The sequence below is a fragment of the Rhodococcus sp. BH4 genome (genome assembly GCF_002079265.1).
Taxonomy (GTDB): domain Bacteria; phylum Actinomycetota; class Actinomycetes; order Mycobacteriales; family Mycobacteriaceae; genus Rhodococcus_F; species Rhodococcus_F qingshengii.
Window position 1 is genome coordinate 5,491,566 of record NZ_CP014941.1, and the last position, 111,286, is coordinate 5,602,851.

Consider the following 111,286-nt stretch of genomic DNA (forward strand, 5'->3'; position numbering starts at 1 on the left):
ACCGCGCGGCCCAGGCCAGCGCCGCATCCAGATCAGGGACGTCGATGACGTCGTAGCCGCCGAGGATCTCACGGGTTTCAGCGAAGGGTCCGTCAGTGACGGTCTTTTCTCCGGACTGCGAGACCCGAACCGTCGTCGTAGTCGTCAGATCGGCGAGGGCATCGCCGGACACCCAGATGCCGGCATCCTTCATTTCCTTGTCGTATTGCTGCCAGTCCTCGAACGTGCACTGGGGTTCGGTGTCTCCGCCGGGTGCGGTGTAGATGAGCAACATGTACTTCATGACTGACTCCTTGGTCTGTTGTTTTTCTTGCGGCTTTCCTGCCTTACAACATGACGACGAACGGTTCTCCCCGGAATCGACAGGCGACTCGAAAAAACTTTTGGCGAGTTCGGCCGAGGCGCTGCCGTTAGGCTGAGTGTATGACCGAACGCGACCGGGACGCCGCTGGGAAACCCCTCAATTCGCGGCCCCGTGACGGACTCGGACGTCCACTGCCACGCGACGCAGCGGGCGGTGTCCCGCGCATTCCGGACGATGTACGCCTGCCACCAGACGAGTCGATCACCGAGGCGCAGCGCCTCCTCGACCACGGTATGCCTTTCCACGCACACGAGATTCTCGAAGGAACGTGGAAAAGCGCGCCGCCCGAGGAACGTGACCTGTGGCAGGGACTGGCTCAGTTGGCCGTCGGGCTCACCCATCTGCTTCGGGGCAACAACACCGGCGCCGTCTCACTCCTCGGCCAGGGTCACGACCGCATCAGGCACTACGAGGTCGAGAGTCCGCACGGCCTCGATATCCCCGGTCTACTGACGTGGTCCGAGCACCTGCTCGCCGAAATCGATCGCCCCGGCGATTTCCCCGCCCCTCCGATTCCGAGGTTGAGAATCCCCTGATGCCCATCTTCCCCATGTTTCCGCTCGGCTCCGCTTTGCTACCGGGTGAGGTGTTGCCCCTGAACATCTTCGAACCTCGGTATCGCGCACTGGTCGAGAACGTTCTCGAAGCTGCCGACGGCCCACTGTTCGGAGTAGTGCTCATCGCTCGTGGCCACGAGGTCGGTGGCGGCGAATCACGTCACGACGTCGGCACTCTGGCTCGGATCGAGTCTCATGTCGCCATGGGTGCCGGGCGGTATCAGTTGTATTGCCGGACCGAAGACCGCATCCGGGTCAATCGATGGCTGCCGGACGATCCCTACCCACTTGCCGAGGTCGAATTGTGGCCTGACGAGAACAACGGAACACCAGTCACTGCTTACGAATACGACTCGCTCCTCGAGCGCATCGAGTTCATGTACGGAATGTTGGGAAAGCTCGCACTTCGGGCCGGCGAACAGACTCCGCGAATGCCCGTCCCACCGGATCCCTTGGATCCGCTGGGTTCTCGGCTGTATGCCCTCGCCAGGAGCATTCCGATGGGTGACGCCGATCGCCTGGCGATTTTGACCGCGCCAGGCGCCGACGAACGTATTCGCGCACTCTCGGAGGCAGTCGAGAACACCATCGAGGTCGCGCAGTTCAATCTCCTCTGAGCGCAACTACGCCATCGTCTGACCCATGTCGATGACGATCTTCGTCCCGGTGACCGCGCGGGAGAGGTCCGTCGCGAGGTAGACAACAGCGTTGGAGATGTCCTCGACGGTGGTGCGCGGGACGGACGTGAGCGGCCACTTGTACGAGTTCATGTACTCCGGATGAGTAGTGAGTACCTTACCGACGTTGGGATCGTTGCCCATCTCGGTCTCCACCGCGCCAGGGTGGATGGTGTTGACTCGAATGTCGAAGCTTCCCAATTCCGTTGCAGCAGTGCGAGCCAAACCCACGAGGCCGTGCTTGGCCGCCGAGTAGTGCGCGCAGCCGGGCGCTTCGGCGACGCCGGCAGCACTGCTCACAATCACGATGGAACCACCGTTGCCGGCTTCGATCATTGCAGGAACCGCAGCTGTCATCGTGCGCCAGACACCATTGAGATTGATGTCCACCAGCGTCGACCACTGTTCTTCAGGCATCTCCCAGAAACGGTTCCACGTAGCGATGCCCGCATTGGCAATCACGACGTCGAGGCGACCGAACTTGTCGACGCCCGACGCCACCGCCGCCCGCAGCGCCTCGAGGTCACGGACGTCCGCTACAGCGGTGACGATCTCGCGCCCCTCCGCTCGCACGAGACGAGCCGTTTCGTCGAGGTCGGCTTCAGTCGCGGCCGCGTAACCCACGTCTTCGGACACCGACGCGCACACGTCGACAGCGATGACGTCTGCACCTTCCTGCGCGAGTCGAATCGCGTGATTGCGTCCCTGACCCCGCGCTGCACCGGTGATGAAAACGACCTTGCCTGCCAACAGTTGTGTCATGGCCGGGACGTTAGACGCTGATGTGGCCCGCTGCCTCCGAGTTCCCGCTCGACGGGAATCAACCGTCGACGATGACGACGTGAAGATTCCTCGGACCATGGACACCTTCGACGCGCTCGAGTTCGATGTCGGAGGTCGCCGACGGGCCGCTGATCATGGTGGTGGGGCGCTCCGGTGTCAGCTTCGCAATCGCCTCCGGCACTCCCACTTCCACACTGCTGCGATACACGACGCAGATGTGTGTGTCCGGTACCAGTGTCAACGCACGGCGTCCCTGTGATGGACCGGCGTCGAGGAAGATGGTGCCGGTTTCGGCACACGATACCTTCGAGCCGGTGACAACGGCGTCGAGGTTCTCGAGTTCAGGAGCCGGTACGTCCGGGCTGTCCACCACCAGCGTTCCGTCGAATCCGGCTACCCATGATCGGTCGAGGCCGGCGGGGATCCCCAGAGTGTGTAGTCCGTGCTCTCTCACTATTCCGGTGACGGCCTCGGCGATTTCTGTTGCAGCGCAATGGTGAACGTGCGCCTTGTAGTCCACCAGACGGTCGACGAACAAATCGATGAGTTCCTCGTCGGACATGGTTCTGCCAGTCCGGTAGTTTCGCGGTATCTCGCCTTCGCGGGCGGGCGCCAAGGTGATGGCATCACGAATGCGTCCGAGCACCACTTCACGTGAATTCATCTGTCCGCCTTCCCGTCACGACGAGCCTCGTCCAATGCCGCGCGGCCTTCGTCGGAGTCCCACCAGGATCGGAAGGTCTGCTTGGGCGGTGCGGGAATGTCTCTGGCAGCTGTCCAACCGTTCAATGGAGGTGGCAACGTAGAGATCTTCCCTTTCCTGCCGGCCCCGACGCGTCCGAGCCCGGCAGCTTTCTGAGCCAACGTCCACCGTCCCTCGGTCGACATCGCCAGAGAGGCGGCTTTCATCGCCAAAGACTCTGCTGTGACACCGGATTGCTCGACCTTCTGGTGCCGCAATTCGACGAGCAGCGAGGGTATGTCGATCTTGACCGGGCAGGCGTCGAAGCACGCACCGCACAGACTCGAGGCAAAGGGAAGCGTCGAGTTGGGATCGTCTTTGCCATGCATGCCCGCGAGCTGCGGAGTCAGCACCGCGCCGATCGGTCCCGGATAGGTCGATCCGTAGGCGTGACCGCCGGTGCGCTCGTAGACCGGGCACACGTTCAGACACGCCGAGCACCGTATGCAGCTCAGGGCTTCCCTCCCGATCTTGTCGGCAAGCGCGGCAGTCCGACCGTTGTCGAGGAGGACCAGGTGGAACTCCTGTGGACCGTCGTCGGGCGTGACGCCGGTCCACATGGAGGTGTACGGGTTCATCCGCTCCCCCGTCGAGGACCGCGGCAGCAGTTGCAGGAAGACCTCCAGATCCTGATACGTCGGCAGAATCTTCTCGATGCCCATCACGGTGATCAGTGTTTTCGGCAGCGTCAGGCACATTCGCCCGTTGCCCTCCGACTCCACGACGGTCAGAGTGCCCGTGTCCGCGATGCCGAAATTGGCGCCGGAGACGGCGACCGGCGTCGTCATGAACTTGTGGCGTAAGAACTTTCGTGCAGCTGCGGCAAGTTCGGCCGGGTTCTCCCCGAGGTTCGGATCGACATCTGGCATCTCACGAAGGAATATCTCCCGAATCTCGGACCTGTTGCGATGGATCGCGGGAACCAGGATGTGCGACGGTTTGTCATGGCCGAGTTGGACGATCAATTCCGCGAGATCGGTCTCGTAGGCGGTGATTCCGTGGGCTTCGAGATGCTCGTTGAGACCGATCTCCTGCGTGGCCATCGACTTGACCTTGATGACCTCGTCGGAGCCGGTGGCTTTGACAAGTTCGGTCACAATGGCGTTGGCCTCGTTGGCATCTGCCGCCCAATGCACCTGCCCACCGCGCGCGATGACTGCAGCTTCGAACTGTTCGAGCAGTTCCGGCAACCGCGCCATGACGTCGGCCTTGATCGCCGAACCCGCATCACGCAGGTCTTCCCAATCGGGAAGCTCTCCAGTCACGTTGATGCGCTTGGCACGGATGGTGTGCGTCGCCTTGCCGATATTGCGTCGCAGTTGCGCGTTGGCCAGCTCGTGATGTGCTGCGACGGGGAATTTCTCAGTACCTCGCAGGAACCCTGCACCCTCGGGCGACCTCGGCGGGAAGCTGGGCAGACCCAGCGTCACAGCGCTCATGCGTGCACCCGGCTTTCCACCGACGCCAGAATCTCCGCGAGGTGAATGGTCTTGGCGCCCATCTGCAGTCGTGACATACCGCCGCCGATGTGCATGAGGCAGGACGAGTCTCCGGCGCTGCAGAATTCGGCGCCGGTGTCCGCAACGTGGCGAATTTTGTCCGCCAGCATGGCCGTCGAAGTCTCCGCATTCTTGATGGCGAAGGTGCCGCCGAATCCACAGCAGGAATCTGCTTCGGGGAGTTCGACCAGATCGATGTCGCGGACGTTGCGCAGCAACTGAAGTGGCTTGTCCCCTACCCTCAGCATGCGCAGTGAGTGACAGGTCGGGTGATAGGTGACCCGGTGCGGGAAGTACGCGCCCACATCGGTGACCCCGAGAACGTCCACGAGGAATTCGGAAAGCTCGTACATCTTTGCCTTCACGGTCTGCACCTGTCCACACAGCGACGCGGTGCCGTAGCGCTCGGCGACGATCTCGTGTTGATGACGGACCGAGCCGACGCACGACCCCGATGGTGCGACAACGGCGTCGATCGACGCATCACCGAAGGTATCGGCGTAGTTCGCGACCAGCGGTAGTGCGCCCGGCTGATAGCCGGTATTGACGTGCATCTGCCCGCAGCAGGTCTGCCCGGACGGAAACACGACGTCGTGCCCGAGACGGGTGAGCAGGAGGGCGGTGGCCTTGACGGCGTCGGGAAACATCGTGTCCCCGATGCAGGTGGCGAACAGCGCTACTCGCATGTGGTTCCCCGCAATCTGTCAGTGTGGTCTGACCACAGTAATACATCCCCGTACAGGCCACCCCATAAACGGCGTCCACCCGGTTATGCTCTTGCCTCATGCCGACCGAGCCGAGCCCGCGAGCGTGGGAACAAGTACTGAGCCACCTCGAACGTCGGCTCGTTTCAGGCGAGGTGTCTCCTGGCCAGCGCCTGCCGGGAGAGAGAATTCTGGCAGCAGAGTTGGGCGTCGGACGGTCATCGGTCCGAGAAGCGTTGCGGGTCATGGAAGCACTCGGCCTCCTCAAGGCGCAGACTGGCTCCGGCCCGACGTCCGGCGCGATGATCGTGGCCAAACCGACCGGCGGTATGACCATGCTGATGCGGATGCAGGTTGCAGCACAAGGCTTTCCGGTCTCGGATGTGGTGAAGACACGACTCGTTCTCGAATCCGAGGTGATGCAGTCCCTGGCATCGCGGACCCCGACACCCGACCTCCGCGCGGCCGTCGAACTGCTCGACTCGATGGAGGACGCAGCTCTCTCGGCCGAGGAATTCTTGCTACTCGACGCGCAGTTCCACGTGGCGCTCGCCGACGCGGCGGGCAATCAGGTGATCGCAGCCATGATGACCGGCCTGCGCGAGTCCATCGAGGCCTACGTTCTCGCGGGCGTCCAGATCGACAGCTGGCCGAGCACCTGCATGCGACTGCGTGACGAACACCGAGGATTGGTGGATGCGGTCAACGCGGGTGACGGCGAACTCGCACGTCAGCGCATAGTCGGCCACATCCGCGGTTACTACTCGGAAAGCGCCCACTCCGGCCGGTGACAGGGGGTGGTAATTGCGCCTCCAGAAGTCGTGTACTGTTGGTTTCACACCGACGCGGGGTGGAGCAGCTCGGTAGCTCGCTGGGCTCATAACCCAGAGGTCGCAGGTTCAAATCCTGTCCCCGCTACAAAGAAGAGGCCCGTAGGTTGCGAAAGCGACCTACGGGCCTTTTGCTGTGCGCCTTTATTAACCGCCGGGGGTTAATAAAGGCGCACAGCAGTGGTTCACACCACCACGTTGTGAAAATCGATCTCTGCGACCAGCATGCCGGAGAACCACCGATCCAGGTCCTCGTCGGTGACGGACTCGGGCATGGCGTCCACCTCGCACGCCAGCACCGCCACCTGAGACACGAACGGCGGAGCGACATGCATGTCCACCCAGTCCTGCAACGCTGGTTCGCGATCTACCTTCACTGCCGCCGCCTCCCGGCACCACGACAGATACAGGGTTTCCGCGGCGTACATGCCCACCAGCGCCGCCGCCCTGCCCTCTTCGCGAGCGAGAGTCAAGGCGTGCGTGGACAGCACGGCCGACTCCTCGACCAGCGCCGCTGCGTCACCCTCGTACGGGAAGCGGGAACGCAACTGCGCGAAATACTCGCGCTGCTCGCCCACCAGGTTCGACATCGACGTCACGTGGTCGAGCGCGTCGTCGAGCGTCGGGGATTCGGCGACCACCAACCCCAACACCTTGACGGCCGTCAGTACGAATGCCTCTTCGATCACGAGGTACCGGCGGAATCCCTCATCACTCAACGTCCCGCCGATGGTGTCCTCGATGAATGGAACCGCCCGCGCGGCAGCGAGATTACTCTGCTGCCGCGCGAGCAGGTCTGAGGAGCGACTCATTCGCCGGCGACCCAACTGATCAAGCCGTCGAACAGGTCGGTGTATCCGGGCCACTGCTCACAGAACTCCGGCGGAGCCCAGTGCGGCGAGCAGTCCGAGGTGAAGACGATCGACCGTCCGGCGCCGTATTCACCGGCAGCGACAAGCGGATCGCCGTTGATGGTGGCGGGAACCACGGCACCGTCCTTCGCGACGACGCGGTTGTATCCCAGGAGCGCCGGCCAGGAATCGCCGGCACCACCGAGAGCCGGGTGAGCAGCATCGACGACGGTGGGAACGATCCCAGCCGGTGTCTCGACGCGATCGTCTTCGGCCAGCATCGTCACGGGCAGTACCTCGGCGATCGCGGTCTGCCGGAAAGCTGCTCGCGCCTGGAATCCGGAGAACGAGAGGTAGCCACCGATCATCATCAGCGAGCCACCCGCACCGACCCAGTCACGAAGCGCGACAAGGCGATCCTCGCCGGCGCGGAACTGGTCGAACACACCGGGAGCCAACTGCAGCGAGTTCGCTCCGATGTCGGAGAGAACGACGACGTCGAACTGGGACAATGCTTCTGCGGTGCCGGGGAACTGCGTCGGCACCAGGTGTGCGGGCATGTGTGTCACGTCGTGGCCACGTGAGGTGAGCGCATCCCGAAGCGGACCGACTCCCTCGACGTAGGAATGGACACTGAACTCGTCGACGCCCTTGACGTGCGTCGACGTCGTCATCCAGCTCTCGCCGGCAATCAGTACTCGTTTACCCATGACTGCTTCTGTTTCCTTTCGCGGCCTGCTCGAAGAGCGACCTCGGGTTGTCTCGCATCAACGCGGACACTTGCTGGGGATCTACGCCTGCGCGCACCAACCGGGCGGCGAAGGCGAGTGGTACGTAGGAGAATCCGTTTCCGCCGTGCTTTCTGAGCATTGATTTGAGGAAGAGGTCGTGACTGAGCAGGAGCTGTGATGCGTGACCGGAGGTGACCAATCCGGCTACCGCAGTGGCTGTTTCCGCCGGATGCGGCGAAAGACCCTCGCCGGGGAAATCGAAAGGCATCCCGATCATGTCGAATTCGAGAAAGACACCGCGGTCGGCGAGCGATCGTTGGTAGTCGGCGTCGTGTCCGGACGGGTCCATGTGGCACAGCACCACTGCTTGCGGATCGACGCCCATCTCGTCGACCACGATGTCGACGACGTGATGTCCCACGCGCTGCCAGCCCGGAAGGTGGACGAACAGGGGCACGTCCACCTCGCGCTGAGCAATGCACGCCGCCCGCAACGCTTTCGCCTCGTTCTGAGTGAAGAGCGGGGAGACGCCGATCTCCCCGATCACTCCCGGAGCCAATTCCTTTGCCGGATCGAACTCCTCGACGAGCGAACCTGCCAGATCGTCGACACCGAGTTCGTGGACCTCGACCGGATGGGTCGTCTCGAGGTACCACCCTGAACCCATGATCACTCGCACGTCTGACTTTCGCGAGAACTCCGCCAACTTCTCCGGTGCCCGGCCCAGTCCCGGCGGTGTCAGATCGACGATCGTCCGACCACCGAGGCGGGCGAAGTCCACAAGGTCTTCCACCACGGCCGCTGCGTCGTCGACTCGACAATTGTCGAGACTGTAGTACGGATTGTCGTGAAGAAGCCAGGCATCCTCGGCGCGTACCGGACCGGCCAACCGCTGTGCCACAACCGGATCCGGGGCCTCGGTGTACGCACCGGTGACGTCGTTGTGCAGATGTTCGTGTGGGAGAACCAGTCCGAGTTCCGAGCTGTCCACAGTTCCCGTGACAGTACGAACCTTGCTCATGAGCGTGCAGGCCCCGACGGTGCGGACTGCAGGTATCGCCACAGCGCGCTCAGTGTATGTCCGCGCATGTTGATCCAGATGGCCAGTAGCAGAACGACACCGGTGATGATCGGCGTCAGGAACGGGCTCACGCCGAGCAGGGTCAGTCCGTTCGCGATGATTCCGGTCAGGACGGCGCCGATGACGGTACCGATCACGGTGCCGCGACCGCCGAAGAGATTGGTGCCACCGAGAACCACCGCGGTGATCACCGTGAGCTCGAATCCCGTTGCGGAGTTGGCCGAACCCGAGCCCAGTCGAGCCGCGATCAGCAGTCCCGCGATACCGGCAGCCAAGCCGGTGAAGACGAGCGTCATCATGAGCACACGACGCGTGTTGACGCCGGACCGTCGCACGGATTCGACGTTGGACCCGATACCGGTGACGTAGCGCCCGAAGCGCATGCGGTTGAGCGCAATTGCTCCGATGACCACGACGACGAGAGCAATCCAGGCGCTGGCGGAGAACCCGAGGAACTCAGCAGTTCCGAGCTTCGCGAAGTAAGTGTCGGCCGGAACCGGAACGGAGAATCCTTCGGTCCGATACAGCGCGATACCGCGAATGACGGACATCGTCGCCAGAGTCACGATGAACGGCGGAATGCCCTGATAGGCAGCGAGCCATCCGTTGACCAGGCCCCAGGCCGCACCCATCACCGGGGCGGCGACGAAGACCAGGGACGAATCGACGCCGGCCTGGATAAGCTCGGCACTCATCGCCGCGACGAACGCGACGATCGCACCGACGGACAGGTCGATCTGACCTGCCGTGATCACGAAAGTCATCGCCACCGCGATGATCAGAACCGGAGCGATCTGGGTTGCCAGGTTCGACAGGTTCGTGAATGTCAGGAACGACGACGTGGTCGCCGAGAAGACGGCTGCGACAGCAACTGTCACCGCCAGCATCGCGAGGGTGGGCTTGTTGACGCTGTCCCACAAGGAGGGTTTCGCGGCGAGCTTGCGCTCGATCGGCGCCTGGGTCTTCTCGAGAGTGGTCATGCCGTGGCTCCCTGTGTTGCTGCCGATGTCCGTTGCGGCACCGGAGTTCGAGTGATGAGTCCGACGAGGGACTCGATGTTGAGGTCGCCGATCGGAACGTCGTCGACACTCTGCCCCTCGTACATGACCGTGATTCGGTCACACACGCGGAACAGGTCCTGCAGGCGGTGTGTCACGAGAATGACGCCCACGCCGGCCGCTGCGACGTCCGTGATCAGCTTGAGCACCGACTCGACCTCGGCGACGGCAAGCGCTGCGGTGGGCTCGTCGAGGATCAGTACGTCTGGGCGGAAGGAGACTGCGCGGGCGATCGCGACGGTTTGCCGCTGTCCGCCGGACAGTTGCCCGATCTCCTGGTAGGTCGACTTCACCTTGACATGCAGGTCGGCAAGAATGTGAGCCGCCTTCTCGTGCATGGCATGCCGGTCGAGGAAGGGGCCTTTTCGCGGTTCTCTGCCGAGGAACAGGTTGCTGGCGACGTCCAGCGTGTCGCACAGAGCCAGATCCTGGTAGACGATTCCGATCTTTTTCTGCTGGGCGTCGAGAGGCGTCGAAAAGCGCACTGGTTCACCGTTGACGCGCATTTCGCCGCCGTCGTGCTGAACCGCACCGGCGAGAATCTTCATCAGAGTGGACTTACCGGCGCCGTTGTCGCCGACCACTCCGAGTACTTCACCCTTCGCCAGCCGAAGGTCCACTCCTTGAAGGGACTTCACCGGTCCGTACGACTTGGTGATGCCCGAGAGTTCGATCAGTGGAGGTGCCATGATTACTTCTCCAAGTAGTACATGTAGTCGGCCACGTTCTCCGGGGTCACGATCTGGGTGGGAACCGGGATGTTTGCCGGAGCGCCGCGTCCGCAAGCCAGGTCGATTGCCGAATTCATTGCCTCATGGCCGAATTCGAAGGTGTTCTGCTGGACCACGCCTTTAAGCCAACCGGCTTTGAGTCCGCCTACCGCCTGATCCGAAAGATCCCAACCGACTGCTTCGATGCGATCCTGCGCCTTCTGACTGTTGACCGCCGCGACGAGACCGATCAGTGCCGGCTCACCGGTTGCGTAGACGTACTTCATGTCGCCACCGCCGGTCAGCAGGTTCTCCGCTGCGGTCTGTGCGTTCTCCTGAATGTTACGTCCGTCCACGACGGTGCCGACGGTCATTCCGCGGCCGGTCACGGTCTCCGTGAAGCCCTTCTGCCGCTCCAACTGGACAGTACTGTTGAGCGCGCCGACGATACCGACCGTTCCGGTGTTGTTCGCGACGTCGGCCAAGGTGTTTCCGATCTTGGCGCCACCCTCGGCGTTGGCCGTACCGACCTGAGTCGACAGTGCCGGATCGTCGATGGTCGCGTCGACCGCGACGACGGGGATGCCCGCGTTCTTGGCCTTGACCACCGACGGCTTGATTCCGTCCGTGTCGATTGCATCGACGATGATCGCGTCGACTCCGGCGGCGATCAGATTGTCGAAGGCGTTGGCCTGCGCGACGGAATCGTCGTTGCCGCTGATGATCTGCAGGTCGACGCCTGCCTTGTCCGCGACGTTCTTCGCGGCATTGTTGATCTGGTTGAAGTACAGCGCCTGGAGGTTGATGGTCACCAGACCGACCTTGAGCTTGCCGTTCGTCCCGTCACAGCTTTCGGCGACCCGGGTCGGCTGCGGGATGGACGAGCCCCCCGATGCGTCCTTCGAGTCACTCGACGAAGCCGAGTCACAAGCGGTGAGCGTGAGCGCGACTGCAGCTCCCAGCGCCAGAGGCAATGCACGTTTCATCATCGAGTCTCCAAAAGGGTGTGAGGGGTCAATGTTGCTGTGAAGCTGTCCAATTCATCTCGGGTGGGGCATCCGCGGGGGCCTGCGGTGGCGCAAGCCAATGCAGCCGATGCCCCGGCGAGTCGTGCGGCGTCCACCGGTGAGCGCCCGGCGTCGACAAAAGCGATGTACGTACCGCCGAAGCAATCACCGGCCCCGACTGCATCGACGACGTCGACCACTACTGCCGGTTCGCTCGTCACCTCGCCGTCCGGTGTGGCCAGTGTCCAACCTCGCGAGCCGTCGGTCACCAGCAGGTGGGTGTGGTGCTCGGCGGCCAGAGTCTGCCACTGGTCGAAACCGATCCCGAACTCGCCTTCCCACAGGGCACGCCCTACGACGACGTGGTCGGCCAGAGCGAACGCGCGCAGTGCCGCGGCCTTGTTTTCACAACCGTCCAGATCGATTACCAGACTTACGCTTCCCGGTAATTCATCCGGGAGGAAGACCGCACGGTATCCGTCGAGGAACAGTCGTCCACCGCCGGCAGCGGCCAATCGGGTGACGACAACTCCGATGCGTTCGGCATCGTTCGGGTCGTCCTGGCTGATGATGGAGCGATCGCCGTCCTGCGCGATGAGAACAACTGCCGTCGACAGGAACGCATCTCGCGGCGACCAACTGGTGTCGACGCCATCTGCCTCGAGGGATTCGAGAAACTCGGTGGACCGCGCGTCCGGGCCCACGGCACCGGCAAAGATCACTTGCGCGCCCATTCTGGCCGCGGATACCGCAGCATTTGCATTCATTCCACCGTCGATCTGACTGATGGCCGTTGCCTGAACGCGCTCACCGAGTACCGGTACGTGTGGGACATGTACCGTCACATCGTTGTTGGCGTATCCACAAAAGACAATCATGGTTACTTTCCTGCGGCCCGGGACAGTTCGCGGACCTTCTCGCCTGCGACCCGTCCCCACCAGCGTCCATTGTCCTTCACCGAGGATGCAACTATGGCGCCGTCGCATTCCTTCATCAGCGCTGCGACATTGGCAGCCGTGATGCCGGATCCGATGATCACGGGAAGAACGGTGTTGTCTCGGATCACGGAAACCTCGTCGACCGAAGCGGCGTCACCGGTGCGCGAACCCGTCGCGATCAGAACATCTGCGTCGAAGAACTCGGCGTCTTCGGTCTGTTCCGCGACAGTGCGGTCCGCGACAATGGCATGCGCACCGTGCTTGACGTGCACGTCAGCGAAGATCCGGACCGGGTCGGCACCGATGCGATGGCGGAAGCGCGTCGTCTTGGCCGCCTGACCCTCGATGAATCCCTCATTGGCAATGTAGGCATTTGCCCACTGATTGACGCGCACAAAACTCGCGCCTGCCGCCCACGCTGCGGCCACTCCGCACTCGCCGGCGTTGGACAGGATGCTGACGCCGACCGCCTTGCCGAACTCGCCGACCACCGCTGCCGTGATGACTCCCATGCTGGCGGCGGTTTCGTATCCGTGTTCGCCGGGCTTGAGGAACGGTATGTCCCAGTGATTTTCGACGATCACACCGTCGAAACCGTTGTCGACATACGCGTGTGCTTCCTCGACGGCGAAGCGAGCAATTTCCGAAACCGGCTGCCCGGTGTAGTGCGGGCTGCCCGGCAGGGCCGGGAGGTGAATGGCCCCGATGAGAGATGGCGTGCCGGTGAACATCTCTGCCAGCGCCGAGGGCTTGGGCGGAAAGACTCCGAGCGGTGATGCGGTCACTTCAGCTACCCCATTCCATGCGCAAGATTTGCGCTGTATGTCCATGCACAAGATCTGCACACGATGTAATCGATTGCCTTGATGAATTAGCAGGTTATGCGATCAACACCGGGTTGTGTCAAGGATTTCACAATTCGAATTTGTAAACGATTGCCTCAATCGCGTTACATGCGGGACACTGGACCGTGCGGTTCGATAACCTCGGACCCGAATCGAGCAGAAAACGGGGGACGCATGCGCAAGGCGACCATTCGCGATGTCGCGGAACTGGCCGGGGTGTCGACGGCCACCGTGTCGCGGGCACTGTCCGGATCCCGCCCTGTCTCGGACGAGCTTGCAGCGACGATCAAACGAGCCGCGGATTCTCTCGGATACTCGGGAAACATCATCGCCAGCTCGCTGCGTCGTAATCGGACGGACACTGTCGGAATGGTGGTTCCGAGTATCGCGAACCCCTTCTTCACTTCGCTGGTGGTCAACGTCGAACACGTCCTCGCTCGGCGCGGACTACAACTGTTCCTGTGCGATTCTCGTTCCGATCCCGACGTGGAAGCGCAGCGACTCAAGTCGCTCGTCTCCCGGCAAGTGGACGGAATCATCATCAGCCCGTGCCACGGCGAACTGAGTGCAGAAGCCGTCCGAGCCAGCGCGGCAACGCTTCCGGTCGTTCAACTGGACCGGTTTGCAATGGATACCCAGACGGACTGGGTCGGCGTCGACGACGACGCCGCTCAATCCCTGGTGATGGAGCATCTGTCGGAGCGTGGCGCGCAATCAGCCGCCTTCATCAGTTCCGAGCTGACCAATTCGTCAACAGAACTTCGCCGGGCCGGCTTCTTCCGCCACGCGGATCGAATGGGCATCGAAACTCGTGACGAGTGGACACAACTCGGCGAGTACTCGATCGAGTGGGGGCGCACGGCATCCAACATCATCCTGACCGGCAAAACTCGCCCCGACGCCCTGGTCTGCGCCGACGACTTGATCGCACTTGGCGTGTTGCAGACGTGTCACACATTGGGCATCGACGTTCCCGGCGACGTTCTGGTCACCGGTTTCGACAACATCCCATTCTCCGAATTGTGCAACCCACCGTTGACCACCGTCGGGCAGCCGCAGGAAAGAATCGCGGAAGAAGCTGTGCGACTTCTGGATCAGGCGATGAACAACTCTTCCGAGTCGACAGCCCACATCGCGCTTGCTCCTGAACTGATTGTCCGTCAGTCCACCGTCGGCCAAGCGGCGGCAACCGCACCGTAAGCAGCGATCGCATCGTCCAGTTCGGAAACCTTGACGCTTTCGTTGGCCGCATGCATCAGCGAGGGAGTGCCAGGGCCCCAGATCACGACGGGAGCACCAGGGGCGGCGGCGGCCAGTACCGAAGCGTCGGTGAAGTACGAAACCGGTTCGGTTGCAACAGGGATAGGCAGGGTGGCCAACCACGGGTCCGACGCGTCGGTACGCACACCTCCCAGATGAATCGACGTCTCCACCGAGTCGACTTCTGGTTGGGCTCGCCACCACGCGAGCAGGTCGGCGCCGTCTCCCACCGTGCGGTGATCGATCACCGCACGTGCACTGTCCGGCACGATGTTCGGAGCCGAACCCCCGCCGACCAAGCCGAGGTTCCAGGTTTCGGCACCCAGAAACGCGTCGGACGACAGCGGAAGCTCACGCCGGGCTCGGTCGACGACGTCAAGCAGTTTGAGGACGGCGTTGGTTCCTCGCTGCGGTGTACTCCCGTGCGCGGCTTTTCCTTTGACGGACACTTCGAGCCACAGTGCGCCGCGGTGCCCCAGGTTGATTCGGTTGCCCGTCGCCTCGGGAACGATGACGGCCCCGACCTCGAGATTCGCCACGGCGTCGGCCGAACGAACAGCCCCGAGCGATCCGATTTCCTCGTCGCTCGTCAGCAACAGCGCGACCGGGACTCCACGTTCGAAGGCTTCGACAACCGCGGCAGTAGCGGCAACAAGGCCGGCCTTCATATCCGATGTCCCTCTGCCGAGGAACAATTCGCCGTCGACCTGTGCGGCGTACGGGTCGAACTCCCAGTCGGAGACAGTGCCCACTGGCACCGTGTCCACGTGGCAGGCGAACAGTAGTCTCGCGGCCGAGGGTGCAGCTTCGTTGGTGATCAAGGCCCAGGGATGATTGCCGGTCAGGTCTGACTCCACCTTCGCCTGTGGCGCACGTGAGAGAACCAACGAGACAATCGAATCCATCGCCCGCCGTTGAGGAGCGGCCTCCCCCGAGACCGTGTCGAGAGCTACCAGTTCCGAGAGAAGTCCGAGGGAATCCATGTACCTATTCTTGCACTGCCACGGATTCAGTGCGCTGCCAGCTGGGCGATGACGACGTAATTGTCGTCGGTCGACTCTCCTTCGACGACATCACAATTGGCGAGGATCAGCCGTCCCGGAACCGATTCGCGCAACTCGTGAGCGCCCAGCAGCGAACCTTTGTGCAGCGGTCCGACTGTTTCGACGTCGTACTCAAGCGTGCCGTTCGGTGTACCCAGGAGAATTCGATCGCCCGGCTGCACTACCCGGAGCGCCCGGAACGGTGCTTCGCGAGTGGTGTAGTTGTGGCCGACCACGACAACTGTTTGTGTGGTCGACGTTCCCGGCATTCCGCTTTCACCCCACCACACCGGCAGTTCGTCGACGGGATTCAGTTGCTGCCCACTCTCGCCGCCGCGCATCAGTTTCTCCGAGTGCAACGGACTGCTCAGGTACGTGACCCCGGACGCAGACCTCAACTCGATCCTCTCGGGTTCTGCCGGATCGACGGTCACCGAAGCCGGTGCAGCCGCGATATGCGACTGCACCGGCGAGCGGTCAGGTAGCGATCCCGCGTTCTCGCCCGAACATCCGGATACGAGGAGGGCGAGGATCGCTACCGCCGAGAGACCGGCGCTACGCAGACGTGTTGCCCGGGCCGTCATGACGCTTGCGACGAACAACCACCGTCGTAGCTGCTGCGGCGGCAGCGCCCACGACTCCGACGCCGATCAATACAGCCGGCAGGTTGGAGTTGCTGCTACCGCTGGTGCTGCTGCTTGCGGTGTCACCGAGAGCAAGGTCGACCGGGGGCAGGCTTCCGGCGAGCGCCGGATCGCCGTCGGCATCGGTGACGTAGTAGTCGACGACGTCGAAGGCTCCCTTGTTGTTGTAGTAGCCGACCAGCTTGACGCCGGTCTTGTTCACTACAGCGGTGGTCTCGTCGACCTTCGTGACCCCGGAGCCGTCGTCGGTGTGCTCACCGATGATCACTTCACCGCCGACGCCTGTTCCGTTGTCGATCTCCTTCTCGCCCTTTGCCTTGAGCTCGTCGACGATCTTCTGCGCTGCATCCGCTTCGGCCTTTGCGGCGGCTGCAGCGGCCTGAGCTTCCTTGGCCTTTGCTGCCGCGGCGTCGGCCGCCGCCTTCGCGTCTTCGGCGGCCAGGTAGAGATCCTGCGCCTTCTTGCTCGCCGCTTCGGCAGCTTCGGCCTTCTTGGCGGCTTCGGCAGCCTTTTCGTCGGCGATGGCTCGCTTGTCGGTGGCAGCCTCGCCCGCAGCATCGGCTTCGGCCTGGGCCGTCTCCGCGGCCTTCTGCGCAGCGTCGGCATCCTTCTGCGCGGAAGCCGCAGTAGCCGCCGCTTCATCTGCGGCCTTACGGGCGGCGGTAGCAGCTTCTACCTCGGTGGCAGCTGCGGACTCGGCTGCCTTGGCCGTGGTTTCAGCGGCGGTGGCCACCTTCTGAGTTTCCTTGACGGTGATCGCGAGCTGCTTGGCATTCCAAGCTGCGGCCAACGCCTGAGCCTTAGCGACGGCTGCCTTCGCGAAATCCCAGTTCTTGAAGGCTTCCTCGGCTTCCTTGTTCTTGTCCGCTACCAGTTTGGCGTTTGCATCCGCGGCAGCCTTCGCCTCATCGGCCTTGGCCTGCAGAGCATTAGCCTCGGCGCGCGCCTTTGCTGCCTCTTCGGTCTTGGGCCCCGAACCGGCGGCCTTCGCAGCCTCCTCGAGTTCAGCAGCCTTGGCTGCGGCCGCGTCGGCTTCTGCCTGAGCTGTTTTTGCTACCTCTTTCGCATCGGCCGCCGCGGACTCCGCAACCTTGGCTGCCTCTTCGGCTTCCTTGGCAGACTGTTCCGCGGCCCCGGCCTCCGCCTTGGCCTTGGTCGATTCGACCGCCGCCTTGGTTGCCTCGACGCTCGCCTGGGTCATTGCCTCGGTCGCCTTCACCGAAGTGTCTGTCGCTGCGGACGAGTCGACCCCTGCCGTCGCGGCTGCTTCGGCGGCCTTCGCTGCCGCGTCGGCAGCTGCCTTGGCTTTTGCTTCGGCTTCCGCCAGTGCTGCAGCGTCCGTACCAGCGGTTTCGGCACTGCCCGTGCCCGCGACCCCGGCTTCAACCTTCTCCGGCGTGGTCTCGGTGCTCGTCGCCGCGTCGGCGTCGGTGGTGGCAGCTGCCTCTTCCTCGGCGCAGGTCACCAGCGGATCAGCGCTCGGGGTACACACGGTTTCCGGCTCTGCCGATGCAATTCCCGTGCCGCCCACCGCCAATCCGAGAGCTAGTACGGCACCGGCGGCCGCAGAGCGGACCCTCCGAGAATGGGCGATGGACTTCTCCGACATAGCGCTCAACCTTTCGGCCTTCTTTACGAAGACGGCAATTCCGGCGTGGACAGCCTTTACTTCGTCGGCTGACTTCCAGACGTTACGACCGGTCGGTCCGAAAAATTGAGAGCTGCTGCGCTAACCGCAGGAATCAGGACCGCGGAACGCGCCCCATCAGGTAGAACTCCGGATTGGGCAGCATGCCGGAGAAGCTCGCCATGCGATTGCTCAGCCCGAAGAATGCAGTGATCGCGGCGATGTCCCACGCGTCCTCGTCGCCGAAGCCGTGCACACGAAGGGCGTCGAAGTCGGCGTCGGCGATTTCGTGCGAGGCGGAGTTCACCTTGGTGGCGAAGTCGAGCATCGCGCGCTGACGATCGGAGATCTCTGCGGTGCGATAGTTGACCGCAACCTGGTCGGCAACCAACGGCTTCTTCTCGTAGATACGCAGAATTGCGCCGTGCGCGACAACGCAGTACGTACATTTGTTGGCCGCAGAGATCGTGGTGACGATCATTTCTCGATCACCCTTGGTGAGTGCGGGATCTTCCTTGAGCATGATCGCGTCGTGGTATGCGAAGAATGCCCGGAACTCGGCTGGGCGCCGAGCGAACATCAGGAAGACGTTGGGCACGAACCCCGACTTCTCCTGGATCTCGAGAATCTTGGCGGCGATGTCCTCGGGCACCTCGGTCAATTCAGCCTGCGGAAAACGGGTGCTCACTGTGCCTCCTGGTCAACCATCGATGTTCGATTCAAGATAATGATGATTAACTGAGTTGTCCAGATGCATTTCCTGCCCTACTTTTTCGGGCACGGATAGTCGGGTACGGCCCAAGTGATCTGCGTAGCGTGAAACCCGTGAACAGGAAGACACGATGATCGACGGACTGAACCGCGCGCTCGACTACATCGAAAGCAATCTGAGCGACGAGATCGAGACAGCCGAGATGGCAAGGCTGGCAACCACCTCGGAGTATCACTTTCGGAGGATGTTCTCGGCCCTGGCCGGCATTCCCGTATCCGAATACATCCGTCGACGTCGACTCACCCTAGCCGGTGCCGAGTTGTCCGTCAGTAGATCAGGAGTGTTGGAGACCGCCGTGAAGTACGGCTACTCGTCCGCGGAGGCCTTCACACGAGCGTTCACCGCATTTCACGGCGTGAGCCCCGGCGCGGTCAAACGCGCTCCCGCCGTTCTCAAATCCCAACAGAAACTTGTCATTCACGTGACACTGGAAGGAGCCACACCGATGGACTACATGCTTGTGGACAAACCTGCCCTGACGGTAGTCGGGTTCAAGACCCGGGTTCCATTGGTTCACGAAGGTCCCAATTCTGCGATCGAAGATTTCACCCGCTCCGTGGACAAGGTTGCGTTGCGAGGGTTGCGCGAGCTCTCCGATCAGGACCCGGCGGGAATCGTCAGTGTCGTCGACAATTTGGCGCATCCCAGAACCGAAGGCACAGAACTGGATTACTACCTGGGAGTGGTCACCGGCAAACCTTCACCCACGGGTTTCGATGCGCTGACGGTCGACGCGCACACGTGGGCCGTCTTCACCGCCGACGGGTCGGAAATCGAATCTGTGCAGTATTTGTGGCGAGATATCTACACGGAATGGTTCCCTGCCAACCCTTTTCGCTCCGTACCTGGTCCCGAGATCATGCGTACCGAATACAACGACGATTTCACCGTCGCACGGTTCGAGCTCTGGATTCCGGTCGAGAGCGAGCCGAGCGACGTCGGGGCGTAAAACAGCCGCCAGGTCGGATGGAAGTCACGACCCGGCGGCTGAGCCATCAGATGAAACAGACTGTCAAAGAATCAGTTTCGCTCCGGTAGCAGCAACCACGTCCTCGACGCTGATGCCCGGCGCCGTCTCCACCAGGCGGAGACCGTCGTCAGTCACGTCGATCACGGCCATGTCGGTGATGATTCGCTGGACGCAGCCCTTACCGGTCAGCGGAAGCGAGCACTCCTCGACGATCTTGTGCTCACCCTTCTTCGAGACGTGCTCCATCATCACGATGACGCGCTTTGCGCCGTGGACCAGATCCATCGCGCCGCCCATGCCTTTGACCATGTGGCCAGGGATCATCCAGTTCGCGAGGTCTCCGGTGGCACTGACCTGCATGGCACCGAGCACGGCAACGTCAACCTGGCCGCCGCGGATCATGCCGAACGACGCTGAGGAGTCGAAGAACGACGCACCGGGGAGAACGGTGATGGTCTCCTTGCCCGCATTGATCAGCTCGGGATCGAGTTCGTCCTCGGTCGGGTACGGCCCCACGCCCAGAACGCCGTTCTCCGAGTGCAATACAACGGTGATATCGGTCGGGAGGTAGTTCGGAACCAGCGTCGGCATACCGATGCCGAGGTTCACGTACTGCCCGTCCTCGAGTTCGCGCGCGACGCGGGCCGCCATCTCTTCGCGGGTAAGTTTGGTGGGTAGTACAGAAGTCATGCTCGTACCGTCCGATTCTCGATGCCGACCGTCACGGGGCCGACGTGGACAACACGCTGAACGTGAATGCCCGGCGTGTGGATCTCGGCGGGGTCGAGCTCACCCGGCTCTACGAGGTGCTCGACCTGCGCAATGGTGATGCGCCCCGACGTTGCTGCAGCCGGATTGAAGTTCTGGGTACTCGCGCGGTAGACGAGGTTGCCATGCCGGTCACCTTTCCAGGCATGGACCAGTGCATAGTCGGCGACGATGCCGCGCTCCATCACGTAGGTGACGCCGTCGAAGTCACGAGTTTCCTTGGGCGGACTGGCAACTGCGATGCCGCCGCTGCCGTCGTAACGCAGTGGCAGGCCGCCGTCGGCGACCTGGGTGCCGACGCCGGCCGGGGTGAAGAACGCGGGGATGCCCGCTCCCCCGGCGCGCATGCGCTCGGCGAGCGTGCCCTGCGGCGTGAGTTCTACTTCCAGCTCACCAGAAAGGTACTGACGCGCGAACTCCTTGTTGGAGCCGACGTACGAGCTGACAGTACGACGGATACGCCCCTTCTCCAGAAGCACTCCGAGCCCGAACCCGTCGGTGCCGCAGTTGTTGCTCACCGTTTCGAGTGATGTCGCGCCCTGCTCGAGGAGCGCATCGATGAGGATTTCCGGCACTCCGACGAGCCCGAAACCTCCGACAGCGATCGTGACGCCGTCCGGCACGTCGGCGACGGCCTCGGCAGCAGTGGGAATGACTTTGTCCATCATGTCGATCACAGTAGCGCGACCCGTACGTATTGTGAACCCCCGTCCGCATAACGAACATTTTTCGCCCCCGGCATTGCCTGGGTCACATCTACGAACTATTCTGTTCGCAGAGCGCAACACATGTACACATTGCGAACAACTTCACGTAACCGAACGACGAGGTTCCCTATGCTGCATCTACCGCCGAGGTACCAGCGGCCGACTGGCGTCAACGCCCCGGCCGATTTCGCGGACTACAAGACGACTTCCCTTCGCCACCCGAAGCAGCCGCTGAAGCTGCTCCCCCAGCGGCTCACGGAGCTCACCGGGCCGGTATTCGGCGAAGATCGCGTCGGCGCCGGCGAAAACGACCTGACCATTGCCAACGGCGGCGAAGCACAGGGACAGCGCATCGTCGTTCACGGCCGCGTACTCGACGGCGACGGAAAACCCGTCCCCCACACACTGCTCGAGGTGTGGCAGGCCAACGCCGGTGGACGCTACCGCCACACCGGCGACAACTGGCCCGCGCCGCTGGATCCGTTCTTCAACGGCCTGGGTCGCTGCGTCACCGACGCGAACGGCCACTACAGCTTCACCACGATCAAGCCGGGCGCCTACCCGTGGATGAACCACGACAACGCCTGGCGACCGGCACACATCCATTTCTCGCTGTTCGGCACGGCATTCACGCAGCGCCTCGTGACGCAGATGTACTTCCCCGACGATCCGATGTTCTTCCAGGACCCGATCTACAACGCGGTACCCGAAGCAGCACGTCACCGCATGGTCAGCGTCTTCGACTACGACGCCACAGTCCCCAACTGGGCTCTCGGGTTCCGCTTCGACATCGTCCTGCGCGGCCGTAACGCCTCCGTATTCGAGAACGAGGAAGACCACGATGACTGATCACACCGCGAAGCCCGCACCCACTTATCCGGTCGTCCCCGGCGACTTCACCACCGCCCCCTTCGGTGTCACGCCCTCTCAGACCGTCGGGCCGTACTGGCACATCGGCCTCCCCTGGACGGACGGCCCCGACGCCGCTCCCGCCGATGCCCCCGGACGAATCACGCTGGCCATCACGGTGATCGACGGCGCCCGTACACCCGTCGCCGACGCGATGATCGAAACATGGCAGGCCGATACGCTCGGACGCTTCAACCATCCGGACGATCCCCGTGGCGCAGTGGAGCTCACTCCGGCTGGTTTTCGCGGATGCGCCCGCAGCGCAGCGGATCCCACGGGCACTGCACTGGTCCACACTGTCAAGCCCGGTGCGCAGCCCACTGAAACGGATGCGAACGAGGCCCCACACGTGAACGTGTCGGTCTTCGCTCGCGGCATGCTCGACCGCCTGGTCACCCGCTTGTACTTCCCCGAGGACACCGACGCACACGCAACAGATCCGGTGCTGTCCTCACTGAGCGAAACCGAACGCGCGAAGCTGGTTGCAACCAAGGTCGACGGTGGGTACTCCTGGACGGTCTATGTTCAGGACGAGGACGCGAACGGCGTCGAGACGCCCTTCTTCGAACTGTAGAGGAGTACACATGCCCACTCGCGGCGCACTGTTCGATCCGGTGTTCGGGGCCACCCGAGTAGCGGAACACCTGTCCGACCAGGCGTGGGTCACCGCGTTGCTCGACGTGGAAGCCGCGCTGAGTTGTGCGATGGCCACAGTCGGATTGGCGGACGGGGAACACTGCGCCGCGGTGGCTGCTGCCGCGGCCGAACTCTCACAACCGGGCGGTCTGGACATCGTGGCGCTCGGCCGCGCGTCGGCCGCCGGCGGAAATCCCGTCATTCCGCTGGTGAAGATGCTGCGCGAAAGGGTCGGACAGGAAGGTGTGCCTGCCTCCGTGGTGCATCCGGGAGCCACCAGCCAGGACATCATGGATGATGCTCTCATGCTGTTGACGCGACGCGCGGGCGCGGTCGTTCTTGCCGACCTGACGCGCGCCGCCGATTCCGCCGCCCACCTCGCCCGCCTCCATCGCTCTACTCCTATGGTCGCGAGAACCCTGGGACAACAAGCACTTCCGACCACCTTCGGGCTACTGGCATCGAGTTGGTTCACCGCACTCGACGCCGCAGCGATTCGCCTCGAGATCGTGCTGTCCACGTTGCCGGTTCAATTCGGCGGAGCCGCAGGAACACTCGCTGCGTTGTATCCCGACGGGCTCAGGATCGCCGATGCACTGGCAGACGAACTCGGCCTGGCCAGGCAGGTTGCTCCCTGGCACACCGACCGCGTGACCATCGCAGAACTCGCGACCACACTCGGTATCGTCGCCGGCGCCGTTTCCAAGCCCGCCACCGACATCACCGTCATGGCGTCCACCGAACTGTCCGAGGTTGCCGAGAGCGCTCCGGGCGGCTCATCGGCCATGCCGCACAAGCAGAATCCGGTTGCCGCGATCACCGCCCGCGCGGCAGCGCGACGTGCTCCCGCGCTGGTGGCCACAGCCCTGTCGAACATGGATCACGAATTCGCTCGCGCCGCAGGCCCCTGGCACGCCGAGTGGGAAACCGTCACCGATCTCCTGCGTCTGGCAGGCGGAGCGGCGCACCAGCTTTCCGTGAGCCTCACCGGCCTGCAAGTACACACCGAGTCGATGGCTCGCAATCTCGACATCACCGGTGGCCTGATTCTCGCCGAGCGTGTCACCAAGGCCCTGTCCGCACACACTGATCGAGCGCGCGACATCGTCACCGCGGCAGCCACTTCCGGAACCAGATTGGATCGTGATCCCGCCATCGCAGAGCACCTGAGCGAAACCGAGATCGCCGAACTACTCGACCCCGCACACTATCTGGGCCACGCCACCGATCTGGTCGACCGCGCCCTCGCCGAACGCCCCACAGGAGGATCTCGATGAGCGTCGCGCTCAACTTTCAACAGACCGGCAATCTCGATGCCCCGGCAGTGGTTCTCCTGGGTTCACTCGGATCCGATCTGTCCATGTGGCAGCCGCAGATTCACGCGCTGTCGAATCGCTACCGCGTCATCGCCGTCGACCATCGCGGCCACGGCAAGTCACCGGTGCCTACGGGCCCCTACTCAATTGCCGATCTCGCCGGCGATGTCATCGCTCTCCTCGATTCGCTCGAACTCGAGTCCGTACATCTCGTCGGGCTCTCCCTCGGCGGCGCTGTCAGCCAATGGATCGCCGCGCACCACCCCACTCGCGTCGAGACGTTGACATTGATGTGCACGTCCTCGCAGTTCGCCCCGGCTCAACCGTGGATCGATCGTGCTCGGGCTGTCCGTGCGGACGGTATTGCATCCATCGCGGCCGCCGTCGTCGGACGCTGGTTCACGCCGGGACTGGCCGAGAACGATCCGGAGCTTGTCGCCCGTCACGTCGCGATGGTCGAAGCCACACCCGACGAGGGCTATGCCGCCTGCTGCGAGGCGCTTTCGACGTGGGACGGCCGCAACGACCTGGCCCGCATCGTCGCTCCGACGCTCCTCATCGCTGGCGAGCAGGATCCGGCGACGCCTCCGTCGACGTTGAGCGCGATCGCCGACGGCATCGCCGATGCGGTACTGCACGTGGTCGATCCGGGCGCACACCTGGCCAACGTCGAACAAGCCGGGCGCGTCACCAAACTACTTGCAACGCATATTGCCTCGCACACATCTGCGCTCGCCCAACGTAGCGCCGCGGTGTCGGCCGGCATGACCGTACGACGCCAGGTGCTCGGCGACGCCCACGTCGACCGTTCCATTGCCGGTGCCACCGAGTTCACCGCCCCTTTCCAGGACTTCATCACTCGCACGGCGTGGGGTGACATCTGGTCGCGCCCCGGCCTCGATCACCACACCCGCAGGCTCCTCACTCTCGCGATCCTCACCGCCGTCGGCAACGAACACGAACTCGACATGCACATTCGCGCTGCGCTGCGTGCCGGGATCGATCCCGACGAACTCGTGGAAGTATTTCTCCATACCGCGGTCTACGCGGGTGTGCCGAACAGCAACTTGGCTTTTGCGCTGGGAAAGCAAGCACTCGCGGACCTCTCGGCCGAACCTGAGGAGAACGAGACAACATGAGTGAGAACAGCAGCGAGCAGGCGCCGGGACCGTCCCCGGACTACGTGCAGTCGCTGGCCCGTGGGCTTTCCGTCATCAAGGCTTTCGACGGTGAGCACCCGCGTCGCACCCTCAGCGAGGTTGCCAGGCACACCGATCTCACGCGTGCGACCGCTCGCCGCTTCCTGCTCACACTCGTCGAACTCGAATACGTACGTACTGACGGTTCGGTGTTCTGGTTGACGCCCCGTGTCCTCGAACTCGGCTACAGCTACCTCTCCAGTCTGTCCCTTCCCGAGATCGCCGGGCCGCATCTGGAAGCCTTGTCCGCCAAGGTCCGTGAATCCACGTCCGTGTCGATCCTCGACGGTGACGACGTCGTGTACGTGGCTCGTGTTCCGGTCAGCCGCATCATGACGGTGTCCATCACCATCGGCACGCGCTTTCCCGCGTACGCCACATCCATGGGTCGAGTTCTGCTCGCAGGCTTGCCGGACGACGCACTGGACGCCTACCTCGCCCGAGTGTCCTTCGCCCGCCTGACCGGCAAGACCATCTCCACCGCCGACGGACTGCGTGCCGAACTCGAGAAGATTCGCGCCGACGGGTTCGCGATTGTCGATCAGGAACTCGAAGAGGGTCTGCGCTCGCTCGCCGCACCCATCCGGGACGCGACCGGTGACGTGGTCGCGGCCGTCAACATCTCCACCCAAGCCGCCCGCTACAGCGCCGAAGCTGTTCGCGGTGAACTGGTTCCGGCCGCAGTCGCCACCGCGGACGCCATCTCCGTCGATCTCGGACGTACTCAGTCGTCCAACAATCACTCGGCTGCCACCCGCTGACCGAGCAGACCCAAGGAAGAACCAATGCCTGACGTTGTCATCTGTGAACCGCTCCGTACCCCTGTCGGCCGCTTCGGCGGTGTCTTCCGTGACGTAGCCCCGGAAGATCTCGCCTCGACGCTGATCACCGAACTCGTCACGCGTACCGGCATTTCCGGCGCGGAGATCGACGACGTCATTCTCGGCCAGGCTTCGCCGAACGGTGAGGCTCCGGCGATCGGACGCATCGCGGCGCTCAACGCGGGTCTGGGCATCGATGTTCCCGGCATGCAGGTGGATCGCCGGTGCGGGTCGGGATTACAGGCAGTCATCCAGGCCGTCATGCAGGTTCAGTCCGGTGGCAGTGACCTGGTCCTCGCGGGCGGTGCCGAGTCGATGAGCCAGGCCGAGTTCTACGCAACCGGAATGCGTTGGGGCGTCAAGGGTGAAGGAGTTGCGCTCAGCGATCGTCTCGCGCGGGCCCGCGTCACAGCCGGCGGACGTGACTTCCCGGTTCCCGGCGGAATGATCGAAACGGCAGAGAACCTGCGCGCCGAGTTCTCCATCAGCCGCGAGGATCAAGATGCACTCGCGGTTCAATCCCATCAGCGTGCAGTCGCCGCACAGAAGAACGGCGTCTTCGCCGAAGAAATCGTTCCGGTATCCGTTCCGCAGCGCAAGGGCGAGGCCCTGCTCGTCGACACCGACGAGCATCCACGCGCCGACACCTCGATGGAATCGCTTGCGCGCCTTCGTCCCATGCGCGCAAAGATCGACCCCGACTCCACCGTGACTGCAGGTAATGCCAGCGGTCAGAACGACGGCGCAGCACTGGCGATCGTCACCACCGCCGACAAAGCTCGTACCCTCGGACTGCGACCGCTCGCACGCCTCGCGAGTTGGAGCGTTGCGGGCGTTCCGCCGCGCACCATGGGCATCGGCCCCGTACCGGCGTCGGAGAAGGCACTCGGCCGCCTCGGATTGACCCTGGCGGACATGGACGTCATCGAACTCAACGAAGCCTTTGCGGCACAAGCACTTGCAGTCCTGCAGAGCTGGAATCTCGAGGCCGACGACCCACGCATCAACCCCAACGGCTCCGGCATCTCCCTCGGACATCCGGTCGGAGCTACGGGTGGACGAATCCTGGCCACCCTGTTGCGCGAGATGGACCGTCGCGAAGCGCGTTACGGCCTCGAGACGATGTGCATCGGCGGCGGGCAGGGCCTGGCTGCGGTCTTCGAGCGCCTGTCCTGATCAAGCCCCGACGTGCGGGACGCCGGAGTCACCGAGTTCGCCGCGTAGGCCGTCGAGAAAGACACGCAGCAGGTCGGTGAGTTCGGCCTGCTGCTGCTCGGTGAGAATCGACGTCAGTCCGGCTTCACGGCCGAGGACTCGGTCCACCAATTGCTCCACCAGTTCGTGACCGGCGGCAGTGAGGGTCACGAGCACTATTCGTGACCCTTCCGCGGCGGAAGACCTCTCCACCAGACCCGCATTCTCCGCGCGCGCGAGTCGCTGCGAGATCGCACCGGCCGTGACTCCGGTCTGCTCGGTGATCTGGCGAGTCGTCAACTGATACGGCTCGCCGGATCGCCGCAGGACACTGAGCAGGTCCAGCGTCGCGGTGTCCGCACCGGCCGAGGCGAGTACCCGTCGGCGATCCTCACCGAGCAGCTTGGCGCACATCCACAGCCTGGTCACGATGCCGATGCCCTCTACCGGCGTGCCCGGCCTTTCGCGAAGCCAGGCCAACGCGACCGCGTCCACCGCGTCGTCCGGGTTGTAGTCGCCCACCACTGCACACCTCGTTTAGCTCTAAATGATACGTTCTTCGTATAGGTCTAAACGTAGCTCACGGAGGTAGGCATGACACGCACAGTTCTGGTAACCGGCGGCGGAACAGGGATCGGACGCGCAGTTGCAGCGGCGTTCGCCCGAGACGGAGACACAGTTTTTGTCACCGGCCGACGCACGGAAACACTCGAAAAGACCGCGGAGGAGTTGGGCGATAATGTTCACGCCTTGACGTGTGACAACTCCGACCCGAAAGACCTGAAGCGGCTGCAGGATTCACTTCCGGGAACCATCGACGTCGTGGTGCACTGCGCCGGCGGCAACACGGACTTCGATCGCGAAGCGCCGTCAGATCTGGAATCCCTGGCCGCCGGGTGGCGGGCCAATCTGGACTCCAATCTGATCTCGGCAGTGTTGACCACAGCAGCAGTTCGAGATCGAATCCCCAGTGGCGGTGCCGTCATCACCATCGGATCGATTGCCGCCGACAAGGGAGCTGGAGCGTACGGCGCTGCCAAAGCAGCAGTTGCCACGTGGAATATCGATCTGGCCGCCGAACTGGGCCCAGAAGGCATCACCGCGAACATCGTCTCCCCCGGTTACATCGCCGACACCGAGTTCTTCCGGGACTTTCTGACGGACGAGCGTCGCGCGATGCTGATCGAATCCACCAGCACCAAGCGCGCCGGAACCCCGGACGACATCGCATCAGCCGTCCATTTCTTGGCCTCACCGGGTGCCCGGCAGATCACCGGTCAGGTATTGGCAGTCAACGGCGGCGAGAGAACCAGTCGCTGATCACGCCAGGTGGCGCTCGAAGAACGAGTCGATTCGCTTCCAGGCATCCTGTGCTGCAACAGGATCGGGACCGATTCCGAGAATGCGCTCCAAAGGACGAAGCACCTTGGGTCCGGCCTCCGCGTCGTTGAGGAACGCGTGGCCGGCGGTGGGGTACTCCTTGACGTCGTTCTCGATACCGGCATTGCTGAGCGCCGTCTCCAGCTTCGCTGCAGCACCCCGGAGCGAAAAGTCCTTGCCTCCGAAACTCCCGACGATCGGGCACGCATCCACCACGGCCTCATCGAGTTTGCGTGGAAGCTGACCGTAATTGACCGAGGCAGCGTCGAAATCTCCGGCGCTGACCAGCGCGAAGCCGCCGCCCATGCAGAATCCGATGACACCGATCTTTCCGGTGCAGTCCCGGGATTCCACCAGCCAACTGCGAGCGACTTCGATGTCGGTGAACGCCTTGCCGTGTCCTCGAAGCATCGACGTCATGGTGGGCACTAGGCACCGCTTCGCCCCGCCCGCGCTGTAGAGGTCGACAGCGAGCGTCAGGAATCCCGCAGCGGCCAGCCGCTTGGCTTGCCGCTGCATCACCTCCTCGAGCCCGAAGGCCTCGTGAATCATCACTACCCCCGGCCACGGGCCGGGGGTAGTGGGGGTTTCGAGTATCGCTCGCAGCGGTTGTGATCCGCCGACTACTGCGGCGCGGCCCGTCAGATCTATGTCCACCATGTTTCGATGCTAGGCCGACGCAGGGTCCGTACGCTCAGAAGCGAGGTCAGGGGAGTTGTTTTCCCTGGCCCGCCGCAAGCCCGGTCAAGACCTCGGCGAGCTGCGGCAAGGCGTACGGCGCGCTCAGTGGACCGAAATTGTCGACAAAGGCATTCGAGAGCAGAAGTTCGACCGGCGCATAGGCTCGCGCCTTCACCGCGGGGAGGTTCTGGAAAACTGCGAAGTTCTCCAACCTCGTCGTCGCTTCCTGATCAGAAGCGAGGCTGAGCAAAATGTCTGCGGGTGCGAGTACCTCCGCCTGCTCCATCGACAGCGCAGTCATCTGCTCGGCGTTGTATCCGCGATAGTCGAGTCCGAGTTCGCGCAGCAGAACCCCGGGCGCACTGGCATCCCCCTGCACATACAACTGATCGCCGTACATCGAGCCGATCATGATCGTCTTGCCACCCAAGCCGTTCAGGGAAGCTGCGGTGTCGGAGATCAGAGCGTCGGTCCGGGCGATCGCTGCAGCAGCAGCCTCGTCGACAAATGCGGCCTGCCCGACCGTGGCGACGCCGTCACGCCACGAGGTGGTCCAGTCCAGCGCGATGACCGGAGCGATCTGACTGAGCCTCTCGGCTGCAGGTTCGAGATAAGTCTTCATTCCGATGATGAGGTCCGGCGAGTAGCGCGCGATGATTTCCGGGTTGATTTCGCCTGTGGTGCCGAAGCTTTCGAGGTCGGCTATTCCCGCGGTGCTCTGCCAAGGCAGTGAACCGCGGTCCCACGATCCTGTGTTGCCGTAGGCGACTGGGTGAACGCCGAGCGAGAGCAGGAATTCCAGATCCGTGAAGTCGCTGGCAACAACGATCCTTTCCGGCTTTCCCGAGATCGTGGTGGTTCCGAGCGCATTGATCACCTCACGTTGTTCGCCGGCATCAGAAGCATCTGATGTAGTCGAACACCCCGCAAGGATGGCGGCCGCCGCCAGTGCGCCGACCCCGAAGAACCCGCGGCGACTGAGCTGGTCCACAAGTTCAGACGTCGTGGATTCACAAATCGTTCCGTACATGTATGCACTCTCCTTCTCGGCGACTGCTGCGCGCGCCGAGGGCACAGCGAAAGAGAGGTTAGCCCACCCTCATCTTCCATAGGGTTCCTACGTTTGCGATTCCGAGAGATCGGAGCGATAAAAATGGACCGTTCTCGAGCGGACAAGTACATTCCCGCTGATCTATCACCGCAGGCAGTTGGGCGAGCCACCAGTCCCTGCCTTCTGCGATCGGGTCGCTCCAGCGTCGAAAATCAGTCGAAGATCAGTTGCCATTCCCTCCTCGAAAGCTTCCGAATTACCGTCTTTTGCACGTCGCCCACCGTTCGACTTGCGCGGCGTGGGAGGATAGACATATCGAGATCGGGACTTCGATGTGAGGGCCCGGATCGAGTTTGTAGGGAGTATCGGTATGGCACAGGGCATCGTGAAGTGGTTCAACGGCGAAAAGGGCTTTGGTTTCATCGCTCCCGACGACGGAACACCGGACGTGTTCGTTCATTACTCTGAAATCTCGGGCAACGGCTACAAGTCGCTCGACGAGAACCAGCGTGTGGAGTTCGAGGTTGGCCAGGGCCAGAAGGGTCCTCAGGCCACCAATGTGCGCGCTGTCTGATCAGTGACACAAGAAGAGGGCCGCACCCGCAAGGGTGCGGCCCTCTTCTGCATCGGATTCACCTCTGAATCACTGATCCTGAATGACGGCCAACGCTCCAACGATGTTCGACTCCGCCACCGACTTCGAGATTCCGAGATCAGCCAGAACACCTGATCCGTCTTCGAGTTCGAGCAGTGCGAGCAGGATGTGCTCGGTTCCGATGTAGTTGTGGCCCAGGCGAAGAGCCTCACGGAACGTCAGTTCCAGGACCTTGCGCGCACGAGCGTCGTACGGAATGAGTTCTGGTAGTTCGGAAGTCGGAGCCGGTAGTACACCGGCCACTGCAGCTCGGACGGATCCGAGCTCCACCCCCTGCGCCACTATCGCCTTCGCAGCCAACCCGGCAGGCTCCTCGACGAGCCCCAGGAGCAGGTGCTCCGGCCGGATCTCTGCGTTACCGGCGGCGCGGGCTTCGTTCTGCGAGGCCATGACGACGTTCTTCGCCCGGGGAGTGAACCGGTTGAACCCTTCGTTCGGATCCATCGGCTTCTGATCACTCGGCGCCTTGGGAACAAAACGCTTCTGCGCAGCCTGCTTCGAGACACCCATGCTCGCGCCGATCTCCGTCCACGACGCTCCCGACCTGCGCGCCTGGTCGACGAAGTGACCGATCAGGTGATCTGCAACTTCACCGAGATGATCAGCGGCAATCACGGCGTCGGAGAGTTGGTCGAGAGCATCGGTGTGCACCTTCTTGATCGCGTCGATGAGGTCGTCGAGTCGAACCTTGTTGGTCATTTCCACTGGCTTGCTCATGCGTCAACCATAGGTTGACGCAATCGAAAACGTCAACCCTAGGTTGACGATCGTTTTCGCCGCACAGCGATTAGCCGGAAAAGAACTCACGCAGAGCCGGGACAATAGCGTCGTCGGCAACGCCGTGACCCTGACCGGGGATCTCCAAAGTCTTTGTCCCCGAGACTTTTGCAGCGATTCTCGTCGCCGAGGCAGGTGCCCATTGACCACTGTTACCGCCGTACATGACCAATGTAGGGACGGTAATGGAGGCAAGCCAGTCGAGCGACTGACAGCCGTGATCACACACCGCGACGTCGTAAGGCAAGGTGTGCGCGATGGCGCACATGTCGGGCCAATCGGCACTCCGCTTGATCTCGTCGACCATCTCCGCGGATGCACCGGTCAGATCCAGAAAACGCGTCACAGCACCTTCCCTGTCGCCGCCCGCAATCAATCGCTCCAGGTCACTTTGGGCAGTCTCGTCACGCTGGTCGTCGTCCATGTACGGCGCCTCGTAGACGGCGAGCTTACGCATCGGAACGGCCTGCGCAGCGGCCTCCAAAGCCAGCGCGGCACCCGACGACAATCCGTAAACGAGCGGTGTTTCACCGGTGGCAGCGACGACCGCCCGCAAGTCCTCCACCTCGGCGTCGATCGAGAACGCGCGACTGTCACCGCTGTCCCCGCGTCCGCGCCTGTCGTACGAATACACCGTGAAGTCCGCCGCCAACTCTGCAGCCAGGGAATCGAACCATCCGCGGTCGCAGAACGCTCCGGCGACCAGGACCACTGCTGGTCCGGCACCGGAGCGTTCGTATGCGATGGTCGTACCGTCGCGGGATTGCACTACCGCTGGGGATTGCTCTGTTTGCACGTCGATCTCCTCAGGTCTGGTCAATGCCTACCTGATTAGACCGCCCGCGTTACCTAAACTCATCGGTCCGGTCGGCAGAGGCTTCAGCTGATCTTGTTGTACAGGGCATCCCAACCCTGTGCCACGTACGAAATCGTGTAGATCGAACCGTAGAACGTGGAGCCACCCAGACTGGTGACGTTGCCCGCCTGCACTGCCGGGAGTCGCTGCCACAGCTTGCTCGCCACCAATGCCTGGTACGCGGCACTGTCCTCGTTCTCGGTGATCATGAAGCCGTCGACGCCGGCCAGCACGTCGAGGCCTTCGAGGCTGACGCCGCCCTCGGGATCGAGCCCCTCCGAGGTGGCGGTTTTGCCACCGATGTCGCCGAGCGTCATGTCGCTGGGCTTGTCGCCCTTCTCGGAGGTACGGATGCTCGTGACGTACAGCGTGTTCGTGTCCGGCATGAACGAGACACTGGCGACGGTCTTGGACGCAATCTTCTCGGCATGACGACTGCGGATGTCGGAAATCAGATTGTCGTAGTCGAGCGTCAATCGATCGAGTGTGGCCGTTCGACCGAGCCAGCCCGACAACCGCGAGAGGTTTGTGCGCCAGTCGTCGGTGAACTCTGTCGTCAAAACCGGTGCGATGGTGGACATCTCGGCCACCGGCCACCACTCGCTCTCGTAGTTCAGGCACACGATCAGGTCGGGCTCGAGCGCCAAGATCTGCTCGCGGTTGGGGATCTCCGACAGGAACGGTACCGACGAATCGATAGGCACCCACGGTGTCGCCTGGGCGTACGTGTAGCCGACGAGCGGAAGTTCCAGAGCTACAGCAGGTTCCAGATCGAGCCGCGAGTCGATCGCGACAACCCTCTTCGGATTGACAGGAATGTCGTACGTTCCGAGAGGTGTCGTCACAGAAAGCATTTCGGTTTCACCCGAACTGCTCCCGCTGTCACCGCAGGCCGCCAGGAACGCGCCCAGCCCGGCGATCCCGGCACCGAAGCCGAACTGCCGACGTGTGAGGTCCGAAACGAGGCGGTTGTCGGAGTAGCCCTCGGGAAGCAAGAGCGTGGATTGAGCGGGCATGCGTGTCGAACCTCCAAAAGAAATGAATCATCCACTGTTGCGAGCGGATAAGGATGCCCTAACAGCGTACGCAGGGAGGGTCGTCGCGATCGGCCCAGAAATAGTCGAATCAGGCCAATTCGCACCCCTTACTTGTCGAGTTTGCGCATCTCGACGAAGTAGACCGCACTGAACGCGAGGTAGGTGCCGACGATTCCGAGGACCGAGATGATCAGAACGAGAGCGAGAAACATAGCCATGATGGTCTCCACTGACACGGGTTGTTCACGATGTCGATCGAGAGAAAATGGCTTCGAACTGCGGCGCTGCGACTCGAAGCGGGGCCGAAACTTTCGGTTACACACACCACGCTAGCCCCAGGCGTCTCGAGTTTCGATGAACTCGAGGTGAACTCTCCTACGGCTACGTCACACTTTTCTGTCGGACGGTCAGTTCGGTCCGAGCACCTGTCCGGACCATTCGACCAAAGGCGTCAGTGCGCGCCACGCTGTGCGAACTTCCTTCAATGTCCTGGCGCTGTCCAGCCACGACGGGCTTGGGTAACTACGACCAGCAGTCAGCGACTTGTGACGCAGCAATTCGATCCGCGGGTGATCGACCGTGTATCCGCGAGGCGCCGTCTTGAGCTTGTCGCCGCCGATCGTGAATCCGGCCTTCTCGACGGAGGCCAGGATCTTCTCGAGCTCCGGCCCTCGAACGTCGTCGTCGACAGCCGCACGATAACGCGCGATGGTCTCCGAACTGCTGGCGTAGAAACCACCGGCCACCATCAACCCTGCCGCGTCGATCTGCACGTAGTAGCCGCAGCTCTCGGCGAGACCGACGAACGCTCCCTGGTGCGTCTTGTACGGGATCTTGTCCTTCGAGAATCGAACGTCACGATACGGCCGAAAGAGCTTGGCCGTGCCGAATTCGTCCTCCAACGCCGCGGTCAACGACGCCATCGGACGACGAACCACTTCGTCGTACGTCTCCTTGTGCGCTGCCCACCAGGTCTTGCTGTTGTCGGCTTCCAGGTCTTCGTAGAAATCGAGTGCAGCAACGGGTATGCCAGTGAACGCAGCCATGGCGTAAGCCTAGCTGCCTGTTCGGCTTTGGACCGTCTGCCCTGCACCGATGCCCGGATCGGCCCGAATCCGTAGACTGTATGGAGATGATTTCCGAAATACAAGCATGGGAACTGACCGATACCAACCGAGACTGGTTGATTCACCGACCCGTCGAGATCGCGATCTACGTGGCACTCGCAGTCGTTCTGCGCTTCGCACTGCACCGCGGGATCGATCGAATGTCGAAGCCTCGCAAGTCTCCGAACGCCAAGGTGAACGAGCGCAGATCGCAGCGAGCCCGGACCATCGGTTCGGTACTCAAATCGACGGTGTCCATCGTCATCCTGGTCTGGTGTGTGCTGCAGATTCTCGGCATCCTCGGGATCAACGTCGCGCCGTTCATCGCATCCGCCGGCGTCATCGGCCTTGCCATCGGTTTCGGTGCACAAAACCTGGTGCGTGACTTCCTCTCCGGCATCTTCATGTTGCTCGAGGATCAGTACGGTGTCGGCGACGTCGTCGATCTCGGCGACGCGGTCGGCACCGTCGAAACAGTGGGCCTGCGCGTCACCACGATTCGAGATGTCAACGGCACCTTGTGGTATTGCCGCAACGGCGAAATCCTGCGAGTGGGTAACATGAGTCAGGGTTACGCCACTGCAGTTCTCGATCTCCCGATCGCCCACAATGCGAACGTGCACAAAGCGTGTGAGGTGGCGACGCGAGCTGTCCTCGAGGCGGCAGAGTCCGAACCGATCAGGGCGGACATGATCGACAAGCCGGAGATGCTGGGAGTCAATTCGGTTACTGCCGAGGCAATTACCATTCGAGTGACGGCGCAGGTCAAGCCTGGGCGCCAATGGGCAGTCCAGCGCGCATTTGCACGCTCGGCGCTGACTGCGTTCGAAGAGCAGGGAATCGAGGCACCTTACCTGCCTGTTCTGCGCTGACGGTTGAGACGGAATCGTCTACCCTTTCCATCAATTACGCGAGCCCCCGGCGCGGTCGATACCGCCGGGGGCTCGCTGGTGCCTGAAGCATGATTCAGACGGTGGAGGTCGAGACCTCCCGATCTGCCGATCTGTTGCCAAACGCCTTGTGCAGGAACATCGTCAGTGCAATGGCTACCACGATTCCGATCAGCGGCGGGATTCCCACCTCGAACTCACCGGAAAGCCAAGCGAGGAACGCTGCGACGGCATAGACGGCCAGGTTTCGCCAGTGGACCGGCTGCGGGGTGTACCCCTCGGGGATGCCTCGCCGCCACCGGCACAGGAAGTCAGCGATGATCACGCCGCCCAATGGCGGGATGAAAGTTCCGAGCAGGCTCAGGTAGTCGACCAGATGGTTGTGCACACCGGTCAGAGCGAGCGCCGTGCCGATCACACATCCACCGATGACGAACGGGGTCTTGCGGGGCTTTCTGAACAGTTCGGCACCGGCCACTCCGAATGCGTATGCGGTGTCTGCGTTGCTCTTCCAGAGGTTTCCGAACAGCAAGACCAGGCCCCAGCCGACAAGCCCGAGGTTGTAGAGGATCAACACGAAGTCACCCTCGTGGAACGTGATAGCTCCGATGGCACCGAACAGGATCATCAATCCGTTTCCGAGGAGGAACCCGATAACGCAGGCCCACACCGCTTGTGATCCGGAACGGGCAAACCTGGTCCAGTTGGGCGCTTGCGTTCCCGCCGATACAAACGTGCCGACCACAGTGGTGATTGCGAGCGCGATCGTCATGGTCGTCTGCGGTTGAACCGAGACCAGGCCGGAGAACCCACCGACTTCCTCGAGGGACCGGAATACGACCCAGCAGGCCAACGCCAGGATCAAGGGCGTCGAGACGAGCGAGACCCAATACATTCCGCGGTAGCCGTAGCAGGCGGTGACGCACATCAAGATGCTCGCCGCGATCATCACCGACGCCCGCGCGAGATAGGACTCCCAGCCCAATGCCTGCGCGGTGAGATCACCGATCGTGCCGATGATGACTCCGTACCAGCCGATCTGAGTACCGCCCAGCAGGATCGAAGCGAGCTTGGACCCGCGAGTGCCGAAACTGTAGCGCGCCATCACAACTGTAGTCAGTCCGGTTCGGGCTCCGACGAACCCCATCATGGCGACGTAGACTCCCAAGATGGCGGATCCGGCGGCGATCACCACCATCAGTTTCCAGAACGAGAACGCGGTACCGAGCGCTGCTCCGGCCAACATCGTCGGCGTGAAGATGGTGAACCCCAACAACACCACCGCGAGCGAGAAGAACGGCTTTCGTGCATGAAGCGGAACCGGAGTGACGGGATAGTCAGGATCGACCGGGTGGCCTGGGCACTCCGAATCGCCTGCGACCGTGGCAGGTTCGACGGCGCTGCTCATACAACTTCGCCGATGTCTTCGAGCCACAGGCTCGGGCGCTCGGCCAGCATGCGGTCCATCAGTGCCACACACTCCGCGTCGTCGACGACGTCGACCTGAATTCCGCTGCTGCGCAACCATTCCTCCGATGCCTCGAAGGAACGATTTTCGCCGACCACGATTCGCGGGATCTCGTACAGGCGCGCCGTTCCGGCGCACATGAAGCACGGCGACAAAGTCGTGTAGAGGACACACTCGCGATACACCGAGGCCGGCAGTCGTCCGGCGCGCTCGATGCAGTCGGTCTCTCCATGACGGATGGCGCTGTTCATCTGGACCCGACGGTTACGTCCGACTGCGAGAACCTCGCCGCGGTGAATCAGCGCCGCGCCGATCGGCACGCCGCCCTCCTCCCAACCGATCTTCGCCTGTTCGATCGCAAGTCCGAGAAAATACTCATCGGTGTGTGCCGGATGATTCATGTGCGCTCCTGGAGTCTGACCAAAATCGTCGATTGTGGCTCGTGTCACAATCCGACCACGGTGGTAACAGCCCGACAAGGGACAACCTGTCAGTTCGGCAGAACTAGCTCTATGACGAAGTGCCCCCTCGGCGGACGATATAGAAATGCTCCCGACTCTGCGACAAGTTCTTGCGATGCCCTCGTTCAAGGCCGCCGCAATCGAGGTGCTCGCGGGCGACATCGATACCGCGGTGGTCCGCTGGGTCCATTCGTCCGAGGTGTACGAGATGGGTGGGCTGCTGTCCGGAGGTGAGGTCCTTCTGACCACGGGCCTCGGTCTCCACGGGCGGTCTCCCGAGCAGCTCACCGCCTACATCGACCAATTGGCGGACGCGGGATGCGTCGCACTCGTGATGGAAGTCGGGCGCTCGTTCCTCACGGCCCCTCCCGAACTCGTCGAAGCTTCGCGCCGACGGGGACTCGCGTTCTTGGCCCTGCACGCAGTAGTGCCCTTCGAGCGGATGGTCGAAGACTTTCACGACCTCATGCTCCGCCGCACTCTCGGTTCGGCGCAAGCGGGCGAGCCTGTCTGGCAAGAACTTCTGAGTCTCGTGGTTGCAGGCCAGGGCATGACTGCGCTGCTCGACAAAGTGTCACGACTCGCGGGGTGCGGCGTCGATCTGCTCGACGCGGATGGCAGAACCGTCGAGCGCAGCACAACCGGCGCAGAGCGATCCGAGACCGAACGCACTATCCACGACGTACGCGGCCCGACGAACTCACTCGGTCGACTTGTCCTGTGCGGGCCGGCAACCACACGCCGAACCGCCGTCGCAAACTGCGCCGCCGTCGCGGTAGCTCTGGAACTCGGCCGTCACGGCGATCTCGGCCCAAGACAGTCACTCGCCCAATCGGTGATCACCGACGTGGTGGGCGGTGTGCTCACATCGCACGGCGACTTGTCCGAGCGACTGACAGCGGCCGGGTGGACGCCGTTGTCGGAGGGGCACCACGTCCTCGTCGCCGCTGTCGACATCGATCGGCAAACCCCGGTTCGAGAGCTCGCTGACCAAGTACGCGACGCCGTGCGGGCCGTGCTCGGCTCCTGTGTCGTCGGGACTGCGGCCAATCACGTCATCGTGCTCGCGCATGGGTGGGCGTCCGCATCCCCCGCTCGAGTGCGGACTGCGTTCACCGAAGCCGACGAGCTGCTACGCCGCGGGCCGGGCGGTTCCGCGGTACGCACGCTCGGAGTGGCGACGCCGGTCGCGGATCTGTCGGGCGTCGGGGCTGCGGTCGCGCAAGCTCGCGAAGTCGTCCAGATCGCGCGGCGCTTCGGCTCCCGGACCGGAGTGATCCTCGCGAGGGACGTCGGCGTCCAACGACTGCTCGCCGCCGGAACGACACCCGCTTCGCTGTCCGTGTTCGTAACCGAGCAACTCGGTTCGCTGATCGCATACGACACAGCACATTCCGCCGACCTCGTCCGAACGCTCGACGCGTACCTCGCACATCGGGGCGGCAAGGCGAGAACCGCGGATTTCCTCGGCATTCGGCGTCAGTCGCTTTATGCACGGCTCACGCGTATCGAGAAGCTGATGGGTGTTTCCCTCGACGATCCGGCACAGGTGGTCTGCCTCGGGCTTGCGCTGACCGCATGGCGCATGCGCACCGGCCTTGATCCACAAGCAGCGTTCGAGCGTCTCCCCGGGTGAGCGACAACCTCTGCGATGATGAACGAATGACCGGAGCAGCGGAGTTGATGATCGAGATCCCTGCCGGCGAGGTGCACCTTCGGGACGACCGCAAAGGTACGTCGTGGACCTCGAAAGTCGAATCCTTCCGCCTCGCAAGCCATCTCACCACCAGGGCGCTGCTTCACGGAGATTCGTCGGACGATTCGAGCAAACCAGCGGTCGACCTTTCATGGAAGGACGCCATCGCAACCTGCAACACACTTTCGGCCGCGGACGGTCTGACACCCGCATATCGAGACGTCGACACCGATTCTCCGCAGTGGGACCGGGGCGCAACTGGCTACCGGCTCGCCACCGAGGCCGAGTGGCAGTACGCATGCAAGGCCGGCACCTCCGGCTACCGCTACGGCGAGATCGACGAGATTGCCTGGTACAGCGACAATTCAGAGGGTAGAGCGCATCCCGTCGGAACCAAGACACCCAACAACTGGGGCCTGTACGACATGATCGGCAATGTCTGGGAATGGTGCTGGGATCTCTACGACCCCGAGGTTTACGGCACGTACCGGATCTTCCGCGGCGGCAGTTGGGCCGAAAGTGAGCGCGGTTGCGGCGCTACCGTAAGGAGGCGAAGCCACCCGACGTTTGCTATCGACGACTTGGGATTTCGCCTAGCTCAGACGATCTGAGGGCAGACGGCCGAGGACTTCGAGCACAGCCTCGATCTCTTCTCGACTGCGAAGCCTAACTATCGGCAACGACGGCACATCGACAAGAACCGTGGCCATTCGCTCCTCGTTGCGTCCGTCGGTTCGCCAGGCCCAGCGCACCACGTGATCCGGATCGAACAGAATGGTATGCAGCGGCGGCTCCATGTTGCGATTCCACAACACCTCTCGCTGCAATCGCCGACGCACGGTTCGTGTGATCACCTGGCGCATCACCGTCCGCCGAGGCAGATCCAACCACAGCATCAGGTCCGCACGCTCGGCCAGAAGTCGACGCACCGCACCGTACTGCCACTCGGTCACCCAGGCCGGCTCGCTGGAAAAGCGTCGTACTTCGGTTTCGAAACTGTCGAGCGGAATCCAGCCGGGCCCGTGGAACAGCGAGTCCAGCTCAGTGTGTTCGATCTCGAGAAGCCGCCCGATTCGACCGGCGAGAGTCGTCTTTCCGGCACCGGAAGTCCCCGCGACAAGGATCTTCTGCGGACGAATCGTCAGCGCGGCGGGGTCTACGAAAGGCACCGATACACCCTAGGGGCCTTACACTTCGCAGTCCACCCATTCGATGTAACCGGTGCCGTTGATCGACGCACCGTCGAAGCTTCCCCGGTAGGTATACGCGCCGACGTATCCCTTGCCGTGACCGTAGCGCCACTCCGAGTCGATCTCGGCCTCGAACTCCACGACCGTCCTGCCGTGATCGCGTACCTGCCAACGCAGTACGCGCGGCACACGCATCTCGCGACCCTGTGGGTCGACGTGCAATGCGTCGGCGTACTCGAGCACGTCGAACTCGACGTCGTCGAAGACCTTCGCACTACCGTCGACAGTCCGAATGTAGGCGAGCTTGCACGCCGTAACCCCTAACGCTCGAACATCGGTGAGCAACAACTGATGCCGGTCGTCCAGTTGAACGATCTGGTAGGTGAAAAAGTCGGCCGGGAGCTTCCACGACTCGGGAAGCGCGCGGCGAGTCAACGATTGCGGTGTCATGCACCGCGCGTACTCGACGGTGCACGGAGCCGAAATACTCACCGGTCCATCCGGACTCGCAATTGTTCCGGAGCACTGTGCCAGCAGACTGACGTGGTCGTAGACGGGATTACGCACGAACCACGACGCTTGGTCCGTTGCCACGATCTCGAGATCGACGTCGAATGAGTCGTATCGCCCGGTGACACGGAAGTTCGGATAGCTGTTCTCGATGATCAGGTTGTCACCGAAGGCGATTCGCGAACCATCTTCTTCGAATGCACACTCATCGGCAGCGTCGTACGCCCGGTAGAAGTGATGGCCCGGCGCTGAGGTGGAACTCAGCACGGTTGCGGTGTTTCGCGCGTCTGGTGCAGCGAGATAGTCGTTGTCGAACACCACCGTCCCGGTTGCACCGATCAACGTCATGGTGTTGAGGTAACGGAGAGGCCCTGGCAGCCGGGGAACGAAGATCCCGTAGTGCGTCCACGCAAACTTCCGCGAAGCCAGGTGCGGACGCATCATGTCGGGCCGATCGAACGGGCGTACCGATTCCGCCATTCGCTTGTCGATCAGCGGTAGCGCGCCGTCCAGCAAGGCCCGAACCGCGGGTCGCCACAATCGGCGCGAGCGGGTGGCGGGAACAGGGTCGGAACGATCAACGGTTTGTCCGGTCACGCCCCTAAGTTAATGTAACCAGACGTAACAAACAAGTGTCGAATTTTCCTCGACGACCTCACACCCTGAACACCCGCGCCCTGCGCACGCGGCGAATAGCATGTGAGAATCCGCGTACCGGAACCGGTCGCAGAGAGGGCGCAACAATGCAGCACGAAGAGTCGTCGTTCACCGGAGTGGCCGGCACCAAGATCGTCTACGACGTGTGGACACCGGACCGCGAACCCACCGGGGTTCTCGTCCTGTGCCACGGACTCGGCGAACACGCGAGGCGCTACGACCATGTTGCTGCGCGGCTCGGGGAACTCGGGCTCATCGTGTACGCACCCGACCATCGCGGGCACGGACGCTCTGGCGGCAAGCGCGTTCACCTCAAGGAATTCTCCGACTTCACCGACGACGTCCACACGTTGTTCTCGATCGTGACGGCGGCACATCCCGGCAAGGACAAGTTCCTGCTCGGGCACAGCATGGGCGGCGCGATCGCCCTTTCCTACGCCCTCGACCATCAGGCCGATCTCAAAGCCCTCGCCCTGTCCGGACCTGCGGTGATCATCGCAACCGGCACTCCGAAGATCGTGATGCAGCTGGGCAAGATCGTCGGCAAATACCTCCCGGACGTGCCCGTCGAGAACCTGGAAGCTGCTGCCGTATCGCGTGATCAGAAGGTCGTCGACAAGTACAACGCCGACCCGCTGGTTCACCACGGCAAGGTTCCCGCCGGCATCGCGCGCGGCATGATCACCGCCGCGGAAGGCTTCCCGGCGCGCCTGCCCTCGCTCACCATTCCCGTACTGCTTCAACACGGCTCGGACGACCGTTTGACGGACCCGGCCGGCAGCAAGCTCGTCGCAGATCTGGCCGGCTCTTCGGATGTCACCTTGAAGGTGTACGACGGCCTGTACCACGAGATCTTCAACGAGCCTGAGCAGGAAGAAGTTCTGAACGATCTGATCGAGTGGCTGCGTCCGCGGGTCACCGGAGCATAGTCATGTCTACGTGCGGGATCCTGCTGGCGGCCGGGGCCGGATCCCGCATGGGCAAACCCAAAGCGCTCGTCACAAACACCGAGGGTCAGTCTTGGCTCCACCACGGGGTGACGACACTGCAGTCCGCAGGCCTCTCACCGGTCATCGTGGTGCTCGGCGCGCAGGCAGAGGACGCCCTCGAACTACTGCCCACCACCGATGTCATTGTGGTGATATCGGATTGGCAACACGGAATGAGCGCGTCACTGCGCTGCGGACTCGAAGCCGCCATGCGAATCGACGACGCAGATGCGGCAGCGATCTCTCTGGTCGACGTCCCGGACCTCAACGCCGACACCGTGACGCGGATCGTGGGTCAGATTTCCCCATCACGAAACATACTGCGAAGAGCTGTCTTTCACGGAAGACCCGGCCATCCCGTCCTGATCGGACGCGACCACTGGCCGACGCTTGCAAAGTCACTCACCGGGGACGGCGGCGCCAACACCTACCTACGCGAACACGGGGTCGAGTTGGTGGAGTGCAGCGACCTCAGCAGCGGCGTCGACGTCGACTATCCCGAAGCCTGATCGCACGTCACAATCCTCCCAGGTGGTGGGTGTCCGTATTCGGTGTAAAGATGGCCCGATGAAACGTACCGTCGCCGCCCTGCTCGACATCGAGATCGACGAGGCGACCAACCTGGAGTTCAAGATCGCGGTGACGCGCGCGCCGGGTGTCGAACTGCTGGAAACGATGTCGTTCGTCCATGACGGCAATCCGCTCGAACCCCGCGAGATCACCGCCGAACACGGTACCCGGATTCACCTACTCGACTGTGCCCCAGGCAAACTGATCGTCAGCTACGACGCAACCGTCATCGGCCGCGCAGAACCGGCGTCGGTCAGCGACTACGACGTGTCGAAATATCTGCGCCCCAGCCGGTATGCCGAGGCCGACAAGTTCTTCGGTTTTGTCGCCGGGCAATTCGATCTCGCCACTCCCCCGGCCGAACTCCTCCTCGCAGTCACTCGCTGGGTGAGTACACATTTGAGTTATGTTCCCGGCACCAGTCGCGGCACCGACAGTGCGGTCGACACCTTGCTCGCCGGCGCCGGAGTGTGCCGCGACTACTCGCACCTGACCATCTCACTGCTGCGCGCCGTGGGGATTCCCGCTCGACTGGTGGCCGTCTACGCGCCGGGCTGCGATCCGATGGATTTTCACGCCGTAGTCGAAGCCAATATCGACCACGTCTGGCGCGTGGTCGATGCAACGCAGTTGGCGCCGCGCAGCAATCTTGTGCGCATCTCGACCGGCCGAGATGCCGCAGACACAGCCTTCCTCGACAATCACGGCGGTTCGATCACGTTGCATGCCTCGGAAGTTCGCGCAGTCGTCGACGGCGTTCTCGACAACGACGACTACGCAACACTCACATCGATCGGCTGAAAAGCAGCGTCAGGCGCTGATCTGGTTCTGCGAGGCCATCGTTCGCTCGAGGAACTTGATCGTGAGATCGACGATCGCCTTCCCCTCCCGAAGAGCTTTCCCGATCACCGGGAAAGCATGGATCTGCCCACTCCAGATGTGCGTTTCGACGGCTTGTCCTGCCTTGATCAAGTTTTCGGTCATGATCTCGACGTCCGGACGCATCAGTTCGTATTCGGCGGACACCAGGAACGACGGCGGAATCAGACTGGCGTCGGCGTTGATCGGCGACTGCGCACCAGGAATCTCGTCCGGCCCCTCGAGCCACCGGTCCTTGAGCTTTTCCACCTGTGACATCGGTAGGTAGGCATCACGTTTCATGAAATCGGGATCATGGTCCTCGAGGTTCACGTTGAGAAGAGGGGAATATCCCACCACGGCAGCGGGCCGCGTGATTCCGCGCAGTGCGGCAATTTCGGCGACCTTCATGGCCAGGTATCCGCCCGCCGAGTCACCGGCAACCACAATCTTGTTCGGGTCTTCGGCTGTCTCGAGCAACGCGGTGTACGCGGCCATTGCGTCCTTGACGGAGGTGCCGATGGAACCTTCCGGCAGCTGGCGGTAGCGCACGGAGATCACCGGTACTCCGGCCTTCGCAGAGAGCAAACCGCACAGTGCCCGGTGCGTTGCCAGACCGCAGAAGACGAATCCCCCTCCATGGAAGTAGAGGATCGTGGCGCCGGCCAACTCGCCCTGCGCTTTGCGTGGATGCTGCACCTTCTCGCTGGGCACACCACCCAGCGTGAAAGGCTCGATATCGAGGTTCTTCGGCTTCGGCAGTTTGTCCGCCATCGCGTCGAGTCGCTCGAGTTGGCGGATACCACGTTCGGTGGTCGGCCACAGGGTGAACATCGGCTTCACGAACGTCCTGGTCAGGCAGAAGATAACCCGCGCTCGCGGACTCACGTTCCAATGCCATACCGTCGAATCTCGCGTCCGCATAGCGTCCTCCCAGGTCAAGCCGTTTTGTGCATTTGAGTTACACATACTTGTCGGCTGCTGATGTGAACGATAACTGACGCTGCGTCAAAATGACACGACGGGTATGGATCAATTGCTCGAGCGTGTGCAAGTTCTGGTCGCGATCACGGCCGGGAGAGATATGCGCACAGTCCGCGGTGCCCTCCACGCATCATCGCTTCATGATTCCACTCGAACAGCGGCTTCGCGACCTTCGCGGCCAGACCAAGCGCTCCGGACACCGCTACCTGTTGCCGAAATTCGGCTGTGCAACCAGATCCAGCGGGGCGCACCGCCCAGCTACTCCACCCGGTCATTGCGCCGGTGAGACGCACTTTCAGAAAGCGGTCAACTGAGTCTTCCACCTCGCGTCGCCCGAAGACCAGCAGCGTCAGAGGGACAGCGCTGCGGATGGACATGGAGCCTGAATGCTCGTCGATCGTCCCGACTCGGCGTATCTGAGGCCACCACTGCGAATACCGTTCGGCATCCGCGAGAACCTCGTAGACGCGGTCAGCAGAGGCAGGAAGCGTCCAGACGCTGTGGAAGTCGAAGTCGGTCACGGTTCAGTCCGTCTGCGCAGCAGCAGTCACCCAAGCACCGTAACCCGAACCTCGGGTGCTTACACGCCGGGCTTGCTCAGTATTCGAATGTCTCCACGCGTCGCAGGATCTCCTCCGCGATCTTGGCGGGACTCCCGCCCACGTCGACGACGATGGCCTGTTCGTCCGGGTCGACGGCCTCGAGTGTCGAGATCTGGGAGTCGAGGAGCGAGGCGGGCATGTAGTGATCGAGGCGAGCGGTCAATCGCTGGCCGATCTGATCCCGCGAACCGGCGAGGTGCACGAACACGACGTGCTCACCGCGAAGCACGTCGCGGTAGCTGCGCTTGAGTGCCGAACACGTGACGATGCCCGGCTGACCGGCGTCGGTATGGCTCTTGATCCAGACGGCGATCTTGTCGAGCCAGGGCCAGCGGTCTTCGTCGTTCAACGGATGCCCGGTCGCCATCTTGTCGATGTTCGCCTGCGGATGCAGATCGTCGCCTTCTTGAAGGTCCCAACCCATCGCTCCGGCGAGCATGCCGCCGACCGTCGACTTTCCCGAACCCGAGACACCCATCAGGACGAGCACGGGATACTGCTTCTGCTGTGCCGCTTCGCTGTTCATGTGCTCGCCTACCTAGATGAATGCGCTCAACACGAGCACTCCGGCCAGGCCCGATACCGAGATGATGCATTCCATCACGGTCCAGGTCTTGAGGTTCTGTACCACGCTGACGCCCAGATACTCCTTCACCAACCAGAATCCGGCGTCGTTGACGTGCGAGAGGAAGAGCGAGCCCGCACCGATCGCCAAGACCATCAGCGAGACATGTGCGGACGAGAGGTCTGCCGCAACCGGAGCGAGGATGCCCGACGCCGTCACCGTTGCCACCGTTGCCGAACCCGTTGCGACGCGGATCAATACCGCTACCAGCCAGGCCAGGAACAGCACGGGGAGGCTGCTGCCCTTGATCGCGTCGGCGATCACTCCGGCGATACCGGTGTCGATCAGGACCTGCTTGAAACCACCACCGGCGCCGACGATCAACAAGATGCCTGCGATGGGAGGTAGGGAACTCTCGAGTGACTTCGAGATGGCCTTGCGGTCCATTCCGCCGCCGCGACCCAGCAGCACCATACCGACCAGAACCGCGAGACCCAAAGCCACAACGGGTGTTCCGAGGAAGTCGAGGACGGACTTGGGGAGTGCCTCGGAATCGGGTGCGATCACGTCTGCAAATGCCTTGCCCAGCATGAGAACAACCGGCAGGAGGATCGCTGCGAGGGTAGCCGCGAACGAGGGACGCTGCTTCTTCTCTTCCTCGCCTCGATCTTCGCCTGTGACAAAAAGATCCGGGACCTTCACGTCGACCCACCGCGCGGCGTACTTACTGAAGACCGGTCCGGCGAGAACAACCGTGGGGATCGCGACGAGGACACCGAGAGCGAGGGTGAGGCCGAGGTTTGCGTTCAAAGCCGAGACGGCAACCAGTGGCCCGGGGTGCGGCGGAACCAAACCGTGCATGGCCGAGAGGCCGGCGAGGGTGGGGATCGCGATGCGCATCAGGGACAAGCCGGAACGCCGCGCGACGAGGATGATGACCGGCATCAACAGGACGAGACCGATTTCGAAGAACATCGGCAGACCGATCACTGCGCCGACCAGAGCCATGGTCCACGGAAGCGCCTTGGTGCTGGAACGGCCGACCAGCGTGTCGACCACTCGGTCGGCACCGCCGGAATCGGCGAGGAGTTTGCCGAACATCGCGCCGAAACCGATCAGGATTCCAACGCTTCCCATTGTCGACCCGAAGCCTGTCGCGAATGCCGCGACCGACTCGGCCGATCCGAGGCCGGCCGCCAGACCGACGCCCACCGCGCCGATGGACAGCGCGAGGAAGGGATGCAGGTCCAGCCAGGTGATCAACGCGATGATGACCGCGACGCCGGCGACTGCAGCGATGATCAATCGTGCGTCGCTACCAGCGGGGACGACCTCGGCCGCCAGCAATGCTGTGGTGTTCATAGGGACTCCCAGTCCGATGAGTGATTGAGGTCACTGTTCCTTAATTAACCTACAATTTCAAGAGCAGACACTAATTTGTAGTATTTATTCGGCTTCCACCGGGCTTACTCCATACGCATGGGACGATCTACGTATGCCTTCTGTCCCGTTTCAGCAGTTACACGACTCGATGCTGGAACAGCTCGGCCAAGACATAGTCGGTGGTGTGCTCGCTCCGGGAACCACGATCTCCGCCGACGAGGTGGCAACGCGATACGACGTGTCGCGAACCGTCATCCGCGAAGTTGTCCGCGTTCTCGAATCCCTCGGACTCGCCTCGGTTCGTCGACGCGTCGGAATCACCATCCTGGGCTCCGAACACTGGAACTCGCTCGACCCCAATGTCATCCGCTGGCAACTGGCCGGTCCTGATCGGTTCGAGCAACTTTCGATCCTCAGTGAACTCCGTTCCGGCATCGAACCTCTGGCTGCGCGACTGGCCGCAACTCGCGCCACACCTGAGCAGTGCGGCGCTCTCACTGCAGCCGTCATCGGCATGTCAGCTACCTCTCGCGCTGCCGATACCGGCGCCTATCTCGGCCATGACTCCGACTTCCACCGCACCCTGCTCGCCGCCTCCGGTAACCCGATGCTGCGGGCGATGTCGCAGATCGTCGTCGAGATACTCGAAGGCCGCACCCGCCACTCGTTGATGCCCCACGAGGCCGACCCCGAAGCGATTCACCTGCACGGAGTGGTCGCATCTGCTATTCAGGCCGGGGACGCCGACGCCGCGGAAGCCGCCATGCGCTCGATCGTCGCGGAATCCGCAGAAGCGGTCGAAACAATGCGCGAAAGCCCCGAACCGCCGCCTCATCTGTAAGTCGAGCCACAGACTCGGCGGAATTGGCCCGCAACTGCTCCGCAAGTGGAACGCTTGGCGCCATGACAGCACTCGCTACCCAGAACAGCGCACTCTGATGGCCCGCCCGGTACGCGTCGTCGTCCTCGGTGCCGGATCGTGGGGAACCACGGTGGCCGGCCTCGCTGCCCGCAACACCCCGACCCTGTTGTGGGCACGCAATTCCGAAGCAGCCGACGAGATCAATTCGCAACGGACCAACTCCAAATACCTTGGTGAGCGCAAACTTCCCAAGGGGCTCAAGGCAACCTCGGATCTGGTCGAAGCCGCCCGCGAAGCGGACGTACTCGTATGCGGGGTGCCATCGCACGCCGTTCGCTCCACCCTCGCCGAGATCGCCAACGAGGTTCGGGCGTGGGTCCCGGTGTTGTCACTGTCCAAGGGTCTCGAGCCCGGCACCCGGCAGCGCCCCACCGAAGTGATCGCCGAGTGCCTGCCCGGCCATCCCGTCGGATTGCTCGCAGGCCCCAACATCGCCAAGGAGATCGTCGACGGCATGGCCGCGGCATCGGTCGTGGCCACCCAGGACGATCGCGTCGCCGCCGCGCTGCAACCCCTGTTCGCGTCGTCGGTCTTCCGCGTCTACCGCAACACCGACGTGCTCGGCTGCGAACTCGGCGGCATCCTCAAGAACATCGTTGCCATCGCCTCGGGCATGGCCGACGGCCTGGGAGTCGGTGACAACACTCGTGCGATGGTGCTCGCACGCGGCCTCGCCGAGATGACTCGACTCGGTGAAGCGATGGGCGCCAACCCGCGCACCTTTGCCGGCTTGACGGGCGTCGGCGATCTGATTGCCACCTGCATGGCTCCGACTTCTCGGAACCGTCGCGTCGGCGAAGCTCTGGCGCAGGGATTGACCGTCGAGGAGGCGGTCGCCAAGCTCGGCCAGGTTGCCGAGGGCGTCAAGACTGCCCCCACCGTCATGGATCTGGCCCGTGAATACGGTGTCGACATGCCGATTGCCGCGGAGGTCGAGGCCGTCATCGGCGGTCGCCAAAGTGCCAGCGACGCATATCGCGGACTTCAGAAGGTTGCCCCGGGCGGCGAGCACGAAGTGGCGTGAGGAAGATCTACAGGTATCTAGCGATTTGGCTAGATACCTGTAGATCGCCCGAGATCACGGAATTGGAGCGTCGACGAAGATGTCGATCGCCAACGGTGACTGACCGCCGTACTGCGAGAAATCCGAGATCCCCGCCTCGCGCAAGATCTCGACGTCGAGCACTGTACGACCGGTATCCGTGCCGGCGGGACGCCCGAGAATCTCGACAGCCGCATCGGCCATGATCTCGGGTGAACGCGAGTGCTCGATACTGTCGTCTCCCCCGAGCAGGTTTCCGACAGCGGCCGTGGCGATCATGGTCTCCGGCCACAGGCAATTACTCGAAATCGGTGCACCTGAATACTCTGCGGCGATACCCAAGGCCGCCAATGTCATTCCGTATTTGGCCAACATGTAGCCCGGATGAGCACCCAACCAGTGCGGCGAAAAGTTGAGCGGCGGCGACAGCGTCAACACGTGCGCATTGGCCGAAACCCGAAGGTACGGAAGGCACGCGCGGGTGAGCGCGAAGGTACCACGGACATTGACCTGCTGCATCAGATCGAATCGCTTCATCGCGAGATCTTCGGTTTTCGAGATGTCGAGGACGCTCGCGTTGTTGACCACGATGTCGATGCCACCGAAGTGCTCTACCGCTGCAGCCACGGCCCGCGCGATGTCGTCGTCGTTCCTCACGTCGCCGACGACCGGAACGGCATGACCCTCGAGCTCGTTCAACTCGTCCACAGCCGTGTGGATAGTTCCGGGCAGCCTGGGATCCGGCGTATCGGTCTTGGCGAGCAACACGATATTTCCGCCGCGGCGCGCTATCGCACGGGCGATGGCAAGTCCGATGCCACGGCTTCCCCCGGACATGATCGCGGTTCGTCCGCGGAAGTTCTTGTCGTCCAAAACGAATCCTTGTCATCGTCGACGGTCTTCGTCGTTGCGGGTGTGGCCGCGGGAAGTCCCGGCACGACCACTCGTCGACTTCCACGATATGAGCGCCTTCATGCGATGACTACGTCCGCAGAGCATCAACAATCGTTGGTCCGTTGTCCTGACGGGACAACGGACCAATCCGGTCAGCCACCCACCGGGCGCAGAATCCACCATCCGCCGAGCACGAGCACCGCGACGTTCACGAGCAGGAACAACCCGACCCAGACGATCGCGGGTATCGGTGAGAGCCTGGCCAATTGGTCGGCGTCCGAGTCCGGTGCCCCGCCTCGTCGCATTCGCTGCCGTTGAAGTTCCACGACCGGGCGTGGTCCGGCAAAGAGGAGGAAGAGCGTCAGGAAGTACGCTGCGGCCACTTGCTGCTCCTGGGTCCCCAACCAGACGAGCCCGAACAACACGGCTCCCACGACTGCAAGTGAGAAGACTCCGTAGAGGTTTCGGATCAGGACCATCATCACCGCGATGACGAATACGCCGATCCACAGCACCGAGACCGCACGCTGCGCGCCCAACAACCCGGCCGCGCCGAGTCCGAGAATCGACGGTCCGACGTACCCCGCGAACGTCATCAGAATGACGCCGAAGCCGGTCGGTTTGCCCGACGAAATCGCGACACCCGACGTATCCGAATGCAGGCGAAGACCTTTCAACCGTCGACCGACCAGGACGGCGACGATCAGATGAGCGCCCTCGTGTGCGATGGTGACGACGTTGCGGGCGATCCGCCACAGGTGTGGTTCGAGAACGATGATCACGGCGATCAACGCGGCCAGTTGAACCACCCAGGCCGGCGGATTGGGACTGAGCGCCGCCACCCGATCCCACGCGGTTTCGAGCGCGTTCACTCCGCTTGTCCGCGCAGGTATCGGCCGAAGTGCGGGACCGTGAATCCGATGGATCCACGTTCTGCCGAATAGATCAGCCCCTTCTTGATCAGTCCATCGCGTGCCGGCGACAGGGAAGCCGGTTTGCGCCCCAACTCGACGGCGATCTTCGCGGTTGCGACGGGCCCGTCGTCACCGGCGAGATCGGCCATGGCGCGCATGTACTCACGCTCCGCGGGCGTTGCTCGCTCGTACCGCGATCCGAAGAAACCGACAGCGAGTTCTTCCTCAGCCGTCGGCGCGCCGACGCGCACGTCTTCTGCCGTGATCGGACTCGACGCCGCCACATCCCACGTGGCTTTCCCGTAGGCCTGAACGAAGTACGGGTACCCGTCAGCCGCTTCGTACAGAGCGTCGAGCGCGGATTCGGTGAACTCGACCTCCTCACGCTCGGCAGGCGCAATCAGTGCCTGATCTGCAGCTTCACGCTCGAGGCGGTCGATCCGGTGGTAGCTGAACAGGCGCTCCGAGTAGCTTTTCGACGCCGACAGCACAGCAGGCAGATGCGGAAGCCCCGCCCCGACGACGATCAACGGTGCCGCGTCCTGACTCAACTCGTGGCAGGCCCCGCAGATCGCCGAGACATCCGCGGCACCGAGGTCCTGCATCTCGTCGATGAAGATTGCGATCCCGACGCCGACATCCCTGGCCAGCGACGACGCGTCGAGCAGCAACTCGACCAGGTCGATCTCGATGTCGCCGCTGTCTGCCCGGCCTTTGATCGCGGGTGCGTCGATGCCTGGTTGCCAGCGCTCCCGCATTCCCTTGTCCGCAGTGGCGCGTAGGGCAAACGATTTGAGGACTCCGAGGAACTGCTCGACCCGCTCCGGATCGCGATGGGAGACCGCGATCTCGCGGACCGCCATGTGGAGTGCTGACGAGAGTGGGCGTCGTAAATCCTGGTCGGGCCGCGCCTCGATCTTCCCAGTCCCCCAGCTTCGGGAGATCGCGGCCGAACGCAACTGATTGAGCAGGACGGTCTTTCCGACGCCACGCAATCCGGTGAGTACAACACTTCGTTCCGGGCGGCCACGCGCAATCCGCTCGAGCACGACGTCGAAGGCGTCGATCTGCTTGTCGCGCCCGGCGAGTTCCGGCGGTCGCTGACCGGCACCGGGGGCATACGGATTGCGCACGGGGTCCATGCCCATCGACGGTACAAGCAGGGTAGACGAATATCCCGCTCTCTAGCGCGTGTCCTAGAGAGAACTAGGAACCGCAATATCGGCTCGAACCTTGTCGAACCGGGCTCCGGCGTCGTCGTCTAACCGTCCAGGGTTGACGCTCGGGCGAAGTCCCCGGCCACGTGGGCTCCAATTGCTCCGGACAGAATGATCGCCGGATGCGTCGCGGCCAGATAGAGCCCCGACACGCCTTCGGCGAAGCCCAGCAGCGGGCGGCCACCACGCGGGATGGGACGGTCAGCGACTACCGCCTCGATCAGTTCCACTTGGTCACCGTCCTCGAGCTGACTGCGGATCGCGCGCAGCGTCGGCCCCGCAAGCTCACGAGCATCTCCGGAGAACCCGACCGGAACATCTTCAGCCGCAATCAGTGTCGTGTCGTCCAATTGCCGGATCTCGAAATCCGGAGAGGAGAGTATTCCGTTCACCAATGGGTAGGGCGTCGAGAATCTGATGAGGCAACACGGGGAGGCGTCGACCTCGACGTCCACTCCCGCCGACGCCGCGAGTCCAGGAATCGCGGTACCCGCAGCGAGCACGGTGGCCGATCCGTAGACGGGACCGTCGGCAGTCATTACTCCGCACACTCTCATGCCCTCCGCGAGCACCCCGAGCGCACTGACATCGGAATACACTGTGGCACCGTACTCTTCGGCACCTCGCAGGAGCGATCGAGCGAACGCAACCGGGTCAACGCCACCGTCATCAGGCGCGTACGCTGCGACCGAGGGGGCCGTCCGCAATCCCGGCTCACGAGCAAGGATTTCCTCTTTACCGATGAGGTCGACGGGATGGCCGAGTGCTCGATGAGCATCTACGAACGCTCGAGTCTCCGCTTCCGTCTCTTCCCAGGTGATCGCGCCTCTGCGGCGCAAACCGATTGGCTCGACGAGTTCGCGCTCCAGGCGGTCGATTTCGACTGCAGCGCCTTGCCGGAACGGATCTGAGTAAGTTTCTGCGGCACTCTTCGAGAGGCCGACCCAGGCAAAGGAGTTGCCGGTCACCCCTCCCGCCACCGAGCCGTGCTCCAGCACGGCGACTCGGAGACCAACGCGCGCCAGGTGATACGCGATCGACGCGCCGACGACGCCGGCACCAATCACCAGGATCGGACTGTCGTTTCGACCATTCGGATGCGTCACCAGTGGACCATATCTGCGAGCCGCAACCTGGATCCACTCAATTTGGATGCAAGGACGTCGGCGGTTAGCGAAGGACTAGGCTTGTTCCCGCTCGGCTGCGAGGGAGACGGCCTGTTCGAAGGTATGGACGAGCACTGCACGTCGAGCGACCTTGTGATCCTCGTCCGGTTCGAGTTCGTCAATGTAGCCATCCCACACGCGCAGATATCGATCGCGCCAGTCGATCAGCACTTGCGTCGATGGAAACGTCACACCGACTCGTTTCGTCTGGGCAATATCGGTGAGGATCTCGAGCCACGCCGGCACCATCTCCCCGCCCCATTCATCCGGCTCCAGACTCGAATCGTCTTCGAACTCGGCAGTGATGTCGTCCACGATTCGACCGGTCAGGGCCCCCAACCCATCCGCGACGGTGTCACTGTCAAAGTTTCCCGGACCCCAGACTCCCACAAGCCCTCCCATATCGATTGCGGATAAATTCAGGTCGACAGTCGCGTTCCTGTCGCAGCAGGCCGTGAGCGTGCTCGCAGTCGCAGGTCGGCAATTGCAAATTGGAGAATCTGCCGCCCGCTCAGTCAGAGCTTGCGGTCATTGGCGCCCGCCCAAATCGGACTGTCGACTATCTTCCGAAATTTCGGCGACCCGCCGATTGCTGAAATTTGAGCATCAACCAGTTCCAGATTCTCACAGCCACCTCCGCGTCGTATCTCACCGTCAACACTAACCGACCGGCGGGACTCTTTTGGCTACCGGTACACCACTATGCGTCGACCAGTTAGATCAAGTGTGAACTCGAACTGGCGCAACAGATCGCCGGGAACTGCAGGAGCGCTTGGGTCTTTCCCAGAACCGTCTGGCCCTTTGTGCGTGACGGCGATTGGTTCTGGGTGCATCGATCCGGTCGGAAGCACTGCGATGTTTGTCGGCACACGGAATTGCGCTCGGTGGAGATCGAGGATCCGTATCCACGGGTGTCGCAGGCAATTCCTGAAGATTCGCAGGGGAAATAGCTGCGCATCGCCACCCCCAACAGCGATTCCGTCGATTGTGTAACAACCACACGAAGAACAGCCATCGATGTCCGAAAGGAAGACTGATCCGGCGAGACCGCGAGGTAGTGTCACATCTGCCCAGCAAAACTCGCCACGATCTCGAGAAGACGGTCGGCCTCGCCAACTGCCACTTCTGACGTTACGACGTTGCTGGGCAGGTGTTTACGGAAAAGGGTTTCGCACGCGGGGTACCGATCGCTAATGGGACTGATCACCCCTTCTCCGAAAGATGTTGGTAACGAATCGAACCCCGAGCATAGAGGTGCAACGATTGGGCGAGTTGATTCAACGCCCCGGTGTGCGATCTATCTGTTTGCGCCAATCATTTTCGGCAAAGGCTTAATTCGCCGAACGGGGCCGGGTACTGCAATAGCTGGTCGAGTATTCGATCACGCGTCTTACGCTAAGGAAGGACCGAGAACATGACTGAAGTAATTTCGTGGATTGTCCAGAATCCGATTGGTGCCGTCGTCGCGCTTGTTGCCGACATCATAATATTGACGATGTCGTCTGTCGCGGGATACTCGTAACCGAATCCGCCCGTCCTTCACGGTATTCCTAAGTCGGGGAACTACATTCGAAACACAGAGGGCCGCAACCGCAGCGTACTGTCGGCGCTCGTCACTGACCTTTCGTGGCCTCATATGCCCAACTGCGCTGGGTCCGTACTGACGTCCCTCGTGTCGAGTGTCGCACCACCAGTTTCAATCAGTCACGCCATCACTACTCAGGAGGAATCACAATGGGTTCGATCATCGCATTCAACGAATGGGTCAACCAAGCTACGTATGCGGGCGACCCGTTTGCCACCGCCATAGCGATCGTCCAGTTCTTCGCGGTGAGTCTCGTCAACCTGTTCACCGGCGGCCCCATTCTTTAAAGGAGTCCACTCGGTCTCACTTCTGCTCGGCGTCCATCGCAGCCTGTTCTTCGGCTGTACTGCTCCTCGCGAAAGGTGGCCGGGACATCGCTGACAAGCATGATGCGCAGTTCGGCCTCGCGGATGGTCAGTGAACGCAGTTTTGGACGGTCGATCAGGACGAGTCGACATCGGAGCGAATGAACACCGAAGTGCCCAAGCATGTTCGACGCTTGGGCACTTCGGGCTTGTTACCCGGCAGTCGGGGTGGGCTCGGGGTTTTCCTGGATGTATCGCAGATTGCGAACCCGTACGCTATCGCAATGGACTTGATGGTCTGGATCGTTACGACGCCATTTCTTGCAGCAGCACTGGCGGGCGTGATGCGACGAACGCTGGGGACGAGAGTCGGATGGCCGCGAACCCTTGCGGTCGCGGTGATAGCACTCTCGGTGGGGGTTCCACTGTCGGGATACGTCGCAACACTTGCAGGAATTGCCAGCCAGGACGATCAACTTCTGGTGAGCGTAGGAACAGCGCTCATATTCTTCGGAGTTGTCGCGCTCTGGGTGTTCGCAGCATGCCTGGCCGCATTGGTTTTCCTCGAAGTTGTCCTTCCAACAGGGTCCATCCCCGGACCGCCAGAAGCATTGCAGCGCAGCCGCAAATCGTGGCGACGAACCAAGCGATACGTCCAGATCATGGGCATCGTCGTGCGAGCGGGAGGCGGGCCGGCTCTCCGTGCTGGGCCATCAGCGCCTCAGTTCGGGGACGCGCTGGTGGACGTAATCAACCGGTGCGGTGTCACTTTCGTCAAGCTGGGACAGATCCTCGGCACGCGAGACGACCTCATACCACCCGAGTTGGCTCGCACTCTCTCGTCTCTGCAAAGTTCGGCACGACCGGCTGATCCAGTCCGCATTGCGGAGCTACTGGCATCGGAACTCGGCGACGCACCAGAGTCGGTGTTCGCATGGTTCGATGTGGAGCCGTTCGCCGCCGCCTCTGTCGCACAGGTACATTCCGCGCGCACCGTTGAAGGCGTCGACGTTGTGGTGAAGGTTCAACGGCCCGAGGCGAGCGCACAAGTGAGCGTGGATTGCGATATCTTCCTTCGCGTGTCATCCCGCGCGGAGACCCGTTTTCCCTGGGCACGCGATATCGGCGTTCACCGACTCGCCGGGGGCCTCGTCACGTCACTGCTCGAGGAACTCGACTACCGCACCGAAGCAGCGAATACCGGCGCGATTGCTTCCACCATGTCGAACCGCCCGGATATCGTCGTTCCGCACATCTACCCCAACCTCAGTAGCGGACGGGTGCTCGTGATGGAACGTCTTCACGGCACACCGCTCTCCGACGGTGAGTCGGCGCTCACCGGCCTCGACCGCGACACCCGCAGCAGCATCGCCAACGAACTTCTTGCGTCGTTGCTCGACGGGATCTTTGTCCACGGCGTGTTTCACGCGGACCTGCACCCCGGCAACATCATGATCCTCGATGACGGCCGGGTCGGGCTCCTCGACTTCGGCGCAGTAGGGGTTCTGGACGGCGAGACACGGATCTTGTTCGCCGTGCTCCTCAACGCTGCCCTCGCAGGTGATCCGGTGGCGACAGTCGACGCGATGCTGATGGCATTCGACGTGCCGCCCGAAGTTGATCGCGGAGCACTACGTCACCAGGTGGGCCGAGAGATCACCCTGCTCAGTGTCCAACCCAATGTTTCCATGGCATCGTTCGCGCGAATGTTCACTGTGCTTCGCGAACACCGAATCGGAGTGCCGGGAGACGTCGCCGCCGCTTTCCGTTCGCTCGCGTCCTTGGAGCGCGCCCTGCGGCTCCTGGATCCGCAGATCGACCTCGTCGCTGCTGTTCGGGCCGAAGTACCCCGACTGTTGACCCATGTCGCCAGCCCGACTGCAGCAGCGCAGGCAATCCTGTCGACGACGGCGGTCACAACCGCGGTGGTCCGGCGCCTGCCTGGTCAGCTCGATCAGATCGCGACCTCGATTGCCTCGGGAAGCTTCACACTTCGCACTCGCTCGGTCGCACACCCCGACGACAGGCGATGGCTACGACGGTCGGCGAACAACGCCCTGGGTATGGCGGCGGGGGTGACCGCGCTGATTGTCGCGGCGATCCTTCTGTTCGTACCTGGCGGACCACAACTCACACCTCAGCTGTCGGGCTATGCACTCGTGAGTGCGGTACTGGGCTTCGTCGGCGTCGTTCTGTGCATGCGGACCGTGTTCCGTTTGTTCACACTCGACAACCGGTAACCAGTAACTGATGTTCATCGCTTGATCTCGATGTCGTCGAAGTCGAGCGCCAGGAGCGTCGGCCGCGAGGGAACGCGGCCGCCTGGGCCTCTCGGGAGCACACGTCGTCGAGTGGGAAAGGTGAGACCGTCGAACTCGCGATGCTGGTCGCAGTAGAGAGCAGCTTTCGCCCAGCTGCCTACCGGTTCGGCGACGAAGTCGTGACGGCGGATGAGGCCACCGTTGTCGACATAGAAGGTCTGCTGCCGGCAATGGGTATCGATCGCCGGCGCGAACGTTGCTTGTAGTCGTCGCCATTGCTGCCCGGATTCCTGCCAAGGTTCGGCTTCGGTGACAGTGATGTCGTCGCGGGCGAGCAGCAGCGGTGCGTTCAGATAGTTCCAAAAGGCGTAGCCGGCAAAGTAAGCGGTGTCGAGCGCGTCCCAGTGGAGGTTGCGCCGGACTCCACTCAACCCGAAAAACTCTGGACGTGGGTCGGTTCGACTCCCGAGTTCTTCGCCGTCACGAGTTTCGATCCGCACGACGCCCTTGTCGAACACAGCGCACTCGCCGACACGCGGAAAGTCTTGGAGGACAGTGCGTTGCTCGGCGACTTCAACCTCGACCGTGAACTTCGCCAGCTTGTTGCCGGGGAAGCGCTGAGGCAGCAGACCGCCCAAACGTCCCCGTGCCGTGATCGCTGAAACAGACTGCCAACGTTCGACTCCGCCATGTGCGGTGAGGACTTCATCGAGTAGTTCGGTCATATGTCGACGCTCTCCGTCCCCTGACGGAACTGTGGAAATCAGCGATCAGACGGACGCGTAGTTGTAGTTGCGTTCCTCCCGCGGTACCACTGCCACCCCGCGGTGATGATGACAGCGCCGGCAAGGGACCCGAGGATGCCGCTCGGGCGCAATGATAATCCGTCGCCTGCAATCAAACTCACGAGCAATCCGCCGACCAGCGAACCACCGATTCCCGCGATGAACGCGAAGGTCCAGTCCACTCGTGCGGTCGTTTTCCCCAGAATCAGCTGGGCTCCCGCTCCGATGACGATCCCGAACAGGAGTATTCCGATGATGAGCATGAGCTGAGACCCTTTCGTGGAGTGACGACGCAAGGCGCGAACGACTTACTCTGCGCCATCTTTCCGGTATGTCTCTTATGTCGTGGTGAAATCCGGGTGAAAGGTTGTCGCCACCCACTCCACACTGCTAGGACGACGCCAGTGTCGTCGCCCAGCGGTAGTCCGCCTTACCGGCCGGGGTCCTCTTGACTTCATCGACCAGCACGATCGTGCGCGGCACCTTGTAACCGGCCAACGTCTTACGGCAATGTTCCTGAACCGCTTCGAGAGTCAGCTCGTCGGACTCGGGATAGGTCGCGATCACCGCGGCAACCTGCTGCCCCATGCGCGCGTCGGGTGCGGGGACGACAAGCGCGTCGGAGATCGCCGGATGCGCGTGAAGGGCAGCCTCGACCTCTTCGGCGAAAACCTTCTCGCCGCCGGTGTTAATGCACTGTGAGCCGCGGCCCAGGAAGACAATCGTGCCGTCCGCTTCAACCTTGCCCATGTCGCCGAGCACCGAAAGACGGGTGCCGTCAGCGCGGGTCGGGAACGTGCGGGCGGTCTTCTCTTCGTCCTTGTAGTACCCGAGCGGGACGTTTCCGATACGCGCGATGTAGCCCACGTCGTCGGAGCCGGCGGGGATCTCTTCGAGCCGCTCGTCGACCAGGATCATGTTCGGCGAGGGCGGCATTCGCAGATTTCCCGCCTCATCGATGGAGAAGGCGCCGTCATTACCGGACTCCGAGGCTCCGAAGTTGTCCCGCAACAGCAGGTCCGGCTTCACCGCCAGCATGCGGTCTCGAACGCTGGTGGACCAGATCGCACCACCTGACGTGATCGAGAAGAGACTGCTGAAATCGACCTCGTCTTTGCGTCGTTCCATCTCGTCGACCAACGGCAGTCCCATGCCGTCACCGACGATCAGGATCACCTGTACCGAATCCTTCTCGATCGCTTCGACGACCTTCTCCGCAACGAATTCTCGTCGTAGAACCACGCGGGCACCGAGGGTGAGGAAGGTGAACAGCGAATACAACGCTGCGCCGTGCATGAGGGGGGCGGCAATGAGGAACGAGAGTTCCGGAAATTCCTTTGCAGCGCTGGCTATCTCGGCGAGGTCCTGTCGAGCTTCCTCGCCGTACGGATTTCCGCCGGAGAGCGGCTTACGGAAGAAGTCGTCGTGACGCCACATGACACCCTTCGGGTATCCGGTCGTCCCGCCGGTGTAGAGCAGGTACACGTCGTCGCCCGAACGAGAATCGAACTCCCCTACCGGTGACATCTCGCGAGCGTCGTCGAAGGAAACCACCGACACTTCATGCGCTTTCGCGGCAGCGACCAGTTCGGCCTCGACCTCGCCGATCACGATCACCGTCTTCACCTTCGGGCATGCACCGAAAAGGGAAGCAAGGACACGCTGATGCTCGGGGAGTTCCACGACCACTGCGACCGAGTCGGAGTTGGTGAAGATGTACTCCAGCTCGGCGGGCGTGTACCGGTAGTTCACATTGATCGGGACCGCACGGATCTTGATCAACCCGAGGATCGACGTGACATGTTCGACGCTGTTCTTCAGGAACAGGGCTACATGATCGCCGCGCGAGATGCCGGCTTGCGCGAGCAGGTTGGCCGTTCGGTTGGCTTCCGCGTCCAGCTCAGCGTAGGAGAAGTTCTCTCCCTCGTAAGTCAAGGCGACGCGATCAGGCACCGAGCTGGCGACGGTTTCGAATACATCAGCGAGGTTGAACTGCATCGTCTTCCCTTTCAGAGTCTGCGCCGCGATACCGAGGCATACAACCCTGAATCTAGAACACGTTCCATGTCACCCGAGGCAAAACGGAGCGATTAGCTGACCATTACCTGGACCTGACCTTGATCGGCGCAGCGACGGCCGAGCCCGCACCGCCCGACACCCATTCGGCGAGCAAGGTCTGCCACGACCCACAATGGCAGCGCAGGTAGGTGACCGTCCCCTCGCTGGTCCGATGCCGAGATTCGATCTCCCAGCGGTGGATGCAACTTATCGGCGCGAAATCTGTTTTCTTCATACGACGAGCATGATGTAATGGCATTGTGCATCTCAACCCTTACGGCGAATATGCGGTGACGCTGGCCGCCGACCTGGCCAATCGAAATCCCGAGACCTTGGCCGAACTCGTCGAACGCTGCGTCGATGCGGGCATCATTCTCGATTTCCCCATCGCCGAGAAGGACCTCGACGAGACCCTCGACCTTCTGATCGAGTGGTCGAAAATCGTCGACGTCACGGAGGAGGCAGCCCGCGCCGAGTTGGTGAACGTCATGCTCGAGCAAGCGTCGGCGTATCCGCGCATGACCAACCACGCAAACGACGGGTGGCATCTGCACTACCGCGATCCGCAACAGTCGCTCGCCGAGGTCCTCAAGGCCCTCTTCTCGGTAGGCACGGCGCTGCACCTCGTCGGCCGCGGAATGCACAGATTAGGTCGGTGCACCCTGGACGAGTGCACCAACATCTATGCGGACACCTCACGCAACGGCAATCAGCGGTACTGCTCCCCCACGTGTGCGAATCGCGACGCGGTGCGACGCCACCGCGCGCGCAAGTGAGCCGGACCGACTACGACGTGGGACCCACTACCTCGAAATCCGAGCCACCTTGGTAGTCGAACTGGAAGCTGCCGCCGCTGCTTCCCGAGCTGATTCGATTCCACGCGTCGATCAAGTCCTGGACCGTGTTGTATCCCAGGTCCTCCAAAGAACCTGAGAGACTTCCGGTTCCGGCGCCCTCGAACCAGCCGCCGACCACAACGGCCTTCGGAATCGCGATAGTGGGGTTGGTCGGATCGAGCAGTCGAACGCACGCTCCCGCAACGGCGTACACCCCGGCCGGCAGATTGCCGACGGTCCGCGTGATCGTCTGCCCAGGCGAAACGGCAAACAGATCGAGGATGTTGCTGACGGTCGGATACACCAACACGCCGGGCTGGAGCAGCTTTGCCGGATCGCGGATCACGTCGGGGACATCCCTGGCGTTGAGGATCGCCACTGTGCAGTTGATGAAGCTGAACCGCGGGTTCGGATTGGTGATGGTGAAGGTGATCGCATTGTCCGCTGCGCTCACCGACACCGGAGGCGGGAGAATCGCCGGTGATGCCGACGCCGTCGCCGGAGTCATGACAACCAGTCCCACGACGGCGGCCGACGCCGCGACAATGCTTCCGAGAACGCGTTTGAATCCACGACTTCGCATTTCCGAACCTCCAGGCAAGTCGGTCAGATCACCAGATGCCTGAAGAATAGACCGCTCAGTCGGAAAATTGGAGAGACAGACGGTGAGCTACCCGAAAAGTCCTTCGAGGCTGCCGCTGCCGAACAGGTCGCTCAGGCTTCCGGTATTGATGCCGCTGAACGGTCCACCGATGACAACGAGGCTCGGCACGCCAGGAACAGGCTTACCCAACGTCTCCAGATCGAGAAGATCGGAGCAGGCACCGAGCACGGCGTAGGTTCCGTCCGGAACATCGGTCACGGTGTTGGTGACCGTCTGCCCCTTACCGACGGCGAACAGTGAGGACGGGTCGGTGATCTTGGGGTACACCACAAGGTTCGGATCGAGCAGCTTGAGCGGATCATCAAGCACGGCAGCAGAATCCGCGGCGTTGACGACAAACGCCTGGCACAACGGGGCAATGCCCGTGTTGTTGTTCGTGATCGTCAGTGCCAGATCGTTTCCGGTCACCTTGTACGAGACGACCGGCGGGACCACCTCGGCCGACGCAGTTGCAGGATTGACCATCGCGACGCCTGCCGCGGTTGCAGCGGCGACTGCCACGGTTCCCACGACGCGACATACTCCACTCGTGCCCAGCTTCATCGAGGATCCTTTCGTACTGCGCCTTGAGTTCGGCAACAGTGCGCAGCCTAGAACGGATCTACTGACCGAATTGCGTGAATAGCCCCGGAGGGAGGCCGTGCCCGAAAGATCGGGACAAACGTCCCCTTCTCGAAGAGCTCGCTGTTCGACTCAGTTCCCACTGGAGACGAAGGGCGTCCGCACCGGTCCGCCGACCGAACCGTGCGGTGCTACCAATCCACGCTTTTCGAGGATCGGACGCACACCCTCACCGAACTGATACGCCTCTTCGAGATGGGGATAGCCCGACAATACAAAGTGATCCAGGCCGATCGCCGCGTACTCGGCAATCCGATCAGCCACTTCTTGGTGCGAACCTACCAATGCGGTGCCTGCACCCCCTCGCACCAATCCGACGCCGGTCCACAGGTTCGGCGCAATCTCCAGCGACCTCGCTCCGACGCCCTCCTTGTAAGCCGAACCGCCGCCGTGCAATTCGAGCATTCGACGCTGACCTTCGGAGCCGGATCGCGCAAGACTCGCCTGAGCCTGCTCGACGGTCGCCGGATCGAGCGCACTGAGCAGCCGATCCGCTTCTGCCCATGCCTGTTCCGAGGTGTCCCGGCTGATGACATGCAGACGGATTCCGTAGTCGAGGTGACGACCTTGGACTTCCGCGAGGTCGCGGATCCAGGCGATCTTGGCGGCAACAGCGGACGGCGTCTCACCCCACGTGAGATACGTATCCGCGTAACGCGATGCGACGGTTCCGGCCGCCGGCGACGATCCGCCGAAGAAGATGGGCGGTACCGGATCCGGAATACGCTGCAGCATAGCCTTTTCCACGTTGACGTACTCGCCGGAGAAATCAACCGGACCGTTACCGGACCACAACTGGCGGATCACGTCTAGGAACTCGCCGCATCGTGCGTACCGTTGGTTCTTGTCGAGGAAGTCACCGAACGTGCGCTGCTCGTGGTCCTCCCCGCCGGTCACGACGTTGAGCAGCAGACGACCGCCCGACTGCCATTGGAAGGTTGCGGCCATCTGAGCGGCAAGCGTGGGGCTGAGCAATCCCGGGCGCAGAGCAACCAGAAACTTGAGTGTCTCGGTGGTCTCGAGCATCATCGCCGTCGTCAGCCATGCGTCTTCGCACCACGCGCCGGTCGGCGTGAGGACAGCTTCGAAGCCGTTCGTCTCGGCGGCCGCGCCGATCTGATTGAGGTATTTCAGCGTCGCCGGACGATCACCGGACATCGAGCTGCCGTGCCCACCCGCCATCAGATTCCGGGAATCACCGTAAGTAGGCAAGAACCAGTGGAAGCGCAGTGACACGGTGATTCCTTTCGTCGACGAACAGGCAGAACTCTTCTGTCATTACAACCACAGTCCACCTCGAAGAACAGGGTTGAAATCACCCTGATCGCTACGGGTGCCCACTTTCGGCTCCGGCGATACCTTCGTGAATTTGCACCGCGACCCGGGGGCTCCGATGACCACGTTTGCCGAAGTCGAGCACAATTCACCGTTCTCGAACGAGACCGACGACGAGCGGCGATCCAGACTGAGAACCGTCGTCGCCGCGAGCCTGCTCGGCACGACGGTCGAGTGGTACGACTTCTTCCTCTATGCGACGGCCGCGAGCCTCGTCTTCAACCAACTGTTCTTCCCCAACCAGAGTTCCTTTGTCGGGACCATGCTTTCTTTTGCGACCTTCGCGGTCGGCTTTCTCGTTCGCCCCATCGGCGGAGTGGTGTTCGGTCACATCGGCGATCGCATCGGGCGCAAGAAAACGCTTGCCCTCACGATGTTCATCATGGGTATCGCGACGGCGCTCATGGGTGTCCTTCCGACCGCAGCTCAAATCGGGGTCGTTGCACCGATTCTGCTTCTGCTGCTTCGTATCCTGCAGGGATTTGCTCTCGGTGGTGAGTGGGCCGGAGCCGTTCTTCTGGCGGTCGAACACAGTCCGGAGAAGAAGCGCGGGCTGTTCGGCAGCATCCCGCAGATCGGACTGGCTCTCGGCTTGGCTTTGGGCACAGGAATGTTCGCACTACTTCAAACGGTCTTCGACGACGAACATTTTCTCCGTTTCGGCTGGCGCATAGCCTTTGTTCTGAGCTTGGTACTCGTGATCGTGGGGTTGGTGGTCCGTTTGAAGGTCGACGAGACGCCGGCATTTCAGGCCGTTCGCGACCTCGAACAGCGCTCATCCGCCCCGCTCAGGGAAGTCTTTCAAGGAAGAGTCGCGCGAAACACCGTACTGGGCATGCTGTCTCGCTGGGGCGAGGGCGCCGCGTTCAACACCTGGGGCGTCTTTGCAATCACGTATGCAACCAAGACTCTGCATTTCGAAAAGGTTCCGGTACTTCTTGTGGTCACCGTGGCCGCAGTAGTGATGGCGATCTTGCTGCCGTTTTCCGGTTCACTCACTGATCGGTTCGGCCCGCAACGGGTCTATATCGTGGGCATCGCCGCGTACGGCCTCGCGATCTTCCCCGCCTTCGCACTGTTCGGTACCGAGAATCTCCTGCTCTTCGGAGTCGCGATGGTCGCGGTCTTCGGAGTGATTCATGCCTTGTTCTACGGCGCCCAGGGAACGCTGTATGCGAGCCTCTACCCCACAGAAATCCGGTACACCGGGTTGTCGGTCGTCTACCAGTTCTCTGGTATCTACGCCTCCGGCGTCACACCTCTGATCCTTACTGCACTGATCGGCGCCACCGGCGGTTCACCGTGGCTGGCCTGTGGATATCTGGTGGCCACCTCGGCGATCAGCGTCGTCGCCACTGCGGCGATCAGGAAGCGTGATCTGCATCTGTAGCGATCACATCTGAATATTCACCTCTCTTGCACATTTACTAGATATGCATAGAAATACCTGCGAAGAAGAATAGAAATACCTGCGAAGAAGAACAGATCGAGATACGCCTGCGCATCGGATACATCGGTGTATCGTTTGGGGTCCCACCCTGACGGAGGCGCCGATGACGACTGGAACGGACAACTCGCCGGCCAAGCGTGTCACCAAACGCCGTGGTCAGACCCGGCAGCGTCTGCTCGACGCGGCTGCAGATGTCTTCTCCGAATCCGGGTTCGGGCACGCCACGGTCGAGCAGATCTGCGAACGCGCCGGATACTCCCGAGGCGCGTTCTACTCCAACTTCGATTCACTCGACGAATTGTTCTTCGCGATGTGGGAGCAGCGATCTGCATCAATGCTCGCCGATCTACGGCTGGCGACGGAGTCGATCACCGCCGGTAACATCGTCGACATCCATGCCGCTGTCGCCCGGATCGTGGCGGTGGTTCCGGTCGACCCGCAGTGGTACCGGATCAACGCGGAATTCACAGCCCACGCGCTCCGTAACCCGGCACTTCGCAAAGCCCTTGCCGACCGTGAAGACGCGATCCTTCGCACCCTGTTGCCCATTGTGGAGTCCGCACTCAGCGATGTCGGGCGAACAATCGTCGGCGACCCGACGGCGTTGGGACGGGCATTGGTTGCAGTGCACGACGGCACCAGCGTGCAGTGCCTCGTCGATACCGACACCAACGCCGCCTTTGCACTGCGCCGCGATATCTTCACTCGAATTCTGCTGTCCTACAGCGAAATAATCCAGAACAACCAATCGGAAGAGGAGTTGTCGTGAGCGAACAAGCTGACGTCATCGTTGTCGGGGCAGGGCTGGCGGGACTGGTCGCCACCTACGAACTGACGCGCGCGGGCCGCAAAGTCCTTGTCGTGGAACAGGAGAACGCTGCCAACCTCGGCGCGCAGGCATTTTGGTCTCTCGGCGGACTCTTCCTCGTGAACAGCCCCGAGCAACGCCGACTCGGCATCAAGGACTCCCTCGAGTTGGCAATGCAGGACTGGATGGGCACAGCCGGATTCGACCGCGACCGCGAAGATCACTGGCCGCGTCAGTGGGCCAAGGCGTACGTCGAGTTCGCAGCGGGCGACAAGCGTCAGTACCTGCACGATCTGGGGCTTCGCCTGATGCCGAATGTCGGCTGGGCCGAACGCGGCCGCGGAATGGCTCTTGGACACGGCAATTCGGTGCCGCGCTTCCACCTCACCTGGGGAACCGGCCCCGGCGTGGTCGATGTCTTTCTGACCAAGGTGATTGCTGCCCAGAAGCGCGGACTGGTCACGTTCAAGCACCGCCACCAGGTGGATCAGTTGGTGGTGACCGACGGTGCGGTCACTGGTGTACGCGGAACCGTCCTCGAACCTTCCAGTGATCTGCGCGGCGTGAAGAGCTCGCGCACCCCCATCGGCGAATTCGAGTTCGCCGCACAGGCCGTCGTGGTCACCTCCGGTGGAATCGGCGGCAACTACGAACTGGTGAAGAAGAACTGGCCCGAGCGACTCGGCAAGGCGCCGAAGCACATGCTGACGGGAGTACCTGCACACGTCGACGGACGCATGCTCGAAATCACCGAATCCGCAGGCGGAAACATCGTGAACCGCGACCGCATGTGGCACTACACCGAAGGCATCCAGAACTGGAATCCCATCTGGCCCAACCACGGAATCCGAATCATCCCCGGACCGTCCTCGATGTGGTTCGACGCCACCGGCAAGCGTCTGCCGGTCCCCAACTTCCCAGGCTTCGACACGATGGGAACTTTCAAGTACATCCTCGACAGCGGCCACGAGTACACGTGGTTCATCCTCGACCAGAAGATCATCGAGAAGGAGTTCGCACTCTCGGGATCGGAACAGAACCCTGACTTCACCAACCGCGACTTCAAGCTCCTCCTCGAACGAATCAAGAAGGGCGCGCCGGGACCGGTCGAGGCGTTCAAGCAGAAGGGCGCGGACTTCGTGGTGCGCAACAACCTTCGTGATCTGGTCGACGGCATGAACGCCCTCACCGACGAACCGCTCCTCGACTACGAGGACATCGAACGCGAGATGATCGCCCGCGACCGCGAAGTCGATAACAAGTACAGCAAGGACTTCCAGGTCACCGCCATCCACGGTGCCCGTAATCTGTTGGCAGACAAGATCGTGCGCGTCGTTGCACCGCACAAGATCCTGGACCCCAAGAACGGCCCACTGATCGCGGTCCGGTTGCACCTACTCACACGCAAGACCCTCGGCGGCTTGGAAACCAACCTGGATTCGCAGGTCATCAAGGCCGACGGCAGTGTCTTCGACGGCCTGTACGCAGCCGGTGAAGTCGCGGGCTTCGGCGGCGGCGGAGTCCACGGTTACAGCGCACTCGAGGGGACCTTCCTCGGCGGCTGCATCTTCTCGGGCCGCGCAGCCGGACGAGCATTGGCGCGCGACCTGTAGCCCCGAAATCAGGCGAGCGAATGCGAGACCAGAATGTGGTGGGCACGCATTCGCCGCGCCTCGTGCACGGATTGATGGTGGTGATGGTGCGTCGGCCCGCGCGCGTGGCGGACCAGATCGTGAACAGTACGGATGACGGTCGGCATTGCGACCCTCCCTCAGGAGATTGTGACTGCTACTCTTGCCTGTGGAATCACTGTCTGGACACCGCCACTCGCGCCACCTCCTCCGGATCGATGAGGTGGGTATGGTCGTCGTCACTGACATCGATCTGCACGACGTCGATACGTGCGTTGAATGTGGTTGCGCCACTGTAATCAACACTGACAGGCATGCCGTAGTCATCCCCGATGTCGGTGGTCTCGTCCGCGGAGAAGACCATCGGTTGCGTCTGCTCGACGCGACCTGAGCCCACTTCGCGACCGTCGTGATAGATCGTGACCCCACCGCCTCTCGCGAGACCACCTCCGTCGTAGGTGAACTCAGCTCTGATCTGGTGTGATCGTGCCGGAATGTCAACGTCGGAACCGATGACGAACTCGGTCATGCCCAATAGGTTGTAGACGAATTTGGCGCGGCCTTCCCGCGCGTAAAGTGCCCAGCCACCAAATCTGCCTCCCTGCGCGATCATCACACCGTTGGCAGTAATGCCATCCGCGACGTCGACTGCTGCTGTGACACTGAATGATCGGTTCTTGATACTCAGCACGCTGTGCTCGCTCAGCCGTTTCATTCCGGGAAACAGAACCTGTCGATTCCCGGACACCAACTGCGGACGCCCCGCGATGTGAGGGTTGAACCTCTCGAATCTTCGGTCGTCGATCGGAAGCACGTTGTACTTGACTGCTTCGATCAACCACAAGCGTTGCAGTGCAGCGAGTTTCTCCGGCAACTCGGCCGCCAAATCTTTGGACTGCGTCCAATCCTGAGACCCGTCGTAGAGCTCCCACACGTCGTCGTCGAGAGCGGGGAGTGCCTCCGCGAAAAGCCACGGAGTGCTGTGCCTGGTGACCGCACTCCAACCCTTGTAATAGATTCCACGGTTGCCGGCCATCTCGAAGTACTGCAGATCGTGACGTTCGGCGACTTCGGCGTCGTCGAAGGTGTAGACCATGCTGGTCCCCTCGATGGGTGATTGCTGGACGCCGTTGACAAAGGTCGGTTCCGGTAGTTTCGCGACTTCGAGGATCGTCGGTGCAACGTCGATGACGTGGGTGAACTGCGACCGCGTCTCCCCCTTGGTCCGAATCCCTGCAGGCCAGTGCACGATCGTCCCGTTACGGGTGCCACCCCAGTGTGACGCAACCTGTTTCGTCCACTGATACGGCGTACACATTGCCCACGCCCACCCCACGGAATAGTGGTTGTATGCGTCCTTGGTACCGAATTTGTCTTTCACTTCCGCCATGAACTCGGGTGTTTCGATGGCGGCGAGTCCGTTGAAGTTGGCCATCTCGTTGAAAGCGCCGTTGATCGTCCCCTCTGCGGATGCTCCGTTGTCTCCGATGATGTAGTACACGAGAGTGTTGTCGAGAGCTCCGAGTTCTTCGATCGCATCGACAAGCCGGCCGACATGGAAATCGGTGTGTTCGAGAAATCCTGCATAGACTTCCATTTGGCGTTCGAGGACGGGCTTCATCTCCTCACTCATGTCCTCCCACGCCGGGATGGCCTCGGGACGCGGGGTGAGGACCGCATCCGCGGGAACGACCCCCCGCTGCTTCTGCTGCTCGAGAATCGATTCGCGTTGAGCGTCCCAACCTCCTGCGAACCGGCCCTCGTACTTGTCGGCCCACTGCTTCGGAACATGGTGCGGTGCATGTGTGGCGCCGGGTGCAAAGTAGACGAAGAACGGCTTGTCCGGAGCCAATGACTTCTGCATCCGAACCCAGTCGATCGCGTGATCGGCAAGGTCCTCAGTGAGGTGGTAACCCTCCTCCGGTGCCTTGTCCGGCTCGACAGGCGCGACGCCCTCGTACAGCGCCGGGTAATACTGGTTGTTCTCCCCGCCGATGAATCCGTAGAAGTGCTCGAATCCGCCTTCTCCCGTCGGCCACGACGTGAACGGTCCCACCGGGGATGTTTGCCACGGCGGAACCTCGTGACACTTGCCGAACTGCGCCGTCGAGTATCCGTTGAGTTTCAACGTCATCGGCAGTGCGGCTTTGGTATTCGGCCGCAGGCCGGAAAGACCAGGAGCCGAGGTAGCGGTTTCGGTGATCGATCCCATGCCGACCGAATGATGGTTGCGCCCGCTCAGAAGAGCGGCGCGGGTCGGAGCACACAGTGCCGTCGTGTGAAACCGCGTGTACGTGAGCCCATTACTTTGCAATCGCTCAGCAGTCGGTGTGTCCGCTGGTCCGCCGAAGGCACTGCTCGCGCCATATCCCACGTCGTCCAACAGGACCACCAGAACGTTGGGTGCGCCGGCCGGCGGTAGTAGCGGAGTGATCGGCGGAAACTCGGTGTCCGGATCCTTCGCGTCGTACGTCACCAGACCAAGATGTTGTCGATCCGGAATCGGTAGTACGGCGCGGCTCTGGTCTGTCGGATCCGTCATGACGTCTCGCCTTCTGTCTCTCACATGGCTCTTTCAAGCGTTTCAGGATCACGACGACGTCGACATCATCCGTTTCGGGTGAAGGCGCACCCTTGCCGCAGCGTGGAGGCTTGAAGTGTGGATCAGCCCGGACGTTTCGCTCCCACCCCGATCGGGCATGCCTTCCTCGTCCCCCGGCGCCGTGTACGTGCCGGCCTGACCCAGATCCTGTGCGTCGTCGTGGGACTGGCTGCCGGACTGGGGATGCCGTACGTCCGGAGCGGCCCGATGATTCCTGCCCGTCAGGTCAGCGAGATGCTCGTTGCCCTCGGACTGGGGCTATTAGGTGTAGTGGCAGTGATCTTCTCGCTGCTGTTCCTCGTCGTCCAATGGGCCGCGACCACCTTCACTCCTCGCTTGTTGTTGTTCCGCGACGACCCCATCGTGTGGCGGACGTTTGCCTTCGCGATAGGCCAGTCCGTTTTCGACATCACGGCAGCGCTCGCCATCAGCAACGAAACGGACGTGTCGGTGATCGTGCCCAGCCTCGCAGTGCTGGCACTCTTGGCCACGCTGACGCTGATCAGACTGCTCCAGCTGCGCGCATTCTCGGCCATCCAGTTGGCTCCTGTACTGACCACGATCTCGAGTCGTGGCCGAGCAGTCTTCGCCGCCGTGTACCCCACCACTGATCTGGAGTTGCCTCCTCTACCAACACTTCCGGTGATCACGACAATCGAGTGGCATCGACCGCCGGCCGTTCTGCAGCAGATCCTCGTCGAAGATCTGCTGCAGAACGCTCGGAACTGCCGATCCATGGTGGTCCTCCGAGTGTCGCCGGGTAGCACGCTGCGAGACGGATTGCCGCTCGCCGACGTCTACGGCGGACCCATGCCCGCCAACACGATCCTTGACGCCTTGGTCAGTGGGAGTGAGCGGACCTTCACCCAGGACCCCCTACTCGCGATTCGGTTGTTGGCTGACATCGCGCTCAGAGCGCTCTCACCCGCTATCAACGATCCTGCGACGGCCGTGCAGGCTCTGGACGAGATCGAGGACCTCCTCTCTCTGGTGGCCTCCGTACGCGCAGATTCGATCCGGGCCGTCGACGAGCGTGGTGATCTGCGTGTGGTGATTCCACTGCCCGACTTCACGAGCTTCGTCAGAACCGGACTGGACGACGTCATAGCCTCGGCATCGAACTCGCCACTCGTTCTGGGCCGACTTCGCGACCTACTTTCGCACGTCGCCGCCCAATCGGAGTCTCGGAACCGCGATATTCTCGCCAAGCGCGCTCGCTGGATTGATCAGCTGTCACAAGGCTTCCCGCGACTCGAACCCCCGTTGTGAACCCGTACAGATTTGCGGGCCATCGCGTCAAAGCATCGTCAAGATCAGTCTCAGAGCTACGGGAAATGACGATACTGACTCGGTGAGACATGCAGTGATACTCGGACACCGTGGAGTCATATCGTCGACGACCCGCCCGGCCCGTGGGCCAGAGAATCAGAAGCTCTCCGTCGCAACCGGACTGGCAGGGCTTTCGCTCGACGCGATGGCCTCGGTGTCGTACGGGCCAGAAGCCATCGTGTTGGTGTTGGCCCTCGCCGGCGGCGCGGGGATCGGGTTCACCGTGCCGGTGACGATCGCCATCGCCGTGCTGCTTGTGGTCCTGGTGGCGTCGTATCGCCAGGTGATCGCCGCATTTCCCGAAGGCGGTGGCGCCTACGCCGTCGCAAAGAAGCATCTGAGCCCGCGGGCAAGTTTGACCGCCGCCGCGTCGTTGATCGTCGACTACACCCTCAACGTCGCGGTATCGATCGCAGCCGGTGTCGCGGCTCTGACCTCCGCCTTCCCCGCACTTCTTCCCTACACGGTCTGGATCGCACTGGCCATACTCGGCGGCATCACGGCACTGAATCTGCGGGGCATCGCAGATTCCGCGCGGGTATTCATGTTGCCCACCGTGGTTTTTGTCGTCAGCATCTTCACGGTGATCGGTGCCGGACTGCTTCGGGAAAACCCTGCCGCCGCCACGGCTCCCTTTGTCGTCGACAACGCACACACGATCGGCATTCTCCTTCTGCTCAAAGCCTTTTCGAGTGGTTGCGCCGCATTGACCGGAGTCGAAGCCATCGCCAATGCGGTACCCAGTTTCAAGAAGCCTCGCGTGCGTAGCGCTCAGCGTGCCGAAGTAGCTCTGGGAATCCTTTTGGGCACCATGCTGATCGGCCTTGCCGTGTTGATCGAGAAGTTCTCACTGGCCCCGGTCCCCGGAACAACGGTCCTGTCGCAACTCACTTCCGCTGCCCTCGGAAATGGTGTGGGCTACTACGTCGTCCAATTCTCCACCGTGATTCTGTTGGCGTTGGCCGCGAATACCTCGTACGGCGGACTTCCGAACCTGATGCGAATCCTCGCCGACGACAACGTGCTCCCGCACCGCTTCAGCCGGAAGTCGACGCGCGACGTCTTCACGTACGGCGTCTTGTCGCTCGGTGGCGTCGGTGCTCTCCTGCTCATCGGATCCGGCGGAAACATGAACACCTTGGTGCCGCTGTTCGCCATCGGTGTGTTCATCGGATTCACGCTCGCGCAGTTCGGCATGGTGCGCCACTGGCTCGCCGAACAGACGCCGGGCTGGAAGTGGCGATTGGCGCTCAACGGTTTCGGGGCTGCGTTGACTTCGATCGCAGCAGTGGTGACTACCGCCATGAAGTTCACCGAGGGAGCCTGGCTGATCGCTCTCGCCCTCCCTGCGCTCGTCCTCGGTATGGAACGCATCCGGGGCGCATACACGCATATCGGTACACGGCTGACCGTTCAGAGTGAGAGCGATTCTCCGTCAATCGGATACAAACCAGCGGTGCTCGTGCCCGTATCCGAAGTTACGTCACTCTCCACCCGCGCGATGGCCGCAGCAACAGCGATGTCTTCGCAGCCCATCGCAATTCGAGTCTGCCTTGCCCACGAATCGACGACGGACTTCACCCGCCGATGGCAAGCCCGACATCCGAATTCGCGTTTGATCGTCATCGAGGACACCGAGAATTCGGTGGGGAACACTCTCGCTCGATACGTCCGTATGCACTTCCCCCACCGAGAGACCTTTGTCGTAGTCGCCACCATCGACCCGGCAACCAGATGGCACCGGTTCCTCCCGAGCCAACGGACCGACGAGATCGCTCATGCACTGCGCAGACACACCGAGGCCGTGGTGTGCCAAATTCCGGTCCGGATCGATCCGGCTCACCGCGATCCCGCCCTACGCGCGTAAGCAGACGCTCAGAGCGAAGTCCCGAACAACATGCCGAGCAAATACGTCGCGCCGGCAGCGCCGTAGCCGATCGCAAGTTGGCGTAGAGCCCTCTTGAACGGCGGCCCGCCCGAGAGCAACCCGACCACAACGCCCGTCGTCAGCAACGCGATCCCCACGAGAACAGATGCGACGATCAGAGCCGTCATGCCTTCCAGGCCGAACAGATACGGCAGCACCGGAATGATTGCGCCCGAGGCGAAGAAGCAGAAACTTGCCGCCGCTGCGCCCAACCCGGTTCCGACGGCTTCATGGTCGTCGACAACGTCCGCGGCGCCGAAGGTGCTGTTCGCGAGGACCTCGGCGGCGCGCTGGTCCGCTTCCTCGGCGGACATACCGCGGGCCCGGTAGACCAGGGCCAATTCGTTCGCGTCGACGTCGAGCAGGCCGACAGCTTCGCTGGCAGCCGGACCAGGATTGGACGCTTCCAACAACTCTCGCTGCGAGCGGACTGAAACGTACTCGCCGGCGCCCATCGACAGGGCGCCGGCTAGAAGCCCGGCCATGCCGGTGATCAGAACGATCTGGTTGGAGACGCCGCTACCGCTGATGCCGAGTACAAGGGCGAGATTGCTGACCAGGCCGTCGTTGGCTCCGAAGACGGCGGCACGAAACGTCCCCGAAAGTCTGTTCCGACCCCGAGTGGCCAAGGCCCGCACCACTTCTTCGTGGATCTTCTCGTCCGCGCCCATCGATGCAGTCGCGTCGGCGTCGTTGGGATACGGGGATCGCGTCTCCGCGCGCTGCGCAAGAGCGAGCACGAAGACGGAGCCGAAGCGCCTGGCCAGAAAGCCCAGTATCCGAGTGCGGATATCGCCGCGAAGTGGTTTGCCGACGTGATCGCCGAGTAGCGCTCGCCAGTGCGCCTCGTGTCGCCCCTCCGCGTCGGCCAGTGCGAGAAGGATTTCGCGCTCCTCGCCGCTGCGCCTACTCGCGAGGTCTCGGTAGACGGCGGCCTCGGCTTGTTCGTCGGCGAGGTATCGTCTCCAGCGCTTGACATCTCGCGGGTCTGGATCGGGTCGTGCGGCCGGAACTGTGGACATCGTGTTCCCCTTTCCGGTGAGGCGGTCACGCTTCGAGTACGCGGTCCATCCACGTCGTCAGATCGTTGATGACGTCGTCGCGGTTGGTCTCGTTGAAGATCTCGTGCCTGGCACCCGGATAGGTGTAATAGGTGACGTCTTCGATCCCCGCCGAGTTGTACCGTTCGACTGCGACGTCGGTACGGCTCAGTGCGGCGTTGAGAGGATCCGAGGTGCCGACGAAGACCAGGATCGGAAGGTCTTGTCGCACACCCTCGACGTCGACGAACCTCGGTCCCGCTGCGATCAGTCCGCCCATGCCGGCGTCGTCCAGGCTGAAACCACACAGTGGATCGTTGATGTACAGATCCACCTGCGCTTCGTCACGGCTGAGCCAGTCGTGCGGAGTACGGGCCGGTTCGAATTCGGCGTTGAACTGGGCGAGGACGTCCGGGCCGTCGTTGACGAGGCTCTCGATCAGTTGATCGACCGCGGTGGTCCCCGACAGTGCGACGGCGTCGATCAGGTGTGAATGGTCGAGGATGTACTGCTGCGAAGCGAACGAACCGAGGCTGTGGCTGAGCAGTACGACGGGCAGGCCGGGGTGTTTGTCGCGGATGATGCCCGTGAGGGTCACCATGTCTGCCACCAAGCGGTTCCAGCCGTCGTCGCCGATGTTGCCTGGGCCGGCGTGCATGCTCTCACCGTGGCCGCGGTGGTCCGCCGCGTAGACCTGGAAACCGCGAGCATTCAGGGCTTCGGCAACGTGTGCGTAGCGTTTTGCGTGCTCACCCATACCGTGCGCGAGTTGAACAACCCCTCGAGGTTCCTGCTCGGTGGGCCATTCGTGGACATGAATGACCACTCCGTCGTCGCTGGTGAAGGTGAACATGCGCTACTCCCGGTGGTCGCGATCCGGACAGGTCATTTCTCATGCTAGATCCGCAACGGCAATCCATCCGGGAAGTAGGTCCTGATCACCGGCGAGCCTGATTCGTTTCTGCACATCCGGCTTCAAACTCGGATATACCGGACACGGATGTTCGGAAACAGTTGTCGACCAGCCTGAGGAGTACAGAGCGATGAATTCGAACCGCATGCGCAACGTCGGCTTGTTGGCGGCTCCACTTGCTGCTCTCGCCCTTCTCAGCGGTTGCGGCTCGGATGAAACGGGAACGGCCGAGAGTTCACCGGCACCCGCCTCAACGACGACCGCCTCTGCGCCGACGACCCAGACCGGCACCGCTTCACCTTCGACGACCCATACCGATCACACCCAAACCACAACCTCGACGGCACCCAATCCCGAAGGCTGCGCGATCGGGGAACTGAACGTCACCCTCGGCGAGTCGAGTGGCGCCGCCGGTTCTGTGGAGCTTCCGGTGGTCTTCACCAACACGGGCGGCCGCACGTGCACGCTCGACGGTTTCCCCGGCGTCTCGTATGTCACGGGAGCGTCCGGAAGCGAAGTGGGTGCTGCAGCCGGCCGCTCCGGATCCGGTTCACTCGTCTCACTTGCCCCTGGCTCTGCCGCAACGTCTCTGGTGCGCGCCACGAACGTCGAGAACTACCCGGCAGATCAGTGCGGCGTGACCGACGTTGCGGGACTGAGGGTTTACCCGCCCAACAGCTACGACTCGGTCTTCCTCGCCTACCCCACCAAGGGTTGCTCGATGACCGGCGCGAACATCAACCAGCTGACGGTCGCGCCGGTCGCCCGCTGAGTCACGGCTTGAGACGTCGTAGACCCCAGAGCGCAGGCAGGAGGAACAATCCCGAAAGGATCAGGACGAGTGCAGCTTCCGTGAACTGGAAACGCCAGAACCGATCATCCGAGTGGTAGCGAACTTCGTAGTGGTCGACCCCGTGCTGCCGCAAACAGATCTCCATCTCTCTGTTCTGCTGCGCTGAGAGCACATCCATGCGGAGGCTGTACTCGGCGCCGGTCTCCTCCGGGCGCTGGTCGTACGGGTCCTCATCGCCTGATCCACCCCACATGCACTCGTCGTATCCGATGTCGACCCAGTTACCTCGGAGGTCGACATATCCCTGCGCGAGTTCCCAATTGACCGCGGGGATACTGGTATCGCTCGAATAGTAGGAACTGAATCCGGCGACGGGTGATGTTCGGACACTCGGCTCGGCGTAATCGGGTCGTGCAACCAACTGAAATCCTGCCAGGATCGCAACAACACCGACCATCGTGATCGCCATTGCGCCGATCGAACTGCGCACCAGCAAAGCCAGTGCTGCTCCGAGCAAGAGTGACATGGATGTGTACGCACCCAAGACCAGTCCGCTGGATTGAAAGAGTGGATACGACAGGTTCGATATCTCGACGAAAGTCGAACGCCCGGCAACAAATCCATACCGGGAGTTATCCGGGAGGGATCGAGCCCATTGCAATGCAAATCCGAGCAATGCGGAAGCCACAGAAATCGGCAGGAAGACGATCAACACACGGGTCCAGAACCACCGAGTCCGACTGACCGATTGAGTAAGCCCCAGTACGTGTGTTCCTTGTTCGACATCCCGCGAAAACACGGTTACCCCGATCAACACGCCGAGGAACACCGGCAGAGCAGTAGCAACCACTGTCGTCAGGGTGAGAGCCGTCTCTGCCGTGCAGATCGCGGTGATGTCGTCGAAGCAACTGAGTGGCGATCCGAAGCGTTGGGTTTGTCCGCTGCTCTTGATGATCGCACCACTCGACAAGACAATGACTGCCAGTGCCGCGATGAATCCCAATGACACAACGAGCGATGTCCGGTGGTGCCGCCACGTAACCCAGATCATGCCGCCACCATCGTTTCTGCGCTCAGGTGCCCGAGCACCACGTCGTCGAGAGTTGCGTCGTCGATCACCCAGCCGGCCCGAGGGCTCGGACGGATTCCCTCCACCACGTGAGAATTCGACCGCATCCCCTTGTCGGTATGAATGACCGCACCGGCACCGACCACGTCCGAAGGATCGCCGTCCCCGATCAATACGTAATGGGCAGCGATCAATTCATCCAACGGACCGGACAATCTCGCGTTTCCGCCGCCCAGCAGAAGAAGTCGATCCGAGACGTCTGCCAATTCGGAAACGATGTGTGACGACAACAGAACTGTGGTGCCGTACTCGGCAACGTCTTCGAGCAGAGTGGTCGCCACAGACCGCCGTGCCACCGGATCGAGATCTGCCAGAGGCTCGTCGAGTAGAAGCAACTGCGGTCTGCGTCCGAGCGCCAAAGCCAGTGCAACCCTGGTTCGTTGACCTGGTGACAGAGTCTTCGCCTTTGCATCGAGAGCAATCCCAGCGCGCTCCACCAGATCCAGAGCGTACTTCGCATCCCACTCGTCGTTGGTGTATGCGCCGAATCGAAGAAGTTCTGCCACAGTGAATTTGGGGTACAGGGGCTTGTGCTGAGCGAGGTACGACAGGCCTGGGCAGATGCCGTCCTGATCCGGCGTGCTGCCCAGGACGGAGATCGAACCGTGGTCAGGCATCGTCAACCCGACCGCCAAGGACATCAGTGTGGACTTGCCCGCTCCGTTCACCCCGACCAGGGCAGTGATGCTTCCTGTTGCGATCTCGAAAGTGCAGGCGTCGAGCACCTTCTTCTTGCCGAAGCGCTTGTCCACGTCCTGCATCGTCAGTGCCGATTCTTGCGCAGTCATGATGTCTCCCCCTGCTTTCCGGACGGATCCGTTTCGATGAACGTCTTCTCGAGTTCCAAACTCACCAGTGCTTCGATGTCCGTGCGCTCGAGTCCGGCGGCCACGGCATCTGCCACCCAACGCGCCAACTCGCGCCGTAGCGCAGAGCTTTCCGCCATACCGGGCTTGGCCAGGGACTTGACGACGAACGTGCCCAATCCGGGCCGCGGAGCAACAAGTCCGTCGCGCTCGAGTTCCTTGTAGGCCTTCAGGACTGTGTTCGGGTTGATCGCGAGCGCTCCCACGACGTCCTTGGCTGTGGGCAGCCGATCCCCGACTTGGAGATCACCGAGCCTGAGCGCCTGCTTCACCTGAAGGACCAATTGCACGTAAGTGGGAATGCCGGATCGGCGGTCGATACGGAAGTCGATCATCCGAACCCTTTCACTAGTTCATTAGTGGAATAGATATTTACCCTGCCTTGACCTCCCGGGTCAAGCCAGACGACCCCTGTAAAGTGCAGATGCCCCGGTTCACCGGGGTGCCACGCTGCTCGTGTGAAGTTCGGTGAAACCCCGGCACTGTCGACGCAACTGTGAATTCGCCCGTCACTACTCGAGGCGAACGAGTCAGGTCACCGGCCTCGTGGCGACACGATGGTTCTCGGACGAAGGACCGCTCGTGGCGCTTCGCCTCGCGGCCGCGCTGCTCGCGACCCTTCGCCACTAGCGGAGGGGTGGCTGTGAGTACTCGGCCGACACGTAAATTCAGATCTGTACTTGCAGCACTGACGGTGAGCACCGCACTGCTTGCCGGTGCGTGCAGTAGCTCGACGTCCGATACACCCGCAACCACAGCGGCCTCGGACGGCTCGTTCCCGGTGACTGTTGTTTCCGGTCCCACGGATTCCGGCACGGACATCACCATCGAGTCACGTCCGCAGTCGATCGTGTCACTCAGTCCCAGCGCCACCGAGACCCTGTGGGCCGTCGGCGCGGGCGATCAGGTGAAGGCCGTCGACAATCAGTCCGACTACCCGGCCGGTATCCCGGTCACCGATCTCTCGGGCTTTCAACCGAACGTCGAAGCCATCCTCGGCTACGCACCGGATCTGGTGATCGCATCGGATGACATGAACGATCTTGTCTCCGGACTGCAAAAGGCGAAGGTGCCGACACTCCTACTACCGGCAGCGACGAGCATCGACGACGTCTATGCCCAGATCGAGCGCGTCGCGAAGGCCACCGGCCACGAGGACAAGGGCACCGAAGTTGTCGACACCATGCGCTCGGACATCGACGCCGCTGTCGCCAGTGTTCCTGCGCGCCAACAGCCGCTGACGTACTTCCACGAACTCGACTCCTCGCTCTACACCGTCACGAGTTCGAGTTTTGTCGGGCAGATCTACTCGCTGTTCGGAATGAAGAGCATCGCCGACGCCGCGGGGCAGGGTGACTATCCGCAGTTGTCCGCCGAATTCGTGGTACAGGCCAATCCCGATCTCATCTTTCTCGCAGACTCCCAATGCTGCGGAGTGACAGCAGAATCCGTCGCCGCTCGACCCGGGTGGAGCGGCATGAAAGCGGTTACCGGCAACCAGATCCATGTGCTCGACGAAGACCTCTCCAGCCGCTGGGGACCTCGTGTCGCCGACCAGGTGAAGGCCGTCGCTGCCATCGTTGCCCAAGTTCCCGCGGCCTGAGCACTCGATGATCAAAGCCGGTATCTCCCAACATCGGACCGCCGTTCTGCTCGGCGCCGCGCTGATTCTGTGCGCCGCCTTGCTGATCGGTGTTCTGGTGGGGCCGGCCGGTTTGACGCCTGATCGGACCATTCTCGAACTTCTGGACGGAATACCCGGCATCCACCTCGATTCCGGCCTCACCGCAACACAGCAGGCGATTCTCTGGCAGATCCGGCTTCCGCGAGTAGTCCTGGGCGCGTTGGTCGGAGCAATGTTGGCGGTAGCCGGCGCCGCCTACCAGGGCGTGTTCCGAAATCCCTTGGCGGATCCGTATCTCCTCGGAGTTTCCAGCGGAGCCGGACTGGGCGCAACCCTCGCCATCGTTTCGGGTGGAGCGCTGGGCATGTTCGGAATTCCCATGGCCGCCTTCGTCGGTGGTGTGCTGGCAGTGTTCGCAACTTATTCGCTCGGCCGAAGCATTGGCGGGCCGCAGAACGCGGTAGTCATCATCCTCGCCGGTGTCGCAGTCGCGGCGTTCACGAATGCAGCACAGACTTTTGTTCAGCAGCGGTTCGACGATTCACTGCGCGAGGTCTATTCCTGGCTACTCGGCGGACTGTCCACCGACGGTTGGTCGGAAGTTCTGGTTGTCCTGCCGTACGTTGCGCTGGCATCTGCCGTCATCCTGGTACACCGGCGCGTACTCGACGTGATGGCGGTAGGTGACGTCGAAGCCGCCAGCCTCGGCGTCGACCCGGCCAGATCACGCCTGGTGCTGGTGCTCGCCGCAACTCTGGGAACGGCGGCGGTCGTGAGTGCAAGTGGACTGATCGGCTTTGTCGGAATCGTTGTTCCCCATGCGGTTCGACTGGTCGTCGGCCCGTCGCATCGACTGCTTCTCCCCCTGTCACTCATGCTGGGTGCGGCGTTTCTCGTCCTCACCGATGTTGCCGCCCGCACGGTCATGGCACCGGCCGAACTCCCCATCGGGGTTGTAACCGCGATGATCGGCGCTCCGTTCTTCCTTCTGGTTCTGCGCCGCAGCCGGGTCTCGGCATGACCGACAGCGCAGTGTGGTGCCGCGACCTCCGAGTCAACCTCGGCGGCAAGGACGTCGTCGACGGCATCGATCTCGATGTGACACCAGGCGATTGGGTTGCCGTGGTCGGGCCGAACGGCGCCGGCAAGACAACCTTGATGCATGCCCTCGCTGGATTGATTCCGTCTACCGGTGAGCTCTCGGTCGGGGGACTGAGTCCTCGCAATTCCAGCCGCAAGGCGATGTCCGCCGTCGTCGCGTTGATGCCTCAGCGTCCGGTAGTACCCGAGGGCTCAACGGTCAAGGAACTGGTTGCGCTCGGCCGCACTCCCTATCTACGACGCTTCGGAACCGAAACCGCCACTGACCGTTCGGTGATCTCTTCGGTGATCGAGAGGCTCGACCTCACCGAGTTCGCAGATCGACGAGCCACCGAACTTTCCGGCGGCGAATTGCAGCGCGTGGTCCTGGCTCGGGCGCTGGCTCAAGAACCGCAGGTACTGCTCCTGGACGAACCCACCAGCGCGCTCGACATCGGTCACCAGCAGCAGGTTCTCGACTTGGTGGAGGAACTGCGTGAAGCCGACAACATCACGGTCATCGCCGCGATGCACGACCTCACTCTCGCGGGTCAGTACGGTCGACGAATCGTGTTGCTGGACAAGGGCAGCGTCGTTGCCGACGGCACTCCCTCATCGGTGCTGGAGGCAGACCTCCTCGGCCGCGTGTACGGAGCTCGGGTCGAAATCCTGGACCGACCCAGCGGTCCCATAGTTGTTCCGATTCGGCAGGAGGGCACCCGCTGATGGAACTGATGTTGCTCGGCACCGGTGCTGCTGACGGTTGGCCGAACCCGTTCTGTACCTGCCCTTCCTGCCTGGAAGCCTTGTCGAGTGGAACCATTCGCGGACACACTGCTGCCCTGGTGGACAACAGAATCCTGTTGGATTGTGGTCCGGAAGTACCGCGTGCCGCGTCGCGATTCGGTCGCACGCTGGCACACGTCGAACACATCCTGCTGACGCATTCGCATCCCGATCACCTCGGCCCGATGGCATTGCTGTTCCGGTCCTGGGCATCGCGCAGCGAACCACTTGAGGTTCTCGGACCACCCGACGCGCTCGCTCTCTGCCGAGACTGGGTGGGCCCGGATGACCCGGTGACCTTCACACCGCTCGAGACCGGCCAGTCGATCATGTTGGGCACCTATCGTGTTCGCACATTCGAAGCCGCGCACGAAGTAACCACCCTTCTCTACGACATCACCGACGCATCCGGAACCCGAATCTTCTGGGCCACCGACACCGGGCCTCTGCCCGAATCCACTGTCGACGCCCTTGCCGACGCGCGTTTCGACGCCGTCTTTCTCGAAGAGACCTTCGGCCACAAGACCGACCACGGCACCGGGCACCACGATCTGCCGAGTTTCGCGGAGACGGTGTTGCGGCTCCGCAACTGCGACGCGATCACCGATCGAACCGATGTGGTCGCCGTACACCTCGGGCACCACAACCCCGTCGAAAACGAACTCTCGGAAGCACTTCGTGTGTCAGGGGCGCGAGCGGTTCCGGATGGAGCTGTGCTCGAGATCGGGGTAGGACAGAGCCATCGAACTCTGGTCACCGGTGGCGCCCGCTCGGGCAAGTCCACTTACGCGGAGGGCCTGCTTGCCGGCTACCGGCACGTCACGTACATCGCCACCGGGGATCCGCTGGACGACGATCCCGACTGGATCGAACGAATTGCGTCGCATCGCGCGCGGAGGCCGCCGACGTGGACGACGGTAGAGACCTCCGAGGTCGCCGAAATTCTCGTGGCCGCAACAACACCGATCCTGATCGACTGCCTCGGCACGTGGCTGACCGCACGTCTGGACCGACATCAGGCGTGGGCGACAGAAGATCTCAGCGACATCCACGCAGATATCGACCGGTTGGCCGACGCCTGGACCGCCTGTCCGGTTCCGATTGTCGCCGTCACGAACGAAGTGGGAAGCGGCGTCGTCCCGGACACGAAGTCCGGGAGACTGTTCCGCGATCTACTCGGTCTGGTGAACAGCCGCATCGCCAGTGAATCGGAGTCCGTGGTCCTGATGACCGCCGGGCTCCCCCTGAGCCTGCGCGTGTGACGTCAGAGCAATCCGGTGAGCTGACGCGCGCAATCGAGTAGGAAACCGACCAACTCTCGATCCTCGTCCGTCACTCGCCCGCTCGCTCCCTGAACACACAACCCGCCGGCCACCTGGTCTGCGTGATCCCGAACCGGTACTGCGACCGCGGATCGACCCAGGCGACATTCCTGGTTCTCGAATGCAAAACCCTGCAGGCGAACAGACCTCAACTGCTCATACAACGCATCGAAATCACCGAGGGTGAACTCCGTGACCCGGCGAAGTTCCAAACCCGAAAGCAGCCGCTCGTCGTGCGCCAACAGAACCTTCCCCAGCGCATTCGCGTGAAGGTTCTTGGCCAGTGCCGCTATTCCGATGATCTCGTGATCCGGATCCTTGTCGACGAACCTCAAGCGCCCACCAGCGAATGAGGCGACGTGCAATCCGAACCTCGTGTGTGTCCGCATGTCCTCGACGCGCTCGTGCAGCGTCGGCGCCGGACCACTCGACGACGCCGCATGCGAGAGCTCGGCAGTCCGACGCCCCAACGCGAACCCTGACAGGTCCGGCACCCGCACGAGAAAGCCCTCCGCCACCAGCAGATTCAGCATCCGGTACGCCGTGGCCGATGGAACGCCTGCAAAAGTGGCGATCTCCTTCGCGGTTGTTCCCGGTCCCAGATGAGCCACCGCCTCGAGCATCCCCAGCGCCTTCTGGACCGCACGCGGTTGTTGTCCACTGAAGTGGGTCTCGTCGCCGATCTGTTTGCCTGATCGTGGACCAGCGGTTGCACGGTCCGCGGTCACCGCCCATGCTCCGGCGAGTCACCCTCGGCGGTCCCACGATCCGGAACGAGTCGCCTTCGCCCGTCACCGTCGATCAGCAGAGTGCCCGCACCGGGCAACAGGTCCGCCGTCTCGACGCTGTCGAAAGCGCCAACCATCAGAAGGCTTTCAGGTCTGGCTCTACGGAGCAATGCACTCCACACTGTCCCCGACACCGCAACAGCAAGAGCAGCGATCGGCAGTGCCCACATCCCGTGAACCGCACCGTCGAGAACGATGTAGACCAGTAGACCAGCACCGGCGGTACTCACGGACAGGGTGCATATCCGGGTCAGCGACGTATGTTCCCCGATTCGGCGCAAGAACTTCCACGAAGCAAAGGCCACCAGCGTGTAAGCGCAGACCAACGCGGTCTCCACCACGCCGTCGAAGGATCCCGAATCGTCGCGAACCGTATCCGAATAGATGAATACGCCCGCCGCACTTACCGCGACGAACGCAAGTACCGCAACGTACGGGGTGCGGAACCGTCTGTGTACGCGAGCGAGCGGCGACGGCAGTACCCGTTCGATCCCCATCGAGTACAACAACCGCGAACCCGCCTGCGCACAACCGAGAGTGGATGCGAACCAGGAACACGTCATTCCGATCTTGACTGCCAGAACCACTTCCGCGCTGGCTCCGGATGCCGTTCCTTCGAAGTACGCTCCGACGATCGTTGCGCCGTGGCCGGTCATCGCCGCCCAGGCCGCAAAAACGAAGAGGACCCCGCAGATGATCGGCGAAATGAGAACCGTGCGTGTGACGCTGATGAGTGGTCGTTTCGCTTCCGGGCCGAAGAAGGCCGAGCTTTCGAAGCCCGCCATGCTGAGCACCGTCAGCATCGCGAGAAACGGAACTGCACTCAGCGACGGATTCGGCAGGGCAACAGCAGTTGTCGTGTCACTGTGCGTCGCCAGCATGACCACGACGATGAGAATCAACGAGCACGTTTCGACGACCAGGATCGCTCGGGTGGCGAACCGGACGCCTCGCACTGCAATCCACGCGACGGCCAGGGCAATCGCCACCGTCGTGATCACCGTCGCGGCAGGCCCTCGCACGTCGGGGCCGACAATGGCGATGGTATCGAGCAGACTCGGAACTGCCTGCGAGAAAACCGAAACCGAGATTCCGAGATACCCGAGTACCAGTGCGGCACCCGCCGTCAGTGTCGCCCGGATACCGGAGCCTTGGAAGACGAAGCTGTACAACGATCCTGCTGCGGCCAGTCTCCGCGTGAACTGAGTGATGCAGAACGCAACGAGAAACACCGCCGAAGTTGTCGCAGCAATCGCAGCCAACCCGACGTAGCCGGGACTGTAGGTGATCATCCACAGGGCGATGAACACCATTCCCGTTGCCGGAGCGATCGTGGAAAGTGATTGCCCCAACAGGTCGATCGGGGTCAGACGTCCTCGTCCGAGACCACGGAGCGGGGAGAACACGGGCTCACTGTGTTGATCCGCATTCTGCGCTCGCGTGATCGCCGCACGCAGTGCCGCACTCACGGCCATGTGTCACCGTCCGTCGCGTCCAGGCCCGAACCTACGAGCGAATTGTCAGAATTCGGTCAAGTTAGTCCGCTTATGTTTCCGCGCAGTTTCCACGATGGCGCGCACAGAACTTTCAAGTGAGAATCCGACTCTGTTTCCCACCCAGCGTCATGCCGGATCAAGGGCGGCCGACGGTATCCGTCCCCTCCGGGAGCACCTTGACCTGCGAGTTCTCCGATTCTCACACGACAACTGCTCTCTCAGTTGCACCTCGTCCAGGCGTAGCGCGGTCGACGCGGGTTCGCAGCATCGCCCGTACAGGATGTGTCCCACACACCACCGGCACTACCCGAGAGGAACGGAGGAAGCATGGACTTGGTCAGCGCCACCACTTCGGCGATCATCGGATTTGTTCTCCTGCTCGCCGGCATTCCCAAGCTGAACGACCACGACGGGGTCCTTCGTTCGGTGCGCGGATACAAAGTGTTGCCGGTGCGACTCGAAGTACCTATCGCTCGCATCCTTCCCGTCACGGAAACCGTCGTAGGCATCCTTCTGGTTCTCGGCGTGGCCCATCGCCTCGCCGCCTTGGTTGCTGCCGTCATGTTCGCGTCGTTCTTCACGGGCCTCACGATCAACCTCCTGCGTGGGCGACGCGATCTGGACTGCGGATGTTTTGCATTCGGAGTCGGCGAGATTCCGCGTATCGGATGGTTCCACGCCGTTCGCGCCGGAACACTCGCGGTGATCGCTGTGGCACTGTCGGTCACCGCCGGACAGGCTGTGATCGGCGTCCAGGTCGTGGCGGCGACCTTCGGATTCCTCCTCGTTCTGGCGGGAGTTGCTCTCGCACAGATTCGTTCGGTGGTCCACCTCGGACGACGCCCGGTCGACGACTACCTGTCGAGTGCCTCCATTCGCCTCCGAACCGCCGAAACCGCGTCCCGGTACGGCTCGTGAACTCACATCCCCACCACTGAAAACTCGAAGGCAGGACTACCACGATGACCACTTTCCTCCTTGTCGCGACAGTGATCCTGGTGATCGCCGTAGCCGTACTGTTCTTGATGGTTCTTGCTCTGGCTCGTGAAATCGGCCGCGTACAAGTACGTCTCGGACCTCTCGGTGCCCGGATGATGGATACCGGGCCCAAGGTCGAACAGGCCGGCCCGTCGTTTGCCGGTCTCATCGATCAGGAAGGACGGATCGTCGGAGTCGGTGGTCACCGCGACAAACCTCAACTCCTGCTGTTCACAGCACCGAGTTGCTCGACGTGCAAGAGCCTTCTTCCCGGCGTAAGGGCAATGGCCCGAGCCGAATCGGATCTCGACGTGATCATCATCTCCGACGGAACACCCGAAGAGCATCGCGAGTTCCTGGCCGGCAGCGGGATCGGTTCCGAGCTCAGTTACATCGACGCTCGAGACGTCGGTATCGCATACCAGGTGGGCACCACTCCGTACGGCGTGATTCTCGACGAGCACGGCAAGATCCGAGGAAAGGGCCTGTGCAATCACATGGCTCAGGTGGAAAGCCTGCTCAATGCGCTCGAATCCGGCACCCCCTCACTCCAGCACCTTCATGCCCAGGCGAAATCCGGCAGCGCGGCCTGATCTTCCTGCACAGTTCGATCCTCTTCACGAATCAGGAGAAAATCGTTGGACAACAATGAATTCCCGCAGCACAACATGACGGAGAATCGATATCCCGTCGACGAGGCGACAGTTCAGGCCCAGGCCGAATGGATGGCGGGCCAGGGCGGTTCGCTCACCAGCCGAACCGGACGTAAACTCTCCGAACGAGTTTCGCGGCGCTCGATGATCAGTCGGATCGGCAAGTGGACCATGGGTGTGTCAGGAGTGGCACTGATCAGCACACTTCCCGTGACACGTAGTGCCTTCGCCCAAGAGCCCGAGGTTCCTGCGCCGGCACCTGGCCCCGAACCTCTTGTCCCTGTCTACGACGGTAAAGATCCGGCCGAGTGCGAGTACTGGCGCTGGTGCAACATGGACGGAACGTCCTGTGCCGCATGCAACGGCGGCGGTGTCACCACCTGCGCCCCCGGCAGCAAGCCCGGCGCAGAGTTCTGGGTCGGATGCTGCACCAACCCTGATACCGGCAAGACCTATCTGATCGCCTACTACGACTGCTGTGGTGCACCTTCGTGTTCCAACGCATTCTGCGGCGAACCGGACATGCAGGCCGTGATGTACAACCCGGTCTCCGGAAGCTACGACCAGGAAATCATCTGGTGTGTCTCCGACGAGTCCCAGGCATACACCTGCACGATGGCGCCCATCATCGGTGAGGACTGCCAGACTCGACCGGCCGAGCGCCCCAAGGTCGGTGCCGGATCATGAGCAGTCCGCGAACCCGAAAACTGGCGCGACCCGCCGTTGCCGTCATCCCACTCACCGTCGTACTCGCGCTGGCCGGCTGCAGTTCGTCTGACAACGACGAACCCTCCAGCGCAGGTGATGTCACCTATCCGACAGTTCCGTTCACTGCTCCAGGTGAAGGAATCTCCCTCGGTCACGACGACCAGGAAATCGGCGACACCATTCCCGAGCCGTTGCACGTCGGTTCGATCACCCCGATCGCAGCTGACCGCTTGCTGGGCGTCGAAGGTGGATTCGGCCAACTCGAGCTCAGCGTCAACGTCATCGATCCGAAAACCGGTGTGGCCGAGAGCCGGATCACCGTCGGCCCGGGTATCTGGGATCCGGTCATTCACGGATTCGTCGGGGATTCCGCCGAGGATCCTGCGGTACTCGCTGCCGAGGTGTGGCGCCCCCGAGGTTCCCGCGGCGCAGCAGATTTCACGGTCAGCACTTACTCCGGAAACCTGCTGGAACCAGCCGAGGTCATGCTTCCGGACGTCGCACGCGTACATTCCCGTCCCGGCTCGAACGCCGTGACCTCCGACGGTAAGTTCTTCGTCACGTGGGACGACGGTTTGTACGGCATCAGGGTGGTCGACCTCGAGAAGATGGAAGCGACCGGTGCACTCCAGATAGTCGGCTGCGGTCCGTTCACGTGGATGGTCGATCACGAACTGTACAGCGTCTGCGAGGACACCCGGGAACTGCTGCACGTCACGATCGGTGACGACGGAGTTCCGAAGGAAACCGCCCGAAGCAAGGTCCTACCCGAGGATTTTGTCTCGACCCGCAAGGTCACGTGGGCCTCGGAAGCACAAAAAGCCTTGCTGGTCAGTGAGAACGGCGATGTGTACGTCTTCGACTTCTCCAACGGACTGCCTCAGGAAGGTGTCAAGCCGATCGGAAACGCCGGGCAGGACTCCGGTCGATTCTCGGAGAACGTCATCAACGCCGACGCAACCCGGCTCGCAATCGCATACACGGACACGGCTATTCATCCGGACTCTGCTCGGGGAGGCTCACTGGTCAAGATCGACTTGTCCGACGCAACAACCTTCGCCCCGGTGAAGAGCTTGACACTTGCCGACCTCGGCCTGACAGACATCGAGAGCATGACCTTCTCCGTCGACGGCGCCACGTTCTACGTGCTCGGTACCGGACCTGAGGTCGAAGGCTCCGCTCCGCAGAAGATCGTGGGTTACAACGCGAGCACCGGCGAACAGGTCAGTTCCGTCGATGTCTCGGGCAACGTCGGGGATGTCAGCGGGTTGATCACACCAGAAGTACTCCGATGAGTCGTCCCGGATCCGGTGTGGCGATGGGCCGGCGCCGCTTCCTGAGTTTGGGAGCACTCGGCGCCGGAGCACTCGGGCTCGGCGCAATGGGGACGATTGCCGGATGCAGTTCCACTGCAGCATCTCCGACGCCGACGACCGATCTCGACTACATCCTGCCCACCGACCCGGAAGTTGCCGCCGCAGAATCGGCGCGAGCCTGGAACGGGACCACCGCTGCGTTTGCCCTTGCCGCCGGATTCTCGACGGTAGATCTTGGCGGACGCCTCGTGGACACGTGGACGTACGGAGGCGCTGCGGTGGCTCCGGAACTTCGCCTGAAGTCCGGTGACCGGGTGAACGTCAGCGTCCAGAACGGCCTCGACGCCGAAACAACACTGCATTGGCACGGAATTCGAATCCGCAACGACATGGATGGCGCGGCACCCACCACGCAGGCTCCCATCGGCGCCGGTTCGAGTTTCGAGTACAACTTCATCGCACCGGATCCGGGAACGTACTGGTACCACTCGCACAGCGGATTACAAGCCGATCGGGGGCTGTTCGGCGCCTTGATCGTCGAGAACCCGAACGACATCACCGGGGCCGACATCGATGCCGTTCTGGTGCTCGACGACTGGCTCGACGGATTGGGTACCACACCGGATTCCGTCCTGATGGCCCTGAACCCGGCAATTTCGGGCGGGCACGGCGGACACGGCGGTGGGGCAACAACTCCGGCGGAACACTCGGAAGCCGACATGTCCGTCGCGCAACAGTTGGTGAGCGGCGGACACGGTTCTTCCGAACCACTCGGCGGGATGACTCAACACATCGCGTATCCACTGCACTTGATCAACGGGCGGCCACCCAACGATCCTGCTGTCGTCACTGCAGCGCCCGGTTCGACCCTGCGACTGCGAATCATCAACGCAGCGGCCGAAACTCCGTATCGGTTCGCTGTGGCCGGTCACGAGATGACAATTGTCGCTACCGATGGCTACGACGTGGAACCAACTCCTGCCGACACCATCATCGTCGGAATGGCGCAGCGCTACGACGTGCTGGTGACGGTGAAGTCGGGAACATGGCCGGTGGTGGCGAAGGTCGAGGGCCGAGATGGTTATGCGTCGACCGTCCTACGCAGCACCGACGCGTTGGCCCTGGCGAACCCGGATGTCGGCGGAAACCTCTCGGAACTGGCCGGCCGACTGGTCACCGAAAGCGAACTCCGGCCCACGGAATACGCACGGCTCGAGACGAAGTCGCCTGATCGCGACTACCACATCGAATTGATCCAAGCCGGCGATCGGTACGTCTGGGGAATGGCGGGAGCCGATGCGGGCAAGCTCGTCATGAAACAGGGCGAACGGGTCCGGATCACGATGAAGAACACGTCCACGATGTGGCACCCGATGCACACCCACGGCCACACGTTTGCGGTACCGGATTACGGCGGACTTCGCCGCGACACCGTCAACGTCCTACCCGGCACCGAGCTTGCCATCGAGTTCGACGCCGACAATCCCGGCGAGTGGATGTTCCACTGCCACAACGCCTACCACTTCGAGGCCGGCATGACGGCAAATCTGCGTTACGTCCGCTGACAAGTCGAAGAATGGAGAGAACACCTCATGAAGAAACTCGTTCCCGCTTTCCTGGCCGCGTGCGCTGCCCTGAGCCTCACCGCCTGCAGTAGTGATGCCGGTGCGTCGTCGGACGAACCTGCAGTCGTGATCGAGGTGAAGAACATGGCGTACACACCGGCATCGGTCACCATCGAGAAGGGACAGACCGTCGAATGGAAGTTCGACGACAGCGGACTCCCCCACGACGTGGTCGGCAACGGTGATCTCGACGGGAAACTGAAGAGCGAGTTGCTCACCGAGGGAACCTTCTCGTACACGTTCGACGACGCCGGCACCTTCACCTACCACTGCACGCCCCATCCGATGATGGTGGGCACCGTGATCGTTCAGTAGTGAGGAGGTGGATCGTCGGCTTCGGCCTCGCTGTCGCGGCGACGTGTGTCCCAGCTTGCGGCACAGAAGATCCCGTCCCCGACGTGGTGGTCGAGATCAGCAATGTTCAGTTCAGCCCGATGGACGTCACCGTGGAACACGGCGGCACCGTCGAGTGGCGCTTCGACGACGGTGGACTCCTGCATCACGTGGAATCACCCGGCCTGTTCGACAGCGGTATCACCGGAGACGGAACGTTCCGGCACACGTTCGAGAGCGTCGGAGTCTACGAATATTCGTGCTCCGTGCACCCGTACATGATCGGAGTCATCACAGTGCTGTGAACTCTGGCTCATCACTTTTCGCTGCGACTTCGGCTCGACACTTTTCCTGAACCACAAACACTTCGGAGGATCTGATGACTACTGTTCTCTCACACGGCCCACTGCAGACCGACGTCCCTGACATCCGGCCGACCCTTCAAGGCTCGGTCGGCACCGCGACCCGTGTCAGCCTCGTCGCGGCGGGCGCCGCTGCGGGTGCCGGCCTCGCACTCGTGGCCACGCCATCTGCGACAACAGCTTTGACCACAGCTGTTATCGGCGCCGGACTGGTTACGTCGCTGGCCGCGAACTGGTCGACCTGCGGAATGTCCGTCGCCGGAGTTGTTGCCGCGCCGAAGCAAGTCGATCGGAAGGGATCCTCGACTCCCGTCCGCCGACTCGGCTGGCACGCTCTGGGTTCGGTCACGACGGGAGCCGTCACCGGGGCATTGATCGGCGCTCTCGGTGCGGCGATCTCCGGGTACGTGCCGGTCGGCTGGGCGCTGGGCGTCTGGGCCGTCGTCGCGGTTGCATACGGGCTGCACGAGTTGGGTGCGGTGAGCATGCCGACTCCGATGCGGCGCCAACAGCTTCCGCGCCATCTGCGCCGCACCATGGCGCCGTGGAAGGTCTCGCTGATCTTCGGCGCGATCATCGGTCCGGGATTTCTGATCTTCATCCGCTCGAGTGCGTACTACCTCCTGGCACTCGGCGTCATGGCTTCGGGTACACCGGCTCTCGGGGCGGCGCTGTTCACGGTCGTATCCCTTGGCCGCTGCATGCCCAGCCTCGCGGCAATCGTGCACACCAAGCGTGGTGGCTCGATGCCGGGATTCCTCTCGATCATGTGCGTCGTGGACCGTCGCGTGCAGAGCGTCACCGGCGCGGCATTGATCGCACTGGGAGCATTCGCCGCCGCAGCACTGATCTGACTGTCGAGCTAGCACCCTTCACCTCGAGTGAACACACGCTCCGACTCTCCGGAGCGTGTGTTCACTCGACAGAAACCGTGCACACTCACCCCGTGTCAGGGAATCGACAGCGCCACCTGGACCGAGTCCTCCGACGGCGACGTCACCTTTGCGTCCCGGCTCCACAGCATGTCGAGCGCCGCCTTGGGCTTGGCAAGAACCCACTCCCGGGCGGCGTTCTTGATCAGCGTCGGAGTTGCGCACCCGCAATCGCTGTTCACACCGTCTGCGTCGATGCCGACGTCTCGGCACAACGCAACAGCGCGGGGCACGTGATACCCCTGAGTGACGATCAACGCCTTGGTCACCCCATACGTATGTATGGCCCGGAAGCAGGTGTCATAGGTGTCGAGGCCGTACGGATCCCCCACGATGCGACGCTCATCTATTCCCTGCTCCACCAGGTAGTTCGTCATCGCCGCGATCTCGTCACCCGAGCCGCCGTTCGCGTCGCCGGAGACGAGGACCGCTTTAGCCTTTCCCGCTTCCACCAGTTCGACTGCTGCGTCCAGCCGCCCCTTCAGGAAAGCCATCGGCTTACCGTCCTTGATCTGCGCGCCCAGCACGATCACTACCGGAGCATCGGGAGCATCGGCGGCGTCCGACGTGTGGCCGGCCGACGCCACGGAAATCCACACGATCGAGCCCGCGTAGACAACCGCTCCGAGCACCGCAATGCCTGCGACCCAACGAGGCCACCGGCGCTTGCGCGGCGGTTTCACTGGATCTGCAGCGGCTTCGTCCATTCGTCGATCAAACCACACGGTTTCTTCACCGCTTAGGCGCTCGGTCGATCCTCCATCCCTCCGCGCCACTGCGCTCGGCCCACAAATCCGAGTACTTCCCACCTCGCGCGATCAGGTCTTCGTGGGAGCCGACCTCCTCCACCCCACCGTCTTCGAGGTAGACGATGCGATCTGCTCCCTGAATAGTCGACAGGCGATGAGCGATGATCACCACCGTTCGACCACGGGCCAATCGGTGAATTGCCTCGGTGATGGCGACTTCGTTCTCTCCGTCGAGGGCGGAAGTCGCTTCGTCGAGAAGAACAATCGGAGTGTCCTTGAGGAATGCCCGCGCAATCGAGACCCGCTGACGTTCACCGCCGGACAGCAGTGATCCGCCTTCACCTACCCTGGTCTCCTCACCGCTCGGCAAACGGTCGATCACTTCGCCTAGCCTGGAATCCACCACTGCTTGACGGACCTCCGACTCGGTGGCATCCGGTCTCGCCAACCGAACGTTCTCCAGGATGGTTCCGTCGAACAGGTAAACCTGCTGTGAGACAGTCGATATCCGAGACATCAATGCTCTCGTTCCGATCTCGCGAACATCGGCTCCCCCGATGGTTACCGCACCTTCGTCGACGTCCCAGAATCTGGAGATCAGCCGAACCAGAGTTGTCTTTCCGGAACCGGAAGGACCGACCAGAGCAGTGACCGAGCAGTCCGGGAATTCGAGACTCACGTTACGAATCACGCGATCCGGGCCGTAGCCGAAGGAGACCGAATCGAACCGAATATCATACGACGTAGGCTCTTTCGGCACCTCAGGTTCCGCCAGCACCGGTACATCGATCATCTCTCGGACAGATCCGAGCGACACCCGGGCCAGTGAGATACCTTCACCGAATCCTGCGAGCATCTGCATCGGCTCCACGAACCTCACGGCCAACACGAGAACAACGATCACGCTTGCTGTGTCGATGAACCTGGTGGTGACCAGCAGTGCCGCCAGAACCAGGACGGTGAGAAAGGCAACCTGAACGACGATCATGAAGCGCAGCAGATACTTGTCGACCGATCCGATTTCCTGCAGGTGTGCGTCCCGGTTGGACACAAGTGCTTCGTCCAACCGAGTCCAGCCTTCGCCGCTCTTACCGGCCGAACGTAGAACTTGCTGCGCCTGTGCATATTCGACGACGCGCGATGCCAACTCGGATTCGCTCTTGCCGATCGCCTCGTATTCGGGAACAACCGCACGCTGCACGTTGCGGTAAGCCCGAATCCCCAGTGGAACGAAGACGACCATCGCGAGGGACAGTCGCCAGTCCACAAACAACACAGCGATCGCCACTGTCGCTGGAGTCACCGTGACGGTGACGAGTTGCGCGATGATCATTCCCGGGATGCTCATCAAGATAGCCGTGCCCTCGGTGACCAGGCGAGTGAACGCTCCACGGTTTGCCTTGCTGAACCACCCGAGCGGAACCTGCACCAAGTGCTCACCGAGGCGATGCATGATTCCACCGGCAAAACCCTCGATTCCGATGCGGTACGCCCGATTCTCGGCGATCCACCGTACGGCGCCACAGGCCACCGCCACGAGAGCAGCCGTGACAACCCACGGCACTGCGGCGTCGTAATCGCCGCGAACCACCGCTTTCAGGATCGGAATCATCAGTGCAAAGACGACACCCTCGAGTATCCCGGCGAGCGTGAAACCTGCTATCTGACCTCGCATCCCATTGCCGCGCCCGAGGATTTCGTCCAGGTCTCGAATCATTGCAGCGCCTTTCGCGGAGATATGTCTTCGACGAGGGGGTTCTGGAGCGCCCACATCCGCGCGTAGGTTCCGCCGAGCGCCGACAACTGTTCGTGCGTACCCTTTTCCACGATCCGTCCGGCGTCGAGAACGAGTATCTGATCGGCGTATCGGACGGTGCACAGTCGATGAGCGATCACCATCAGGGTGCCGCCGTCCGCACTGATCTCACCCAGTGCGCGTTGAACGGCCGATTCACTGTGGGGATCGGCCTGCGAAGTCGCCTCGTCCAGGATGACGATCGGCGGGTTCTGAAGGATGGCGCGGGCGATCGTCAGGCGTTGCTTCTCCCCACCCGACAGCTCACCGCCCGAACCACCACCGATCTCGGTGTCGTACCCGTCCGGCAGTCGCATGATCACGTCATGAATTTGCGCCCGCTTCGCCGCTGTCTCCACTTCCATATCCGTTGCATCTGGTCTGCCGAGCCGAATGTTCTCGCGCACGGTGTCCCGCAAGAGCACGACATCCTGGAAGACGATCGCCATCGATTTCAAGACTTCACGACTGGACTGATCTCGTAAATCGCTTCCACCGAGGCGAATAGATCCATCCGTCACGTCCCAGAACCGCGGAAGTAGACGCGCCAACGTGGTCTTTCCGGAGCCGGACGGTCCGACTATCGCGGTGACGGTGCCCTGTTGCATCTCGAAGGAGATGTTCTCGAGGACGCGCTGTCCAGTGGTGTATTCAAATCCGACGCAATCGAATTCAACCAAGGTACCGCGAGCCGAGACCGGCTCCCGGGGTTCAGCCAGCTCTTCTTCGCCGAGAATGCTCTCGACGTGAGTCGCTCCCAGTTGGCCTTCGCGGTAGAGATTGGCCATCGTTCCCATGTGCAGAACCGACGACGGAACACCGATTCCGACGACTAGAAAGGCAACAAGAGCTACCGGGGTAATCCAACCCCCGGACAACATTGCAGTTCCCGTCGCCGTGATGACCACGATGAGTGCCGCCGGTGAGAGGAGGATCGACATCGCGACCACCGGCCTTCCCATCCCCGACATCCATCGCACGCACACCGCAACCATCGAATCGACAGCGCTCGAGTAGCGCGCGAATGCGCGACTCCCACTCCCGTACGTCTTGACAACCTCGATACCGTCGCCCAGTTCTACTGTCGCAGAGGTCAATGTCGACATTGCAAGATTCCAGGAGTCGACGTTCGTTCGATAGGCTCTGCGCATCGACGGCGCGGCGAGAGCGAGACACACTCCGATGTAGCCGACCAGGACCAGGCTGAACTTCCAGTCCATCGCCACCAGATAGATCAGGGCCACTATCGGCGACAGGATCGCGGGCACCACGTCGGCGGGAAGGTGAGCGACGAGAAGATGCATCCGCTTCACGTCGTCCGTCATCGCCTGCTTCACTTCACCGGCGCCACCATTTGCAAACCACCCCAGAGGAACTCGGGACAGATGCCGAGCGATACGCGAGCGGATCGAGTATTTGAAATGCGCGTCGGCGGTGTGACAGACGATCAGTGCTGCGTTGTAGACGACAAAACCGAGAATTGTGCCCGCTGCACCGATTGCGGCCCACATCCAGACCAGGTTCAACGACGAGCCGGTCAGGAGCACCCGCGCGATCTCGACCACCGCAACGTAGGGCAGGAATCGCAGTGGCACCGACAGTGCCGACAGACCCGCCCCTAGGAGGAGTTGATTTCTCACCGGCGCGATCATCCTGCCCAAAGCGTCTCGGTCGACGAGTCCAGGCGAGTCTTCCGGGGCTGCGGACTCGTTCACTTTCATTGCCGCACTCACTCTTCGACGATGATCGTGCCGGTCATGTTCGGATGTGGTGTGCACGTGTAGGTGAACGTTCCGGCTTTGTCGAAGGTCTGACTGTAGGTTCCGCTTCCTTGGAGATCGCTCTTGATCCCCAACTCGGCGAACACGACATCGTGCGGCATTCCCTGGTCCTCGAAAATCCACGTGACGGTCTGTCCTGTGTGCACGGTGACGGAGTTCGGTGTGTACGCAAGGTTTTTCACCGAGATCTCGACCGGCGCTTGCTCGGTAGATCCCGTCGAATCGTTGCCGCACGACGTCAGTGTGAATACCGCTGCAACAGCGATCAATGTGGTCAATCCGGTGCGAAATGACATTCTGCTCTCCTCATCGAACGTAGTGGAGGTCGGCAGTCATCCCGGCCTCGAAGTGGTACGCGTTGTGACAGTGAAACATCCACCGTCCTGGATTGTCGGCGTCGAAGTCGATCGCCATTTGTGTACGCGGAAGTACGATCACGGTGTCTCGGCGAAGCCCGCCGTAGGAGGGAACCGAGAAGGTGTGCCCATGGGTGTGCATCGGGTGCCACATGTCGGTGGCGTTGTTCATGACGATTCGTATTCGCTCGCCCTGCTTCATTCTCAACCGACCTGCATCGGCGCCCGCCATTCCCCAGAGGTATCGATCGCCGGCCTGAATGAGATCCACCGAATACGCACGATCCGGTGCCCTCTGCTCCAGCGCTCCTGACGGGCGAAGCTCCGATTCCAGAACGAGCCGACCGCCGGAACCTGACAGCACTGCAGGCGAAGTCAGGTCGACGACCGCTACCGAATCCGGCGTCCGAAGCAGGCACGCGACGCCACCTGACTTCCCTTCCACCTTCGCGGCGATGGGCCACGAGCCGGACTGCACCGTCACCAATACGTCGTATCGCTGCGCGGGTGCGATCAGAATCTCGTCTCCGGCTGTGTAGGCAACGTCCTGCCCGTCAGCACTGACAACGGTCATCTCGTGCCCGGCGACCGAGAAACGGTACGGAGTCTCCGCCCCGGCATTGATCACCCGCAATCGAAGCCGAGTTCCGGCCGTCGCACTGACGACGAAGGGATCTTCCACAGGCCGTCCGTTGATCAGGTGCAGTGGATACGTGATGTGCGTTGCCATTCCACCGAGCGCCTCGGAATTTCCGTGACCACTGCCGAGAAGTTCTGCGGCAGAATCAATCTCTGCACCATCGACTTCCGGTGGAGTGCCGCCGTGCCCGTGGTGTCCTCCCTGCACGTCCGGTGACAATGCGCGAAGCACTGCATCCGGGGTTGTTCCCAGCCCGTCGAGCCAGTCGTCGATCACGATGACGACGTCCTCGTCGGCGCCGGTCCGGTCGTTCGGGTCCTCGACCACGAGTGCACCGAATAACCCTCGATCGGCCTGCAAGCCTGAATGGGAGTGGTACCAATATGTTCCGTGATCCGGGGCCACGAAGTCGTAGGTGAACTCGGCACCTGGTTGGATTCGTTCCTGGGTGACCGGCGGGACGCCGTCCATGTCGTTGCGGATCGCAATGCCGTGCCAGTGCACCGAGGTCTCCGTCGGAAGGTCGTTCTGCAAAAGAACATTGAGCTGGTCTCCCTTGGAGATTCGAAGCTCCGGGCCAACTGCTTCCGCACCGTACGACCATGTGTCGACCTCTCTGGCGCCCAGACTCACCCGAGCCGGTGCAGCTGTCAGATTCCGTTCGACTGTGCGCCCGCTATGAAATCTCGCCTGTTCGGCAGCACGAACTTCGTCGTCGAACGGTGAAATCTCAGAACCGGTTTCGTTCGCCGAACCACGGCTGCACGCACTCAGTGCCACAGAACCCAAAGCCGCAGAGCCCAAAGCCGCAGAGCCGAGCGTCACCGCTCCCCATCGCAGAGCCAGGCGCCGACTCAACGCTCTCGAACTCATGCCGTCAGCGCCGTGAATTCCTGATAGCGCGTCGCGGCAACAGCTTCGGTTCCGGTGCCGGTCAGATTGCCGGCAGCCATGGCATCCATGTCCTCGATCATCCAGAAGGTGGCGAAGGGATGAGTGGCAAGCCACATGTCTCCGTTGACCTTGGCCACTCGGTTCTCCTGCACCGCTGAAAGACTCGAGAATCCGGGAACACCGGCAACCTTGCCGAACTCGTACACGCCCTCGTCGAACACGGCTACGATCCGAGCATCCTGCGCCGGGATCGCCTCGTCGGACAGGGGCGCATACGGCAGTCCTCCAGCGGCATTCGCTCGCTGGGATTCCGGACGCCCGAAGCCGCTCTCCGCCAACAGCAACGACGGCGGCGCCTGCTCGGTGGTGGTGGCAAGGATTCCAGAACTGCTCATCAGCACCGACACGGTGTTCACTTCACCACCGGACCGAGCAGAGACGTCAGCGATCTTGCCCTCCAAAGCGACAGTCAGCTTGTCGGCAACCGACTGACGATCAAAAGCGCGTCCGAAGAAGGCAAGATTCTCACGCCACGGAGTGGTGACGGCCGGGACCGGCACTGTGGGTACGGTCGACGCAAGGGAGTCGTAGTAGCTCCGATCGCCCATCGACGTGAAGATGACCAGTCCGGGATCCTGGGCGAGGACCTGCTCGATCGGGGGTGCACCGAGCGGCGGCACCGTGACCACCTCGGTACCCGCTGACGCCAAGATATCCTGGCCGATCTCCGATCCCCACGACGTGAAGACCACGTCAGGGGTGATGCCGACGGCAAGGAGACCGAGTGCGGCGTATTCGTCGAGGGAAACAATTCGCCCGAGGTCGCCCGGAACCGACGTCTCACCGAATTCGTGGGACACAACACGCGTTCCCTCGGCAGGTTCCGTCGTCGGTCCCGCCTCACTCGAGCTACAGGCGGCCGCAGTCAGGGCAACGACACTGACCAGCAGCGAAGCACCCAGCCTCGATAGGTAACCGGGTCGCGTTTTCAACTTCATGGTGTCCTTCAGCTTCGAAAAATCGGGGGGTTCGCATAAATCCGAGCACTGCTCGGATTTGGCAAGTAAACCTCACCTAAGTACATCCGTCAATCGCTTGCGTCGACTACGCACACCGATCCGACGCCACTAAGCTCGGTCGGACCATGACTGCGCCATCACCTGACAAGAAGTCCGCCGCGAAATCACAGCGCCGCCGGAGTTACAACACCGGGATCACTGCGGACGCGGTGCTGACCGTGGCGTTCGGGCTCAGTCGCGAGCACGGAGTCGAGGGCTGGTCGCTGCGGCAGCTGCTCGGCGAACTCGATACGTCGTTCTCCGTCGTCTATCGACTCGTCGGAGATCGGGACGCACTCTCGGCTGCGGTGGTCGACAGTGCGGTGTCGGCCGTGAACGTGCCATCTGCACAAGAAGATTGGCGTCAATGGCTGACGCATCTGCTCTTGCAGATGCGAGAGGCCTTGATCGAGTGTCCAGGCGCGGCACAGTGGCTGCTGATGAACGGAGTTGCCACCCAGCGCAGCCGGGAACTCATGGAGGCCGGATTGGCATCGCTGATCGACGCCGGGTTCGGGGAAGAAGCCGCTCAGGCTTACACCGTCGCCTTCACCTCGACAATCACACTGATCGCCATGAACGACGCCAGGCGCATTCCCAGCGGACAGCCTTCACCCGATCACAGCGCGATGCTGGAACGACTGAGTAACGACGGACCCTCAGATCCTCGTTCATCGATGGAGACACTGATCGGGAAGTTCGCCGGTCCACCGGATGCTGCGGAAGCAACACGGGCAGAACACTATCGCTACACACTCGACCGTGTCCTCGACGGCCTCGAGGCGCGGCTGAACGCAATCAAGGAGTCACAGAAATGACCGAGGGTCGCTGTCGCAGTTGTGCGACAGCAACCCTCGGATGAGTGGATTCTCGATATGTCTAACGGAACAGGTTCGCGACGAACGGAATCGTGTCAGCCTGTGATTCGACCAAAGCGCCGCTGTGATCGGTGTTGTAGGTCTTGAACGTGACCGGTTCACCGTTGGCGACCAACGCTGCAACCAGCGAAAGTGCAGACGGTGCAGGGACATCCACGTCGAGCAAGCCCTGGCCGATGAAGATGGGGCGATCGTATCCACTGGTCGGTACACCCATGTAATCGTTCAGCAGACCCTGGAAGTTCGGGATCTGACTGAGCGGGCGGGAGAAAATGTCACCGAGGACCAGATCCTTGGATGCCTCGTCCAGGTCTGCGGCGCAGAGCTTTTCGGCCGAGTCGACCTTTTCCCTTCCCAAGTCGTTCAGGTAGGAATTCAAGTCGATCTCGGGGTGCGCTTCCCGCAAGCCCGCGAGGATGTAGAGCGCGTACGACGTCAATCCGCCGCCGAGGGCGATGGGAGGGAAGCCCGGACCGGCAGGCAGGAGGGTCAACTCGATGTTGGCCGGCACTCCGGTACCCACCCCGCCGCGATAGTCGAGAGAATCCCCACCGTATTCAGTGGCGTAGCGCGCCGTCGTGATGGCCGCACCGCCGCCCTGCGACTGCCCGACCACTGCCCACCGATTCGAGATGGTGGGGTCGATCACCCGAGCAGCCTTGACCGAGTCGACGACGCTGTGCGCCTCCACCTTTCCGTCGAGATACGGCATCAGCCCCGGTGTTCCCAGACCGACGTAGTCGGTGGCGACTACGGCGTAGCCCTCGGAGAGCCAACGCCCCAGGTAGGGGTAGTCGCGCTCGGGCAGGCCAGGACCGACCAGCGAAGGGGCACAGGAATCGTCGAGTCCCGTGGTGCCGTGCGCCCACGCAATGACGGGCCAACCACCTTCCGGTGCCGGACCGGCCGGGACGTAGTACGCGCCACTGCTCAGCGCAGGCCCGCCGTTGGAACCGATGGTCCAGTACGTGAATCGCTTGGCGTCGGCGGTACCCGGAATCCACAGATCTTTCGGTAGCGGCTCACTCGACACCACAGTGCCGGTGGCTTGCGACGCGCTCGGTGCCTGTGCGGACGCGATGGGCGCAGCAACGGCGGAGCCGATCGTTGCAGCACAGAGGGCTGCGATGGATACGCGGGCAAACGACTTCGACTGGAATTTCACGTCTGACGACTCCGGTTCGTGCGGTGGGCGACCTCGTTGGACGTTATCGTAGATTTTGTTTAACCGATCGGTCAAGCAAAATCTTGCAGCTTCGTGAAACGTATATGTCGAGATTCACGCCCTAACTCCGACCTAGCATCGAACCGCACGAAAAAACAGTAGGAGGATGTGTCCATGGCACACGTACAGCGTTTCGACCACATCGGCATCACCGTCGCGGACCTCGAATCAGCGACGGCATTCTTCGTCGGTCTGGGTCTCGAGGTGGAGGGCACCGGATCCGTGGAGGGTGAGTTCGTGGAAACCGTCTGCGGTATCCCTGGAGCCAAGTGCGAAATCGCCATGCTGCGCCCGCCGGGCGAAGGATCACGGCTCGAGCTCTCGTCCTTCGTCACGCCCGAGCACGTACCCGGATCGCCTGCTCCGATGGCCAACGAGATCGGGATACGCAACGTGTCTTTCGAGGTGGGCGATCTCCAGGTTGCGGTCGACGCGGTGGCTGCGGACGGTTACGGACTCATCGGCGGGATCGGCGAGTACGAGAACAGCGTGCGCATGGCCTACGTCCGGGGGCCTGAAGGGATCATCGTGTCCCTGTTCGAGCAGATCGCCTGAAGCGTCACGGCATTCGGAGCGTCAGATCGCCTTCCAGGAGCTGGCCAGAGCGCCCATCGCAGCCGCGAATTCGGCGAACGCCGCGTCGATTCTGACGCGGTCACCGGTGGTCACCAGATCGAGCGTCAACCCGCGAACCTGCGCCAACACGATCGTCGCGTAGCGATCAGCGCGATCGGGTGGACATCCGTGCGCGAGCGCAGCTTCCGCCAAACCACCCAACCAGTCCCCCACCACATGGTCGAGAAACTCGCGATACCGCTCCGGATGCAACAACGCCTGTCCGTAGATCTCGAACATCAAGCGAAAGTTCGGCAACGATTCCGCTGATGTGCGCCCATTCCAGTAACTCGTCAACATCTCGACGATGTCGGTCCCGGAAGAGATGTCGAGAGAAGAACTGTCTCGCAGGGTGGCAACCACTTCAGTGAGCAGTTGTTCCTTCGAACCGAAATGATGGATGAGTGTCGCATGACTGATCCCCAGATCCTTGGCCAATGGCCGCATGGACAGTTCACCGACGCCGTTCGCCGTGACGTACGCGGTTACCTGCTCGAGCAATTCGGCACGGCGATGCTGGTAACGCAGTTTCCGGCCGTCGACCGGCGTGCTGTCCTCCACCTGCAGGAGCCTACGCAGTACCGGAAACACGGCAGTACCGGAAACACGGCAGTACCGGTTACACGGTGACGTGGTGGCGATCCGATCGACTGATCGTCACAGCGGCGACGACAACACCGATCACCACGCCGATGAGAGTGTCCGCGACGCGAGCCACTGCCGCTTCGGTCCCGATCGGAGCACTGAACCCGATGAGGAGCAGTGCCATCGGGGTGACGGCCAGTGATGTCAGTGCATAGTTCTTGATCACGAGCAGCTCAGCAGCAGTCTGCAGAATCACGACCACGGCAACCGCTTGCCAGTAGCCGAGCGTCAATGCGATGAGAGCAGCAGCGACGACGGCGCCACCGACATTTCCCACCAACCGCTGAATCCCACGCTGGACGGTCTGCTTGTAGTTCAGCCCCTGCATCGCGGCGATGGCACCCATCGACGCCCAGAGCGGATGCTCCAACCCGGCTCCCGCCGCGAGCCAACCGGCCAGAGCCGACGCTGCCACGATGCGGAGAGCATTCATCCGCACCGGGCGCGAATACAGCCGATTCAATCCTTCGAGAAAATAGCCTTCGGGCGCGGCCAGGTTCTTTGCCGGTGCGAGATCGTGTTCGATCATGCTGGAACGCTTGAGCTTCCGAAGCTCCTTCTCGTGCCGAGCAATGCTGCGAATCAGGGTGGCGTCGCCGTGCAACTGCCACTCCTGAACTGCCGCTTCTGCTTCGTCGAGCACCGCCACCAGTTCGCGTCCGTGATCGACGGTCGACTTGATCCGGCCACTCGACGCAATAACCAAGCGGGCGTTGGCAATCGATCCGAGCGCCGGTTCCACTCCGCCTGCGCCGGACTGTTCGAGACGCCCCACCGCAGAAACTGCACGGGCAACTGCCAGGCGGGCAGGTCCCATCGGCAGTACGAGCGCTGGGAGCATCGCGGCCGCCCAACCGACCAGAACTCCGAGCGCACCGGCAGTGACCAACCGCGCCAAATCATCAACGCTGGAGGCATATCCGGCTGCACCGGTCGCCGCGAAGACGAGGATGACGGGCCCTGGTCCGGTGATCCGGAAGCCCGACATGAAGCAGTACGACGCACCCGCAAGCAAAGAGAGGATGCCGATCTGCAACCACATCGGAACGCCCGCGACACCCATGGCGCCGCCGAAGGCAATCGAAACCACCAGTGCAGCACCCACCATTGCCAGCTTGCCGGCCAACCGTGGATACGGCTCGTACCTGCCGAACGCGGCACACAGCGCACCCAAGGCCGCGAAGCCGGCCAATTCCCGATGCCCGAGCAGTCCGCCGACCACGAGGACTACGGCGGTGGCGAGTCCGACTCTGATCGCCGGGGCGATGGTCGCGTCCGCGGATCCGATACGAAAAGCCGCTCGCCACGTCGCCCCGGAGACGGTATGTGCAATGGCCTCACTCGAATGAGTGAGACGGCTGGGCGTCCTGGCTGCGGTTTCGGTTCGGGTCACCCACCCAGCATACATTTATTTCACTAGTAAATTACTTGTGAAGTAATGTGAAATCTGTCGCTAAGATGGGGCCATGGGCGCGGCGAACAGATCCGAAGACGACTTCATCGACAAAGTCCGTCGCGAATGGAAGCGCGCCTACCCCGAGTTCGACACTGCTCCCGTCGAGGTGATGGGCCGGATCGCCCGCATCAACGCGCAGTCTCTTCACCAGCTCGACCGGGCGCTGGCGTCCAGCGGGGTCTCTCGAGCCGAATTCGACGTGATGAGCGCGCTCGCTCGCAGTGACCGTCCCCTGCGGGCGAGCGAGGTCACCGCCGTCACGATGGTCAGCGGCGCCGCCACCACAAAACACGCAGACCGCCTGGCCAAGCTGGGCTTTGTCGAGCGTCAGCGCTTCGAACACGACGGACGAGTGGTTCTGCTTCAACTCACCGATGCCGGTCGCGCATTGGTCGAGGCAGAGTTTCCCCGACGCGTCGAGCGAGACCGTCAAGTACTCACCGGACTCGACGAGGACGAACGTGCCCAACTGACGGCACTGCTCAAACGCATCTCACTCAACATCGACTCGGGGATCTGGGACTGACCTACTTCGGCAGCGGCACGTTCTGCAAACGCACCTGACCGCGCGCCACCTCTTTGCCCGATTCCGGATCGGTGATGACCACCGACCACAACTGCTGAACCCGGCCCTGCTGTATCGGCACAGCCACGACGTCCACGCGCCCACCCGTACGCGCCCGCAGGAAATCCGTTCCGTTGTGCACTCCGACGGCAAATTCGCCACGGTCCGCCACTGCAGTGCTGGCCCCGATGCTCGCGGCGGACTCGACGGCGGTCGTGTAGACACCGCCGTGGACTACGCCCCACGGCGTGTGATGCTCCTCGGACAGATCGATGTGCCCGACAACCTTCGTGCCGGACACCTCGTCCAGTTGCAATCCGGCAGCGCTGACAAATCCGCTTGCTGCCTCGAGATTCAATTCCGTCATGACGACCCCTCATCTGCTCCGTTGGATTTCTCGACCTACCTTCCGCCCTCGAATACATGCCGTCAAGTGCTAAGTTGGAATTCCCAACTAACATTTCCAACTAACAGGGGCCCAGAGATGACGGCGACAAAAGGACGCAACTGCTCCATCGCCAACGCCTTGGAGGTCGTCGGCGAGAAGTGGTCACTGTTGGTGCTCCGGGAAATCGTCCTCGGGCAACGACGGTTCGACGAGATCGCCGCGGGCACGGGTGCGAGCCGCGACATCCTCGCCGCGCGTCTACGCACCCTTGTCGACGCCGACGTCCTCACGAAGCGACGCTACGAAGACCATCCACCGCGCTACGAATACGTCGCCACCGAATCAGGGAAGGCGCTCTATCCCATTCTGATGGCGCTCATGGAATGGGGGGACGCCTTTGCGACGACGGGTCCACCGCCAACCGTCGTCGAACACCGTTGCGGTGAGATCCTGCACGCCCAAGTTGTGTGCGCGCACTGCAAAGAGCCGCTGGCCGCCAAAGACGCGCATGTAGTCGAACTCTCGCCGCCTGCTCGATAGCGTCAGCGTCCGGGCGGAAACCCGCCTGTTGCGATCGGACCCCAGGAGTCGACGGTGACGCGGATCAGGCTCTTACCCTGCTTGCGCATGGCTTCGCGGTACTCGTCCCAGTCGGGATGATCACCGGCGATGGATCGGTAGTAGTCGACCAACGGTTCCACCGAGTCCGGGAGGTCGATCAACTCCGCGGTTCCGTTCACCTGGACGGACGGGCCGTTCCACTCGTCGGAGTGGATACACAGAGACACCGCCGGGGTGCGGCGGACATTCGCGGCCTTGGCCCGTTCCGGGTACGTGGAGATGACGATCCGACCCTCGTCGTCGACCCCGCACGTCACCGGAGAGATCTGCAACTCGCCGGATTTCTTCACCGTGACGAACGTGGCCCGATGGCGCGGCCTGACGAATTCGAGGAGCTCGGCAAACGACACACGATCTGCGCTGGCGATCTTGGACATGACCTCAGCCTAATTCGATTTACGAACTGACGCTCAGGGCATCTCGATGGTCTGAGCACGTGCGATTTCGCCGATTGCACGAATGATGTACGCGCTCTGAGCTTTCTTCACTCCGGTCGACAAACTCCCGATGACCAGAACCGCCGAACGCAGGTACGCGCCGTGCCCGATACGGAACGAATCGTCTTCCAGATCCGAGATCCCGAGCGCCCCGGTGTAGACCGCAGCGAGCGCCTGCACGTCCAGATCCGGCAGCCACACGATCGTGGACTTGGCGCAGGCGGTGAGCGCATCCTGCACGTCCTCGCTGGACAAGCCGTCCGGATGCGTGTCCTCGAGCAATTCGCGCACGATCGCCGCGTGAACCGAGCTGACCTGCTCGAAAGAGAGCCCGCGCAGTTCCTCGACAGCCACGAGTAGTCCGTCACGATTTGCCGCCCGCACCGCGGCGAGTGCGTCGGCCGTGGCATCGGCGATGTCACGGGCGACCTTCGGCCAATGCGTCGGCCAGCTCTGTTCTGGCGTCCGCTGTTCTGGCGTCATCGTGGTATCTCCTCGGTCCTCGTGTTCATGCGGAAGCCTTCCACATCCCACCGACAGGCCAGGCGATCCGTCAGCGCAGCCGCTCCAACAAGGACATTGCGTTGTGCGGCGCAAAGCCTTTCATGTCGTTGTCGAAGTAGACGTACACGTCGAGGCCCTCGTCCATCCAATCCCGAAAGCGCTTGGACCACTTGTCCAGAGCTTCGTCGGTGTACCCACTCGCATACAGTTCCTTGTCCCCGTGCATCCGCACATAGACAAAATCGGTAGTAGGAGTGGTGATGCGGGGATACCTGCCGGCTGTGTCTGCGACGACAAAACCGATGGAGTGCTCGCGCATCAGGTCCACGGCTTCGTCGGTCTCGAAGCTGGCGTGCCGCGCTTCCACCACGTAGCGAATCGGCACGTCCCTCTCGGTCTGGGCGAACACTCGGTCTTCGGTGAGTTTGTCGTCGTGCTGTGCTGCCAGATCGGCTGCAGCCTGAGTGGTACGGGGAAGACCGTCGAAGAAGTCGGCCAATCGCTGCGATTCGAACTGCAGCGTCGGAGGTAGTTGCCACAGAATCGGCCCGAGCTTGGGGCCGAGGGCGAGTGTTCCGGCGGCAAAGAAGTTGGCGAGTCCGTCACGGGCGTCGAGCAGCCGTTTCATGTGTGTGATGTACCGGCCGCCCTTGATCGCGAACACAAAATCTTCGGGAGTTTCGCTGCGCCATTTGGTGTAGCTTTCCGGCTTCTGCAGCGCGTAGAACGAGCCGTTGATCTCGATCGACGTCAATCTCTCTGCGGCATAAGACAATTCTTTGCGGTGAGCAAGACCTTTCGGATAGAAATCTCCGCGCCACGCGGGATACGTCCACCCGGAGATACCTACCCGAATATCTGCCATCGATTCAGACTAAGCGGCACTCGAGCGTTTTGGCACTCCGTGTTTCAAACTCCGGCGCTGAGCGCGACGGATACCGGTACGACGGTCAGGCACACCACCGCACCGACGAACAACGCGATCACGAGGCGACGGTCCCACTTTCCGCGTGCACCACTGGCAGCGAGCATGAAGATCACAAAACCTACACACACGGACACGATAGTCACGATCACCGGAGTTCCAACCATGCCGTGATTGTCCCCTACCCATTGCCACCGAGCGCCCTACGGGTACACGATCGAAGTACCCATCCCGAGCTAGGAGTGGAAATGCCGAAATACCTCTGGCAAGTGACGTACTCACCCTCCGGCGCCGCCGGTCTACAGCAGGAGGGAGGCACTGCGCGGCGCGACGCGATAACGCGAATGGTCGAAAGCATCGGTGGCACTGTCGAATCCTGCCACTTCGCACTGGGCGGTCACGACATGTTCGTGATCGGCAACCTGCCGGACGACGTCGCGGCAGCCGCATTGAGCATTCGCACGGCTGCGGCAGGTGCAGCACGCTCGGAGTCGATCACACTGCTCACGCCGGAGCAGATCGACGAGGCAGTCAAGCGACCGACCGACTACCGCGCGCCGGGCAAATGACGACGGAAGGAATAGATCCCGGCAGCAGCCGAGTTGCACCCGCTGTGACGGAGACTACGAAAACACCTGACCTGGGCACCTACGGAATCTGGCGAGGAGCGGCTGGTTTGCCGCCCGAGCTGGGAACTGCGATCGAGAAACTCGGTTTCGGCACCATCTGGATCGGCGGCTCCCCACGCGCCGATCTACGGATCGCCGAGAAACTTCTCGACGCGACCGAGCACATCACCGTGGCAACCGGAATCGTCAACATCTGGTCCTCACCTGCGGCTGAGGTGGCGGAGTCCTATCACCGACTCGAAGCCGCGCACCCGGGTCGATTCCTGCTCGGCGTAGGCGTCGGACATCCGGAGGCGACCGGCGACTACACCAAGCCGTACGCCTCACTCGTGTCGTACCTCGACGAACTCGACGCGGCCCAGGTCCCGGAATCGCGGCGCGTCCTCGCCGCACTGGGGCCGAAGGTGTTGAAACTGTCCGCCGCTCGCGCCGCCGGCGCGCATCCGTACCTGACCACCCCCGAACACACGGCCGAAGCTCGCGAAATCCTCGGCCCTTCGAAGATCCTGGCCCCCGAGCACAAGGTCGTCCTGGAAACCGATCCGGAGAAGGCCAGAGCAATCGGTCGCCCCGCCGTCGCCAACCCGTATCTGTATCTGCGCAACTACACGAGCAATCTCGAGCGCCTCGGTTTTGCGCCCGAAGAGTTGGCCAACGAGGGGAACGATCGCGTCATCGACGCCCTGGTTGCGCGTGGTACCGCGAAGTCCATCGCGGATCGACTTCGGGAGCATGTCGCGGCGGGTGCCGATCACGTTGCGATCCAAGCACTTCCCGCCGAAGGTGATCCGATCGCGACCTACGAAGCACTGGCCGCCGAACTCTTCGACTGACCGGGCAACCCTTGACTTGGATAAGTAGTGTCCGAGTATACTTGGACACTACTTATCCGAGTAAAGGAGAAAAACATGAAGATCGTCATTTTCGGAAGCGGACTCATCGGAAGCCAGGTCGCCGCCAAGCTCGCTGACGCCGGGCACGACGTGAAGGCGCTCGGTCGCGGCGACGGGATCGACATCACCACCGGCGCAGGTATCGCCGAGGCAGTCGAGGGTGCCGACGTCGTCGTGGATCTGACCAATTCCCCTTCGTGGTCGGACGACGACGTCTTGGCCTTCTTCCGCGACGGAACCGGCCACATCCTCGCCGCGGAAGAGAAGGCAGGCGTCGGGCACCACGTCATACTGTCCATCGTGGGTGCCGATCGACTGCCCGATTCCGGGTACATGCGAGCCAAGGTCGCCCAGGAAGACCTGGTCAAAGCGGGCCCGACCCCCTACACGATCGTCCGATCGACCCAATTCTTCGAGTTCGTCGCCGGAATCGCCGACGCGGGAACCACCGACGGCGCCGTCCACGCAACGCCGGGACATCTGCAACCCATCGCGTCTCGAGACGTCGTGTCCCACGTCGCCGAGGTAGTGACCGGCGCGCCGCAAAACGGCACGGTCGAGATTGCCGGACCCGAACCGCTGGGCATCGACGAACTGGTCCGGCGCTTGTTCCTCGTCACCGGCGACAAGCGTTCGGTTATCTCCGATCCCGAAGCCGGCTACTTCGGCGCGAAACTCGACAACTCGGCACTGACCCCGACGCCCGGTGCAGATGCATGGATCGCGCCGACAACATACGACGCGTGGCTTGCCGAGAAGGCCTGACGTCGACAACTCGAGCGACGTCCGGCCCGCACCGCTTTCCGCGGCGTCGATAGAGTCCAATCATGAAGCTTTCCGGAGGCGTGGAGTGGTCACTCCACTGCTGCGTGGTTCTGAGCCAGTCCGAGGGGCCGGTACCCACAGCCAGACTCGCCGAACTTCACGGGGTGTCGAAGACATACCTGGCGAAGCATCTGCGAGCGCTCGCGCACGCCGACCTGGTCAATCCGACCGAGGGCCGAGACGGCGGGTACGTTCTCACCCGGGCTCCCGAGAAGATCACCGTTCTCGACGTCGTACAGGCCGTTGACGGCACCGAACCTGCGTTCCGGTGCACGGAGATTCGACAGCAAGGAATCCTCGCCGCTCCACCGGAGCAGTGCCGTTCCGCCTGCGGAATCGCCAAGGTCATGGCCGACGCCGAAAAAGCCTGGCGCGCATCGCTGTCGGGGGTCACTATTGCAGATCTTGCTGCAACCCTGGACCTTCCGGCACTCAGAAAGATCCTGACCACACCGATCACACCGATCACACCCTAGAGCAGCCCACACCCCACGAGACGGCAATCCATCGTTCGACTATCGGGTACCTTGTTCGGGGATCAAATCTTGACGAAGAATCTTCCGGGAATTTTCGCAAGATCTCGGAGGGGGTTTCATGGGAGTCAGTGGCGCTGCGGGGTTGGGGCAGAACATTCGTCAAACAACTGGACTGTTGAGTCGCTGGTGGTCTCTTGCGTACGACGGCGAATGGTTCCCGAGGTTC

120 protein-coding genes and 1 tRNA gene (2 of these 121 only partly in view) are annotated in these 111,286 nt (G+C 62.3%); 52 read left to right on the forward strand and 69 right to left on the reverse strand.

The features are described from left to right. Positions 1-283, reverse strand: the 5' portion of a protein-coding gene (locus A0W34_RS25380; RefSeq protein WP_007730031.1) for a YciI family protein. 62 nt of this gene lie to the left of the window's left edge; only the first 283 of its 345 coding nucleotides appear in the window; the start codon lies at positions 281-283; its stop codon lies off the left edge, out of view. Positions 284-423: 140 nt separating this feature from the next. Between A0W34_RS25380 and A0W34_RS25385 the strand changes: the two genes are divergently transcribed. Both A0W34_RS25385 and A0W34_RS25390 read left to right on the forward strand, forming a co-directional pair. Further along, positions 424-900, forward strand: a complete 477-nt coding sequence (locus A0W34_RS25385) for a DUF309 domain-containing protein (RefSeq protein ID WP_003940372.1) — start codon at positions 424-426, stop codon at positions 898-900. Continuing rightward, on the forward strand, positions 900-1,538 hold the full coding sequence (locus A0W34_RS25390; RefSeq protein WP_064073901.1) for an LON peptidase substrate-binding domain-containing protein: 639 nt from the start codon (positions 900-902) through the stop codon (positions 1,536-1,538). The genes A0W34_RS25385 and A0W34_RS25390 overlap by 1 nt, the downstream gene beginning before the upstream one ends. 6 nt (positions 1,539-1,544) lie before the next feature. On the opposite strand, the gene A0W34_RS25395 is transcribed toward A0W34_RS25390, so the two are convergent. From A0W34_RS25395 to A0W34_RS25410, 4 genes are read right to left on the reverse strand one after another with little or no spacing between them, the layout of a single operon-like run. After that, positions 1,545-2,360: a mycofactocin-coupled SDR family oxidoreductase gene (locus tag A0W34_RS25395; protein WP_081558467.1), complete on the reverse strand. Its 816-nt coding sequence runs from the start codon at positions 2,358-2,360 to the stop codon at positions 1,545-1,547. Positions 2,361-2,418: 58 nt separating this feature from the next. After that, a complete protein-coding gene (locus tag A0W34_RS25400; protein ID WP_081558468.1) occupies positions 2,419-3,045 on the reverse strand; it encodes a LutC/YkgG family protein in 627 nt (208 codons plus the stop codon). Then, the gene (locus tag A0W34_RS25405; protein ID WP_081558469.1) at positions 3,042-4,562 is read right to left on the reverse strand and encodes a LutB/LldF family L-lactate oxidation iron-sulfur protein; all 1,521 of its coding nucleotides are present in this window, start codon (positions 4,560-4,562) and stop codon (positions 3,042-3,044) included. Before A0W34_RS25405 ends, A0W34_RS25400 begins: the two co-directional genes overlap by 4 nt. Next, positions 4,559-5,308, reverse strand: a complete 750-nt coding sequence (locus tag A0W34_RS25410; RefSeq protein ID WP_081558470.1) for a (Fe-S)-binding protein — start codon at positions 5,306-5,308, stop codon at positions 4,559-4,561. The genes A0W34_RS25405 and A0W34_RS25410 overlap by 4 nt, the downstream gene beginning before the upstream one ends. A gap of 98 nt (positions 5,309-5,406) precedes the next feature. Between A0W34_RS25410 and A0W34_RS25415 the strand changes: the two genes are divergently transcribed. Then, the gene (locus tag A0W34_RS25415; protein ID WP_042446958.1) at positions 5,407-6,117 is read left to right on the forward strand and encodes a FadR/GntR family transcriptional regulator; all 711 of its coding nucleotides are present in this window, start codon (positions 5,407-5,409) and stop codon (positions 6,115-6,117) included. Between the two features lie 53 nt (positions 6,118-6,170). Further along, positions 6,171-6,244 (forward strand) — tRNA-Met (locus A0W34_RS25420). 97 nt (positions 6,245-6,341) lie between these two features. Here A0W34_RS25420 and A0W34_RS25425 read toward each other — a convergent pair. The 8 genes from A0W34_RS25425 to A0W34_RS25460 are packed head-to-tail and all read right to left on the reverse strand — an operon-like array spanning position 6,342 to position 13,317. Then, positions 6,342-6,968: a TenA family protein gene (locus tag A0W34_RS25425; RefSeq protein WP_058037937.1), complete on the reverse strand. Its 627-nt coding sequence runs from the start codon at positions 6,966-6,968 to the stop codon at positions 6,342-6,344. Beyond that, positions 6,965-7,717: a glutamine amidotransferase gene (locus A0W34_RS25430; protein ID WP_081558471.1), complete on the reverse strand. Its 753-nt coding sequence runs from the start codon at positions 7,715-7,717 to the stop codon at positions 6,965-6,967. Before A0W34_RS25430 ends, A0W34_RS25425 begins: the two co-directional genes overlap by 4 nt. Continuing rightward, entirely contained in the window at positions 7,710-8,801 is a 1,092-nt protein-coding gene (locus tag A0W34_RS25435) for a phosphotriesterase family protein (protein ID WP_232329924.1), read from the reverse strand. Before A0W34_RS25435 ends, A0W34_RS25430 begins: the two co-directional genes overlap by 8 nt. Then, positions 8,756-9,799 (reverse strand): ABC transporter permease, encoded by a 1,044-nt coding sequence (locus A0W34_RS25440; RefSeq protein ID WP_081558472.1) that lies wholly within the window; start codon positions 9,797-9,799, stop codon positions 8,756-8,758. Before A0W34_RS25440 ends, A0W34_RS25435 begins: the two co-directional genes overlap by 46 nt. Then, positions 9,796-10,566 carry an ATP-binding cassette domain-containing protein gene (locus A0W34_RS25445; RefSeq protein ID WP_003939830.1) on the reverse strand — a complete coding sequence of 257 codons (771 nt, stop codon included), beginning with the start codon at positions 10,564-10,566 and terminating at the stop codon, positions 9,796-9,798. The genes A0W34_RS25440 and A0W34_RS25445 overlap by 4 nt, the downstream gene beginning before the upstream one ends. A gap of 2 nt (positions 10,567-10,568) precedes the next feature. Then, a complete protein-coding gene (locus tag A0W34_RS25450) occupies positions 10,569-11,576 on the reverse strand; it encodes a substrate-binding domain-containing protein (RefSeq protein ID WP_019745494.1) in 1,008 nt (335 codons plus the stop codon). Then, positions 11,573-12,472 (reverse strand): PfkB family carbohydrate kinase, encoded by a 900-nt coding sequence (locus A0W34_RS25455; protein ID WP_042924967.1) that lies wholly within the window; start codon positions 12,470-12,472, stop codon positions 11,573-11,575. The genes A0W34_RS25450 and A0W34_RS25455 overlap by 4 nt, the downstream gene beginning before the upstream one ends. 2 nt (positions 12,473-12,474) lie before the next feature. Further along, positions 12,475-13,317 carry a BtpA/SgcQ family protein gene (locus A0W34_RS25460; protein WP_003940276.1) on the reverse strand — a complete coding sequence of 281 codons (843 nt, stop codon included), beginning with the start codon at positions 13,315-13,317 and terminating at the stop codon, positions 12,475-12,477. Positions 13,318-13,551: 234 nt separating this feature from the next. Between A0W34_RS25460 and A0W34_RS25465 the strand changes: the two genes are divergently transcribed. Beyond that, positions 13,552-14,577, forward strand: a complete 1,026-nt coding sequence (locus A0W34_RS25465; RefSeq protein ID WP_003939717.1) for a LacI family DNA-binding transcriptional regulator — start codon at positions 13,552-13,554, stop codon at positions 14,575-14,577. Here A0W34_RS25465 and A0W34_RS25470 read toward each other — a convergent pair. The 4 genes from A0W34_RS25470 to A0W34_RS25485 all read right to left on the reverse strand — a co-directional run bounded on the left by A0W34_RS25470 (position 14,538) and on the right by A0W34_RS25485 (position 18,639). Further along, positions 14,538-15,620 carry a M20/M25/M40 family metallo-hydrolase gene (locus tag A0W34_RS25470; protein ID WP_058037939.1) on the reverse strand — a complete coding sequence of 361 codons (1,083 nt, stop codon included), beginning with the start codon at positions 15,618-15,620 and terminating at the stop codon, positions 14,538-14,540. The genes A0W34_RS25465 and A0W34_RS25470 overlap by 40 nt on opposite strands. Positions 15,621-15,646: 26 nt before the next feature. Then, the gene (locus A0W34_RS25475; RefSeq protein WP_081558473.1) at positions 15,647-16,264 is read right to left on the reverse strand and encodes a sortase domain-containing protein; all 618 of its coding nucleotides are present in this window, start codon (positions 16,262-16,264) and stop codon (positions 15,647-15,649) included. After that, positions 16,236-17,933, reverse strand: a complete 1,698-nt coding sequence (locus tag A0W34_RS25480; RefSeq protein ID WP_081558474.1) for a hypothetical protein — start codon at positions 17,931-17,933, stop codon at positions 16,236-16,238. Before A0W34_RS25480 ends, A0W34_RS25475 begins: the two co-directional genes overlap by 29 nt. 133 nt (positions 17,934-18,066) lie before the next feature. Next, entirely contained in the window at positions 18,067-18,639 is a 573-nt protein-coding gene (locus A0W34_RS25485; protein WP_081558475.1) for a peroxidase-related enzyme, read from the reverse strand. A gap of 154 nt (positions 18,640-18,793) precedes the next feature. Here A0W34_RS25485 and A0W34_RS25490 point away from each other — a divergent pair, with 154 nt between their 5' ends. After that, positions 18,794-19,672 carry an AraC family transcriptional regulator gene (locus A0W34_RS25490; protein ID WP_081558476.1) on the forward strand — a complete coding sequence of 293 codons (879 nt, stop codon included), beginning with the start codon at positions 18,794-18,796 and terminating at the stop codon, positions 19,670-19,672. A 63-nt stretch (positions 19,673-19,735) separates the two neighbouring features. On the opposite strand, the gene A0W34_RS25495 is transcribed toward A0W34_RS25490, so the two are convergent. Then, positions 19,736-20,383, reverse strand: coding sequence for a CoA transferase subunit B (locus A0W34_RS25495; RefSeq protein ID WP_007730017.1), 648 nt, complete (start codon positions 20,381-20,383; stop codon positions 19,736-19,738). Further along, positions 20,380-21,126, reverse strand: a complete 747-nt coding sequence (locus A0W34_RS25500; RefSeq protein WP_030536554.1) for a CoA transferase subunit A — start codon at positions 21,124-21,126, stop codon at positions 20,380-20,382. Before A0W34_RS25500 ends, A0W34_RS25495 begins: the two co-directional genes overlap by 4 nt. Before the next feature lie 171 nt (positions 21,127-21,297). On the opposite strand from A0W34_RS25500, the gene pcaH reads away from it, so the two are divergent. The 6 genes from pcaH to A0W34_RS25530 are packed head-to-tail and all read left to right on the forward strand — an operon-like array spanning position 21,298 to position 27,225. Then, positions 21,298-22,017 (forward strand): protocatechuate 3,4-dioxygenase subunit beta, encoded by a 720-nt coding sequence (gene pcaH, locus A0W34_RS25505; protein ID WP_007730015.1) that lies wholly within the window; start codon positions 21,298-21,300, stop codon positions 22,015-22,017. Then, positions 22,010-22,651: a protocatechuate 3,4-dioxygenase subunit alpha gene (gene pcaG, locus A0W34_RS25510; protein ID WP_081558477.1), complete on the forward strand. Its 642-nt coding sequence runs from the start codon at positions 22,010-22,012 to the stop codon at positions 22,649-22,651. Before pcaH ends, pcaG begins: the two co-directional genes overlap by 8 nt. A 10-nt stretch (positions 22,652-22,661) precedes the next feature. Further along, a complete protein-coding gene (gene pcaB, locus A0W34_RS25515; RefSeq protein WP_081558478.1) occupies positions 22,662-23,990 on the forward strand; it encodes a 3-carboxy-cis,cis-muconate cycloisomerase in 1,329 nt (442 codons plus the stop codon). Continuing rightward, positions 23,987-25,168, forward strand: coding sequence for a bifunctional 3-oxoadipate enol-lactonase/4-carboxymuconolactone decarboxylase PcaDC (gene pcaDC, locus A0W34_RS25520; RefSeq protein WP_063315726.1), 1,182 nt, complete (start codon positions 23,987-23,989; stop codon positions 25,166-25,168). Before pcaB ends, pcaDC begins: the two co-directional genes overlap by 4 nt. Further along, positions 25,165-25,989, forward strand: a complete 825-nt coding sequence (locus A0W34_RS25525) for an IclR family transcriptional regulator domain-containing protein (RefSeq protein WP_007730008.1) — start codon at positions 25,165-25,167, stop codon at positions 25,987-25,989. Before pcaDC ends, A0W34_RS25525 begins: the two co-directional genes overlap by 4 nt. Before the next feature lie 24 nt (positions 25,990-26,013). Next, a complete protein-coding gene (locus A0W34_RS25530; RefSeq protein WP_030536550.1) occupies positions 26,014-27,225 on the forward strand; it encodes an acetyl-CoA C-acetyltransferase in 1,212 nt (403 codons plus the stop codon). Here A0W34_RS25530 and A0W34_RS25535 read toward each other — a convergent pair whose 3' ends face one another. Next, the gene (locus tag A0W34_RS25535) at positions 27,226-27,765 is read right to left on the reverse strand and encodes a MarR family winged helix-turn-helix transcriptional regulator (RefSeq protein WP_232329925.1); all 540 of its coding nucleotides are present in this window, start codon (positions 27,763-27,765) and stop codon (positions 27,226-27,228) included. A gap of 72 nt (positions 27,766-27,837) precedes the next feature. On the opposite strand from A0W34_RS25535, the gene A0W34_RS25540 reads away from it, so the two are divergent. After that, positions 27,838-28,563 carry an SDR family NAD(P)-dependent oxidoreductase gene (locus tag A0W34_RS25540; RefSeq protein WP_058226621.1) on the forward strand — a complete coding sequence of 242 codons (726 nt, stop codon included), beginning with the start codon at positions 27,838-27,840 and terminating at the stop codon, positions 28,561-28,563. Here A0W34_RS25540 and A0W34_RS25545 read toward each other — a convergent pair whose 3' ends face one another. Together A0W34_RS25545 and A0W34_RS25550 are read right to left on the reverse strand one after the other, a co-directional pair. After that, positions 28,564-29,283, reverse strand: coding sequence for a dienelactone hydrolase family protein (locus A0W34_RS25545; RefSeq protein ID WP_058226622.1), 720 nt, complete (start codon positions 29,281-29,283; stop codon positions 28,564-28,566). A 46-nt stretch (positions 29,284-29,329) separates the two neighbouring features. Beyond that, positions 29,330-30,379, reverse strand: coding sequence for an ABC transporter substrate-binding protein (locus tag A0W34_RS25550; protein WP_223304582.1), 1,050 nt, complete (start codon positions 30,377-30,379; stop codon positions 29,330-29,332). 346 nt (positions 30,380-30,725) lie between these two features. Between A0W34_RS25550 and A0W34_RS25555 the strand changes: the two genes are divergently transcribed. Beyond that, entirely contained in the window at positions 30,726-30,929 is a 204-nt protein-coding gene (locus A0W34_RS25555; RefSeq protein WP_003939930.1) for a cold-shock protein, read from the forward strand. Positions 30,930-30,998: 69 nt separating this feature from the next. Here A0W34_RS25555 and A0W34_RS25560 read toward each other — a convergent pair whose 3' ends face one another. The 4 genes from A0W34_RS25560 to A0W34_RS25575 form a co-directional block, all read right to left on the reverse strand. Next, positions 30,999-31,727 carry a Clp protease N-terminal domain-containing protein gene (locus A0W34_RS25560; RefSeq protein WP_081558480.1) on the reverse strand — a complete coding sequence of 243 codons (729 nt, stop codon included), beginning with the start codon at positions 31,725-31,727 and terminating at the stop codon, positions 30,999-31,001. 70 nt (positions 31,728-31,797) lie between these two features. Beyond that, positions 31,798-32,583 (reverse strand): alpha/beta fold hydrolase, encoded by a 786-nt coding sequence (locus tag A0W34_RS25565; RefSeq protein ID WP_081558481.1) that lies wholly within the window; start codon positions 32,581-32,583, stop codon positions 31,798-31,800. 83 nt (positions 32,584-32,666) lie between these two features. After that, the gene (locus A0W34_RS25570) at positions 32,667-33,659 is read right to left on the reverse strand and encodes an ABC transporter substrate-binding protein (RefSeq protein ID WP_081558482.1); all 993 of its coding nucleotides are present in this window, start codon (positions 33,657-33,659) and stop codon (positions 32,667-32,669) included. A gap of 428 nt (positions 33,660-34,087) precedes the next feature. Next, positions 34,088-34,726 (reverse strand): DUF2461 domain-containing protein, encoded by a 639-nt coding sequence (locus tag A0W34_RS25575; RefSeq protein ID WP_003939783.1) that lies wholly within the window; start codon positions 34,724-34,726, stop codon positions 34,088-34,090. An 80-nt stretch (positions 34,727-34,806) separates the two neighbouring features. Between A0W34_RS25575 and A0W34_RS25580 the strand changes: the two genes are divergently transcribed. Beyond that, the gene (locus A0W34_RS25580) at positions 34,807-35,658 is read left to right on the forward strand and encodes a mechanosensitive ion channel family protein (protein ID WP_007729990.1); all 852 of its coding nucleotides are present in this window, start codon (positions 34,807-34,809) and stop codon (positions 35,656-35,658) included. Between the two features lie 94 nt (positions 35,659-35,752). Here the strand turns inward: A0W34_RS25580 and codB are convergent, their stop codons facing one another. Together codB and A0W34_RS25590 are read right to left on the reverse strand one after the other, a co-directional pair. After that, entirely contained in the window at positions 35,753-37,084 is a 1,332-nt protein-coding gene (gene codB, locus A0W34_RS25585) for a cytosine permease (RefSeq protein ID WP_081558483.1), read from the reverse strand. Continuing rightward, positions 37,081-37,545 (reverse strand): nucleoside deaminase, encoded by a 465-nt coding sequence (locus A0W34_RS25590; protein ID WP_003940577.1) that lies wholly within the window; start codon positions 37,543-37,545, stop codon positions 37,081-37,083. The genes codB and A0W34_RS25590 overlap by 4 nt, the downstream gene beginning before the upstream one ends. 175 nt (positions 37,546-37,720) lie before the next feature. Between A0W34_RS25590 and A0W34_RS25595 the strand changes: the two genes are divergently transcribed. Continuing rightward, entirely contained in the window at positions 37,721-39,241 is a 1,521-nt protein-coding gene (locus tag A0W34_RS25595) for a PucR family transcriptional regulator (protein ID WP_232329926.1), read from the forward strand. 26 nt (positions 39,242-39,267) lie between these two features. After that, positions 39,268-39,912 carry a formylglycine-generating enzyme family protein gene (locus tag A0W34_RS25600; protein ID WP_063316032.1) on the forward strand — a complete coding sequence of 215 codons (645 nt, stop codon included), beginning with the start codon at positions 39,268-39,270 and terminating at the stop codon, positions 39,910-39,912. Here A0W34_RS25600 and A0W34_RS25605 read toward each other — a convergent pair. After that, positions 39,895-40,470 carry a hypothetical protein gene (locus A0W34_RS25605; protein ID WP_064073890.1) on the reverse strand — a complete coding sequence of 192 codons (576 nt, stop codon included), beginning with the start codon at positions 40,468-40,470 and terminating at the stop codon, positions 39,895-39,897. The genes A0W34_RS25600 and A0W34_RS25605 overlap by 18 nt on opposite strands. Before the next feature lie 18 nt (positions 40,471-40,488). Further along, a complete protein-coding gene (locus A0W34_RS25610) occupies positions 40,489-41,598 on the reverse strand; it encodes a DUF6670 family protein (RefSeq protein ID WP_081558485.1) in 1,110 nt (369 codons plus the stop codon). 146 nt (positions 41,599-41,744) lie between these two features. On the opposite strand from A0W34_RS25610, the gene A0W34_RS25615 reads away from it, so the two are divergent. From A0W34_RS25615 to A0W34_RS25625, 3 genes are read left to right on the forward strand one after another with little or no spacing between them, the layout of a single operon-like run. Beyond that, positions 41,745-42,587 carry an alpha/beta hydrolase gene (locus A0W34_RS25615; protein ID WP_019745522.1) on the forward strand — a complete coding sequence of 281 codons (843 nt, stop codon included), beginning with the start codon at positions 41,745-41,747 and terminating at the stop codon, positions 42,585-42,587. 2 nt (positions 42,588-42,589) lie between these two features. Continuing rightward, positions 42,590-43,156 carry a nucleotidyltransferase family protein gene (locus tag A0W34_RS25620; RefSeq protein ID WP_007729982.1) on the forward strand — a complete coding sequence of 189 codons (567 nt, stop codon included), beginning with the start codon at positions 42,590-42,592 and terminating at the stop codon, positions 43,154-43,156. A gap of 58 nt (positions 43,157-43,214) precedes the next feature. Further along, the gene (locus A0W34_RS25625; RefSeq protein WP_081558486.1) at positions 43,215-44,018 is read left to right on the forward strand and encodes a transglutaminase-like domain-containing protein; all 804 of its coding nucleotides are present in this window, start codon (positions 43,215-43,217) and stop codon (positions 44,016-44,018) included. 9 nt (positions 44,019-44,027) lie between these two features. Here the strand turns inward: A0W34_RS25625 and A0W34_RS25630 are convergent, their stop codons facing one another. The 4 genes from A0W34_RS25630 to A0W34_RS25645 form a co-directional block, all read right to left on the reverse strand. Further along, a complete protein-coding gene (locus tag A0W34_RS25630; protein ID WP_030536535.1) occupies positions 44,028-44,999 on the reverse strand; it encodes an alpha/beta hydrolase in 972 nt (323 codons plus the stop codon). Between the two features lie 143 nt (positions 45,000-45,142). Next, on the reverse strand, positions 45,143-45,580 hold the full coding sequence (locus A0W34_RS25635) for an SRPBCC family protein (protein WP_007729979.1): 438 nt from the start codon (positions 45,578-45,580) through the stop codon (positions 45,143-45,145). A gap of 76 nt (positions 45,581-45,656) precedes the next feature. Continuing rightward, positions 45,657-46,187: a gluconokinase gene (locus A0W34_RS25640; protein WP_003940404.1), complete on the reverse strand. Its 531-nt coding sequence runs from the start codon at positions 46,185-46,187 to the stop codon at positions 45,657-45,659. Between the two features lie 12 nt (positions 46,188-46,199). Further along, complete coding sequence (locus A0W34_RS25645) at positions 46,200-47,588, reverse strand: GntP family permease (protein WP_003939838.1); 1,389 nt, start codon at positions 47,586-47,588, stop codon at positions 46,200-46,202. A gap of 133 nt (positions 47,589-47,721) precedes the next feature. On the opposite strand from A0W34_RS25645, the gene A0W34_RS25650 reads away from it, so the two are divergent. Both A0W34_RS25650 and A0W34_RS25655 read left to right on the forward strand, forming a co-directional pair. Beyond that, entirely contained in the window at positions 47,722-48,450 is a 729-nt protein-coding gene (locus tag A0W34_RS25650; RefSeq protein WP_030536531.1) for a FadR/GntR family transcriptional regulator, read from the forward strand. Positions 48,451-48,547: 97 nt separating this feature from the next. Continuing rightward, positions 48,548-49,555 carry an NAD(P)H-dependent glycerol-3-phosphate dehydrogenase gene (locus A0W34_RS25655; RefSeq protein WP_003940093.1) on the forward strand — a complete coding sequence of 336 codons (1,008 nt, stop codon included), beginning with the start codon at positions 48,548-48,550 and terminating at the stop codon, positions 49,553-49,555. A 54-nt stretch (positions 49,556-49,609) separates the two neighbouring features. On the opposite strand, the gene A0W34_RS25660 is transcribed toward A0W34_RS25655, so the two are convergent. From A0W34_RS25660 to A0W34_RS25680, 5 genes are all read right to left on the reverse strand, one after another. Beyond that, a complete protein-coding gene (locus A0W34_RS25660) occupies positions 49,610-50,446 on the reverse strand; it encodes an SDR family oxidoreductase (RefSeq protein WP_047272023.1) in 837 nt (278 codons plus the stop codon). Between the two features lie 173 nt (positions 50,447-50,619). Further along, the gene (locus A0W34_RS25665; RefSeq protein WP_054188435.1) at positions 50,620-51,339 is read right to left on the reverse strand and encodes a M50 family metallopeptidase; all 720 of its coding nucleotides are present in this window, start codon (positions 51,337-51,339) and stop codon (positions 50,620-50,622) included. Continuing rightward, positions 51,336-52,523 carry an ATP-binding protein gene (locus A0W34_RS25670; protein ID WP_042924931.1) on the reverse strand — a complete coding sequence of 396 codons (1,188 nt, stop codon included), beginning with the start codon at positions 52,521-52,523 and terminating at the stop codon, positions 51,336-51,338. Before A0W34_RS25670 ends, A0W34_RS25665 begins: the two co-directional genes overlap by 4 nt. A 119-nt stretch (positions 52,524-52,642) precedes the next feature. Next, a complete protein-coding gene (locus tag A0W34_RS25675) occupies positions 52,643-53,704 on the reverse strand; it encodes an NAD(P)/FAD-dependent oxidoreductase (protein ID WP_081558487.1) in 1,062 nt (353 codons plus the stop codon). 75 nt (positions 53,705-53,779) lie between these two features. Beyond that, positions 53,780-54,079: a DUF4259 domain-containing protein gene (locus A0W34_RS25680; protein WP_228232262.1), complete on the reverse strand. Its 300-nt coding sequence runs from the start codon at positions 54,077-54,079 to the stop codon at positions 53,780-53,782. A gap of 1,419 nt (positions 54,080-55,498) precedes the next feature. On the opposite strand from A0W34_RS25680, the gene A0W34_RS32830 reads away from it, so the two are divergent. After that, a complete protein-coding gene (locus A0W34_RS32830) occupies positions 55,499-55,636 on the forward strand; it encodes a hypothetical protein (RefSeq protein ID WP_156888945.1) in 138 nt (45 codons plus the stop codon). A gap of 302 nt (positions 55,637-55,938) precedes the next feature. Then, the gene (locus tag A0W34_RS25690; RefSeq protein WP_232329927.1) at positions 55,939-57,894 is read left to right on the forward strand and encodes an ABC1 kinase family protein; all 1,956 of its coding nucleotides are present in this window, start codon (positions 55,939-55,941) and stop codon (positions 57,892-57,894) included. A gap of 14 nt (positions 57,895-57,908) precedes the next feature. Here A0W34_RS25690 and A0W34_RS25695 read toward each other — a convergent pair whose 3' ends face one another. The 4 genes from A0W34_RS25695 to A0W34_RS32835 form a co-directional block, all read right to left on the reverse strand. Then, entirely contained in the window at positions 57,909-58,640 is a 732-nt protein-coding gene (locus A0W34_RS25695; RefSeq protein WP_054188440.1) for a hypothetical protein, read from the reverse strand. Positions 58,641-58,678: 38 nt separating this feature from the next. After that, on the reverse strand, positions 58,679-58,963 hold the full coding sequence (locus A0W34_RS25700; RefSeq protein WP_003939785.1) for a hypothetical protein: 285 nt from the start codon (positions 58,961-58,963) through the stop codon (positions 58,679-58,681). 127 nt (positions 58,964-59,090) lie between these two features. Next, positions 59,091-60,698, reverse strand: coding sequence for an AMP-binding protein (locus tag A0W34_RS25705; protein WP_007729954.1), 1,608 nt, complete (start codon positions 60,696-60,698; stop codon positions 59,091-59,093). Between the two features lie 103 nt (positions 60,699-60,801). Continuing rightward, positions 60,802-60,993 (reverse strand): hypothetical protein, encoded by a 192-nt coding sequence (locus tag A0W34_RS32835; protein ID WP_039973125.1) that lies wholly within the window; start codon positions 60,991-60,993, stop codon positions 60,802-60,804. Positions 60,994-61,018: 25 nt separating this feature from the next. On the opposite strand from A0W34_RS32835, the gene A0W34_RS25710 reads away from it, so the two are divergent. Then, on the forward strand, positions 61,019-61,534 hold the full coding sequence (locus tag A0W34_RS25710) for a CGNR zinc finger domain-containing protein (protein WP_003940315.1): 516 nt from the start codon (positions 61,019-61,021) through the stop codon (positions 61,532-61,534). Between the two features lie 10 nt (positions 61,535-61,544). Here A0W34_RS25710 and A0W34_RS25715 read toward each other — a convergent pair whose 3' ends face one another. The 3 genes from A0W34_RS25715 to A0W34_RS25725 form a co-directional block, all read right to left on the reverse strand. Then, complete coding sequence (locus tag A0W34_RS25715) at positions 61,545-62,177, reverse strand: hypothetical protein (RefSeq protein ID WP_081558488.1); 633 nt, start codon at positions 62,175-62,177, stop codon at positions 61,545-61,547. A gap of 87 nt (positions 62,178-62,264) precedes the next feature. Then, positions 62,265-62,801: a hypothetical protein gene (locus A0W34_RS25720; protein ID WP_225320156.1), complete on the reverse strand. Its 537-nt coding sequence runs from the start codon at positions 62,799-62,801 to the stop codon at positions 62,265-62,267. 150 nt (positions 62,802-62,951) lie between these two features. After that, positions 62,952-64,115, reverse strand: coding sequence for an LLM class flavin-dependent oxidoreductase (locus tag A0W34_RS25725; protein ID WP_058226639.1), 1,164 nt, complete (start codon positions 64,113-64,115; stop codon positions 62,952-62,954). Between the two features lie 157 nt (positions 64,116-64,272). Here A0W34_RS25725 and A0W34_RS25730 point away from each other — a divergent pair, with 157 nt between their 5' ends. The 3 genes from A0W34_RS25730 (at position 64,273) to A0W34_RS25740 (ending at position 68,085) form a co-directional block, all read left to right on the forward strand. After that, positions 64,273-65,604, forward strand: a complete 1,332-nt coding sequence (locus tag A0W34_RS25730) for an MFS transporter (RefSeq protein WP_081558871.1) — start codon at positions 64,273-64,275, stop codon at positions 65,602-65,604. A gap of 163 nt (positions 65,605-65,767) precedes the next feature. Further along, positions 65,768-66,433 carry a TetR/AcrR family transcriptional regulator gene (locus tag A0W34_RS25735; RefSeq protein WP_042924910.1) on the forward strand — a complete coding sequence of 222 codons (666 nt, stop codon included), beginning with the start codon at positions 65,768-65,770 and terminating at the stop codon, positions 66,431-66,433. Next, entirely contained in the window at positions 66,430-68,085 is a 1,656-nt protein-coding gene (locus A0W34_RS25740; RefSeq protein WP_003940084.1) for an FAD-binding dehydrogenase, read from the forward strand. The genes A0W34_RS25735 and A0W34_RS25740 overlap by 4 nt, the downstream gene beginning before the upstream one ends. A gap of 8 nt (positions 68,086-68,093) precedes the next feature. On the opposite strand, the gene A0W34_RS32840 is transcribed toward A0W34_RS25740, so the two are convergent. Continuing rightward, positions 68,094-68,231, reverse strand: coding sequence for a hypothetical protein (locus A0W34_RS32840; protein ID WP_156888946.1), 138 nt, complete (start codon positions 68,229-68,231; stop codon positions 68,094-68,096). A 47-nt stretch (positions 68,232-68,278) separates the two neighbouring features. Further along, the gene (locus A0W34_RS25745) at positions 68,279-70,645 is read right to left on the reverse strand and encodes an arylsulfatase (protein ID WP_081558489.1); all 2,367 of its coding nucleotides are present in this window, start codon (positions 70,643-70,645) and stop codon (positions 68,279-68,281) included. A 117-nt stretch (positions 70,646-70,762) separates the two neighbouring features. On the opposite strand from A0W34_RS25745, the gene A0W34_RS25750 reads away from it, so the two are divergent. Together A0W34_RS25750 and A0W34_RS25755 are read left to right on the forward strand one after the other, a co-directional pair. Continuing rightward, the gene (locus A0W34_RS25750) at positions 70,763-71,974 is read left to right on the forward strand and encodes a DUF2254 family protein (protein WP_081558490.1); all 1,212 of its coding nucleotides are present in this window, start codon (positions 70,763-70,765) and stop codon (positions 71,972-71,974) included. Between the two features lie 94 nt (positions 71,975-72,068). After that, positions 72,069-73,901, forward strand: a complete 1,833-nt coding sequence (locus A0W34_RS25755) for an APC family permease (protein WP_081558491.1) — start codon at positions 72,069-72,071, stop codon at positions 73,899-73,901. An 8-nt stretch (positions 73,902-73,909) separates the two neighbouring features. Here A0W34_RS25755 and A0W34_RS25760 read toward each other — a convergent pair whose 3' ends face one another. Both A0W34_RS25760 and A0W34_RS25765 read right to left on the reverse strand, forming a co-directional pair. Further along, positions 73,910-74,983, reverse strand: coding sequence for a VIT1/CCC1 transporter family protein (locus A0W34_RS25760; RefSeq protein ID WP_007729922.1), 1,074 nt, complete (start codon positions 74,981-74,983; stop codon positions 73,910-73,912). Between the two features lie 25 nt (positions 74,984-75,008). After that, a complete protein-coding gene (locus A0W34_RS25765; protein WP_047271960.1) occupies positions 75,009-75,854 on the reverse strand; it encodes an alpha/beta hydrolase in 846 nt (281 codons plus the stop codon). A 190-nt stretch (positions 75,855-76,044) separates the two neighbouring features. Between A0W34_RS25765 and A0W34_RS25770 the strand changes: the two genes are divergently transcribed. Continuing rightward, the gene (locus A0W34_RS25770; RefSeq protein ID WP_042447085.1) at positions 76,045-76,686 is read left to right on the forward strand and encodes a DUF4232 domain-containing protein; all 642 of its coding nucleotides are present in this window, start codon (positions 76,045-76,047) and stop codon (positions 76,684-76,686) included. Position 76,687: 1 nt separating this feature from the next. Here A0W34_RS25770 and A0W34_RS25775 read toward each other — a convergent pair whose 3' ends face one another. From A0W34_RS25775 to A0W34_RS25785, 3 genes are read right to left on the reverse strand one after another with little or no spacing between them, the layout of a single operon-like run. Beyond that, a complete protein-coding gene (locus A0W34_RS25775) occupies positions 76,688-77,758 on the reverse strand; it encodes an ABC transporter permease (RefSeq protein WP_232329928.1) in 1,071 nt (356 codons plus the stop codon). Further along, complete coding sequence (locus tag A0W34_RS25780; protein WP_081558493.1) at positions 77,755-78,624, reverse strand: ABC transporter ATP-binding protein; 870 nt, start codon at positions 78,622-78,624, stop codon at positions 77,755-77,757. The genes A0W34_RS25775 and A0W34_RS25780 overlap by 4 nt, the downstream gene beginning before the upstream one ends. Next, positions 78,621-79,037 (reverse strand): GntR family transcriptional regulator, encoded by a 417-nt coding sequence (locus A0W34_RS25785; RefSeq protein WP_003939899.1) that lies wholly within the window; start codon positions 79,035-79,037, stop codon positions 78,621-78,623. The genes A0W34_RS25780 and A0W34_RS25785 overlap by 4 nt, the downstream gene beginning before the upstream one ends. A gap of 308 nt (positions 79,038-79,345) precedes the next feature. Here A0W34_RS25785 and A0W34_RS25790 point away from each other — a divergent pair, with 308 nt between their 5' ends. From A0W34_RS25790 to cobU, 4 genes are read left to right on the forward strand one after another with little or no spacing between them, the layout of a single operon-like run. After that, positions 79,346-80,305 (forward strand): ABC transporter substrate-binding protein, encoded by a 960-nt coding sequence (locus tag A0W34_RS25790; protein ID WP_058038466.1) that lies wholly within the window; start codon positions 79,346-79,348, stop codon positions 80,303-80,305. Between the two features lie 7 nt (positions 80,306-80,312). Next, entirely contained in the window at positions 80,313-81,347 is a 1,035-nt protein-coding gene (locus tag A0W34_RS25795) for a FecCD family ABC transporter permease (protein ID WP_019745569.1), read from the forward strand. After that, positions 81,344-82,132 carry an ABC transporter ATP-binding protein gene (locus A0W34_RS25800; RefSeq protein ID WP_058038267.1) on the forward strand — a complete coding sequence of 263 codons (789 nt, stop codon included), beginning with the start codon at positions 81,344-81,346 and terminating at the stop codon, positions 82,130-82,132. Before A0W34_RS25795 ends, A0W34_RS25800 begins: the two co-directional genes overlap by 4 nt. Continuing rightward, positions 82,132-83,454: a bifunctional adenosylcobinamide kinase/adenosylcobinamide-phosphate guanylyltransferase gene (cobU, locus tag A0W34_RS25805; RefSeq protein ID WP_081558494.1), complete on the forward strand. Its 1,323-nt coding sequence runs from the start codon at positions 82,132-82,134 to the stop codon at positions 83,452-83,454. Before A0W34_RS25800 ends, cobU begins: the two co-directional genes overlap by 1 nt. Positions 83,455-83,456: 2 nt before the next feature. Here the strand turns inward: cobU and A0W34_RS25810 are convergent, their stop codons facing one another. Together A0W34_RS25810 and A0W34_RS25815 are read right to left on the reverse strand one after the other, a co-directional pair. Further along, positions 83,457-84,242, reverse strand: a complete 786-nt coding sequence (locus tag A0W34_RS25810; RefSeq protein WP_020909339.1) for an IclR family transcriptional regulator — start codon at positions 84,240-84,242, stop codon at positions 83,457-83,459. Beyond that, the gene (locus tag A0W34_RS25815) at positions 84,239-85,777 is read right to left on the reverse strand and encodes an APC family permease (protein ID WP_081558495.1); all 1,539 of its coding nucleotides are present in this window, start codon (positions 85,775-85,777) and stop codon (positions 84,239-84,241) included. Before A0W34_RS25815 ends, A0W34_RS25810 begins: the two co-directional genes overlap by 4 nt. Positions 85,778-86,125: 348 nt before the next feature. Here A0W34_RS25815 and A0W34_RS25820 point away from each other — a divergent pair, with 348 nt between their 5' ends. From A0W34_RS25820 to A0W34_RS25855, 8 genes are all read left to right on the forward strand, one after another. Then, the gene (locus A0W34_RS25820) at positions 86,126-86,716 is read left to right on the forward strand and encodes a MauE/DoxX family redox-associated membrane protein (RefSeq protein WP_081558496.1); all 591 of its coding nucleotides are present in this window, start codon (positions 86,126-86,128) and stop codon (positions 86,714-86,716) included. A gap of 44 nt (positions 86,717-86,760) precedes the next feature. Then, entirely contained in the window at positions 86,761-87,369 is a 609-nt protein-coding gene (locus A0W34_RS25825) for a redoxin domain-containing protein (RefSeq protein ID WP_021345728.1), read from the forward strand. 75 nt (positions 87,370-87,444) lie between these two features. Further along, positions 87,445-88,116, forward strand: a complete 672-nt coding sequence (locus tag A0W34_RS25830) for a methylamine dehydrogenase light chain (protein WP_029256402.1) — start codon at positions 87,445-87,447, stop codon at positions 88,114-88,116. Beyond that, positions 88,113-89,432, forward strand: a complete 1,320-nt coding sequence (locus A0W34_RS25835) for a hypothetical protein (RefSeq protein ID WP_081558497.1) — start codon at positions 88,113-88,115, stop codon at positions 89,430-89,432. Before A0W34_RS25830 ends, A0W34_RS25835 begins: the two co-directional genes overlap by 4 nt. After that, positions 89,429-91,018, forward strand: coding sequence for a multicopper oxidase family protein (locus A0W34_RS25840; RefSeq protein WP_081558498.1), 1,590 nt, complete (start codon positions 89,429-89,431; stop codon positions 91,016-91,018). The genes A0W34_RS25835 and A0W34_RS25840 overlap by 4 nt, the downstream gene beginning before the upstream one ends. Positions 91,019-91,045: 27 nt before the next feature. Next, positions 91,046-91,393 (forward strand): plastocyanin/azurin family copper-binding protein, encoded by a 348-nt coding sequence (locus A0W34_RS25845; protein ID WP_003940240.1) that lies wholly within the window; start codon positions 91,046-91,048, stop codon positions 91,391-91,393. After that, positions 91,393-91,716: a cupredoxin domain-containing protein gene (locus tag A0W34_RS25850; protein WP_019745578.1), complete on the forward strand. Its 324-nt coding sequence runs from the start codon at positions 91,393-91,395 to the stop codon at positions 91,714-91,716. The genes A0W34_RS25845 and A0W34_RS25850 overlap by 1 nt, the downstream gene beginning before the upstream one ends. Positions 91,717-91,790: 74 nt before the next feature. Next, positions 91,791-92,627, forward strand: a complete 837-nt coding sequence (locus tag A0W34_RS25855) for a methylamine utilization protein (protein WP_081558499.1) — start codon at positions 91,791-91,793, stop codon at positions 92,625-92,627. Between the two features lie 95 nt (positions 92,628-92,722). Here the strand turns inward: A0W34_RS25855 and A0W34_RS25860 are convergent, their stop codons facing one another. The 6 genes from A0W34_RS25860 to A0W34_RS25885 are packed head-to-tail and all read right to left on the reverse strand — an operon-like array spanning position 92,723 to position 99,780. Further along, on the reverse strand, positions 92,723-93,412 hold the full coding sequence (locus tag A0W34_RS25860; RefSeq protein WP_019745580.1) for a SanA/YdcF family protein: 690 nt from the start codon (positions 93,410-93,412) through the stop codon (positions 92,723-92,725). A gap of 25 nt (positions 93,413-93,437) precedes the next feature. Then, on the reverse strand, positions 93,438-95,171 hold the full coding sequence (locus tag A0W34_RS25865; protein ID WP_081558500.1) for an ABC transporter ATP-binding protein: 1,734 nt from the start codon (positions 95,169-95,171) through the stop codon (positions 93,438-93,440). Next, positions 95,168-96,982 carry an ABC transporter ATP-binding protein gene (locus tag A0W34_RS25870; RefSeq protein ID WP_232329929.1) on the reverse strand — a complete coding sequence of 605 codons (1,815 nt, stop codon included), beginning with the start codon at positions 96,980-96,982 and terminating at the stop codon, positions 95,168-95,170. The genes A0W34_RS25865 and A0W34_RS25870 overlap by 4 nt, the downstream gene beginning before the upstream one ends. Further along, complete coding sequence (locus tag A0W34_RS25875) at positions 96,979-97,326, reverse strand: plastocyanin/azurin family copper-binding protein (protein ID WP_007729706.1); 348 nt, start codon at positions 97,324-97,326, stop codon at positions 96,979-96,981. Before A0W34_RS25875 ends, A0W34_RS25870 begins: the two co-directional genes overlap by 4 nt. 10 nt (positions 97,327-97,336) lie before the next feature. After that, a complete protein-coding gene (locus A0W34_RS25880) occupies positions 97,337-98,899 on the reverse strand; it encodes a multicopper oxidase family protein (RefSeq protein WP_081558502.1) in 1,563 nt (520 codons plus the stop codon). Then, the gene (locus A0W34_RS25885) at positions 98,896-99,780 is read right to left on the reverse strand and encodes an ABC transporter substrate-binding protein (protein WP_232329930.1); all 885 of its coding nucleotides are present in this window, start codon (positions 99,778-99,780) and stop codon (positions 98,896-98,898) included. The genes A0W34_RS25880 and A0W34_RS25885 overlap by 4 nt, the downstream gene beginning before the upstream one ends. Positions 99,781-100,064: 284 nt before the next feature. Here A0W34_RS25885 and A0W34_RS25890 point away from each other — a divergent pair, with 284 nt between their 5' ends. Further along, a complete protein-coding gene (locus tag A0W34_RS25890) occupies positions 100,065-100,796 on the forward strand; it encodes a TetR/AcrR family transcriptional regulator (protein ID WP_030536498.1) in 732 nt (243 codons plus the stop codon). A 61-nt stretch (positions 100,797-100,857) separates the two neighbouring features. On the opposite strand, the gene A0W34_RS25895 is transcribed toward A0W34_RS25890, so the two are convergent. After that, positions 100,858-102,021 (reverse strand): alpha/beta hydrolase family protein, encoded by a 1,164-nt coding sequence (locus A0W34_RS25895; RefSeq protein WP_081558503.1) that lies wholly within the window; start codon positions 102,019-102,021, stop codon positions 100,858-100,860. A 174-nt stretch (positions 102,022-102,195) separates the two neighbouring features. On the opposite strand from A0W34_RS25895, the gene A0W34_RS25900 reads away from it, so the two are divergent. Next, positions 102,196-102,636, forward strand: coding sequence for a VOC family protein (locus A0W34_RS25900; RefSeq protein ID WP_007729713.1), 441 nt, complete (start codon positions 102,196-102,198; stop codon positions 102,634-102,636). Positions 102,637-102,657: 21 nt separating this feature from the next. Here A0W34_RS25900 and A0W34_RS25905 read toward each other — a convergent pair whose 3' ends face one another. Continuing rightward, positions 102,658-103,257: a TetR/AcrR family transcriptional regulator gene (locus A0W34_RS25905; protein WP_081558504.1), complete on the reverse strand. Its 600-nt coding sequence runs from the start codon at positions 103,255-103,257 to the stop codon at positions 102,658-102,660. A gap of 58 nt (positions 103,258-103,315) precedes the next feature. Beyond that, complete coding sequence (locus A0W34_RS25910) at positions 103,316-104,749, reverse strand: FUSC family protein (protein ID WP_081558505.1); 1,434 nt, start codon at positions 104,747-104,749, stop codon at positions 103,316-103,318. Positions 104,750-104,807: 58 nt separating this feature from the next. On the opposite strand from A0W34_RS25910, the gene A0W34_RS25915 reads away from it, so the two are divergent. After that, positions 104,808-105,323 (forward strand): MarR family winged helix-turn-helix transcriptional regulator, encoded by a 516-nt coding sequence (locus A0W34_RS25915; protein ID WP_003940222.1) that lies wholly within the window; start codon positions 104,808-104,810, stop codon positions 105,321-105,323. A 1-nt stretch (position 105,324) separates the two neighbouring features. On the opposite strand, the gene A0W34_RS25920 is transcribed toward A0W34_RS25915, so the two are convergent. Continuing rightward, complete coding sequence (locus tag A0W34_RS25920) at positions 105,325-105,729, reverse strand: PaaI family thioesterase (protein ID WP_003940256.1); 405 nt, start codon at positions 105,727-105,729, stop codon at positions 105,325-105,327. A 117-nt stretch (positions 105,730-105,846) separates the two neighbouring features. On the opposite strand from A0W34_RS25920, the gene A0W34_RS25925 reads away from it, so the two are divergent. Beyond that, positions 105,847-106,290, forward strand: a complete 444-nt coding sequence (locus A0W34_RS25925) for a winged helix-turn-helix transcriptional regulator (protein WP_064687803.1) — start codon at positions 105,847-105,849, stop codon at positions 106,288-106,290. Positions 106,291-106,292: 2 nt separating this feature from the next. Here the strand turns inward: A0W34_RS25925 and A0W34_RS25930 are convergent, their stop codons facing one another. The 4 genes from A0W34_RS25930 to A0W34_RS25945 all read right to left on the reverse strand — a co-directional run bounded on the left by A0W34_RS25930 (position 106,293) and on the right by A0W34_RS25945 (position 108,404). Further along, entirely contained in the window at positions 106,293-106,748 is a 456-nt protein-coding gene (locus A0W34_RS25930; RefSeq protein ID WP_081558506.1) for a PPOX class F420-dependent oxidoreductase, read from the reverse strand. A gap of 33 nt (positions 106,749-106,781) precedes the next feature. Further along, positions 106,782-107,291 carry a hypothetical protein gene (locus A0W34_RS25935; RefSeq protein ID WP_030536492.1) on the reverse strand — a complete coding sequence of 170 codons (510 nt, stop codon included), beginning with the start codon at positions 107,289-107,291 and terminating at the stop codon, positions 106,782-106,784. Between the two features lie 70 nt (positions 107,292-107,361). Next, the gene (locus A0W34_RS25940; protein WP_081558507.1) at positions 107,362-108,177 is read right to left on the reverse strand and encodes a DUF72 domain-containing protein; all 816 of its coding nucleotides are present in this window, start codon (positions 108,175-108,177) and stop codon (positions 107,362-107,364) included. Positions 108,178-108,221: 44 nt separating this feature from the next. After that, positions 108,222-108,404: a hypothetical protein gene (locus A0W34_RS25945; protein ID WP_007729726.1), complete on the reverse strand. Its 183-nt coding sequence runs from the start codon at positions 108,402-108,404 to the stop codon at positions 108,222-108,224. An 81-nt stretch (positions 108,405-108,485) separates the two neighbouring features. Between A0W34_RS25945 and A0W34_RS25950 the strand changes: the two genes are divergently transcribed. The 5 genes from A0W34_RS25950 to A0W34_RS25970 form a co-directional block, all read left to right on the forward strand. Then, entirely contained in the window at positions 108,486-108,806 is a 321-nt protein-coding gene (locus A0W34_RS25950) for a GYD domain-containing protein (RefSeq protein ID WP_007729728.1), read from the forward strand. Between the two features lie 44 nt (positions 108,807-108,850). Beyond that, the gene (locus A0W34_RS25955; RefSeq protein WP_030536489.1) at positions 108,851-109,699 is read left to right on the forward strand and encodes an LLM class F420-dependent oxidoreductase; all 849 of its coding nucleotides are present in this window, start codon (positions 108,851-108,853) and stop codon (positions 109,697-109,699) included. Between the two features lie 75 nt (positions 109,700-109,774). Further along, on the forward strand, positions 109,775-110,524 hold the full coding sequence (locus tag A0W34_RS25960; RefSeq protein ID WP_047271926.1) for an SDR family oxidoreductase: 750 nt from the start codon (positions 109,775-109,777) through the stop codon (positions 110,522-110,524). Between the two features lie 62 nt (positions 110,525-110,586). Continuing rightward, a complete protein-coding gene (locus A0W34_RS25965) occupies positions 110,587-111,060 on the forward strand; it encodes an RrF2 family transcriptional regulator (RefSeq protein WP_081558508.1) in 474 nt (157 codons plus the stop codon). Between the two features lie 118 nt (positions 111,061-111,178). Continuing rightward, positions 111,179-111,286: the 5' portion of a GGDEF domain-containing protein gene (locus tag A0W34_RS25970; RefSeq protein WP_081558509.1), read on the forward strand. 1,035 nt of this gene lie beyond the right edge of the window; 108 of the gene's 1,143 nt are visible here — the first part of the coding sequence; its start codon is at positions 111,179-111,181; its stop codon lies beyond the right edge, outside the window.

What these genes read in the sequence shown, in the direction of transcription:
- A0W34_RS25385 (WP_003940372.1), top strand. Translation starts at nt 424, where the DNA reads ATGACCGAACGCGACCGGGACGCCGCTGGGAAACCCCTCAATTCGCGG.
- A0W34_RS25390 (WP_064073901.1), top strand. Translation starts at nt 900, where the DNA reads ATGCCCATCTTCCCCATGTTTCCGCTCGGCTCCGCTTTGCTACCGGGT.
- A0W34_RS25395 (WP_081558467.1), bottom strand. Translation starts at nt 2,360, where the DNA reads ATGACACAACTGTTGGCAGGCAAGGTCGTTTTCATCACCGGTGCAGCG.
- A0W34_RS25400 (WP_081558468.1), bottom strand. Translation starts at nt 3,045, where the DNA reads ATGAATTCACGTGAAGTGGTGCTCGGACGCATTCGTGATGCCATCACC.
- A0W34_RS25405 (WP_081558469.1), bottom strand. Translation starts at nt 4,562, where the DNA reads ATGAGCGCTGTGACGCTGGGTCTGCCCAGCTTCCCGCCGAGGTCGCCC.
- A0W34_RS25410 (WP_081558470.1), bottom strand. Translation starts at nt 5,308, where the DNA reads ATGCGAGTAGCGCTGTTCGCCACCTGCATCGGGGACACGATGTTTCCC.
- A0W34_RS25415 (WP_042446958.1), top strand. Translation starts at nt 5,407, where the DNA reads ATGCCGACCGAGCCGAGCCCGCGAGCGTGGGAACAAGTACTGAGCCAC.
- A0W34_RS25425 (WP_058037937.1), bottom strand. Translation starts at nt 6,968, where the DNA reads ATGAGTCGCTCCTCAGACCTGCTCGCGCGGCAGCAGAGTAATCTCGCT.
- A0W34_RS25430 (WP_081558471.1), bottom strand. Translation starts at nt 7,717, where the DNA reads ATGGGTAAACGAGTACTGATTGCCGGCGAGAGCTGGATGACGACGTCG.
- A0W34_RS25440 (WP_081558472.1), bottom strand. Translation starts at nt 9,799, where the DNA reads ATGACCACTCTCGAGAAGACCCAGGCGCCGATCGAGCGCAAGCTCGCC.
- A0W34_RS25445 (WP_003939830.1), bottom strand. Translation starts at nt 10,566, where the DNA reads ATGGCACCTCCACTGATCGAACTCTCGGGCATCACCAAGTCGTACGGA.
- A0W34_RS25450 (WP_019745494.1), bottom strand. Translation starts at nt 11,576, where the DNA reads ATGATGAAACGTGCATTGCCTCTGGCGCTGGGAGCTGCAGTCGCGCTC.
- A0W34_RS25455 (WP_042924967.1), bottom strand. Translation starts at nt 12,472, where the DNA reads ATGATTGTCTTTTGTGGATACGCCAACAACGATGTGACGGTACATGTC.
- A0W34_RS25465 (WP_003939717.1), top strand. Translation starts at nt 13,552, where the DNA reads ATGCGCAAGGCGACCATTCGCGATGTCGCGGAACTGGCCGGGGTGTCG.
- A0W34_RS25470 (WP_058037939.1), bottom strand. Translation starts at nt 15,620, where the DNA reads ATGGATTCCCTCGGACTTCTCTCGGAACTGGTAGCTCTCGACACGGTC.
- A0W34_RS25475 (WP_081558473.1), bottom strand. Translation starts at nt 16,264, where the DNA reads ATGACGGCCCGGGCAACACGTCTGCGTAGCGCCGGTCTCTCGGCGGTA.
- A0W34_RS25480 (WP_081558474.1), bottom strand. Translation starts at nt 17,933, where the DNA reads ATGTCGGAGAAGTCCATCGCCCATTCTCGGAGGGTCCGCTCTGCGGCC.
- A0W34_RS25490 (WP_081558476.1), top strand. Translation starts at nt 18,794, where the DNA reads ATGATCGACGGACTGAACCGCGCGCTCGACTACATCGAAAGCAATCTG.
- A0W34_RS25495 (WP_007730017.1), bottom strand. Translation starts at nt 20,383, where the DNA reads ATGACTTCTGTACTACCCACCAAACTTACCCGCGAAGAGATGGCGGCC.
- A0W34_RS25500 (WP_030536554.1), bottom strand. Translation starts at nt 21,126, where the DNA reads ATGGACAAAGTCATTCCCACTGCTGCCGAGGCCGTCGCCGACGTGCCG.
- pcaH (WP_007730015.1), top strand. Translation starts at nt 21,298, where the DNA reads ATGCTGCATCTACCGCCGAGGTACCAGCGGCCGACTGGCGTCAACGCC.
- pcaG (WP_081558477.1), top strand. Translation starts at nt 22,010, where the DNA reads ATGACTGATCACACCGCGAAGCCCGCACCCACTTATCCGGTCGTCCCC.
- pcaB (WP_081558478.1), top strand. Translation starts at nt 22,662, where the DNA reads ATGCCCACTCGCGGCGCACTGTTCGATCCGGTGTTCGGGGCCACCCGA.
- pcaDC (WP_063315726.1), top strand. Translation starts at nt 23,987, where the DNA reads ATGAGCGTCGCGCTCAACTTTCAACAGACCGGCAATCTCGATGCCCCG.
- A0W34_RS25525 (WP_007730008.1), top strand. Translation starts at nt 25,165, where the DNA reads ATGAGTGAGAACAGCAGCGAGCAGGCGCCGGGACCGTCCCCGGACTAC.
- A0W34_RS25530 (WP_030536550.1), top strand. Translation starts at nt 26,014, where the DNA reads ATGCCTGACGTTGTCATCTGTGAACCGCTCCGTACCCCTGTCGGCCGC.
- A0W34_RS25540 (WP_058226621.1), top strand. Translation starts at nt 27,838, where the DNA reads ATGACACGCACAGTTCTGGTAACCGGCGGCGGAACAGGGATCGGACGC.
- A0W34_RS25545 (WP_058226622.1), bottom strand. Translation starts at nt 29,283, where the DNA reads ATGGTGGACATAGATCTGACGGGCCGCGCCGCAGTAGTCGGCGGATCA.
- A0W34_RS25555 (WP_003939930.1), top strand. Translation starts at nt 30,726, where the DNA reads ATGGCACAGGGCATCGTGAAGTGGTTCAACGGCGAAAAGGGCTTTGGT.
- A0W34_RS25560 (WP_081558480.1), bottom strand. Translation starts at nt 31,727, where the DNA reads ATGAGCAAGCCAGTGGAAATGACCAACAAGGTTCGACTCGACGACCTC.
- A0W34_RS25570 (WP_081558482.1), bottom strand. Translation starts at nt 33,659, where the DNA reads ATGCCCGCTCAATCCACGCTCTTGCTTCCCGAGGGCTACTCCGACAAC.
- A0W34_RS25575 (WP_003939783.1), bottom strand. Translation starts at nt 34,726, where the DNA reads ATGGCTGCGTTCACTGGCATACCCGTTGCTGCACTCGATTTCTACGAA.
- A0W34_RS25580 (WP_007729990.1), top strand. Translation starts at nt 34,807, where the DNA reads ATGGAGATGATTTCCGAAATACAAGCATGGGAACTGACCGATACCAAC.
- codB (WP_081558483.1), bottom strand. Translation starts at nt 37,084, where the DNA reads ATGAGCAGCGCCGTCGAACCTGCCACGGTCGCAGGCGATTCGGAGTGC.
- A0W34_RS25590 (WP_003940577.1), bottom strand. Translation starts at nt 37,545, where the DNA reads ATGAATCATCCGGCACACACCGATGAGTATTTTCTCGGACTTGCGATC.
- A0W34_RS25595 (WP_232329926.1), top strand. Translation starts at nt 37,721, where the DNA reads ATGCCCTCGTTCAAGGCCGCCGCAATCGAGGTGCTCGCGGGCGACATC.
- A0W34_RS25600 (WP_063316032.1), top strand. Translation starts at nt 39,268, where the DNA reads ATGACCGGAGCAGCGGAGTTGATGATCGAGATCCCTGCCGGCGAGGTG.
- A0W34_RS25615 (WP_019745522.1), top strand. Translation starts at nt 41,745, where the DNA reads ATGCAGCACGAAGAGTCGTCGTTCACCGGAGTGGCCGGCACCAAGATC.
- A0W34_RS25620 (WP_007729982.1), top strand. Translation starts at nt 42,590, where the DNA reads ATGTCTACGTGCGGGATCCTGCTGGCGGCCGGGGCCGGATCCCGCATG.
- A0W34_RS25625 (WP_081558486.1), top strand. Translation starts at nt 43,215, where the DNA reads ATGAAACGTACCGTCGCCGCCCTGCTCGACATCGAGATCGACGAGGCG.
- A0W34_RS25630 (WP_030536535.1), bottom strand. Translation starts at nt 44,999, where the DNA reads ATGCGGACGCGAGATTCGACGGTATGGCATTGGAACGTGAGTCCGCGA.
- A0W34_RS25640 (WP_003940404.1), bottom strand. Translation starts at nt 46,187, where the DNA reads ATGAACAGCGAAGCGGCACAGCAGAAGCAGTATCCCGTGCTCGTCCTG.
- A0W34_RS25645 (WP_003939838.1), bottom strand. Translation starts at nt 47,588, where the DNA reads ATGAACACCACAGCATTGCTGGCGGCCGAGGTCGTCCCCGCTGGTAGC.
- A0W34_RS25650 (WP_030536531.1), top strand. Translation starts at nt 47,722, where the DNA reads ATGCCTTCTGTCCCGTTTCAGCAGTTACACGACTCGATGCTGGAACAG.
- A0W34_RS25655 (WP_003940093.1), top strand. Translation starts at nt 48,548, where the DNA reads ATGGCCCGCCCGGTACGCGTCGTCGTCCTCGGTGCCGGATCGTGGGGA.
- A0W34_RS25670 (WP_042924931.1), bottom strand. Translation starts at nt 52,523, where the DNA reads ATGGACCCCGTGCGCAATCCGTATGCCCCCGGTGCCGGTCAGCGACCG.
- A0W34_RS32830 (WP_156888945.1), top strand. Translation starts at nt 55,499, where the DNA reads ATGGGTTCGATCATCGCATTCAACGAATGGGTCAACCAAGCTACGTAT.
- A0W34_RS25690 (WP_232329927.1), top strand. Translation starts at nt 55,939, where the DNA reads ATGGACTTGATGGTCTGGATCGTTACGACGCCATTTCTTGCAGCAGCA.
- A0W34_RS25695 (WP_054188440.1), bottom strand. Translation starts at nt 58,640, where the DNA reads ATGACCGAACTACTCGATGAAGTCCTCACCGCACATGGCGGAGTCGAA.
- A0W34_RS25700 (WP_003939785.1), bottom strand. Translation starts at nt 58,963, where the DNA reads ATGCTCATCATCGGAATACTCCTGTTCGGGATCGTCATCGGAGCGGGA.
- A0W34_RS25705 (WP_007729954.1), bottom strand. Translation starts at nt 60,698, where the DNA reads ATGCAGTTCAACCTCGCTGATGTATTCGAAACCGTCGCCAGCTCGGTG.
- A0W34_RS32835 (WP_039973125.1), bottom strand. Translation starts at nt 60,993, where the DNA reads ATGAAGAAAACAGATTTCGCGCCGATAAGTTGCATCCACCGCTGGGAG.
- A0W34_RS25715 (WP_081558488.1), bottom strand. Translation starts at nt 62,177, where the DNA reads ATGCGAAGTCGTGGATTCAAACGCGTTCTCGGAAGCATTGTCGCGGCG.
- A0W34_RS25720 (WP_225320156.1), bottom strand. Translation starts at nt 62,801, where the DNA reads ATGAAGCTGGGCACGAGTGGAGTATGTCGCGTCGTGGGAACCGTGGCA.
- A0W34_RS25730 (WP_081558871.1), top strand. Translation starts at nt 64,273, where the DNA reads ATGACCACGTTTGCCGAAGTCGAGCACAATTCACCGTTCTCGAACGAG.
- A0W34_RS25735 (WP_042924910.1), top strand. Translation starts at nt 65,768, where the DNA reads ATGACGACTGGAACGGACAACTCGCCGGCCAAGCGTGTCACCAAACGC.
- A0W34_RS32840 (WP_156888946.1), bottom strand. Translation starts at nt 68,231, where the DNA reads ATGCCGACCGTCATCCGTACTGTTCACGATCTGGTCCGCCACGCGCGC.
- A0W34_RS25745 (WP_081558489.1), bottom strand. Translation starts at nt 70,645, where the DNA reads ATGACGGATCCGACAGACCAGAGCCGCGCCGTACTACCGATTCCGGAT.
- A0W34_RS25760 (WP_007729922.1), bottom strand. Translation starts at nt 74,983, where the DNA reads ATGTCCACAGTTCCGGCCGCACGACCCGATCCAGACCCGCGAGATGTC.
- A0W34_RS25765 (WP_047271960.1), bottom strand. Translation starts at nt 75,854, where the DNA reads ATGTTCACCTTCACCAGCGACGACGGAGTGGTCATTCATGTCCACGAA.
- A0W34_RS25770 (WP_042447085.1), top strand. Translation starts at nt 76,045, where the DNA reads ATGAATTCGAACCGCATGCGCAACGTCGGCTTGTTGGCGGCTCCACTT.
- A0W34_RS25775 (WP_232329928.1), bottom strand. Translation starts at nt 77,758, where the DNA reads ATGATCTGGGTTACGTGGCGGCACCACCGGACATCGCTCGTTGTGTCA.
- A0W34_RS25780 (WP_081558493.1), bottom strand. Translation starts at nt 78,624, where the DNA reads ATGACTGCGCAAGAATCGGCACTGACGATGCAGGACGTGGACAAGCGC.
- A0W34_RS25785 (WP_003939899.1), bottom strand. Translation starts at nt 79,037, where the DNA reads ATGATCGACTTCCGTATCGACCGCCGATCCGGCATTCCCACTTACGTG.
- A0W34_RS25795 (WP_019745569.1), top strand. Translation starts at nt 80,313, where the DNA reads ATGATCAAAGCCGGTATCTCCCAACATCGGACCGCCGTTCTGCTCGGC.
- A0W34_RS25800 (WP_058038267.1), top strand. Translation starts at nt 81,344, where the DNA reads ATGACCGACAGCGCAGTGTGGTGCCGCGACCTCCGAGTCAACCTCGGC.
- cobU (WP_081558494.1), top strand. Translation starts at nt 82,132, where the DNA reads ATGGAACTGATGTTGCTCGGCACCGGTGCTGCTGACGGTTGGCCGAAC.
- A0W34_RS25815 (WP_081558495.1), bottom strand. Translation starts at nt 85,777, where the DNA reads ATGGCCGTGAGTGCGGCACTGCGTGCGGCGATCACGCGAGCGCAGAAT.
- A0W34_RS25820 (WP_081558496.1), top strand. Translation starts at nt 86,126, where the DNA reads ATGGACTTGGTCAGCGCCACCACTTCGGCGATCATCGGATTTGTTCTC.
- A0W34_RS25825 (WP_021345728.1), top strand. Translation starts at nt 86,761, where the DNA reads ATGACCACTTTCCTCCTTGTCGCGACAGTGATCCTGGTGATCGCCGTA.
- A0W34_RS25830 (WP_029256402.1), top strand. Translation starts at nt 87,445, where the DNA reads ATGACGGAGAATCGATATCCCGTCGACGAGGCGACAGTTCAGGCCCAG.
- A0W34_RS25835 (WP_081558497.1), top strand. Translation starts at nt 88,113, where the DNA reads ATGAGCAGTCCGCGAACCCGAAAACTGGCGCGACCCGCCGTTGCCGTC.
- A0W34_RS25840 (WP_081558498.1), top strand. Translation starts at nt 89,429, where the DNA reads ATGAGTCGTCCCGGATCCGGTGTGGCGATGGGCCGGCGCCGCTTCCTG.
- A0W34_RS25845 (WP_003940240.1), top strand. Translation starts at nt 91,046, where the DNA reads ATGAAGAAACTCGTTCCCGCTTTCCTGGCCGCGTGCGCTGCCCTGAGC.
- A0W34_RS25855 (WP_081558499.1), top strand. Translation starts at nt 91,791, where the DNA reads ATGACTACTGTTCTCTCACACGGCCCACTGCAGACCGACGTCCCTGAC.
- A0W34_RS25860 (WP_019745580.1), bottom strand. Translation starts at nt 93,412, where the DNA reads ATGGACGAAGCCGCTGCAGATCCAGTGAAACCGCCGCGCAAGCGCCGG.
- A0W34_RS25865 (WP_081558500.1), bottom strand. Translation starts at nt 95,171, where the DNA reads ATGATTCGAGACCTGGACGAAATCCTCGGGCGCGGCAATGGGATGCGA.
- A0W34_RS25875 (WP_007729706.1), bottom strand. Translation starts at nt 97,326, where the DNA reads ATGTCATTTCGCACCGGATTGACCACATTGATCGCTGTTGCAGCGGTA.
- A0W34_RS25880 (WP_081558502.1), bottom strand. Translation starts at nt 98,899, where the DNA reads ATGAGTTCGAGAGCGTTGAGTCGGCGCCTGGCTCTGCGATGGGGAGCG.
- A0W34_RS25890 (WP_030536498.1), top strand. Translation starts at nt 100,065, where the DNA reads ATGACTGCGCCATCACCTGACAAGAAGTCCGCCGCGAAATCACAGCGC.
- A0W34_RS25900 (WP_007729713.1), top strand. Translation starts at nt 102,196, where the DNA reads ATGGCACACGTACAGCGTTTCGACCACATCGGCATCACCGTCGCGGAC.
- A0W34_RS25910 (WP_081558505.1), bottom strand. Translation starts at nt 104,749, where the DNA reads ATGTATGCTGGGTGGGTGACCCGAACCGAAACCGCAGCCAGGACGCCC.
- A0W34_RS25915 (WP_003940222.1), top strand. Translation starts at nt 104,808, where the DNA reads ATGGGCGCGGCGAACAGATCCGAAGACGACTTCATCGACAAAGTCCGT.
- A0W34_RS25920 (WP_003940256.1), bottom strand. Translation starts at nt 105,729, where the DNA reads ATGACGGAATTGAATCTCGAGGCAGCAAGCGGATTTGTCAGCGCTGCC.
- A0W34_RS25925 (WP_064687803.1), top strand. Translation starts at nt 105,847, where the DNA reads ATGACGGCGACAAAAGGACGCAACTGCTCCATCGCCAACGCCTTGGAG.
- A0W34_RS25930 (WP_081558506.1), bottom strand. Translation starts at nt 106,748, where the DNA reads ATGTCCAAGATCGCCAGCGCAGATCGTGTGTCGTTTGCCGAGCTCCTC.
- A0W34_RS25935 (WP_030536492.1), bottom strand. Translation starts at nt 107,291, where the DNA reads ATGACGCCAGAACAGCGGACGCCAGAACAGAGCTGGCCGACGCATTGG.
- A0W34_RS25940 (WP_081558507.1), bottom strand. Translation starts at nt 108,177, where the DNA reads ATGGCAGATATTCGGGTAGGTATCTCCGGGTGGACGTATCCCGCGTGG.
- A0W34_RS25945 (WP_007729726.1), bottom strand. Translation starts at nt 108,404, where the DNA reads ATGGTTGGAACTCCGGTGATCGTGACTATCGTGTCCGTGTGTGTAGGT.
- A0W34_RS25950 (WP_007729728.1), top strand. Translation starts at nt 108,486, where the DNA reads ATGCCGAAATACCTCTGGCAAGTGACGTACTCACCCTCCGGCGCCGCC.
- A0W34_RS25960 (WP_047271926.1), top strand. Translation starts at nt 109,775, where the DNA reads ATGAAGATCGTCATTTTCGGAAGCGGACTCATCGGAAGCCAGGTCGCC.
- A0W34_RS25965 (WP_081558508.1), top strand. Translation starts at nt 110,587, where the DNA reads ATGAAGCTTTCCGGAGGCGTGGAGTGGTCACTCCACTGCTGCGTGGTT.